Genomic DNA, 115,343 nt, shown 5'->3' on the forward strand with positions numbered 1-115,343 from the left:
GCCGGGGGGCCGGGTCGTTCTCGCCTATCCGGGCGGCTCCGAAGATTTCGAGCTGAGCCGTTCCCGCGTGGAGGGGTTCACCGCGAAGCTCCGGGACGAGTACGGCGTGGAAATCGCCGATTCTCCTGCGGCTGTTGCGGCGGCTTGCGACGCCATTCTGCTCGAATCGGCGGACGGCCGGGTGCACGCCGAGCAGTTCCGGCAGATCGCTCCTTACGGCAAGCCGGTGTTCGTCGACAAGCCGCTGGCCGTCAGCTTGCGGGATGCCCGCGAAATCGCTGACCTGGCCGAGCGGCACGGCGCCGCGCTCCTGAGCAGTTCGTCCCTCCGCTTCGCCGAAGGCTTGACGGAAGCGATGCGCGCTCAGGAGACGGGAGCGGTCACCGGAGCCGACTGCTTCGGCCCGCTGGCGCTGGAACCGACGCAGCCCGGCCTGTTCTGGTACGGCATCCACATGGTGGAGATGCTGTACGCCGTGCTTGGCCCGGGCTGCGTGCACGTTACGGCGGCAGCCGGAGAATCGCACGAGGTGGTCGTCGGCGTCTGGTCCGACGGCCGCATCGGGACCGTGCGCGGCAGCCGCCGGGGCAGTCCCGCGTTCGGCGCGGTGGTGCACCGCGAGCGGGGGAGCCGCGCGGTCGATATTTCCGCGGACGCGAAGCCTTTCTACGCGAGCCTGCTTGAGCGCGTTATGGAGCTGTTCCGCGGCGGCGAGCCGGCAGTCGGCAGGCGGGAGACGCTCGAAGTGATCCGCTTCATCGAAGCGGCGAACGAGAGCCGCGAGACGGGGCAGCGGGTCCGGCTGTAGGCGGAGACTCGCCTCTAAGGCATCTCGCTTTGCCTCAGGCAGCTCTGACCGTCTCCAGCGACTCGGAGCATCCCGCTCCGCCCAGGCAGCTCTGGCCCGTCTCCAACGTCTTGGAGCGTCTCACTCTGCCTCAGGCAGCTCTGGCCCTCTCCATCGTCTTGGAGCGTCTCGCTTTGCCTCAGGCAGCTCTGGCCCGTCTTCAGCGACTCGGAGCATCCCGCTCCGCCTCAGGCAGCTCTGGCCCGTCTCCAACGTCTCGGAGCGTCCCGCTTCGCCCCAGGCAGCTCTGGCCGTCTCCATCGTCTTGGAGCGTCTCGCTTTGCCCCAGGCAGCTTTGGCCGTCTCCATTGTCTCGGAGCGTCTCGCTTTGCCTCAAGCAACTTCGCGCTGCGTCGCCAGCGTTTTAGGCCGCCCTTAGCCATCGCCGCTCCGCGCGCCGCTTCGCAAAAAAGACCGGAACCGCCAATACAGCGGATCCGGTCTTTTTTTAGTTCAATTAAAAAAGCTGCGGTTCTTCAATCCCGCAGCTTTTCCCGTTTCCTTCCGGCTGTTTCTGCCGGAAGGATAACGGAGGACTATTACGCGCGCTTTCTGAACAGGCTGAGCAGCAGGGAAGCCGCGCTCAGTACCACAGCGGCAATCGACAGATACAGCGGCGTATTGCTCGCCGAAGCGTTCGCCTGCTGGGCCGGAGCCGCCGTGGCGCTGCCCGGTGCCGTGCTTGTGTTGCCGTGGCTGTCCGTGCTTCCGCCGGCCGGTTTAGCGGCTACCTTCGTTACGGAAGCGGGTTTGTCCGAGCCTTCGGCGCCGGTCCACTCCACTACGCTGCCGTCCTGGTAAGTCTGATAAGCCTTCCAGACGATGGAAGTGGCGTTGTCGGCCACCTTGCCCTGCATGTTGAATTCGCCGAATTCGGTTTTGGTCAGACCGCCGTTCTCCGCCGTCCAGGTTACGCCCGTGATTTTATCGGCTCCGTCTTTGGCAATTTCATATTTCCAGCCCGGTTTAGGCTCGAAACGCGAGACGGAGACAGCATCGACCGGAAATTTCACTTCGATTTTGGTAGTCGGCACGTCTTTTTCCGTCGGTACGCGAACCGTAAATTTCTGATAGGAACCTGCCGTCGCTTCGGCAGGATTAACGGTAACGTGGGCGCTGGCCACGCCGGCAAAGAGCATCAAGCCGGCTACGACGGCGGCCGCTTGTATTTTAAGCTTGTTCATAAATCAGACTCCCTTTCTCTCGCAATCTTGTAGTACTTCTACTGTACCCAAAGCGGGCGGGAGAAAGTATGACTCAACTGGGCTATTTTTGCCCGTCAGATATGATCTTTTCGTGACATGCCGTGTTTGACGGCGTAGGCGGTAAGCTGGACGCGGTTATCCATGCCGAGCTTTTCAAAAATATTTTTCATATGATTCTTCACGGTGTTCTCCGAAATAAGCAGCTTTTCCGCGATTTGCCGGTTGTTATAGCCTTCGGCGACATAGAGGACGATTTCGTGCTCGCGGGCGGTAAGCTGCGGCAGAGGCTGGCCCGAGGCTGCGGGTGTCCCCGAAGGGCGGAAGCGCCGCATGAGACGGTCCGCCATCTGGCGGGCCACCTGGGAATTGTCGTCGAGCAGGGCGTGCAGGTAGCTGAGCCACTCGTCGGGGTCCATATTTTTAAGCAGATAGCCTTGTGCCCCGAACTGGACGGCCGTGAACAGATCGGCCACGTCGTCCGACACCGTCAGGATAACGATGCGGATGTGGGGATAGCGCTGTTTGATCTGGCGGGTCGCCTCCAGGCCGTTCACGGGGCTCATATGGATATCCATGAGCACCACGTCCGGCTGCAGGTTGCCGCAGAGGGCGATCGCTTCCTCGCCGTTATAGGCTTCTCCGACAACGGTGAATGAAGAATCGTCTTCCAGCAAGCTCTGGATAGCTTGGCGGGCAAGCGGGTGATCATCCGCGATGAGAACGCGATAGCAGGTCTCTGACATGAGGTTTCCTCCTTGCTGAAGTGACGGACAGCTCCGTACCGTTTTCGGGCGAAGACTGAAGTTCCCATGAGGCTCCGAGCTCGGCGGCCCGCTTGCGCATCATGGTCAGGCCGTAGCGGTGCCGCTGGGATTCGTCCTCTGCGAATCCGACTCCGTTGTCGGCGATTTTGAGCGACCAGTCCGGGCCGCTCGTTTCCAGGTCGATGGAAGCCTGGGTCGCCCGCGAATGCTTGCGGATATTGGTGAAAGCTTCCTGGATGATGGCGAAAATCTGCACTTCTTCGGCAGCCGTGAGAACTTTGTCGGTCGCCCGCAAATTTTGTACGGTTTCAATGCCGGTCAGCACTTCCCAGTCCTGGAGCCACTTGCCTATACGCAGGGAGAAGGAGGTCCCTTCCTCGGGCAGGGTCCGGAGATTGAAAATCGCCTGCCGGAGATGATGGTCGATTTCGGAGACGGCGGCCTTGGCTTCCTCGGTCTTTCCCTGCTTCAGCTTTACATTGATAAAAAACAGCGTCTGGGCGAGATTGTCGTGCAGCTCCCTGGCGAGCCGTTCGCGTTCTTCATAGACGGCGCGTTTGGACGTTTCGCGGGCCAGCCGGTTATTGGTACGCTCAATGCTGCGGAACATCCAGGTGGCGAACACGTAGGAGACGAGGAGAGTAAGGAAAGTAATGTACCAGTTTCCGGTTTCCATGGACATATAGCTCAGCATGAATTCATGCCGGATAAACTCGAATCCTCCGATAAACAGGGCAGGGGTCAAAGCGGCCAGCCATTTGAGGGTTTTAAGCGACATAACAGCCCGTCCTTTGCATAAATAATGGTTCTTGTCCTAACGGATGTACCCAATATACCGTAACGTGTCCGGAGCAACAAGGCGAGAGAAATTTTCCTCTTCGCAGACCGCGACTTTTTGGAGAAACTTTCGTCTAATAAGTTTAGTGCCCTTTTCCGGACGAAAAACCTGCCTGCGGGCAAAGCAAAACCGGCCCCTCGGGTCAAAGGGCCGGCTGCGGGTCAGTCAATAGAGCATTTCCCGTAAGGAAGCTCCTTTATTAATCGCTTGAGAGGGCAGGGCCGCATAACAGAACGGATCGCTCTCTTCCTCCACAACTTCAATCATGAGAATGTGTTCGATCGGAAGAAGTACGTTATTCATCTTAATGAGACCGAACTGTTCGTAATGATTGGAAATGACACCGGTAATGGTATCATTGCCGCAGCTGACTTTAACTTTCTGCTTCTGGTATATGAGTATATCAAACATAAATAAACTCACCTCTCTATTAAGATATGACAAGTCTTCTGTGATATTCGTCACACCATTTTTAAAAAAGTAAGCACATTAAATTTAATTAAAGACAATTTAAAGATTTGTCTTTAATTAAAGTCTTTCGTTAAAATAGAAAAAGAATGTAAACGCCTACAATAAACAATTGCCGAAGTACGTGCTTATCGCAGCGGAAATCCGGCCAGGGACAAGGAGGATGTGCAGCATGGAAATAAAACGACCCCCCAGCCGGGACGAAATCGTGATCGGACTCATCGGTCCGGAAGAGCTTCTGGAGAAAGCGGAGGAGACGATCAAGGCGTTTCCTTCTTTTCATCCTTTGTCTTTAAAATGGGAAGGGGAGCCGAACCGCCTTCCGGACGTCCAGCGTCTCGGCGAGCAGGCCGAGGTGCTGCTTTTTACGGACCCGGACACATTCCGCGCGGCCAAGCAGAGCGTGACGTTCCGGATTCCGGCGCATTATGTGCCCCTGACGGGCACGGGCTTGTACCGGGCGCTCTACCTGGCCGGGCGCAGCGGATCTCCCGGAAAATTGACCGTGGACGGGCTGACGGAGCCGGTCGTAGCCAAGGCACTGAGGGAACTCGGGGAGAACGGCATGGACGTGATCTGCTACGGGGGCCAGGGCGAAGGCACCCTGCAGGAACTGCTTCATTTTCACCGGGAGGGAGCTTCGGAAGACACCGTCGCCCTGACGGGAATGAAGGCGGTTGCGGAGGCCCTGACGAAGGAGGGCCTGCGCAGCGAATGGATCGCGCCGACCGGGCACGACATGACGATTTCGCTTCAGCGAGCGCTGCTCTCCACGGAAACCCGCCGGAGCAAGGAAGGCCAGATCGTCATCGGGTTCATCAACATCGACGGATTCGAACGGCTGGCCGCCAGGTCGGGCTCCGAGCATGAAGTGCAGCGGATGAAGCTGGACCTTCACCGGATCGTGCTGGACTATGTCGAACATCTCGACGGATATCTGAACACGCTCGGCGGGGACGAATTTCTGTTCATGACGACGAGAGGGATATTCGAGCGGGAGACGGGCGGCTACAAATCGATTCCGCTGGCCAAAGATTTGTCGCTCATGCACGACCTCACGCTGAGCATCGGCATCGGCTTTGGCCGTTCCGCCAACGAAGCGGGCACGCATGCGCGCCTCGCCCTGCGGCGCTCCAAAGATGCGGGGGGCAACATCACGTTCATCGTGCGCGAAGACCGCAGCGTCATCGGTCCGCTGGAGATGACGGAGCCCAACCGCTTCGATCTGTCTCTGCTCGACGCCGAGCTGATCAAGGAAGCGGGCAGAGCGGGCATGACGCCCGCTTATCTGAGCCGGCTGGTCGCGTACGTGACCCGCTTCGGCAAGCTGGATTATACGGCGCAGGAGCTTTCGGCCATATTGGACGTGACGGTGCGCAGCACCCACCGGTTCCTGCTGGCCTGGCAGGATGCCGGGCTTGTCGACGTCATCGGCGAAGAACGCGGCGTTTCCAAAGGACGCCCGAAGCAGATTTTCCGCCTGGGCTTCCTCCAGGAGCGGATCCGTTCGTGACGGCAGACGGGACCGGTGGTCCCGGCCCGGATACGCAAGGACTGCGGAGAAGGAAACGTTCCTCTGCGGCATCGGCGAATAAAGAGCGGACGGGCGGAGCAAACTGTCAATGATTTACTCCATGCCCGTGCGTTTCCATCCGCCTTATGCTTTTTTGGCAGCGTACCCTGTAAAATATGCAAATAAAAAAGCCCCTCGGTAAGGAGCTTTCGTAGACAAGCGGCTACGGTACGGTACTTCTTCTCTATCAGGGGAAAATCGGCGGACAATTTCAGGCCCGGTGCATACGGGTTTCGAATTTTTTGCCGAGCAGCCAAAGCAGGCCGATCACGACGAGGACGATCAGGAACTTCCAGGGCTGACGGATAAAAGACATGATGTCGAATCCGACGAACGCCATCGTAAACACCATAACCGCTTTCCCCGCCACGATAGCGGGCAGAAAAACCATTTTCTCGACCCGGGACAGCGCCGCGGCCACCACGACCAGCGAAGAAGGCGTGAACGGGAAGCAGCTCAGCAGGAAGATTGTGCCGAACCCGTGGTTATGTATCCAATTCATCCCGTTGCGCAGTTTGGGCGAGCGTGTCAGCTTTTGCATAAAAGCCGTATTGGACAGTCTGCGGAACAGCAGGAACAGACAGATCGCGCCCAGACTCGTGCCGAGCCAGGAGTACAGAAACCCGAATCCGAGCCCGTAGGATGCGGCGTTTCCCATGACAATCACGAACAGCGGAAGAACAGGAATGAACGCTTCGATAAAGGTCAGCAAAATACCGGGCAAAGGACCGAGAGAGTTATAATGAGACAAAAACCGGGCAATATTTTCTTCGGTCAGCAGACTTTTTATAGATTCCCATGTCACGGCGGTTTCAAGAGCTCCTTTTTCGGGTAGTGAAAGATCAACTGGACTGTTTTAATGTTTCGTAAAAGAAGGGTTCATACATTAGTATAACGAATGAAATTCGGAATGGTTTCTCGGGCAGAGAAGACATCCATACCCGGCACATTCATCCGTTACCCAGTTTACCTTAAAACAGAATATTTCTTACACAGCACGAAAGGGGAATTTTGTTCATGGCAAACCGCAATCACAACGGAGGTGGCCCTTTGAAAACGGATCTTACCCGCATTCAGGATTACTTGGAGTGGCTTAAAACGAAAATCTATCTGGACTCCCTGTCCGATAAAGCGAAAACGCGTGCCCTGCGCCGCGGCGAAGTCTACAAATGCAATTTGGGAAAAGGAATCGGAAGCGAAGAAGAAAAAGAGCGTCCTTGCATCGTCTTACAAAACGACGTCGGCAACAAACATTCCGGGAACACGATTATCGCCCCTATTACGCATACGGCCGGCATTCCCAGCGTATCCGTAGAACTCAAGGGCAACTATACGTATTTGGAAGCGGGCAAAGAAAAGCAGCTTACCGGTTACGTACTGCTGGCCAATATTATGACTGTCAGCAAGTCGCGCATTACGGGGAGCTGCCTGGCGAACATCCGCGGAGAGATGGACGAGATTGAAGAAAAAGTGATGGTATCTCTCGGTATGTTCAAAAAATATAAAGATCTTCTCGACAAAAAAGAGAGAGACAAAGCGTTTATCAAACGCCTGCTGCAGGAAAATTATGCGCTCAAAGAAAAACTGGATTTGTATGAGCGTCCCGACAGCGCCTCGGAAATACATGGTTGACAAAGCTTATTTGGTATGGTTTAATTGTCTTAGCGACTTACAAATATGTTTGATCGGTTGATCGAATCGTATCCCACAAGGTCCATTACAATATCAAATATAAGGAGTCCGTTGATTCCTTCGCCTTTCGAAAAAAGATCTCCCGCCAGAGGTCTTTTTTTCATGTCTACTAAATAATACACGGCAGGGGATATTTTGAAACGGGGAGAAGCAAAAAGTGGAGCCTAAATACAGTTCTGCAATCGTTTTCGAGCCGCTTGGAGACCAGGCCGTCGTGCTTCGTCTCGGTGACGGCATATCGGAAGAAGTTCACCGGCGTGTTCTGGAGGCCGCGGAAGCGATCAGCCGCAGCCCGTTTCCGGGACTGGTCGAAATCGTCCCTACCTATACAACGGTTACGGTCTGGTATTCCGTCGTAGAAGCGGCCGAGGCCGCCGGCAGGCATTTCTCTCCATCGAAGCTGGAAGAAACCGAGGCCATGCTGGCGGACGGGGAGCCTGTCGTTTATACATGGATCCGGCGGCATCTTGAGCGCGTTCTGGAAACCGGTGCCGCGGAGCGTCCGGTTCTTCAAGCATCTCCGCCGCGGGAAATTTTTATTCCGGTATGTTATGGAGGCTCCTTCGGTCCGGATTTGGATGACGCCGCAAAGGCTCTTTCCATGAGTCCGGAAGAGGTGGTCCGGCTGCACAGCGGCGGCTCGTACCGGGTTTATATGGTCGGCTTCGTTCCGGGATTTCCTTATCTGGGCGGACTTCCTTCCTCACTCGCCCTTGCCCGCCGGTCTAATCCCAGACTTTCCATTCCGGCCGGTTCAGTCGGAATCGGGGGCAGCCAGACGGGAATTTATCCGCTTCCTTCGCCGGGAGGCTGGCATATTATCGGCCGTACCCCGCTTAATCTGCTGCGGCCGCGGGAATATCCTCCCGTGCTGCTGCAGGCGGGGGACACCGTCCGCTTTGTACCTATAGGAGCAGTGGAATACGCGCGGCTAAGCCGTGAAGAGACGGAAATGTCCGAGGAGGGGAACCGGGGATGAGCCTGTTTGTCGAAAAACCGGGGCTGTACACGACCGTGCAGGATAGGGGACGCTATGGTCTCCGCCGCTTCGGATATGTCGCCGGCGGGGCGATGGACGCCTTATCGATGCAGGCGGCCAACATCCTTGCGGGCAATGCCCGTCATGCGGCGGTGCTCGAATGGACGCTGCAGGGTCCCAGGCTGCTGCTGCGTCAAGATACGCTTGCCGCATGGTGCGGCCCGGAGCTTGCGGCATACGCCGGCGGGGAAGCCGTTCCCGGCTGGCGTCCCGTCTATATCCGCGCGGGTACGGTGCTCACGCTGGGCGGGAGTATGCGCCGGGGCTGCCGGGGCTATCTTGCCGTGGCGGGAGGCATCGACGTTCCGCTTGCGCTCGGCAGCCGCAGCACTTACACCCGGGCCGGACTGGGCGGGCTGGAGGGACGGCCGCTTCAAGCCGGCGATGAACTTCAACCGGGAAGGCCGTCTCCCGCCGCGGAACGGATGATGGCGGAGCTGCGGCTTCAAGCTGACGCCGGTGGAAGCGCTGTCCTGGCCGCCGCGTGGGAGGCTTCCTGGGCTGTAAGACCAGGCGGCATGCAGGGAGACTCCGCGGTTCTGCGTGTCGTCCGCGGCAGGGAGACGGCCCGTTTCAAAGGCGGTCTGGAGGCGTTGACCGGGCACGTTTACCGCGTGCGCCCCCAATCGGACCGGATGGGCTGCCGGCTGCAGGGTCCTGCCCTGGAGTTGTCCGCTCCGGGCGAGCTAGTATCGGAAAGCACCGCGCCCGGAACGATCCAGGTTCCGCCGGACGGACAGCCGATCGTGCTTGCCGCAGACAGCCAGACGACCGGCGGCTATCCGCGAATCGGGCACGTCATCAGCGCGGACCTGCCCATTCTGGGCCAGCTCGCTCCGGGCGCGGCCGTGCGGTTTACGGAAGTGACGCTGCACGAGGCGCAGGCGGAGCTGATGCGCCAGGAAATGAATCTTAGGCTGCTCCGGACGGGAGTCCGCGCAAGGATGGGGAGATAACGTATGCTTACGATCGATTTGAACTGCGACATGGGGGAAAGCTACGGCGCTTACCGGTTTGGCCGGGACGAGGAGCTGCTGGAAAGCGTGTCATCGGCGAATATCGCCTGCGGGTTTCATGCGGGCGATCCCGGTGTTATGCGCCGGACCGTGGCGCTCTGCCTGGATAAAGGCGTTGCCATAGGCGCGCACCCCGGGCTGCCGGACCTGGCCGGCTTCGGGCGCCGGGAGATGGCGGTCGGCGCCGAAGAAGTCTACGAGCTGACCTTGTATCAGCTCGGGGCCCTTCATGCCTTCGTGCAGGCCGAAGGCGGCACTCTCCGCCATGTGAAGCCTCATGGCGCGCTGTACCACATGGCGTCCGCACGCGGCGATCTGGCCGATGCGGTCGCCCGGGCGGCGCTGCGCGTCAGCGGCGGCGCCCTCGTGCTGCTCGGGCCTCCGGGCAGCGAGCTGCTCCGCGCGGGGCAGGCGCACGGGCTGCGCACGGCGTCCGAGGCTTTCGCCGACCGGACGTACCGGCCGGACGGCACCTTGACGCCCCGCACGGAGCCCGGAGCGCTGCTGAGCGATCCGGCGCAGGCAGCCGCGCAGGTGCTGCGCCTCGTGCGCGAAGGCGCCGTGACCGGCGCGCACGGGGAGATCGTGCCCCTGACCGCGGAGACGGTCTGCGTCCACGGGGACGGCCCGCACGCGTCAGCCGTTGCCCGCTCGGTCCGGGCTGCGCTGGACGAGGCCGGCGTAGCGGTCCGCCCGCCGTGGGGAGCGTGAGAGAAGCCTCCGCGAGTTCGCGGCTCGCGAAGGGGTTGCGAAACCGCCTGAGCCCGGTCCCGAGGGCCGGTTCTGTTAACGATTGAACGGCGAACTCGATCCGGTGTCCCGGCGGTTTAGAATCAGCGCCGAAGTCCGTTTTTCGGCAATCTGCTGAAGAGGAAAAGTCCGGTATCTTTCGGGAGCCGGAGCCGCTCTGCGCATCCGATGCCGTCTCTGCCGTAGCCGAACATCGCCAAGGAATTTTTGGAAAGAACGACTATAACGAATCTCCCCCTTGAGAACGGTCCCGCAGGTATGCATTAATAGAGATGCAGCCGGCCGGCTCCACTCTATCAGGAAAGGAGTGATTCGGAACAATGAACACGACAATGGAGGTGGCTTCTGCGTAAGCGGAAGCCCGTGTCGAACCGGGGGCGCCAGCGCCCCCGGTTTTTATTTTCCTGAGAGATAGATGAATTATGCGTGACAAAAACGGGCCGACTCCATATAATTGGAAATAGTACACCCAAAAAAACTAGGTGAAAGGAGATGTTTTCCATGAAATTTGTTCAAACAGTAAGAGTGAAAGTCACCGTAGAGGTGCTCATTTTCTAACTGCTATCATCATGGAAGTACCGTTCACCTGTTTGTATATACATACAAGCTGCGGCACGATACCTATCGTGTATATCTTTCCTTATGAATGATAGCAGGTGCGGAAGATGAAGACCCTCTACGGTTTGACGATGCGGTACGGATCATACACGACCAATTCGAGGAGGTTTTCATCCGATGAGTTACAAGAACGGCAAGGATATTCTTCCGGCCAGCTTGCTTAAAGAGCTGCAGAATTACATCCAGGGAGAGATCATTTACGTTCCGAAGAAAGAGAAGAAACGCGCAGGCTGGGGAGAAAATAACGGAACCCGCCTCATCATTGAACGGCGCAACCGCGAAATATTCCGGTTATACCAAAACGGTTCAACCGTACTGGAGCTGATTCAGGCGTTTCATCTATCGGAAGACAGCATACGCAAAATCATTGGAAAAACACGCGAGCGGCTGAAAGAAGCTGCCGCGACACCATAAAACGGCGACCTCTAAGGCCGCCGTTTTTCTATGTCTTCCGGCTTTCTCCCCAGAGGCTGGGAATTTTTTTACCCGGGTCGGGCCCATGTGCTATCATAGATAAAAAGTTGCGGTGGATGGTTTATGGAAGGATTTCGGAAATTTTAATCGAACCCTATCGGTGTAGAGAAAGGACCGCAGACGAACAGGAGGAATGGGCTTGAATCCTTACCGTATTTTGCTTGCAGACGACGAAGCCGCACTCCGTTTTCTATTGACAGAGACGCTTTCGGACGAAGGATACGCCATCACGGAGGTTATGGACGGCAAAGAAGCCATTGCCGAGCTCGTGAAGGAGCGCTACGATCTGGTCATTCTCGATTACATGATGCCGGAGAAAACCGGGGTCGAGGTGTGCGAATGGCTGCGCTCGGAAGGCGGAATCAACCGCGAAGTTCCCGTTATTCTGCTGACAGCGAAAGCCCTGGAGAAGGACCGCGAGAAAGCGACGGCGGCCGGTGTCAGCACTTATATTGTCAAACCGTTTAGTCCCCTTCAACTGGTCGATACCGTGGAGGCTCTTATAGGCGGCGCATGACAGCGATTACGCGAATACGAACGGAGTGAATCTCAACCATGAATCAACCGAACTCCCGGGGGCATGGCGCAGATGCCAAGGGAAGAGACGAACGGCTGCTGAAGCAGGGGCGCAGGCTGTTCATGAAGGAATTGGCCCATCAGATCGCACAGATGGATAACCTGCTGGTCATCATAGCTTCCTCTCCCGAGGTGAAGGATCTTCAGGACATGTACCGGATCGTTCACATGTTGAAAGGAAGCGCCCCCATGTTCCAATTCGGGAGGATCGGCAAAATCGCCGAGGAACTCGTCCGCGTATGGGAATGGACGCAGTCCCTTCATCCTTCTGCGGCGCTGACGGCGGATTTCACCCCTCTGGTCAATGAAAGCGTCACGCATACGAGCGAATATATCCGTCATCTGCTGATGGAACACGATGTTTCGGTGATCGAGCTCGAGGTGGACGAACAGAAGGAAAACGGGATCGTACACAATTTGGGCGGCAAAAGGCGCCTGTTAATCATAGACGATGACGATGTGCTGCGCATGTATCTGGTGCGGCGGCTCGAGCTGGACGGCTATATCGTGGACGAAGCGAGCGACGTTCCGTCCGCCAAGCTGCTGCTGCGGCAGCAGTCCTACGATTTGATTACGCTGGATCTTATGATGTACCCGGAGTCGGGCTATGAGCTTTTCGATTTTCTCAAGGAAGATCCGACTTTGAAATGGGTCCCTCTGATCGTGCTGTCCGGGCGTGACGATTTAACCGATAAAGTGCGCTGTTTTCATCTGGGTGCGGATGATTACGTAACGAAGCCTTTTCAATATGAGGAGCTGGCCGCACGCATTTACGGAATTGTGAAAAGAACCAAAAATTTCGAAGAGCTGGCCTTCCGCGATCCGTTAACGGCGGTGTTCAACCGGAGGTACTTCGATCACCAGATTAAGCTGGAGCTGGATAGGGTGCAGCGTTACCCGTCCGCCATCTCGCTCGCCTTTATCGATATCGATAATTTCAAAGGGATCAACGACAGGCACGGTCACCACACGGGGGACTTGGTCCTTCAAGGTCTGGCGCACCTGCTTCAGACCCGGATGCGCTCGACGGACCTTGTTTTCCGCTTCGGAGGAGAAGAGTTCGTCGTGGTCATGCCGGGAACGGGAGCGGAAGCGGCGGCGGATTCGCTGCGCGCGCTGCTCCGGATGGCGCACCTTCAGCCGATCGTGTCCGACGAGGGACAGGACTACTGGATTACGTTCTCCGCGGGCGTGTCGTCCTGGAGCGCGGATCTGTCCATCGACGAATGGATTCTGAGAGCCGACCGGGCGATGTACCGGGCGAAGCAGGACGGCAAAGACCGGATTTACGTCGAGGAAGAGGCGGTAACCGCTCCGGCGGGTTCCGAAGGGAATATCCGGCGGCGTCCGAAGCTGCTTGTCGTCGATGACGATAAAATTTTGCGCGCCATAGTCGTTTCGGGCCTCCAGCACCTGCCTCTTGACATCGAAGAAGCGGCCGACGGGGAAGCCGCCTACGAGCGTCTCCGCGAAGGCGGCATAGATTTGTGCATTTTGGACGGTATCATGCCCAAAATGAGCGGGATCGAGCTGCTGGAGCGTCTTAAAGCCGAGCCTCCCGTGACGGGCTCCATGTGCAAGGTTCTTATGCTTTCCGGCCGTAAAAAGGAAGAAAGCATGGACATGCTGCACAAGCTCGGCGTTTACGAGTACATGACAAAGCCCTTCTCGATGGTTGAACTGGAGATGAATGTGAAACGGCTGCTGGATTGAGCGGCTTTGCTTTAGTTAACAAAAAAACATTTCAGCCTGCGGCAGGCCGAAATGTTTTTTTATTTTGAAAGGTAAACCTGGCCAAGTTGACTGAGCGGGTACAAGGCGGCAAGACCGGTTTACACGAGCTGTCCCTGCGCCGTAAAAAACACGCGTCCGCCGACATGGATGGCAAACCGGCCGTCATTTTCGCTCCCCCGCAGATAGAGCAGGGACGGCCGGCCGATTTCATAGCCCTGCTCGACAGACGTCTCGCAGGTAGGGCCGCCGAAATAGCGGTAGCGTGCCAAATATGAGGCCAGACAGCCCCCTGCGCTGCCGGTAGCGGGATCTTCCGGCACTCCGAGGTCATCGACGAACACGCGGGCGTTGATTCCGTTTGCGTTGTCGTAAGTCTCCGGACAGAACGGCATGACGGGGACGGCGGCTTCTGAGGGAAGCGCGGCCGCTTCTCCGGCCCGGTAAACGGCGCTGCGCACCGAAGCGAGGGTTTTGACGGGAATAAGGAGGAAGGGGATGCCGGTCGATACCACCTGGGAAGGGTAGCGTTCGTCAATTTCCTCCGTTTCCAGCCCGATTACTGCTGCGGCGGCGGAAGCGGAAACACGGCTTCCGAAGGAAGGCTGGAGCTGCTCCATCCAGAGCACGCCGTCGCTCCCGAAGGTAACGGGAATGTTTCCGGCGGGAACTTTCAGGGTAATTTCTTGTGCATCGTGCCTGTACACATGCCGGACGACCCAGGCGGTGCCCAGACAAGGGTGACCGGCGAACGGCAGCTCGCTGTTCGGCGTAAAGATACGGACCTCGTAATTACCGTCCGCGTCCGGCTCCGGCCGGAGGAACGTGGTCTCCGAATAATTCATTTCGCGGGCGATACTTTGCATATCCGGGACAGGAAGCGGCTCGGGGCAAATGACGACGGCGAGAGGATTTCCCGCATATTTACTCTCGGCGAATACATCGACTATGTAAAACGGGTGCTTGGATAAGCTCATGAGGACACCGCCTTTTTTCGGGAAATAGGATTAGCCATGAGTTTAATTAAATTTGTAAAGAAAGTACAGCCCGGAAACCGAAGCAGGACTTTTCCCTTCTTTCATGGAATTGTCATGTGAGCTTTCTTTTTCCGCCTTTTGCATCACGTATACTGGAGGGGGCCGACAGCATGGGACATTCGATTCTGGGAACCTGTTTCTGGTACACTCATCTGAGGGGGTGGAGTACATGGCCAAACGGTATTTTACGATAGAGGAAGCCAACGCCCTGCTTCCTGCGGTACGGGACCAGATCTCCGGTCTGAAGGAAATCAAGAAGAAGTTTGAGGACAAGTATGCGGAGCTGCGTGAAAAAAGACAAGCCGTCCGCAAGCTCGGCGGGAAAGAAATTTACGATCCGCTGTTCGAGCTGGAATGCGATCTGGAATTTCTCCAGATCGAAGCCCGCGGAATCATTCAGCACTTTTATCATCAGGGAATCGAGCTTAAGGACATTGATTCCGGCCTTGTGGATTTTCCGTCCATTCTGGAGGGCGAGGAAGTTCTTCTCTGCTGGCGCAGCGGAGAGGAGCGCATCGGTTATTATCACAGCCGGCAAGACGGGTACACGGGCCGCAAACCGCTTCCCGGGGACAGTTAGGTCCGGGAAGCTTGTCTTACAAAATTGCGGGAGGCGAATGGACTGAACATGAAGGAAAAGATAGTTGGGCCGGCTAGGCGGGCCTTTATGGCGGCCGGCCTGCTGTGCCTGCTCGTCATCCTGGGAGGACTGTTTCCCCGGGAGGCGTTTGCGCACGCGATTCTGACCGGGACGGATCCCGCTCCGAACAGCACGCTCGCGCAGGCGCCGGAACAGATCAAGCTGACCTTTAACGAACCGCTCGAAGAAGGCGTCTACTATATACGCGTTCTTGATCAGTCCGGGGCGAAGGTTACGGATAATGCGGCCGAGATGACGAAAGACCGGACGGGGATCTTTCTGAGGCTGCCGAAGCTGGAAGACGGGCTTTACGTGGTGTCTTACCACGTCATCTCCGGCGACGGCCACCCGGTGGGCGGCAGTTATCCGCTCACGGTCGGCAAAGCGGCGCCCGCTGCCGGAAGCGGGGAGACGGGTGGCACGGGCGGCACGTCCACAGGGCACAATCATAGTCTCGGCAGCTCCGGCGTAGACGGGATGATCCAATATTTGGCGCGCGGTCTATGGTATGCGGCGATGCTCGGGCTGACCGGCTGGCTGCTCTGGAGGCGTTCCGCATCCGGCCGCAGGCTCCCGGGAGACGTTTCCGCGAAATGGACGCTGAATCTGCAGCGGTTTTACCTGGTCGCTCTGCTTTTTGTTATTCTTACACACGTGGAAGCTCTCCTCGGCGACGGAGGACTTTCCCAGCTCGGCAGTCTGCTGACGGGCACGGGTATCGGCATTTCCTGGCTCGTTTCGCTGGGCTTGTCTTTGGCGGGTTTCTTGCTGCTGGGACGGGCCGCCTGGCTGGACTATGCCTGGGCGGCATCGCTGCTGGCAGTCAAAGCGCTGTCCGGCCATGCGGTAACGTTCCCGCCCGTCTGGGCGAGCGTAGCCGCCGATTTTATCCATCTGGCGGCGGCGGCCGTCTGGGTAGGCGGTTTGGCGGCGGCGGCCGCGGTGTACCGGAACCGGCGTGAGGAGTTTACCTCCTTCCTGGGACGGTTTTCCAGAGCGGCGCTCTGGTCGATTATCGCGCTTACCGTGAGCGGTGTCGCGCTGACGCTGCTGTTCCTGCCGAGCTTGGATATGATCATATATACCCAGTGGGGTATACTGTTACTCATTAAGATCGGCGTCGTCGTGCTTGTCGTAGGGACGGCCGCCTTCCTGCGCTATACGCTCAAGAACAAGCGGGAGAGGGCGACGGCAAAGCTTTACAAGGTCGATTTCAGCTTTATGCTGGTCATACTGGCCGTGGTCGGCGTTCTGACGTACTTGTCCCCGGCTCCTCCCAATGAGCCGCTGAGCTGGCACGAGATGGGCAAAAGCGTGCATATGACGGCCGAAGTGTCGCCGAAAGCGCCAGGCACCAACACGTTCAAAGTGACGGTCTGGGTGCTGGATACGCTGGGGCCGCCCAAGCATGTGCAAATGAACGCCCAGTACGAGCCGAAAGAAGGAGAGGAGGCCACGCTGGCTCCCATCCAGATTCCGCTGGAGCTTCAAGAGAATCAGGAAAAGAACTGGCTGGAGGGGTACAACATGTACACCTATTACACCCAGGGCCCTTACCTGCCGCTTCCCGGCAAATGCATGCTGGAAGTCCGGATTATGGACTCCAACGACGACGAGGCGGTTTACAAGAAAGAATTCAGGCTTTATTAAACGGCAAAAACAGCCCCTTATGCAGCGAAGCATAAGGGGCTGTTTTATTTGCATTCTGCATTCTATGTCCCGCGCCAGGAGCGAGCCGGAACATTTCAGTCACCGGCTTGCCTTGCGTTCCGGCGACAGGCGGCCGTAGGTCCATTTTCTCCAGACCCACTCGGCGGGCCCGTAACGGAAACGTTTCAGCCAGAATGCCGAGAAGGCGATCTGCAGCGGATAAATGACGAGGCAGAGCAAGGTGCCCTGCCACAGGCCGACTTGACCGTATAAGCGGAAGCCGAGGAACAGAACGACGCAGAGGACCGTCTGCGTCAAATAATTGGTCAGCGCCATCCGGCCGTAGGGCTGGAGAAACCTGAGCCGCCGCTGCCAGACCGGATCTACGAGCAGCAGAGCGAGGGAGGCGATGTAGACAAACGCCAGCGTGAACCCGCTCATGTAGACGAGGAAGAATGTCACGAGGCTGAGCCCGGTTTCCGCCCCGGCGGCGTAAATGGCGGCGATGGCAGCCAGAAGCGGGATGCTGGCCGCCAGACAGCGGCTGCGGATCGTGCGCCACCGCTCCCGGTGGGCGCTTACGTCATGGAGCAGGCCGCTCTTGCCGGCGGCAAGCCCCAGCAGGAACATGCCAAGGACGACGGGCAGCAGGGAAAGCTGGCTCGACAGCGAGTCCCATACTTCGCTGCGCCAGTGCCAGGCCAGCCAGTCGGGCCAGGAGAGCGTCCGGAAAGCATGGAGGCTTGCGGCGGCTTCGGCTTGCGTGTACAAGGGACCGCCCAGCGAGGGATCGATTCCGCCTCTCACATAGGCGATCACCGCCACGATAAGGGCGGGCAAGCCGAGAATCAGCAGCAGGTAGCCGAGCACGAGAAGGAGTCCCCACGTGCGGACCGTTTCCGTCCTCATCCGGTAAAAGAAGGGGAGCAGGAAACCTGTAATCGCGTAGAGAGTCAGAATGTCTCCTCTCCACAGAAGCGCCAGATGCAGGAAGCCGATCAGCAGCAGCGCGAGCAGACGTCTCCGGAACAGGCCGGGGCCGTATCCTTTCTGCTCCGCGCGTGACATGAAGATATAGAAGCCGAGCCCGAACAGGAAGGAAAAAATCAGATAAAATTTTCCCTGGACGAACAGATCGAACAGCAGCCGGAGCCATCTGTCCGCGCCGTGGTAGACCGCAAATTCACTTCCGCTGAAGGTCGGCATATTGACCAGGAAAATTCCGAGCAGAGCGAAACCGCGGATAATATCGAGTGCGATGATGCGTTCAGTCCCTGCGGAGGGGCCGATCATAGAAGGTACACCGTCCCGTCGTAGCCTGATAGGCGATTTTTTCCTCATCATACGTGAAAGAGCCTCCGGTAGCAAATCGGAGGCTTGGACGGGGGATGGCGTGCAGGCAAGCAGTATGGGGGAGCCTGGAAGCAGGCCGTATTCCGGCGGCCCGGTTCAATTGAGGTCAGCAGTCCGTTTGAGGCCGTCCCGCCAAGTTTAGAACAGCGTGAGTGCCCAGAGAATGAACGATGTGGCGGGGACGAGGAGCACCTGGGCCAGAATGGTTCCGGCCAGACGGGACAGCATGAGGAGCCCGAACATTTTGTTCACGGCCTCCCGGCTGGCTTTGCCGTGCATCGCCCGGTCCGTCAGCAGTCCGACCTTCGGGTCGATCATCAGCGTCATGATGATGGTGGCGATGCCGTTGATAAGGGCGGAAGACATGGTGGCCTGCGACTTGTTATCGGGGCTGAACGCCGACGCGTACAAGGCCGACAGGACGCCGACCGTATAGATGGCCGTAACGACGATATTGAGCACGACGAGGCGTTTGGGCACCCCGCCGATCCGCAGGCGGGAGAGCATCTGCAGGCGCGGCGGGCGCAGATGCTTGCGGGCCTGCTTGATGCCGTGCACGTTGGCCGTGGCCTTCAGCAGAAGCGGAATGGAGCCGGTTACCTCGAAATGGGCGATCATCCGCGCGGACAAAGAGACGAGCGTCGGAAACAGCACGATCGCTATGGCCGTTCCGACCGATGCGGACATCAGGACGAAGCGGAACGGGGCCAGCGCCAGATGGGGATCGGTCTGCCCCGCCTGATCCGCAATGCCGGAAATCATCAGGCCCTGCACCATGTTCGAGGTCCGCGAGATCAGTACGATCATTCCCGCCAGGGACAGGGCGACAGCCAGTTTGGCGGTCCGGATTCCCGCCAGCCTGAAGGCGTAGGCGGACGTCTCGGCCGCGTGAATGATCAGGGTGAACAGACAGGCGAGGAGAAGCATGGTCAAGAGTATCGACTCTCCTTTTGAAGAAATGGAATCGCCCCGTCGGTCCGGGTTTGTATGAAGCTCGTACCTGGGCAAGGGTTAAAGGGAAGTCAGTATGATATTCCGCGTTTACTGCGCTTCGCCCGTTTGAGTTCGCGTTTTGGCCGCTGTGTTTGACAGGCCGTCCGGTCTTTCTAGTGGAATTATACAAGGATACCGGCCTTTAAGCGAGAGAACGCGGTCTGCCAAGGAACATTTTAACAGGAGGCGACTGGTTTTTTTAAGAGAAAAAACGACCGTGTCAGGTTGACAACTTTCCTGTAAAAAGGTATCATTCCTTGTGAATGATAATCATTATCACCAAGAACGGACAGGGGAGAATAGAACAGATGAAATCAGCAGCACGCAAATCTTACGTATTCTGTCTGCTTGTCCTTGCGATGGCGCTTGCTCTGGCAGGCTGCGGCAAAGGCAACCAGGCTTCGGATGGGGGAGCGGCGTCGCCCGCGCCCGGAGATACAGCGAAACAGACGATTAAGGTTAAACATGCCATGGGCGAGACCGATGTGCCGGCTGCGCCGAAACGCGTCGTCATTCTGACGAATGAAGGAACGGAAGCATTACTGGCTCTGGGTATCAAGCCGGTCGGAGCGGTAAAATCGTTTACCGGCAGCCCTTGGTACGACCACATCAAAGCCGATATGGAAGGCGTGACCGTCGTAGGCGACGAGCAGCAGCCAAGCCTGGAAACGATTATCAGCCTGAAACCGGATCTGATCATCGGCAACAAAATGCGCCAGGAGAAAGTCTATACTCAATTGAGCGCGATTGCGCCGACCGTGTTCTCCGAAACGCTGCGCGGCGAGTGGAAGAACAACTTCAGCCTCTACGCCGAAGCGGTAAACAAAAAAGCGGACGGCGAGAAAATCATCGCCGATTTCGACAAGCGTATCGAAGACTTTAAATCCAAAGCGGGCGACAAGCTTAAAGAGAAAGTGTCCGTCGTGCGCTTCATGGCCGGCAAAACCCGTATCTACCTCGACGATACGTTTACCGGCATTATTTTCAAACAGATCGGCATTGCCCGTACGCCTGTAAAAGCGAAGGATACGTTCGTGGAGGAAATTACGAAAGAGCGCGTGCCGGAAGTGGATTCCGACCGTTTGTTCTACTTCACGTATGAAACGGGCGACGGCAACGGTACGAAACAGGAAGAAGCGATCACCAAGGATCCGCTCTGGCAGAACCTGAACGTGGTGAAGAACGGCAAGGCCCAGAAGGTGAACGACGTAACGTGGAACACCGCGGGCGGCGTTAAAGCGGCTAATCTGCTTCTCGACGATCTGTACAAGTTCTACGACATCAAGTAAATAAGACTGGCGGGCTGCGGCAGCGCCAAGCGAAAAACTCCGTCCTCCGGGCGGAGTTTTTTATTATGCTGCGGAAACTTATCTTAAAATAGTTTAAGAAATCCCCCAAAACAGGATATGGTATCATTAGGGACAAAGACAGAAAACGGGCGGCTGTTCAGACCGCCGGCCGTGTTGGAGGTACAGCTATGTACGGGGGAACGATCCTGCTAGTCGACGACGAAACCGAAATTACCAATCTTCTGGAGATTTACTTGAAAAATGAAGGCTACCGGCTGTTAAAAGCGTCCGACGGTGCCGAAGCCCTGGAGCTTTTGAGCGAAAATGAAGTCGATCTCATTATTCTCGACGTCATGATGCCCCGGATGGACGGAATCGAGGCCTGCATGAAAATACGGGAAGAAAAGCATATGCCGATCATTATGCTGTCCGCCAAAAGCCAGGAGATCGACAAGATCACGGGACTGAGCATCGGGGCGGACGATTATGTGATCAAGCCGTTCAGCCCGCTGGAAATGCTGGCACGGGTCAAATCGCAGCTCCGCAGGTACCGGCAGCTCAACAGCCATCTCGTCAAAAACGAGAATGAAATTCTTATCGAAGACCTGCTCATTAATCTGGGCACCCATAAAGTATATGTGGAAGGCAGCGAGGTCAGACTGACGCCCAGAGAGTTTGCCATCCTTCAGGTGCTGGCGCGCAACAGAGGACAGGTGCTGAGCATGGAGCAAATTTACGAAGCCGTATGGGACGAGCCTTTTTTTGAATCGAACAATACCGTGATGGTTCATATCCGCAAAATCCGCGAAAAAATCGAAAAAGACCCGAGCCGCCCGCAAATCATCAAAACGGTCTGGGGAATCGGATACACGATCGAATAAGTCCGGCCCGAAGCGGCAAGACTGGAGTGAACAAACTTGAAAAACAAATTTATCCACACCGTGCGCTGGCAGTTTATTTTCGTCTTTATTCTCAGCATTGTGTTCGCTGCGGGAACCGTGCTTCTCGCTTACCGGATAGTGAAATCGGTCATCGGCCTCAGCTATTACTCCGGACCCCTCCGCTGGGTCGTCAACAACATCGGTTCTACTCCCGTAATGGTCGTGGTCGGGGGCGGGCTGTTTCTTGTTTATTTTTTTATGTTCAGCCGCAAGATTATCGGGTATTTGGAAGAGATCACACAAGGCGTGCAGGAAATCGCGAAGGGCAACCTCGATTATGAAATCGCGGCCCGTTCTTCCGACGAGCTGGGCGAGGTGGCGGAAACGATCAACGTCATGACCCGGAAGCTGAAAAAGTCCATCGAAGAGGAAAGAAAAGCCGAACGGACGAAAAACGAACTGATCACGGGCGTCTCGCACGATCTCCGGACCCCTCTTACGTCGATTTTGGGCTATCTGGAGCTGATTGAGACGGACCGGTATAAGGATGAGGTCGAACTCCGGTATTATACGCGCATCGCTTTTGAGAAAACGAAAAATTTGAACAAGCTCATCGACTACTTGTTCGAATACACGTCGCTGCCCGGCGAAGGCATCGAGCTTCAAATGAAGCGGGTGAACATTTACGGCTTTCTGAAACAGCTGGCGGAGGAGTTCGTCCCGATTTTGACGAAAGCGGGCATGACGTGCCGGGTGACCGCGGAGGACGATACGCTCTATATCCGGGCGGACGGCAGCCAATTGGTCCGGGCTTATGAGAACCTGATCTCCAACGCGGTCCGGTACGGCAGCGAAGGGAAGATCGTCGATATCAGAATCAGCCGCAGCGGGCAGGAGGCTGTCGTGGAAATTGTCAATTACGGCGCGCCCATTCCGGAATCCGACCTGCCGTATATTTTCGAACGGTTTTACCGGGCGGAGAAATCAAGATCGGCCCGGACCGGCGGAACCGGCCTTGGGCTGGCAATCGCCAAGAGTATCATCGAGATGCACGGCGGGAAGATAGCGGCGCGCAGCCAGCGGAAGCAGACGGTTTTCGAAACGCGGCTCCCCCTGCAGCCTCCAGGACAACCCGGAACAGACAGCTAAGGAAGGCCGATAACCGGGGCCTTCTTTTTTTGTACCGTTTTGTATCGGGCGGGCACAATCCTTAAGTTTTCTTAAGAATGCTTTAAGCGGACGGTAAGCGCTCCTAAACCGCGCCTTAAAATCTCTTTTGTATACTGGAAAACATGAGGTATCCGAAAGGAGCAGCATCATGAATCGTAAAAAACGGGTTTGGGCCGCATTGGCGGTAATTTTTGTGCTGGCGGCATATTTGCGAATCGATTTTCTCCGTTCGGCCGATCATGAGATGCCTCACGACTCGCTGAATTACGATACGATGGTCAGACAACTGCTGGAGACGGGAGTGTACGCGTATAACAGCGAGACTCCGAACGCGCTTGTGACGCCCGGTTATCCGATTTTTTTGGCAGCGGTGTACGAGATAGCGGGTTATAAGGAGCACAACCCGCTTCCATTAGTAAGGTACATCCAGGCGCTGCTGAGTCTGATCACGCTGGGGTTCGTCTACCGCATTGCGAGAAGGTTCTCCGGTGAACGGACGGCGCTCGCCGCCCTTCTGATCGCGGCCGTATACCCACCGCTCGTCTGGGCCAACGGGGCCGTTCTGACCGAGGTGCTGGCGATATTCCTCCTGATGGGATACCTGCTTGCCCAGATCCGGGTATTCGATGCGCCGTCTTACGGACGGGCTGCCGCTGCGGGAATCTGGCTCGGCCTGACCGTGCTGGTACGCCCGGAATTTCTGCCGCTGATAGCTCTGGCTTTCGCATTCCAGTGGCTCCGGGACAAAGAAGCGAGGAAACGGACGATCCGGCTCTTTGCCTGTTCCGCCGCGGCCGTTGTGCTGCTGCTTGCGCCCTGGTGGATCCGCAATGCGGTTACGCTGCATCAATGGGTCGCGACGGCGGCCCAGGAAAATCCGTTCAGGGCGGGAACGTATCCGTACAATACGTTTAACGACGAGAGTCTCGTCGATCCCGCGGGCAAAACGGAAAAAGAGCTGGCGGTAGCCCGCTTGAAAGCGGGCTTCTCGGCGCAGCCCGGGTTGTTTATCAAATGGTATACGATCGGGAAAATGCAGTACGTCTACCAGAGCGTCTACCGCGGAGGCGGTCACCAGCCGTATTATCCGGTGCTCCCGTTCAACGCGAATCTGCTTCACCGCACGCTTGTGCTGTCCGGCGCCATAGCCGTTCTGGCTGCACTGAGGCGCTGGAGGGAACCCGCAGCGCTACTGGCTTTAGTGATCGTCACGATGAGCCTGATCCGTCTCGGATTTGTGGCGGATTATCGTTACAACGTCACGATGATGCCTCTAATTATCATTCTGGATTGTATCCTGGCCCGGCGTGCGGTTCTGTTGTGGAAAAACAGGCGGGCAGAGAGGGCCTCTGTTCTGTAACGATGAAATGAAAACAAAGAAAACGAAAATGAAAGTTACGAGGTGCAATATGTTCCGTTCCTTTTTTACAGGCAAAAAAAGTGTTTTATTTGTTCTTGTCCTAGTCCTTCTGGCGGGTGCCGGTGGAGGCTGGTATTATTACTCCTCCAAATGGAAGGCCGCTGTCGGGGGACCGCTTCCGGCCAAGCAGGAGCTGACGAAGGTCGCATCGGCCGAAAAGCTGCAAGACAGCTATGACGTTGTTGTGGTCGGCACGGACCCCGAGGGCGTCAGCGCGGCCGTGTCCGCGGCCCGCAGCGGGCTGAAGACCCTTCTGATCGAGCCCCGCAAGCGTACGGTTCTGGGCGGTCTTATGACGGAAGGCTGGCTGAACAGCATCGATATGAACTGGGATAAAACCGTCTCGACCCTTCCCGGCAAAGAGCCCGAGTATTTCAACCAGGGCATTTTCAAAGAATGGTACGAGAAAATCGAAGGTCATTCCTTTGACGTAACGACAGCGGCCAACGCGTTCAACAAGCTGGTGCAGGATGAGAAAAATATTGATGTGTCCATGGACGGCTTCAGCGTGGAGCCGGTCCTTAAGCAAGAAGGTAACGGCTCGTCCGTAACCGGCATTACCGTCACCAAGCAGGATGGGACGAAGCAATCCATCGGCACCAATACCGTAATCGACGCGACCCAGGATGCGGATTTCGCCGCGGCCGCGGGAGTGCCTTTTACGATCGGACGGGAGGATATCGGGGATAAAAAAGCCCGGATGGCCGTCACGGCCGTATTCCGGCTGAAAAATGTCACGGACGACGTATGGGCCAAGGTGGCCAAAAGGCTGAACGGCGACAATGATAAGGATACGGGCCTCGACAAAATGTCCGCCTGGGGCTACGGCAAAGAGATGGCGGGTTATGTGCCGCTGAATAAAGAACGGATGAAGATGCGCGGACTCAATATCGGCAGACAGCTCGACGGTACGGTGCTGATCAATGCGCTGCATATTTTCAATATCGACGGCTTGAATGCGAAATCCCAGCAGGAAGGGCTGGAGATCGCCGCCAAGGAAATTCCGAATGTCGTCAAGTATTTGAAAACGTTCGATGAATTCAAAAACGTCGAGCTGGACAGCATCGCTCCCGAGCTTTATGTGCGCGAGACCCGCCACATGGAGGGGCTGTACAGGCTCAGCGTTGTGGATTTGCTGGAAAACCGCGATCAGTGGGACCGGATCGCATTCGGATCTTATCCGGCGGATATCCAAAGAACGTCGCCTAACGATAACGGCGCGGTCGTCGTTCATCCGACGAAGTACGCGGTTCCGTTCCGCAGTATCGTGCCGCAGAACGTCGACGGCCTTCTCGTCGTCGGCCGGAGCGCCAGCTACGACACGCTGGCGCACGGCAGCGCCCGCGTCATCCCCGTCGGCATGGCCGAAGGAGAAGCGGCCGGGGCAGCGGCCAAGCTGGCCGCGGAGAAGGGAACGACCTTCCGCGCCATGGCGGAATCGGAATCCCTGATCGCAGAGCTGCAAAAGCGGCTGAACGGCCAGGGGATGGACCTTAAGCCTTACAAGCTGGATGATGCGCCTTTCATGAAGCATAAAGCGTATCCCGGCCTGAAAGCGGCGGTATCCATGGGCATCGCTTACGGCTCTTATGCGAACGTCGGCTTTAAGGAACTGGATAATCCGTCGAATGCGCAGCGGATGGTTAACCAGATGAACAGCGTAAGACGGATGTTTGCCGCTTCTTTCCAAGGAGATCCCTCCGCGGCCGTGAAAGGAATGGAGGAGCCGGCGAAGAAAACGCTGACTCTGCAGCAGGCAAGCTACACGATCGCGCTGGCCGCGGGACTGAAGGTGGAGGCCGCGGAAGCCCAGGCCGCCCTGGAAAGCGGCGGGCTGCTCAGCAAAGCGACTCTCGGCACCATCGCCAACAAAGAGAAATTAAGCGACGGCGATGTGTACATGATGCTCAAAGACGCGGTGGAGAAGCAGGCCGGGGCGAAGTTTTAAGACGAAGCCTGAAGCCTATTCAGGGGGGAACCTTGCGGGAAGGAACCGGCCGTTTCTTTGAAGCCGGACTGGCTGCCCGGAGAAGAATCCTAACGCCGGCAAGGTGATGCTAAGTAAGAGCATGCTTACAGCAACGAGATGCAGCCGGTCCTGAAAAAATGAATGCCCTGTTCCGGCGGCGGAACAGGGCATTTGCTTTTTCGGGCTATTTATCGCGCGTTTATTGCAGATTGATTTTTACCGCCTTGTCGGGCCCCGCGTCTTCTTTGTGAAGAAGCTGGAGCTTGGGATCGCCCTTGGGCTGCTCGAACACCAGAGTACCCGAAACTTTGGCGCCCGGTGCCAGCTCGCCGTATTTGAGGCCGGTCTCACCGGAGAAGGAAGCGAGAACTTTATCGCTGGTCATCCCGCGGCTGTTGGCCATTTCGAAGCTGTACGGATTGTACGCGAGCTCTTTGGTGCCCGAATTTTCGATATTCAGCGTCACCACGACAAATTCGCCGTCCGGCAGATTGGGCGTTTCCGGACCCTGCTCCGTAAACTTTTCCACTTTGCTTATTTTTATTTTCGCATCGCCGATTTGAACGGTATCTTCTTTGGAGTATTCCTGAGCGAGGGGCGCGGCATAACGCGGCGCTTTGGCATTGGAAGACCGGTCTGCGGCAGCTCCCTGGAAGAGCGGGGATGCTTGCTCCTTATAGTCGCCGCATGCTGTCAAGGCCAGACACGAAACGGCGGCAAGCAGGCCGAGTTTTGTTTTCAAGAGACTCTCCCCCAATCTGAATGTTCTTCGTTAAGACTTATAACCCGCAATCGAAACCCGGTAAACAATTCCGGCGCAAACAATTGCCTTCTTTCGGGGAGGCCTGGGCCCGCACCTGCCGCACGGCAACGCAAAAAGCCTATCCGATAAACCGGATAGGCTTTTTTGCGTGCGCAATCATGCGCCGGAAGCTTCCGCTTCTTCCGTCCATGCTTGCGGGTGGTTGTCGCTCAGATACTGCGCCGCTTTCGCGTTGCTCTCGACTTGAGCGACGTTTTTGCAGCCCGGGATGACGGCGCTGACCGCGTCATGCTTCAAGCACCACGCGAGGGCCCACGTCGCCATGTCCATCGCTTCCGGCACTTCGTGCTCGCGGATGCGCTGCACTTCCTCGAGCTTGCGCTGCGTCTCGGCAGGATCGTGGCGGTGGCGCGTATCGGTGGCCGCGAAAGTGGCTCCCGGCTTGTACTTGCCGCTGAGATAGCCGCTTGCGAGAGGAACGCGGGCAAGCACGCCGAGGTTCTGCTGCAGGCACGACTGGAATACGCTCTCTTCGGGCGCGCGGTCGAGCCGGTTGTACACGACCTGGATCGCTTCCGAACCGACCTGCGTGGAGGCGGCCACCTGATGCAGGTTGTCGTTTTTGGCGATGGATGTGCCGATGTGAAGTATTTTGCCCGCCTGCTTCTGTTTGTCCAGCGCTGTCCAGAGCGCGTCGTTGTCGAACACGGAATCCGTTCCCGAATGGAACTGGTACAGGTCGACGTAGTCCACTCCCAACGCTTTCAAAGAGGCGTCGAGCTGCCCGATCATATCTTCCGCCGAAAAACGCTCGTCCCGTTTAAACCGGTCATGATAATGGTGGCCGAACTTGGTCGCCACGACCCAGCCTTCACGGCCCCGGCGGCTCAAATAATTGCCGATAAACGATTCCGACAAATGATCGCCGTAGCATTCCGCCGTATCGATGAGGTTGATCCCGAGTTCTTTTGCCTTGTCAAGGACAGCGTCCACTTCGTCCTGCGTAAAATCTTGTCCCCATTCGCCGCCGAACTGCCATGTGCCGACGCCGATCACGGACACTTTCAATCCCGTTTTGCCGAGTGTGCGGTATTTCATCGTTTCAGCCTCCCGCGTGCGTATTTGACCGTGCCGGACCCGGAATCCGTACGGTATATTCTCTTTCATTTAACGGGAAAATGAGGGCAAAGTCAAAATGCGCTTGATCCCAAAGCGAAAATGTGACATACTATCCCTAACTAATGTTAGTTAGGAGAATGAGGCTCATGAATACTCCCGAACGGATCAAAGCGGCCGCGCTCGATTTGTTTGCCGCCCAGGGCTACGAAGGCACCTCCATGGCGAATATCGCGGAAGCCGTAGGGATAAAAACGCCTTCCATCTACGCACACTTTAAAGGCAAAGAGGAATTGTTTCTCAGTGTGCTGCAGGACGCGTCGCGCGGCGAGCTGGAATTTGCCGCTTCCCATCTGGAGACAGGCGGAGAGGCGCTGGACCGCAAGCTGTATAAGCTTCTGTCCCATACGCGCAGCAAGTACGAGCATAACGGTTCGACGAAATTCTGGATACGGATGATGTACTTTCCGCCGACCTCGATGTATCAGGAAACGATCGACCTTTCTTATACGTACTTGTCCCGGATGGAGGAGCAGCTGACCTCCGTATTCAAGGCCGACCGCTCGGCAATCGGCGTGGACCCGGACAAAGCCGCCGCGGCCTTTCTTTGTCTGATGGACGGGGTCATTGTGGAACTGCTGTACGGAACGGCCGAAAGCTACGACAGAAGGCTGGAGGCTTCGTGGGATGTTTACTGGCGGGGAATTTCCCATTCATGAGCCTTCATGAGCATACGGGGAAAAAAGGAGTGGTAACTCGATTATGAATCGGAACTGGTTATATGTATTGGCGGCGGGATTGCTGGAAATCGGCTGGGTCTCGGGACTGAAACATGCGCATGACGCGTTTACCTGGATATTGACCGGAGCCGCTATCCTGCTCAGCTTCTGGGTGCTGCTGATGGCGGCAAGCCGTCTGCCCGTAGGAACGGTGTACGCGGTATTTACGGGGATCGGCACGGCGGGGACGGTCCTTGCGGAAACGATCGTGTTCGGGGAACCGATCAGTTGGCTGAAAATTGTCTTTATCCTGATTCTGCTCGGGGGTGTGATCGGGCTTAAAATCACAACGAAAGAACCCGAACCGGAAGAACCGGCGAAAGGAGTGAATTCCTGATGGCATGGGCCGCACTCATATTGGCGGGATGTTCGGAAATTTTCGGCGTACTCGCCATGAACAAAATCGCGCAGAAGAAGACGATTTGGGCTTACGCGCTGCTTTTCCTTGGCTTCGGCCTCAGTTTTTCGCTGCTGTCTTATGCCATGGAATCCATCCCGATGGGAACGGCTTACGCCGTGTGGACGGGAATCGGCACGTGTGGGGGCACACTGCTGGGCATGTTTATGTTCGGCGAGTCCAAAGACTGGCGCCGCATCGTGTTTATCGCCATGATTATTTCGGCGGCCGTAGGGCTCAAGCTTCTTACGTAACCGCACCATGTTCTTTTAAATCAAGGGAAGCGGGCTTTGAATGGGCTTGCAACGCCGCGCCGATTTTCATATAATAGGTGGCATAGTTAAACGCAGCAACCAATTCCATAGCAAATGCAATGAAGGAGAAAAGTACGCAGTGCTTCCTGACAGGGAGGAGACGCCGGAGATTGAGAGCGTCCCCGTGGAACCAGGCTGCCGAAGTTCGCTCCCGAGCAGTCTCTTGAACAGCGGCCTGAAGGCCGGTCAGTAGAGAGTACCGGCTACGAACCGTTATTTCGAAGAGTGAGACACGTCAGAGGCGGATGACCTTCCAGGAAGGCATTTTGCGCAGCAGGCGGTCTAACAAGGGTGGTACCACGGCTTTTTCGTCCCTTACCGGGCGGAGAAGCTTTTTTTGTTGTCCGGAAACCGTCAAGGGTTGCCAGATCTAAAGGAGGGATTACACATGAGAGAACGTTTGGAAGCGTTAAAAGTACAAGCGCTGCAGGAATTGGCCGCCGTGGGCAGCCAGCAGGAGCTGAATGATCTCAGAGTCAAGTATTTGGGCAAAAAAGGGCCGCTTACCGAAATTTTGCGCGGCATGGGCGCGTTAAGCGCAGAGGAGCGTCCCGTTATCGGCCAGGTGGCCAACGACGTCCGCGGGGCGATCGAAGAAGTAATCGCGGCGAAGCAGGAAGAATACGACCGCCAGGAAACGGAAAACCGCCTCCGCGCCGAAACGATCGACGTTTCCCTGCCGGGCCGCCCGTCCGTACAGGGAGCCGTTCATCCGCTGAACAAGATCGTCGAAGAGATCGAGGACATTTTTATCGGGATGGGATTCACCGTCGTGGAAGGGCCCGAAGTAGAGCGCGATTACTATAACTTCGAAGCGCTGAATCTGCCGAAGGACCACCCGGCCCGCGATATGCAGGATTCGTTCTACATCACCGAGGAGCTCCTGCTCCGCACGCATACGTCGCCTGTCCAGGTCCGCACGATGGAAGGCCGCAAAGGAGCCGTGCCGGTCAAAATCATTTCCCCGGGTAAAGTGTACCGGCGCGATGATGACGACGCGACCCACTCCCACCAGTTCACGCAAATCGAGGGGCTTGTCATCGACAAGAACATTCGCATGAGCGATCTGAAAGGGACGCTGCTCCAGTTCGTGCGCGAGCTGTACGGCCCGCAGACGCAAATCCGCCTGCGCCCGAGTTTCTTCCCGTTCACCGAGCCGAGTGCGGAAGTCGACGTGTCCTGCATGATGTGCGGCGGCAAAGGCTGTCGGACCTGCAAGCAGACCGGCTGGATCGAAATTCTGGGCTCCGGCATGGTTCACCCGAAGGTGCTCGAAATGTCCGGATACGATCCAAACGAATACAGCGGGTTCGCTTTCGGCATGGGACCCGAGCGTGTAGCGATGCTTAAATACGGAGTAGAGGATATCCGTAATTTCTATACGAACGACCTGCGCTTCCTGAAGCAGTTCGTCCACCTATAAACCGGAGAGAAGGAGGAGAAGACGATGAAAGTATCTTATCAATGGCTGTCGGAATATGTAGACGTACAAGGCTTCACGGCTGAAGACCTTGCAGATAAATTGACACGGAGCGGTATCGAAGTCGACATTGTCGAATCGCTGAACAAAGGCGTGTCGGGCGTTGTCGTCGGCTTTGTCAAATCGAAGACGAAACATCCCGATGCGGACAAACTCAACGTTTGTACGGTCGATGTCGGAACGGGTGAGGACCTGCAGATCGTCTGTGGAGCCAAAAATGTGGATGCCGGACAAAAGGTTCCGGTTGCCGTAATCGGCGCCGTACTTCCCGGAGATTTCAAAATCAAGCGCGCCAAGCTTCGCGGCGTGGAATCCCAGGGCATGATCTGCTCGGCCAAAGAGCTGGGCATGAACGATAAACTGCTGCCGAAGGAAATTCAGGAAGGCATTCTCGTTCTTCCGGAAAATACCGAAATCGGGAAACCGGTCACGGACGTGCTGGGCTTGAGCGATCAAGTTCTGGAGCTCGAGCTGACCCCGAACCGTTCGGATTGCCTCAGCATGATCGGCACGGCTTACGAAATCGGCGCCATTCTCGGGCGTCCGGTAAAGCTGCCGGAAGAGGGACGCAACGTCAACGTGGATTTCAGCACCGTCAAAGCCGAAGATAAAATTTCCGTTTCGATCGCCGCTCCCGAGCAGTGTACCCATTATGCGGCTCGCCTCATCGAGGGCGTCCGTGTCGGAACGTCCCCGCTTTGGCTCCAGAACCGCCTGATGGCGGCGGGCATCCGGCCCATCAACAACATCGTAGACGTTACGAACTACGTGATGTTGGAATACGGCCAGCCTCTGCACGCGTTTGACGCGGAACAGGTAGCCGGCGGCAAAATCGAGGTCCGCCTTGCGAAGGAAGGGGAAAAGCTGGTTACCCTGGACGATGCGGAGCGCACACTGGAGCCGCACATGCTGCTCGTAACCGATGCCTTCAAACCTATCGCGATCGCGGGCGTTATGGGCGGAGCCAATTCCGAAGTGACGGAAAGCACCACTTCGATTTTGCTGGAGTCTGCGCGGTTTGCCGGTCCTTCCGTCCGCAAAACGTCCCGTCAGCTCGGTCTGCGTTCGGAGGCAAGCCTCCGTTTCGAGAAGGAAGTCAATCCGGAAGCGGTCATTCCCGCGCTTGACCGTGCGGCGGCTCTTCTCGTGCTTTGCGCGGGAGGCCAGGTAGCCCAGGGAATCGTGCAGGAGACCGTTCAAGCCTACTCCGGCGTCAAAATTCCATTGAAGCTGGACCGGGTGAACACGTACCTCGGGACAGATCTTTCGCTGCAGCAGGTCAAAGAAATTTTCGACCGTCTCGGTCTCGAATACGGACTGCTCGACGAAGGCTCTCTCATCGTTCACGTGCCGGGCCGCCGGGGGGATATTACCCGTGACGTTGACCTCATTGAAGAGGTGGCGCGCCTGTACGGCTACGACAACATTCCGACGACGCTGATGACCGGCGTAACGACTCCCGGTTCCCTGACGCGCGAGCAGTCCCTTCGCCGGACGATCCGCCGTTTGCTGACGGGCAGCGGTCTGCACGAAGTGATCACGTACACGCTGGGACAGCGGGAAAACGCCGCCGACTATCCGGGTCTATATCCGGAATACACGCCGATCCCGCTTGCGATGCCGATGAGCGAGGACCGCAGCGCGCTGCGTACTTCTCTTGTTCCTCATCTGCTCGAGGTTGTGAGCTATAACCGAAACCGGAACAACGATGATGTCGCGATTTTCGAAACGGGCACGGTATTCCTGTCCAAGGAGACTGCCTTGACCGCACAGCCGCAGGAAAAGCGTCTGCTGAGCATCGCGATGACCGGTAACTGGAGCGGCGCTCACTGGGGACAGAAAGCCCGCAAAGCCGATTTCTACGACTTGAAAGGCGTTCTGGAAAGAGTGCTGTCCTACCTGGGCGTAACTATCGAGTTCAGGTCCGCACAGAAGGAAGGTTTCCATCCGGGACGCACGGCGGAGCTGTTCCTGCTCACTCCGGATGGAGAGCGCCGGTCCATCGGCTACATGGGACAGCTTCACCCGACACTTCAGAAGAAACGGGATCTTGAAGACACCTATGTGCTGGAAGCCGAGCTTGATCCGCTTCTCCAGCATGCCGATTTCGAAGTGGACTATCGCATACTTCCCCGCTACCCATCGGTAGGACGCGATATGGCGCTCGTCGTGGACACGGCCGTTCCGGTAGGCGATCTGGAACGCCTGGCGGCGGCGACGGCGTCCGAGCTGCTGGAAACCATCCGCGTTTTCGATGTTTATACGGGTGAACGTCTGGGTGAAGGCAAAAAGAGCGTCGCTTTGGCGCTTGTATACCGTCATCCCGAACGCACGCTTCAGGACGAAGAAGTCACGGAAACGCATGCGCGTGTCGTGGCGGCATTGGAATCGGCTTTCGGAGCCGAGCTCCGCAAGTGATCTTTCGCTGAAATATAAAGGCTACGGAAGGAAATAGGGCCGGTCGCATCGAATTCTTTTTCGATGGACCGGCTTTTTTCTATAAAACAAGGAAACAAATGGAAAAGTCCGATGTCTTCAACCGGAACCGCCATGCAGGCGGCCGGATTCGAGTGTTTAAACCGAAGGAGGATATCTCATGAATTCGGAAGAAAAAACGAAAATCATCGTTGATATATATGGAAATGAATACAAGCTGAAAGCCAGTAACAGCCCCGGCTATGTGCGTAAAGTGGCGGCGGAAGTCAATGCCCAGATGGTGCAGATCGCAGAAAGCTATCCGAGACTCGACACTTACAAAATCGCCGTGCTGGCGGCCGTTAATCTGACGGATGAGAAAGCTAAAGTCGAGCAGAGATTCAGCGAGACCGAAAGCCGGCTGAACGATTTGCAGCGTGCGCTTTCCAAAGCCGACGCCGCGGTGGAGACGGCCAGGGGGCAGCTCGAAAGAGCCCAGCAGGAAGAGCAGCTGCGCAAAGCCGAGCTGGCGGAGGCCCGGGAGCAGGGAGCGAAGGCCGCCAAGCGCCAGCAGGAGCTTACGGCATCCCTGGAGCAGACGAAGCAGCGCGCGGAACAGAATCTGCGTGAGCTGAACGCGTCGAAGGAGAAGGCCCAGCAGGGAGCCAAGCGGGAAGAACTGCTCAAGGCCGAGCTTCAGCAGGCCAGACAAAATACGGAGAAGCTCCAGCGGGAGCAGGTTTCTCTCAAGCAGCAAATGGAAAAAGACGCCCGTCAGGCCGATCAGCTGAGAAAAGAGCTGGAGCAGGCGGCGGGGCAAATCAAGACCCTGGAGAGCAAAATCGGACAGGCGGAAAGCGATGCCGAATCGCTTCTGGAGCAGCTGGAGCAGGAAAAAACGGCGGCCGGTCAGGCGAGAGAAGAATCGGCGGCCGCGCTTCTGCAAATCCAGGAAGCCGCAGAGAAGGAGCAGACCCTGCGGGCCGAACTGCAGCTGGTCAAACAGCGCGGCGAGCAAGTCCAGCGCGATTTGCAGGCGTCCAAAGAGCGTGAGCAGCAGCAGAACCGGCAGATGGAGCAGCTTCGGCAGGAACTGGCGGAAGCCGCCGGAAGAGAAGCCGCGGTTCGTAAAGAAGCGGACCAGGCGAAACAGGATGCCGAAGCCCTGCTGGAAGAGCTTGAGCTTGAAAAAGCCGCAGCCGAGGAGAAAGGACAGCAGGCCGCAGCCGAGCTGGAGAAGCTTGTCCGCGAGCAGAAAAATACGGAGGAACAGGTTCGCCTGCTGAAGGATGAACTTGAGCTGGCAAAACTGGAAGTCGACGAAAGCCGGGAAAGGGAAGAACGGCTGAATGCCGACGCGCAGCAGGCCGCCGAGCGCGAGGAAATGCTGCGCAGCGAGCTTCAGCAGGCGCAGAGAGACGCCGAAGCGCTGCTGGAGGAAGCCGAGCGGGAAAAGGCGGCGGCAGAGAGCTTGAAGGAACAGCTCCGCGAAGCCGGGGAGCGCGAGCAGACGCAGCGGGCCGAACTTGCGCTGATGAAACAGCGCGGGGAGCATATGCAGCGGGAGCTGGTCGAAGGCAAAGAACAAGTCGCACAGCGTGAGCAAAGTCTGTGGGAAGCGGAGGATCAGCTGGAAGAAATCCGCGAAGAGCTGGAAAAGACCCGTAAAGATGCGGAGGCGCTTCTGGAAGAACTGGAGGCGAACAAGGCTGCCGCGGAAGAAGAGCTCCGCGAATCTACGGAAGCTCTCAAAGCAGCACGCCTTGAATCTAAAGCGGTGCGGGAAGCGGCAGAGAATGAGAAAGCGGCAGCCGAAACAAGGCTGCGGAATGCCGAAGAAGCGCTTGTAACGGCCCGGCAGGAAGCGGAGGAAAGCCTGGCCGCAGCCCGTCTGGAAGCGGCGGAAAAGCTTGAGGCTCTGCAGAAAGAGTCTGCCGAGCGGTTGGAGCTGGCGCAGCTTGAAGCTGAAGAGCAGCTCCAAGCACTCCGCAGGGAAGCGGACGCACTGGAAGCGGCCCGGAAGGCGGCTGATGCGCAGCTGGAAGCTCTTAAACGGCAAAGCGCCGAAGAGCTGGAGCTGGCTCAGATGGAAGCCGAGGAAAAGCTGGAGACCGCGCGGCGTGAAGCGGCGGCCAAACTGACGGAAGCCGAGAATGAAGCGGCTGCCAAGCTTATGGCGGCCGTGCGCGAGGCCGAAGAGATAGAGGCCGCCCGCAAGGAGGCGGCAGCCAAGCTCGAAGAAGCACAGCGTGAGGCGGCAGCCGCGCGCGAGGCTTTCCGGCAGGAGCTGGAGGCGGCGCGTGAGCGGGCCGAGCAAGAGCTTCTTGAAGCGATGGAAGCGGCGGAACAGGAAAGCGAGGCGCGCAAGGAGGCTCAGCGTCGCCAAGAGGCTGCCGAAGCGCAGCTGCGTGAAGCGACAGAGGCCCTTCAGGCATTGGAGCTGAAAGCGTCCGGACTGGAAGCGGAAAAACAAGAAACGGCCGCGCGTTTGGAAGCGGAGAAGCAGGAAGCAGCGGCACGTCTGGAAGCGCTGGAGCGCGAAAACGCCGAGCGGTTTGAAGCTTTGAAGCGCCAAGGAGCCGAAGAGTTGGAGCTGGCTCAGCTTGAAGCGGAAGAACAGCTCGACGCCGCAAGACGTGAGGCGGCAGCGGCGCTGGAGGAAGCGCGGCGCGAAGCCGGCGCGAAGCTTCAAGCCGCCGTACGTGAAGCGCAGGAGCTGGAGGCGGCCCGCAAGGAAGCGGCGGACAAGCTGGAGGAAGCGCAGCGTGAGGCGGAGGCCGCGCGTGAAGCGTTCCGGCAGGAATTGGCGGCGGAGCGCGAGAAGGCCGAGCGGGAGCTGCTGGAAGCGATGGAAGCCGCTGAGCGGGAAACCGAAGCGCGTGCGGCGGTCCAGCGCGAGAAAGACGACGCCGAGGCCAAGCTGCGTGAAGCTGCCGAAGCTCTGCAAGCCGCGGAGCTTAAAGCGGCCGGCCTGGAGGCGGAGAGGGAAGCCGCCGCGGCACAGCTGGAAGCTTTGAAGCGGGAAAGCGCGGATGAGCTGGAACTGGCTCAGCTGGAGGCGGAAGAGCGTCTGGAGGCTCTGCGCAAAGAAGCGGCGGCTGAACTGAAAGCCGCGGAAAACGCTGCGGCGGAGAAGCTTTTGGCCGCGGAGCGCCGGGCACAGGAGCTGGAAGCCGCCCGCCAGGAGACGGCGGAGAAGCTGGAAGCGGCACGCCGCGAGGCGGAGGCCGCCCAGGAAGCGCTTCGCCGGGAGCTGGCGGAAGAGCGCGAGAGAGCGGAGCAGGATTTGCTGGAAGCGATGGAAGCGGCCGAACGGGAAACGGAATCGCGCCTGGCGGTTCAACGCGAGAAAGAAGCTGCGGAGGCCCGCCTGCGCGAGACAGAGCAGGAGCTTGCGGCCGTCCGGAAAGAAGCCGGGGAGCTGGCAGCTTCCCGCGCCGAAACGGCGGAACAATTGGCGGCTGCCCGGAGAGAGCTTGCCGAACAGATCGAGTTTGCCGAGCTGGAAGCGGCGGAGAAGCTGGAGGAGGCTCAGCGTGAAGCGTCCGAGAAGCTGGCTTCCGCACAGCGGGAGGCCGAAGCGGCCTACCGGCGCGAGCTTGCCGCGGAACGCGAACGCTCCGAGCGGGAGCTGCTGGAGACGGCGGGAGCCGCGGAGCGGGACAGAGCGGCGCGTGAAGCGGCCGAGATGGAGAAGGCCGCTGTGGAGGCCAAGCTGCGCGAAACTTCCGAGGCGCTCGAAGCGTCCCGGCAGGAAGCGCTGCAGACGCGCGAATCGGCCGCGAAGCTTGTCGAAACGCTCCGGGCGGAGCTGACGGAGGCGCGGCAGGATGCCGAAGCGCTGCTCGAAGATCTCGAGCAGGATAAATCCGCGGCGGACGAGGAGCTGCGGAAAGTGACCGAAGCCCTGCGCGCCGCGCAGGAGGAAGCGGCTGCCGCCGCGAATGCCGCCGACGCCGCGAAAGCTGCGGAGCGGGAAGCGGAAGCCCGCGCAGCCTCCTTGCGGGAGGAAATGGCGGCCCGGCTTCAAGCGTCCGAAGAGCGCGAAGAAGCACTGCGCGCGGAGCTTGGGCAGGCGCGTCAGGACGCCGAGGCGCTGCTGGAGGACCTGGAGCAGGGTCAAAGCGCCGCGGACGGACGACTCCGTGAAGCGGAGAAGGCGCTGGAGGAAGCGCGTGCGGAAGTGGAACGCGCCCGCGAGGACCGCGCCAAGCTGGAAGCTTCCCTTAAGGAAGAGCTGACTGAAACGCTCAAGCAGGGTGAACTCATGCTGAGCCAGGTAGCCGCCGCCAGGGAGAAGGCCGACAAGGAGCTTGCGTCCGAACGCGGCCGTTTCGCTCAAGAGCGGCTCGCGGCAGCGGAACTTGCCGCTCAATTGGAAGCGGCCCTTAAACGCGAAGAAACGATCCGGGCCGAGCTGAACCAGGCACGCCGGGATGCCGAAGCGCTTCTCGAAGATTTGGAGAAGGGCCAGGGCGCGGCAGCGGCCAAGCTGCAGGAGACGGCCGCCGTATTGGAGGCCGCCCGCGAAGCTGCGGTACGCGAACTTGCCGCCGAGCGTGACAAGTCCGCCGAAGAGCGGCGCAAAGCGGAAGAGCTTGCCGAACAACTGCAGGAGGCGCTCTCCGCCCGGGAGGATGCGTCCGCTAGAGAGGCAGAGCTGCGCGAGGAGCTGAACCGGGCGAAGGCATCCGGAGAGGCGCTCAATGGCGAGCTGACGGCTGCCCTGCGCGAAGTGGCCGCGACCCAGCAGATGGCTCACGAGCAGGTAATGCAGGAGCAGGCCATCCGCCGGGAGCTGGAGAGCTCGATGCGGGAACGCCGGTCTCTGCAGGAAGAGCTGGACGCGTACCGCCAGCTTATGGACGAGCAGGCCGATCAGGAACGCGCCAGCCTCGGAGAGCTTGGCGGTTTGCGCGGAGAGACCGAACAGCTCCGTCAGGAAGTGGCCCGGATTACGGAAGAACTGGAAACGGAAGCTAAGCGGAGCGGACTTCTCCGGCACCAGTTGGAGGAGTTGGAACAGGCTCACCTTCAAGCGGAGCAGGGGCTCAAAGAAATGAGCCGTCTGCATGAACAGACGAAGGGACGCTGGGATGAGCTGCAGGAAGAGCACAGCAAGCTCCAGGACGAGTATTCGAAGCTTCAAACGGAGTACAACGAATGGATTCAGCTTGTGATGGAAGAACCGAAAGGATAATGACTCTTCCTTCCTGGAATGTACTGGATTGGTCTATCCTCGTGCTTATCGCCGGAGGGCTTGTCGTCGGCTATGCGCGGGGATTGATCTCCCAGCTGGTTTCAATTGCCGGATTGTTTATCGCCCTGTACGTCGCCGTCCGTTTTTACGAGCCCGTTGCCACGTATTTACTGCAATGGCTTTCCCTTTCTTCTTTTTCCGGTTATGATAAATATGAGTTTTTGGTAAAAGGGTTGAATTTGGAGCGTTATATCGCCAATGCCCTCTCTTTCGCCCTGCTGTTCTTTCTGGTCAAGCTTGCCCTCGGAATCGGAGGGAGAATGCTCAACCTGATTGCCCGGCTGCCTGGTTTGCATACCGTTAACCGGGTGACGGGAGCGCTGCTCGGAGCGATAGAAGCTTTCGTGATTGCCGCGGTTGCGGTTCACATCATGACGATTTTGCCGTCCGACTACGTTCAAGACAGGCTGGGCCAGTCCCGGTTTGCTCCTTATATCCTGAATGACGTTATGGAATGGGCCCGGAAATTGTGGCAGCGGAGCTTGTAAGTTCAAGAGATACTCCTCCCGTATGGGAGGTTTTTTATTCATTTTAATCGGCTCTCCAGCGATCCGGTCGGCGTCAAGCGCGGCTGCTGGAATTTGCACCGGTACTCCTCGTAAAAGCAAGACTACGCAGATGCGCGCGGCACTCCCGCCTAAGCCTGCTTCCGTCACGGCGAGCGACGACGATGCGATTGTGGAGCAAGGGAGGGAGAAACCGTATGGAACAGACGTTAGCCGCCGGCAGCGTTGTGACAACAGCTTGCATCATGGCTGCAGCATGTCTGGGTTGGTTTTATGTATGGATTCGTAGAAAACAAAAAGCGGAGGGCGCCGCCCTTCTGCAGTCGGTATTAACGGCTTTGGCCGTGACGTTCTTTTTCCTGCTGCCGCTGCTGATTATGTTCGTGTGCGTCTATGCGGCTCTTCTCAGTGCGGGGACATTCCTGCCCGACAGTGTCTGGTTCCAGCAGTCGGAAGATTTGCTCAGCCTGGCTCTGCTGCTGATTTTCGCCCAAACGCTGCTGAGCATTCCGGTGAGACTTCTGCTGCGGATGGGAGCCTTGAAGGGGCTGGGGGAATTCCGCCAGAAAATCGGGATGCCCCTCGTGCCGCTGCAGCTAAGCCTGACGATGCTGACTTTCGCCATCGGGTATCTGGCCGCCAGAGAATGGCATCTCACTTCGGTCGAATTGAACGAAAGCGGGCTGTATTACGTGTCCATCCTGCCGCCTCTGGCCGCATTCGGTATTTTTACCCTGCTTCGAAGAAGGAGAAAAAACGATCCCGGCGCTTAGATTCCTTGTCCTTTGACAGAAGTGACGGACTGATGACAGATCGCTCTTTTGGGGAAAAAGCGTTCATACGCTGCGGAGCCGCACGGCGGCGTTCACAGGATGGTGCTCCCTGAGTCACCTGCGCCTGCACCCGCCAAGGCAAATAAAAAAGGCTTGCGGACGTATCCATGATACGTAACCGCAAGCCTTTTTTAGACTCGCCGGAAATTACCGGCGGGTTTATTTTATTCTACAACGAGCTTGGCCGTCATTGTGGAGTGGCCGCTTCCGCAAGGAATGCTGCACAGAATGTTGTAAGTGCCGGCTTTTTCAGGAGTAACGACTTTACTCTTGCTGTTGTTGTCGAGACTGACCTTCAAATCGGGAATCGACACGCCGTGAACGCCTTCCTTGATGTCCAGGTTGATTTTCAGGGGCTCGCCTTTTTTGACTTTATATTCAGGCTGATCGAATTTCCAGTTGGAAGCTTGAAGCGTGATTTCCTGGCTTGCCGTCGCGTTAGCGTCCGTTGCCGCCGTATCCGTCTTCTTGCCGCAGGCGGCCAGAGCGAATACCAGGACCAGTGCCATCAGCAGTGCTGCTGTTTTTTTCATAAATTTCCCTCCCTTTGTTTCATACACCCTCATCATACACCCTGAAGGCGGGGAAGTCAGCGGCTAACAAGTGAACCCTTTATGACAAATCATCGAATAAGATGTGAAAAAGATCCGGTGCGGAGGAAGATGCCCGAAGACATGAGGAAAATAAAAAAGACCGGATCCCGCTCGGAAGAGCGTGAATCCGGCCGCGTCATCCCGCCGGTCAGTGCGTGCTTTTGCGCCGGTTGTCTTTTCTGTCGAACGGAGAAACCGGAATAAACAAATCGACAATTCCGACGACAAGAGCGGCAAGGATCGCACCGATGATGGAGGCGCGTACGCCCGTAACGATGAACTGGGACAGCCAGATGACAAGCGCGCTTGTCAGGAAGCCTACGATACCCCGTCCGAACGGTGTAATCTGCCTGCCGAAGATGCTTTCGATAATCCAGGCCAGCACGGCGATGACGATAGCGAGCAGCAGGGCGCTTACGAACCCGCCCACTGAAAAACCGGGAACGATCCAGCTGACAACCATCAAAACCAGTGCGGAAACGATAAATCTGATCACATGACCGAGAAATCGCATCGGAAAGGCACCTCCTTGATTTGTTGACGAAAACGGCGCGAGGCTGCGGCCTGCTCCATTCCACGCTCGAATCGGGCTCCATGTTTCTTGGGGCACGGGGACCGGACACGTAAACGTACCGCCGCCAAGTCATGGCAGGATGCGCGTCTTTAGCATGCCCGTTTCCGCGCTTTCGCATGAACCGGAGGTTATAAAAGAACTCTCCATAGCTTCGTCGTCCCGGATTGGATATAATAAAGAGATCATACTAGATGTGATGAGGGAGAATGCTTTGAATACCAAAACGTTTAACACAATGGAATTTCATAAAATCACACATAAACTGAGCAGCCATGCGGCCACTTCGCTGGGAACGGCTAAAGCGGCGGAGGTCAAGCCTACCGGAGATTTCGAAGAAGTGAAGCTGCGCCTGCAGGCGACGGATGAGGCCTTCGCCGTCGATCGTCTTAAAGGCGGGGCGCCTTTCGGGGGAATCCGCGATATCCGAGCGGCTGTGCACCGGGCCAGAGTGGGCGGGATGCTTAACCCGAGCGAGCTGCTCGATATCGCGACTACGATCTACGGAGGCCGAAGGCTCCGCAAGTTTCTGGAGACGATGCATGAACAGCATCCGGTTCCCATGCTGCTGAGCTGGGCCGAACTGCTGAGCGACAACAAGGAGACCGAGGACCGGATCAAAAGCTGCATCGACGACAACGCGGCGGTGATGGACAGCGCGAGCAGCGAGCTTTCCCGCGTGCGCAGCGAGCTGCGGACCGGCGAATCTCGGGTGCGCGAGAAGCTGGAGCAGATGATCCGCAATCCTTCCGTGCAGAAAATGCTGCAGGACGCGCTGGTCACCATGCGGGGAGACCGCTATGTCATTCCCGTCAAACAGGAATACCGTTCCTCGTTCGGCGGCATGATTCATGATCAGTCCGCTTCGGGAGCTACCCTGTTTATCGAACCGGAAGCGGTCGTTACACTGAACAACCGGCTCCGCGAGCTGAAATTTAAGGAAGAAGCCGAAGTGGAGAAAATTCTCCGCATGCTGACGGCGCAGGTTGCGGAAATCGAGGAAGACCTTCTCTCGGACGTCGAACTGCTCGCGCAGCTTGATTTTACGTTCGCCAAGGCGGGACTTGCCCGTGAAATGAAGGCGACGCTGCCGAAGCTGAACGACCGGGGCTTTCTTAAGCTGAAAAAAGCTCGTCATCCGCTGATTCCGCTCGATAAGGTAGTGCCGATCGATCTGGAGCTCGGCGGGAGCTTCACGACGATTATCGTGACGGGACCGAACACCGGCGGTAAGACGGTGTCTCTGAAAACCGTCGGTCTGCTCAGCCTGATGGCGATGTCCGGACTTTTCGTCCCGGCGGAGGAAGGAAGCGAGCTGTGCGTCTTCGACGGCATCTTCGCGGATATCGGGGACGAGCAGAGCATCGAGCAGAGCCTGAGTACCTTCTCCAGCCATATGACGAACATTATCGGTATCCTCCGGGATATGACGCCGAAGAGTCTCGTCCTGCTCGATGAGCTGGGGGCGGGAACCGACCCGGCGGAAGGATCCGCGCTTGCGATCTCGCTGCTGGAGAACATCCACCGGATGGGCTGCCGCATGATCGCGACGACTCACTACAGCGAGCTGAAGGCGTACGCCTACGAGCGCCGCGGCGTGATCAACGCCAGCATGGAGTTCGACGTGCAGACGCTGAGCCCGACTTACCGCCTGCTCGTCGGGGTTCCCGGCCGCAGCAACGCGTTCGCGATCGCGGAGCGTCTCGGTCTTCCCCGCGCGATTATCGACAAAGCGCGCGGACAGGTCAGCGACGAGGACCAGCGCGTCGAGACGATGATCGCCTCGCTGGAGGAGAACCGGCTGACCGCCGAAGCGGAGCGTCACAGCGCCGAGCAGATCCGCCGCGAGAACGAAGAGCTGCGGGCGGCGCTCTCCGCGGACCGCGCCAAGCTTGAAGAGCAGCGCGACAAGGTGCTGCTCAAGGCCGAGCGCGAAGCGCAGGACGCGATCGCCAAGGCCCGCCGCGAAGCGGAAGAGATCATCGCCGACCTGCGGCGTCTGGCGAAAGAGGAGGCCGGCGCGATCAAGGATCACAAGCTGATCGCAGCGCGACGCCGCCTGGACGAGGCCGAGCCGAAGCTCCGCAAGTCCGGAGCGAAGCGTCCCGAACGGAGCAAGGCGGAGGTTGAGCCGGGTGACGAGGTACGCGTAGTGAGCCTCGGCCAGAAAGGCCACGTCGTGGAAATCGTGAATTCGTCGGAAGTGACCGTGCAGCTGGGCATTATGAAGATGAAGGTCAACAAGACCGATCTGGAAGTGATCAAGGCTTCGCCTCAGAAAAAACCGGTTCAGCAGGTGGCCGCCACGGTTAAAAGAACCCGGGACGACAATATCCGCATGGAGGTCGATCTTCGCGGAACCAATGTGGAAGAAGGCATCATGGAGCTCGATCGGTTCCTGGACGAATCGTTCCTGAACAACTTCGCCCAGGTATATGTTATCCACGGCAAAGGAACGGGTGTGCTGCGGACGGGCATCCAGGACTATCTGCGCAGACACAAGCATGTTAAGAGCTTCCGGATCGGGGCCTATAACGAGGGCGGCAACGGCGTGACGGTGGTTGAATTGAAATAACGGAACGGAAGTTTCGTAAAAATATTTGGAAATGATTGAAACGTTCTTGCAGGTCCCCCGTATGAAAAAGTATGAAAGTTATAAAAGCACAATTCAAACGAAAGCGGGAGGGAATTCCAAATGGGAATTTTTAAAAGACTTAGAGACTTGACGATGGCTTCGATGAACGATTTACTCGATAAAGCGGAAGATCCGGTAAAAATGCTTAACCAGTTCCTGAGAGACATGGAGCAGGACATTCAGGAAGCGGAAGTGGCGGTAGCCAAGCAGATCGCGATCGAGAAGAAATTCAAGCAGCAGTACGAAGAAGCGGAAGAAATGGTCGGCAAGCGTTCGGAACAGGCCATGAAAGCTCTGGAGCAGGGCAACGAAGACCTCGCCCGCCGCGCGCTGGAAGACAAGAAAGAGCATCAGACCCGCTTCGACGAAATGAAACGCCAGTACGATATCGCCAAAACGAATGCCGATCAGCTCCGCAATCAGCTGGCCGAAATGAAAGACGAATTTTCGAAAATGAAAAACAAGAAAGACCTTCTGATCGCCCGTGCCGAAGCGGCGAAAGCCCAGAAGCACATCAACCAGGCGATGTCCGGTTTCGGAACCGACAACGCGGCGAAAGGCTTCGACCGCATGTCCGAGAAGGTTCTGCAGCTTGAAGCTGAAGCGCAAGCAAGCGGCGAACTCCGTTCCAAAGGCAAGAGCCTGGACGACGAGCTGGACCAGCTCGGCAAGAACGACGGCATCGACGACGAGCTTGCAGCCATGAAAGCGAAGCTGGCTGAAAAAAAACAATAAGCATGATATAATGGCGGTATGCCTAACGCGGAGACTGAGAATTTTCTCAGTCTCTTCCCTTGTTTACCATTCCTTGCGACGGAGGAGGCATACATTTGTACGAAGAGGTGAATCAGTTGGTCAGCAATCCTTACCTTGGAGCGTTAGCGTACTTCTCTGTGGCGGTCGTGGCCGTTATCGTATTTCTTACCATTTTCGAGATTGTAACGAAGTATAACGACTGGGAAGAGATCAAGCGCGGGAACGTTTCCGTGGCCATGGCTACGGGCGGTAAAATATTCGGAATTTGCAATCTGTTCCGGTTTGCTATCGAAAACAACGATTCGCTTATCCGCTCTCTTATTTGGGCCGGATACGGCTTCCTTTTATTGATGGCCGCTTATTTTATTTTTGAATTTTTGACGCCGTATTTTAAAATCGACGAAGAAATCCAGAAAGACAACCGCGCGGTGGGACTGCTGTCACTGATGATATCCGTCTCCATTTCGTATGTCGTCGGAGCATGCGTGCCTTAAAGGGCACCGGATCCGGCTCTTCGGCCGCTTGGCGATGGCGGAAAGGAACGCGAACGATGAAATATTTATGGGGAATTTTATTCTCGCTGGCCGTACTGTTTATGGGGCTGGGCGTCTGGTATTTGATGAATCATTGACCTGTCGGAGGTGAACTGGCGTGAACGAGGAAGAATTGAAAACCGTATGTCCGTGGTGCCAGACGGAAATCGTGTGGGACCCGGAGATCGGACCGGAAGAAGAATGCCCGCACTGCTATAACGAACTGAGCGATTACCGCAGCATCCGGCTCGGAGCGGACGAAGAAGATGCGGACGAGCAGGCTGACGAACAACCGGCGGCCGCTCCCGATGATTTTCCGGACTGGGAAGAAGAGGACAGCTATACCGACGAGTACGCCGAAGCTGTCCGGAATGTGCTGGATACCCAGGAGGAAGCTCCGGAGTGCTCCGCATGCCGGGAACTTATGCTCCACGGAGGCACGCAGGTAACCGCAGGTACGGGTTATACGCCCGTCATACCGGGACCGGTCGGCAACGCTTTCCTGAATCCAGGCTACAAATTGAATGTTTTTGTATGTCCGTCCTGTTTCAAGGTGGAGACTTTTTTGGCGGAAGAAGACCGGGAGAAGCTTCTGGCCGTACTTAATCCGTCCAAAGAGGGAACGGATAACTGAATAAAGCCGTTTAACCGCTGCCGTCCCATGGACGGCAGCGGTTTTTTTGCGCCGCGCGAGATACTCCGTGATTCGGTCTTGCCGGCCGCATATGACTCCGGGCTCGGTGTTGAGGTCACATGACCGCGGTCAGTCGTTCCGTTACCGGCCAAGAGTCAACGCGAGCGGGTCCGGGGCAAGAGCTGCGGCACCGCTCAGCGGCCGACCGTGAGAATGCGGCGCAGGAGCTTCCGGCAGACAACCGGCACACAGATCGGCAGACAGACGGCAGACAGACCGCAGACAGAGCGGCAGGAAAAAAACGGAACTTGTTTGCTCCTTTGAAGAGCCCTTCTTTTGGACAGGATAAGGAAGATCAGGCTTCGAAAGGAAGGGATTTCAGGATGCAGCAGGACAAATACCGGGGACGCTCCCGGCTGGCAGGCTGGCTCGGAACGGGCAATGAGTTACCGGCGGCGGAGTCTTGGGAACAGGATGCGGATGCCGCAGCTTCCGCCGGGAAGAAGAAGAAACTTACCATTGGAAGACTGGATGCCCAGTCCGCCCTGCTGCTTATAGAAAATATGCTCTTCGCGGCCGCCAACGCCTTGTCCGGCACATTCGTCAGTATTTATCTGTGGAAAGCGAAGAGTGATTTTGCCATGATCGGGTGGTTTACACTCACGCATCAGCTTGCGATGGCGCTTACCTTCTGGGCAGCGGGCAAATGGGTGAAAGAGCACAACAAAATGAACTGCCTCCGTGCGGGCGTCGTTATGTCGGCGGTTTTTTACCTGCTCGTTCTTATGTTGGGCCTGTCCAGCGTGAATTACATTTTCCTGCTCGGCGCGGTTCAAGGGATGGCTTCGGGTTTTTTCTGGCTGGCGTTCAACATTGTCTACTTCGAGGTTACCAGCCGGGAGACACGGGATAAATTCAACGGCTGGGCGGGTCTGCTGGGAGCGGGCGTCGGCATGCTGGCACCCTGGATTTCCGGACTCATCATCGTTCATATGGCGGGTACGGCCGGTTACCGGGTTATTTTCTCGATCTCGCTGGGTATTTTTGTTCTCGGGGTGGCGGTGAGTTTTTTTCTGAAAAAAAGAAAGATCGAAGGCACCTACGGCTGGACGTACGGTTTCCGTCATTTGCGGCAGGGGGATACTCCGTGGCGTCCGGTTTGTGCGGCCTTGATGGCGCAGGGTTTCCGCGAAGGCGTATTCGGGTTTATGATTTCCCTGCTGGTGTATATCGCGACGACGAGCGAGCAGAAACTCGGAAGCTATGCCTTGGTTACTTCGGGAGTTTCCTTCATCAGCTTCTGGCTAGTCGGCCGTGTCCTGAAACCTAAATACAGAAGCAGGGGGATGCTCGTCGGGGTCCTGATGGTGATCGCGGCGATTCTGCCGTTTTTCTGGAAAGTGAATTTTATGACACTTCTCGTGTTCGGGATCGGGACGTCTCTTTTTCTGCCGCTGTTTACGATTCCCATGACTTCGTCCGTGTTTGATTTGATCGGAAGAGACGAGGAGAGCGTGCAGCATCGGGAGGAGTTCGTTATTCTGAGGGAGCTGGCACTGAACGCCGGGCGGATTCTGGGCACGCTGCTGTTTATCGCCGTTGTGTCCCAAAGCACGTCTCCGATGGTGATTAATACTCTGCTGCTTGTGATCGGAAGCGCGCCTTTCCTGAGCTGGCTCTTTATGAGGAAAGTGCTGCATCCAGAAAACTCTTGACAGAGCTGTCCATTCCTATAAAAATAGTGGGTATATGTTTGGAACCCAATGGGTTGGAAAGAGGAACAATCGTGCTTCGGGGAGGAGACCGGAAATGAGCGGGAAACTGGTAAACAGCATCGCGGAACTGATTGGGGACACGCCTGCCGTACGGCTTAACCGCCTGACAAGCGAAGAGCATGCGGAAGTTTATGTTAAGCTGGAATATTTCAATCCGAGCGGGAGCGTAAAAGACCGCGCGGCTTATAATTTAATAACGCAGGCCGAGAAAGACGGCCTGCTTCAGCCCGGCGCGACGATCATCGAGCCGACAAGCGGCAACACCGGCATCGGACTGGCGATGAATGCGGCCGCGAAGGGGTATAAAGCGATTCTGGTCATGCCGGATAACATGACCAAGGAGCGGATCAATCTGCTCAAGGCCTACGGAGCGGATGTGGTACTGACACCAGCGGCGGAACGTATGCCGGGTGCCATAGCCAAAGCGCTGGAGCTTCAGCGCGGCATTCCCGGCAGTTTTATCCCGCAGCAGTTCGAAAACAAGGCGAACCCGGACATTCACCGGGTGACGACCGCCTTGGAGATTCTCGAGCAGACGGGCGGGCGGCTCGACGCGTTCGTCGCTTCGTCCGGTACGGGCGGAACGATCACGGGCACGGGCGAGGTGCTGCGCGAGCGGATCCCCGGCATCGAGATCTACGTTGTCGAGCCCGCCGGATCGCCGGTGCTGTCGGGCGGAGAGCCCGGCCCGCACAAGCTGGTCGGCACGTCGCCCGGCTTCGTGCCGAAGATTTTGAACACGGACGTCTATGACGAGATCGTCCGTGTAGAGGACGAGGATGCGCTGCGCACGACCCGCGAGCTCGCGGCCAAGGAGGGCATCCTCGTCGGTCCGTCCGCGGGCGCGACCGTGTGGACGGCCATTCAGGTGGCCCGCAAGCTGGGGCCAGGCAAGCGCGTCCTGTGCATTGCGCCCGATACGGGCGAGCGGTACCTCAGCATGGACATCTTCGGCGAATAAAGCGCAGGATGGCGATGCATACGGCCCCAACACTCACAGCGGCATCCCGCGGGGTGGATTTTTCGGTGTGTGAAGCTGGCTAAAGCTGACCGAGGCCGGTCACGCCACCTACCACCAGACGTACTGTGCCGCTGAGGCTGCTTAAACGGCATTCATAAAAAAGAGCTTTTCCTGAAATTCGGGGAAAGCTCTTTTTTATGCAGCCCGGCTTATGCAGCCCGGCTTATGCAGCCCGGCTTATGCAGCCCGGCTTATGCAGCCCGGCTTATGCGGAATGTTTCACCGTTATCGGGGAAGTCACATATATAAAGAACGGAGAGTTACGCCTCCGGTGCTTACAAAGAACGCTATGACGGAAAGGCCGGTCCCTGTGCTTTGGTCTGCGCTTATTTACGATGGGTGAATCCGGAGGCAGCGGACTTTTTAGTGAAAGAGTGGAATATGAGAGTAAGTGATTGAATAAAAATACAATATCATGTATAATTATCACAACTTCACTTGTTCGTAGAAAGGTGGCCTGTACGAATGATTTCCTTGTCCGGTGAAATGCCTAAACCATGGGTCCTGAACCCCTTTATACAATCCTATACAGAATTAACTTCCCAGAAGGTCGATCGCAAAAGTTTGAAAGGGATCGGAAACGGCCGTTTTATTTCCGCTTACGAAGATCAGAAGCTGGTCGGTATCGCGTTTTGTACCGGTGACGTGGAATGGGAGAACGAAGTTTCCCTTTCGGTTCTTGTTCTCCCGTCCTACCGCAAGAGCGGGATCGAATCGGCGATGCTGCGTCTGCTTCGCGGCAAGCAGTCTGCCTACAGCCGTACAGTAGGCTAAAGCGGAAAGTACCGGCAGGATGGAGACCCGTCCTGGGAGTATTAAGACCCGACAAGGGCGAGCCCGGCCGCACTGACGACCGGCAAAGGAGATGCCTGCGCGGGGAAAAGGCTCTCCGAACAGAAAACCGGCGGGACGAAGAATCGCGGCCGATTTTGGATTAACCTTGCGGCTTTCCGCCGCGGGGCGATGCCGCACTGTGTGCGGGCAAGTAGAGGAAGCTGCAAAGCGCGTGCTTGCGGCTTTTTCGCGCTTCCGTTTTTTATTGAATTCGGCGGGGGCTGCGTGTAATATGGAAGATAACGATTTTCCCTATCCGATGCTTGATTTCATTGGACCTTATTCATGATGATTCTTAGTGGGAGGCTTGACGATGGACGATTTGAAGCACAAGATTCTGGATATTCTGAAAGAGGATTCCCGCCGCTCTCCGGCGCTTATCGCGACCATGCTGGGAATTACGGAAGAAGAGGCGTCTGCCGCCATCCGCCAGATGGAAGACGAACACATCATCGTGAAATACGCCACCGTGCTCAACTGGAGCAAAGTGGACAGCGACAAGGTAAACGCGCTGATCGAAGTACAGATCACGCCTGAACGGGGAACGGGATTCGACGCGATTGCGGAACGCATTTATTTATATCCGGAAGTAAAGTCGGTCTACCTGATGTCCGGAGCTTACGACCTGCTTGTGGAGATCGAGGGCCGCACGCTGAGGGAAGTGTCTTCTTTCGTTTCCAGCAAGCTGTCGACACTGGACCGGGTACTGTCAACGAAAACTCATTTTATTCTGAAAAAATACAAACAGGATGGGATCATTTTTGATGACCATGAGGATGATCATCGGATGCTGGTCTCACCATAAAGGACGATGACGATGATAAACCAGGAAGAAATCGGACGTAAACCGAAATCCATGCAGGGCTATTTGTCACCGCTGGTCCGGGATATTCCTCCTTCGGGCATCCGGCGTTTTTTTGATTTGGTAAGCGGAAGCAAGGATATTATTTCTCTGGGCGTCGGGGAGCCGGATTTTGTGACGCCGTGGCATGTCCGCGAGGCATGCGTGTATTCTCTGGAAAGAGGCCGGACGAATTATACGCCGAACGCTGGCCTTCCTGAGCTTCGCGAAGCGATTGCCGAATATTTGTATACGAATTTTGCCGTAAAATACGAGCCATCGAACGAAGTCGTCGTTACGGTCGGCGGCAGCGAGGCGATTGACCTTGCGCTGCGCGCGCTGATTACGCCGGGCGATGAAATTCTCATTCCGGAGCCCTGCTACATCGCATACAGCCCGATCGTCACGATCGGCGGGGGAGTCCCGGTCGGCATCGAGACCTTCGCGAAGGACAGCTTCAAACTGAAGCCTGAGGCGCTCCGCGCAAGTCTGACGCCGAAATCCAAGGTGCTCGTGCTGAGCTACCCGAGCAATCCGACCGGCGGCATCATGACGTACGAGGATTGGGAGCCGATCGCCCGTATCGTGGAAGAGAACGATCTGATCGTCATCGCCGATGAAATTTACGCGGAGCTCACATACGGAAGCAGGCACGTGAGCTTCGCTTCGATGCCGGGCATGCGCGACCGCACGATTCTCGTCAGCGGTTTCGCGAAAGCTTTTGCCATGACGGGATGGAGAGTCGGCTACATGTGCGGGCACCCGGACCTGATCTCGGCCATGCTGAAGATCCACCAGTACACGGTGATGTGCGCCCCGATCATGGGTCAGATCGCCGCTCTCGAGGCGCTGCGCAACGGCCTGGAAGAGAAAGACCGGATGATGGAGTCGTATAATCAGCGCCGGCGCCTGGTGGTACAAGGCTTCCGGCAGATCGGTCTCGACTGCCACGAGCCGCAGGGCGCGTTCTACGCGTTCCCTTCCATCACTTCGACGGGGCTCAGCTCCGAAGAGTTCGCTCAGAGACTTCTGACTGAAGCGAAGGTGGCGGCTGTGCCGGGGCAGGTGTTCGGGAACGGGGGCGAAGGCTTCGTCCGGTGCTCCTATGCGACTTCCGTTTCACAGCTGAACGAAGCTTTGGACCGTATTGGGTCTTTTGTGAAAAATTTGTAAAGACTTGTCCCAAAAAATAGTTTTCAGAATCGGAAAAAACTGATATCTTTAGGGTAAAGGAGGGATATGTATGGCTTATTTAGAATATCGTCTGGCCGACAATTCGGGTTGGTTCAGCCATGACGTTACCGATCAACGCTGGTTATCCAAACGACCTGCCAAATTAGCCTCCCTCTTTCACCTGGAAGAAGAAATTCAGTTTATGCGGAACAGACTGGAGCAGATGGTCCAGTCCGGTGAGGCTATGACTTCCGAGTCCGTAATTGAAATGAGTATGCTTCTTGATCATAAGATTAACGAATATATGAATCTAGTTCAGAAGAGCCGGTAAATGCCGGCTTTTTTGCAGCGTTTGCACAGGCTATCAGGCTACGGAGGGGTTACGATGACACAGAAACGCTGGTTACCGGCTGCTGTACTGCTTCTATTATTCACCGTCTTGGTTTCCGGGTGCGGGAAGGCCCAGCCCAAAGCGGATGTTTCCATCTTTATGATGGCCCGCGACGGCATATCGGTCGATGCCGCTTTTAAGCTTGAAAACTCGTTGAAAGCGCTTGTGGGGGACAAGCCGTCGATCTATCTGAACACGTCCCCGCTTTTTTCCAATGAGAAGATGATTGTCGAAATGGGATACGGTAATCACGGTATCCTGATCATCCCGGAAGAACAGTTTAAGATTTATGCGGCCGAAGGGGCCTTTTTGCCGCTGGATGAGCATTTCAAGCAGGAAGACTATCCGGAGGGCGTGCTTGAAGCGACGATTGAACCTGCCGGGAAGAAAAAAGACCCGCCCGAAGCGCCCAAGAAGGAGACGCATCTGTATGGAATACCGCTCCAGTATTCCAAGTGGATGAAGGATAACGGCGTGGAAGGCAAAGGGCTCGTCGCCTTCATGGCGGTAAACAGCCGCAATCCCGAGCAGTCGTTCGAGGTGCTCAAGAAGATCGCCGCCAAATCGTGACGCGCCGGCCTTGGCGCAGCCGTGACTCTACAGCACAAGGCCAGCGCCTCGGCCGCGCTCGCTGCGGTGACTAAAGTCCTTGTCTTTCCGGCGCCGCTTGGCCTATAATGGGGGATGAACTTGAAGGCCCAACCTCATACGTTTACCGTCAGGTCCCGAAGCGGCGTCTCTCAGCGGAGATAAAGCCCAGGGTGAAAAGGGAAGCCGGTGCAAATCCGGCACGGTCCCGCCACTGTAATACGGAGATCGTCTTACGATGCCACTGTCCGCACGCGGATGGGAAGGCAAGACGGTCGACTATCCGTAAGTCAGGAGACCTGCCTGCCGGTTTGCAGCACAATATCCTTCGAGGAGAGGATCGCGCGAAACCGGAAAGGACGTCCGACTGACGTCCGTTTCACCTCGTGATTCTGAAAGTTATCCCCTCTATCTCCGGATAGAGGGGATTTTTTGTTGACATGCGCGAACATCGTGGGACAAACCTCAAGTCAAACTAAACCGGTAAGGGAGTAGAGAACATGAACAACGAACGAAGAACCGCCAGGGGTTTCAAATACGCCCTGCTGCTGCTTGTTTTGACACTGGCCTTCGGGCTGACGGCCTGCGGCCAGAAAAGCGCGGATAACGGGACGGCGGGGACGGCCTCTCCGGCGGCTAGCACCGCTCCGCAAACGAACGCGAAGAAAACGCAGTATCCTTTGAAAGTAACCGATGCGACAGGCAAGGAATTTACATTCGAGAAAGCGCCCGAGAAAATCGTTTCGGTGTCGCCTGCCGAGACGGAAGCTCTTTTTGCGATCGGCCTGGGCGATAAAATCGTCGGCGTGTCCGATTTTGACGATTATCCGGCGGAAGCGAAAACGAAGCCGAAAATGGGCGGAATTACGCAGCCTAACCAGGAATCCGTTATCGCGTCGGGAGCCGACATTGTTTTTACAGGCGTTTCGATGAAAAAAGAATCGGTCGAGAAGCTGCGTGCCATGGGCATCAACGTTTTTAAGGTAGAGCCTAAGACGCTTGACGACGTCATAAAAAATATTCAGCTTTACGGTCAGATTGCCGACCATCAGGAGCAGGCGGAAAAAGTCGTCGCAAAAATGAAAGAAGACCGTCAGAAAGTCACGGATGCTGTAAAAACCGTGGCGGCGGACAAGAAGAAAAAAGTCTATATCGAATTTTCCCCGGGCTGGACAGTCGGCAAGGGCGAATTTATGGATGAGCTCATCACCTTGGCAGGCGGTGTCAACGTCGCTTCCGACATTACGGGCTGGAAGCAGATCAGCGAGGAGAAAATCATCCAGCAGAACCCGGACGTTATTTTATTCGCCAAAGACGTGGTGGATGACAAAACGAAAAAGAGTCTCGAAGAACTTATTCGCGGACGCAGCGGATGGAACGAGATCAATGCGGTCAAAAACAACCAGGTAATCGGTCTCGACCAGAATACGCTGAGCCGTCCGGGCCCGCGTCTGACAGACGGACTTCTGCAAATGGCCAAAGCCGTTTATCCGGACCTGGTGAAATAAATGAAGCCTAAATGGGGACTTTGGGGAGGAGTAGGAGTTTTACTCCTTCTTCTTTCTATTGTGCTGAGTCTTTCGCTGGGCTCGGCCCATCTGCCGGTGAGTCAGATCGCTTCGATTCTGGGGAGCAAGCTGCCTTGGATCGGAGATAAAATCACGCCGGACTGGCCCGTATCCTCGGAGCAGATTATTATGAAGGTAAGGCTGCCGCGCGTGATGCTGGCCATCCTGGTGGGAGCCTCCCTTTCGGTAGCGGGAGCCGCTTTTCAAGGCGTCCTGCGCAATCCGCTTGCGGACCCTTATACGCTCGGGGTCAGCAGCGGAACAAGCGTGGGCGCGGCGTTCGTTATCTACTTCGGTCTGCAGACGACGTTTTTCGGTGCGTGGACGATACCGGTCGTCGGTTTTGCGACAGGAGCGGTTTCGCTCTGGATCGTATTGCGCCTGGCCCAGACCGACGGCAAAATCCGTATGGAGACGCTGCTGCTTTCCGGTGTCGTGATGCAGGCGTTTCTCGGCTCGGTGGTTTCTTTTCTCGTGTCGATGTCCAAGCAGGTCGTTAACGAAATCGTTTTCTGGCTGATGGGAAGCCTGGCCATGAAAGGCTGGTCGTACACAACCGTTCTCCTGCCGTATTTCATCGTAACTTTTGTTGTGCTGTACAGCTATGCGCGGACACTTAACCTGCTGGCGCTCGGGGAACGTCAGGCGGCCCATCTCGGGATCCATGTCGAGCGGACGAAGCTGATCGTCCTCATTACCGCCACATTGGTGACGGCTGCCGCCGTTTCCGTGTCCGGCGTAATCGGGTTTGTCGGACTGATCGTGCCTCATCTGATCCGTTTGATCGCCGGTCCGGATTACCGGCTGATCGTGCCGCTGTCGGCCGTTGGCGGAGCCATCTACGTCCTGTGGGCCGATACGCTGGCCCGGACGCTTCTGAGCCCGACGGAGATTCCTCTCGGGGTCATCACCGCGTTTCTGGGTGCGCCGTTCTTCGCTTATCTGCTGCGCAAACAGAGGAAATGGGGGAGAAGCTGATGGAACCGATTATCGAAGTGCAGGGGGCGGGAAAAAGTTTCGGCGGAACCCGCGTGCTCAAAGATATACGTTTCGAAGTGAAGCCCGGCGAATTTTTCGGCATCATCGGGCCCAACGGGAGCGGGAAATCGACTCTGCTAAGACTTGTTTCCGGCGTTGATCCTCTTACGGAGGGCCGTATTCTGCTGCAGGGGAAGGAAGTCGCGGGCTATTCCCGCAAGGAGCTCGCCCGCTGGCTTGCCGTGCTTCAGCAGGATGCGCTGCCTCCGCTCGGTTTCACCGTCCGCGAGGTGGTTGAAATGGGCCGGTTCCCTTTCCAGAACTGGCTCGGGGAAGACCGGGAGGACGCCGCCGCTCTCGTCGACCGGATTATGCGGCGTCTCGATCTGGAGGCACTGGCCGACCGGACGGTGGAGAATTTGAGCGGCGGCCAGAAACAGCGTGTGGCGCTGGCCAAGGTGATGGCCCAAGAGCCTCGCCTTCTGCTGCTCGATGAGCCTACGACTTATCTGGACATCGGCTACCAGATGCAGCTTATGGACTACGTGCGGCAGTGGCAGCGGGAAGAAGGACTGACGGTAGTCGCTGTTCTTCACGATCTGAACCTGGCCGCCCTCTACTGCGAACGGCTTCTTGTCGTTCATGAGGGAGAAGGCGTATCGATCGGTACGCCCGAGGAGATTATGAGAAGCGAGCTGATCCGGGACGTCTACGGGACGGAACCGATCGTTCTGGAGCATCCGGAGCACGGCATTCCTCAAATTCTGCTGCGCCGGGGAGATTAAACCTCGTAAGCTCTGTGCGCCCACAGGGCGTTTTACATATCGGCCGGCATGCGGACGGTCAATAAGGCATGCGTACTCTGCATGAATATCAAAATACAAACTGCCAGAAGCAGATTATAGCAAGTTGAAACAAGTAGCATCGAGATACCGAGGAGGAACAAACATGAACGAACTTCAGGATGTAATCGGCGCCATACGCCCGCTCCGTCAGGAAGCGATGGAGGCGGCGTCCGTCCATCTCGATAATCTGACCAAACCGCCGGGAAGCCTCGGCAAGCTGGAGGATATGGCACGCCAGCTTGCGGGAATTACCGGAGAGGTTACGCCCGATACGAGCCGCAAGGCGATCGTCGTCATGGCGGCCGATCACGGCGTCTGCGAAGAAGGCGTCAGCGCGTTTCCGCAGGAAGTGACCCGCCAGATGGTGATGAACTTCCTGCAGGGCGGCGCGGCTGTCAATGTGCTGGCCCGGCATGCGGGAGCGGAAGTCGTATGCGTCGATATCGGCGTCAACGCCGACCTGGAGCATCCGGATCTCCTCTCCCGCAAAGTCCGGAAAGGCACGGCCAATATGGCCCGTGAGGCCGCAATGTCCCGCGAAGAGGCTCTGCAGGCCATCCGCGCCGGAGTCGAGGTCGCTGACATGCTGGCGGGACAAGGCGTGCGGGTTCTGGCGACCGGGGAGATGGGGATCGGCAATACGACGGCCAGCTCCGCCCTGCTGAGCGTGCTCGGTGGCATCGACGTCCAGGACGCGGTAGGACGCGGAACGGGCATCGACGATGCCCGCTGGCTGCACAAGCAGGAAGTCGTCCGCAAGGCGATTGAGATCAACAAGCCGGATGCGGAAGATGCGCTTGATGCCCTCGCCAAGATCGGCGGGCTCGAAATCGCGGGCCTGACCGGTGTCATCCTCGGTGCGGCGAAGAATGCTTGCCCGGTCGTGATCGACGGGTTCATCTCTTCGGCCGCCGCGCTGGTTGCTTCCCGGCTGGCTCCGGAATCCCAGCCGTATATGATCGCCTCCCACCAGTCGCACGAGCAGGGGCACGCACGAATGCTGGAAGCGGTAGGGCTCAGTCCCATGCTGCATATGGATATGAGACTGGGAGAAGGGACCGGGGCTGCTCTGTGTTTCACGCTTATGGATGCGGCAGGCAAGATTATGCGAGAGATGGCTTCTTTCGAGAGCGCCGGAGTGTCGCGGGCCTAATGAATCCGACGCATGAACATACAGCGGGATCGGGAGCCGTTCTCGTTACCGGCGGCGCCAGAAGCGGCAAAAGCTCGTTTGCCGAGCAGCTGTCTGCCCGGCTTGCCGCACACGGCACTTATCTCGCAACGGCCCGGATCTGGGACGAGGAGATGCGTCAGCGGATCGCGCTGCACCGCACACAGCGAGAACAGTCCGGCTTTCCCTGGGTTACGGCGGAAGAGCCGATGGAGCTTTCCGCGGCGCTGAGGACGTGCAGCGGCAGCAGGGGGCCGGGCGTCGTCCTCGTGGACTGCCTGACGCTGTGGCTTTCCAATCGCCTGCTGCAGGTCGAGTCTTCGCCGGATGCTGCGGAACAGGTGAATGCCGCCGTGGATGAGCTTGTCCGGACAGTTGAAGCTTACGAGGGGCCGCTCGTGCTCGTCACGAACGAAGTGGGCAGCGGAATTGTACCCGAATATCCTCTCGGTCGTCTGTACCGGGATCTGGCCGGCCGGATGAATCAGCGGCTGGCACAAGTTTGCGGCCAAGTTTTTCTGGTGACTGCCGGGATACCGGTCGAGCTGAAAAGCCGGGCTTACCGGTTTGAATAGAGGGAACTCATGATTTTTTATTCGCTGAAGGAAATTTTGTGGATGATGCTGGTGGCCATTGCCGTCGACTTGGTGATCGGCGACCCGAAGTGGCCGACGCATCCTGTGATCCGCATCGGGAGTCTGATCAGCTTTCTGGAACGGAAGCTGAGAAGAGAATCCGCATCGCGCGAGAAGGCGGCCGGAGATGCGGAAAATACGAGCGAAGCCCCAACGGGGGCGGACGGCGGCATGTTCGCTGACGCCGGCGCGAAGGACAAGGCAGGCGGACAAGCTGTGCTGTCTCCGCGCTCTTTAAAGCTGTGGGGGGTTGTGCTGGCCGCAGCCGTCATGCTGGCCGCATTTGCCGCCATGCTGGCCGTAACGGCCGTAGCCGCGGCGATTCACCCGTGGCTGGGATACGCGGTGACGACGTGGTTCATTTCGACGACGATAGCCGTCAAAGGCTTAAAAGACGCTGCGCGGCTGGTGGCAGTGCCTCTCGCCGCCGGAGATATGGCCGCCGCGCGCAAATATACCGGCTATATCGTCGGCCGTGACACGAAGCACCTCGACGAAGGCGAACTGACGCGCGCCGTCGTCGAAACAGTCGCCGAGAACACCGTCGACGGAGTCGTTTCTCCGCTGTTCTACGCCCTCATCGGCGGAGCGCCTCTGGCGATGCTGTACCGGGCGGCGAATACGCTGGACTCTATGGTCGGCTACAAGAACGACCGGTACAGACATTTCGGCTGGGCCTCCGCGCGGTGGGACGACGTGATGAACTGGATTCCGGCCAGATTGACCGGAATCCTGCTCATTCTGGCAGCGGCCGTACAGCCGAAGATGAGCGCTTTCCGGGCGGCCCGCTCGGTAGGGAGGTTTGCCAGGCTCCATCCGAGCCCGAACAGCGGGATTCCGGAGTCGGCCGTTGCCGGGGCGCTCGGCATCGAGCTGGGCGGGCGCAATACGTACGGAACCGTGGTCAGCGAGCGCGCACGCATGGGCTGGCCGCTCAGACCGCGGAGCCGCGGTGATATCGACGGAACAGTCCGGCTGCTGTACGGGGCGGCGGGCTGGCTGGCAGGAGGAATATTATGCGCAATCTGGCTGCTGAATTAAAGCTGTGGCTGCACGGTCTGGTCACGGCGATCCAGTTTCTTACCCGGCTGCCGCTTCCGGTACGGATCGAATGGACACCGGCCGTTCTGCGGCGCAGCCTTGCTTTTTACCCGGTGGTCGGGATGATTTTGGGCCTGCTTCTTGCCGGTTCCGGCTGGGTGCTGGAGAAGGCGCTTCCCTCTCTGCCGGCGGCCGCGCTTCTGCTGTGCCTGTGGATCGGGCTGACGGGAGCGCTGCATCTGGACGGATTGATGGATACGGCGGACGGTCTGCTCAGCCACCGCTCCCGGGAACGGATGCTGGAAATTATGAAGGACAGCCGCGTCGGAGCCATGGGCGTCATCGTGTGTGCCGCTGTCGTGCTTCTCAAGTGGAGCGTGATGGTGCCGCTTCTGACAGGCGGCGTTCTCTCCGGAAGCTGGGTTCTGGTGCTTGTGCCGGTCTGGAGCCGGACTTTCATGGCGGCTGCCATGGCTATATGGCCGTATGCGCGGAGCGGGGGCGGTCTGGGCGGTTTTTTTGAAGGGGAAAAAAAGCCCTTCGCGCTTCTGGGGGCGGGTATCGCTTTACTTCTGAGCGCGGCAGCGGTCGCTTATTTCCGTGACTCGGGCGGGACGCTTCCCCTTAGGACTTCTTTGCATGTTCTCGAAGGGGCGGGGCCTTTATTGTGGGCGCTTATGCTGCTCGCGGTTACCTTCGCGCTGGGGGGCATCCTGGCGGCCTGGATGGCCAAAAAGCTCGGCGGGCTGACGGGGGACACCTACGGGGCTTTAAATGAACTGCTGGAAGCGCTGCTGCTTCTTGCCGCCGCATTCGTGCTGAATGTAGCTTAAGATACGCGGGAATGGTCGAAAAGCTCTGCTGCCCCGCAAAGCCGTAAGGACGGGCGGCGGAGCAAGCGGATTTGCAGCGTGAACCTATAAAGAGGCGGGATGGATTCGTTGATCGGACTCCCGGCCTTTTTGCATATAAACGGACAGGAATTGATAAAAAAGGGGGATCACTATGCTGGAGCGATACGGACACGGCGGGGATGTATGGACGGCGGAGGAGAAGTACGGGCGCGGCCGGGAACAGTTTCTCGATTTCAGCTCGAATATGAATCCGTTCGGCCCGCCCGCGGCGGTGGAGGAAGTGCTGCGGTCAGGCTGGAAACAGATCGTGCGCTATCCCGACCCGGCCGTCAGGGAGCTTAGAGGAAAAATTGCGGCCAAATACGGAGTTCCCGCGGAATCTGTGCTGGTGGGCAACGGGGCCGCCGAATTGATCGATCTTGCCGTGCGCGTTCTTCAGCCGGAAGTGACGGCGCTTGCCCGTCCTTCTTTCAGCGAATACGAGGATGCGGTGCTTAAAACGGAAGGCCGTATCCACGATATTCCGCTGCGTGCGGAGCACGGCTTCCGGCTGCAAAAGGCGGATGCCGAAGAAGCGCTTAAGCGTTCGGATCTGCTTTTCCTGGGGCAGCCGAACAATCCGACGGGGAGGCTCATTCCCCGGGAACTGCTGAACGATTTGGCCGGCAGCGGGCATCCGCTCATTCTGGATGAGGCGTTTCTGGATTTCGTACCCGACGAGAAAAACGTGACGCTGCTGCGGCTTGCGGCCGAATCCAGGCATGTCGCCGTGATCCGTTCCATGACGAAGTTTTACGCGATTCCGGGAGCGCGGCTCGGTTTTATTGTCGCTCATCCGGATGTAATCGGCCGTATGTCGCGCCTGCAGGTGCCGTGGAGCGTGAATTATTTCGCCCAGCTTATCGGATGCGCCGTCCTGGACGACGAAGCTTTTCATGCGAAAACCGTCTCCTGGCTGCAGGAAGAAAGTCCGTGGCTTGCGGCCGGACTTGCTGGCCTGGGGCTTGAGGTGACGCCGAGCGACACGAACTATATGCTGTGCGCCCTGCCGGAAGACAGCTCCATAGACGTCGCCGTTCTACAGGAAGAAATGGGCAGGCGCGGAGTTCTCATCCGGGACGCTTCGCTTTTCGAAGGGCTCGGCACGCGGTATTTCCGTACGGCGGTTAAGCTGCGGGGCGATAACGAACGTCTGCTTGAAGCCTTGTCTGAAGTATTGAAGGCGGCTCAAGCCGGAGAAATCTCACTGGAAGGGAGCAGCCGATGAACATGCGGAATTCCATATTTGTAAAAGGCCCCGGCGGTACGGCCACGGCTTACCGCAGCGGGAATCAGCCGGCGCACGGCCTGGAAAATACGGCCGGGATGCCGGCCAAAACCCTTATGGTACAGGGGACCGCTTCGGATGTCGGCAAAAGCATTTTAACGGCTGCTTTGTGCCGTATATTCGTGCAGGACGGCCTCCGTGTGGCGCCTTTCAAGTCGCAGAACATGTCGCTGAACTCCTATGTGACGCCGGACGGCAAAGAAATCGGGCGGGCCCAAGGAGTACAAGCCGATGCATGCCGTATACCGGCCACAACGGATATGAATCCGATTTTGCTGAAGCCGTCCCAGGATATGCGCTCCCAGGTAGTGGTGCACGGCAAGCCATATCAAGATATGGACGCGCGTGCCTACCGCGAATCTTATCTGCCTCTGGCGGAGAAGGTCGTAAGGGACGCGCTGGCCCGGCTGCGGGGGACGGTTGACCTCGTTGTGCTCGAAGGAGCGGGAAGCCCGGCGGAAATCAACCTGAAGGACCGGGATATCGTAAACATGCGGATGGCCAAGTGGGCCGACGCTCCCGTGATTTTGGTGGCGGACATCGATCGGGGCGGGGTGTTCGCGTCCATCGTCGGCACGCTGGAGCTGCTGGAGCCGGAAGAGCGGGACCGGGTAAAGGGATTTGTCATCAACAAATTCCGGGGCGACGTCAGCCTGCTGAAGCCGGGACTGGACTGGCTGGAGGAGCGGACGGGAAAGCCCGTTCTCGGCGTGGTCCCTTATTATCCCAAGCTTGGGATTGAAGACGAGGATTCCGCTTCGCTGGATTCCAAAAGAAGGCTGGCCCCGGCTCCGGCGGGCCGGCAGGAGGAGCAGCGGCCGGATGTGCTGGATATCGCGGTCGTCCGGCTGCCCCGGATTTCCAACTTCACGGATATCGATCCGCTGCACGAAGAGCCGGACGTGTCCGTGCGTTATGTCGGCAGTGCCGGCGAATGGGGGAGTCCGGATATCGTCGTTGTGCCGGGAAGTAAAAATACGATGAGCGACCTTCTTTTCCTGCGGGAAAGCGGTCTGGCGGATCAAATCGTCCGCCATGCGGCCAGCGGAGGCCGGGTTGCCGGGATATGCGGAGGATACCAGATGCTGGGTGCTTCGCTTTCGGACCCGCTCGGAACGGAATCCGATTACAGGGGGGACCGGGAAGGACTGGGCCTTCTGCCGGTGGCGACCGAATTTACGCCGGAGAAAAAGACGGTCCGTGCCGAAGGAAGCTGCGGACTCTTTTTTCAAAAGCCGGACCTGCCTGTGGACGGCTACGAAATTCATATGGGCGTAACGAGGATGACGGACGAATCGTCGGAGCGGCCTTTTCGCCTGCGCGCTTCCCTGCCGGGTTCCGGGGATGAAGGCGGTTCGGAGGGCGGCTTGCATCCCGAAGGAGCCTCGGCTTTCGAGGGACGGGTCTGGGGAACGTATCTGCACGGCATTCTGCATAATGACGATTTCCGCAGATGCTGGCTGAACGGCGCCCGTCAAAGCAAGGGGTGGGAAGTCCTTCCCGCCGAGCTTCGCTTCCGGGAAAAACGGGAGGAAGCGTTCGACCGGCTCGCGGATCACGTTCGCAGCCATATCGATATGGATCTTTTGTATGAGATTGCGGGATTAACTCGCGAATAAAAGCGTCCGGACGTGTTTCCGGTAGAACGTTGATGATCCCATGGAATCCATTTGCACTGCCTGTCCGGGAAAGCTATGATAAGAAAAAGAGCCTTTCGGAGCTATGAAGCGGACGGGCGGGGTTAATTTTTTATCGTGAATAATATTGAAGAAAGAAATTTGGCGTGAGCGGGAGGAATACAAGTGAAAATTTATACGAGAACCGGAGACGCCGGCAAAACGGGCGTCATCGGCGGACGTGTCGATAAAGACGACGAACGGGTAGAAGCGTACGGAACGGTAGACGAACTGAACTGTTATCTGGGGCAGGCCATGAGTTTCATGGACCCGGAGAAGTTTGCCGATCTGCTGGAAGATCTGCTTACGGTCCAGCATGAGCTGTTTGACTGCGGATCGGACTTGGCTCTGCTTAAAACGGAACTGCGGCCTTTTAAAGTGACGGCTGAAATGGTCGACAATCTGGAGACGTGGATCGATAAATACGATGCCGAGACGCCCGATATTACAAGGTTCATTCTGCCGGGGGGCAGCCGGAGCTCTGCTGCGCTTCACATCTGCCGGACCGTTTGCCGCCGTGCCGAAAGGCGCGTCGTGACGCTGGCCCGCACCCAGGAAATCAATGTGGAGGTACGCCGTTACCTCAACCGTCTGTCGGATCTTTTCTTCACGATTGCCCGTACGGCCAACTTCCGGGAAGGTCAGACGGACGTGGAATACGTCCGCAGCGCCGAGGTGTTCCGACGGAAAAAATGATGAATTATTACAGTCCTTTAACGTATGTGGTCCCTCCCGACGAGGAGGGCTTTTATCTGAAAACGATTTTGCAAAACCGGATGGGCCTCTCGCGTAAACTGCTCTCCAGACTCAAACTGACGGAACAGGGGATCACCGTCAACGGCAACCGTGAATACATCAGCATTAAAGTGAAGAGCGGAGATGTGATTGAAATCCGGATGCAGGAGGAAGAGTCGGAGGATATTTTGCCCCAGGATCTTCCCCTTGAAATTTTATTCGAAGACGAGCATCTGCTCATCGTGAATAAAGAATCCGGAATGATCGTGCACCCGACGCACGGTCATTATTTGAACACGGTGGCCAACGCCGCCGTGCATCACTGGAAGGAGCGGGGCGAGAACGTCCGCTTCCGGCCGGTTCACCGGCTCGATCAGGAAACCTCGGGCGTGCTTGCGATTGCCAAAAATCCGTATGTACACCAGCAGATTTCGGAGCAGATGATCGCTCACAGCATAACGAAGGAGTATCTGGCTATCGTACATGGCACGGTAGCGGAAGAACGGGGTACGATCGACGCCCCGATCGACCGCGACCCCGAACAGCCGCACATCCGTATCGTGACGCCGTCCGGCTACCGTGCCGTCACTCATTATGAGGTGGTGCGCCGCTATGACGGCATCACTCTGGTGCGGCTGATGCTGGAAACCGGGCGGACGCATCAAATCCGCGTCCATATGAAGCACCTCGGGCATCCGCTCCTCGGTGACAAGATGTACGGCCCGGAGGCGGACTCCCTGGAACGTGCGGGTGACGGCAGCCTCGCGGGAGAGGCCGCGACCGCTGAAGCAGCAGGTGCGCGTGGAGCCGCCGGGGAAGCCGCGCATGAAGACGCCGGAGCGGACTGTGCCGCCGGAATCCCGGCGCAATCCGCTCCGGAGCTCGCCCGGCAGGCGCTGCACGCGTACCGGCTTGGCTTTGTCCACCCGGGCACGCGGGAGCGGGTGGAGTTCACCGCTCCGCTGCCGGCGGACATGCAGGCGGTTCTCGACGCCTGCGAGTAGGCTATCCGCGCCAAGCCGGCTATACGGTCTGCGGCGGGATTGCGCCGTGACACACAGCCGGCCGCCGGTGCCCGGGCGCTCGACGGCATGGGGGCTTGCGGATGAACGGCATGCAGAAGCAGGCTTACCGCAGCCTATCCCCGCGCTTTGCCCGCTGTTTAACCGCAAGCGCCCGCCGGGCGCGGCGGCCTTGTGGAACTTTTCCGGCCGCCCTGCGTATAAAAGCATGCGGCAAGCCAGGCCGAGATTTTTTAAAACCAGCCTCCCCGCCGCTTCGGCAGGAGGTTTTTTCGAATACGTGAATCACAGTCAGACCGGGGTTCGACCGGCTGCCGCGCAGTGCCTCAGCGATCGCCGGGAATTCGTAGGAAATGGAAAGTAATCAGCTCAACCACCAAATGTTCCATGAAAGGAAGTCTCGTCTTATGTCCGTAACGATTTATGAATACAGCAAATGCAGCACATGCCGCAATGCCCTGAAATGGCTGCGCGCCAAAGGGCTCGATCCGGTAACCGTTCCGATTGTGGAGAAGCCTCCGACCGCAGAAGAAATCCGCGTTCTTGTCCGCAACAGCGGCCTTGAGCTCAAAAAGTTTTTTAATACGAGCGGAGAGGTGTACAAAGAGCTTGCACTTAAGGACAAGCTGGGAAGTATGACGGAGGACGAACAGCTTGCCCTGCTCGCATCCAACGGCAAATTGCTCAAAAGGCCGATCGTAACGGACGGCAGCAAGGTTACCGTTGGTTTTAAGGAAGCCGACTTTGAGAAGGCATGGGGGTAACGGAGGCGTCCCGCGGGGGTCGTCCGTTTCCTGAAAGGGGTGAAGGAATTGCCGGAAAATCAATCGTCCAAATCCACTAAAAAAAATCCGCTCTGGGTTCTTGGTGCCATCGGTGCTTTTCTTCTAAAATTCGGAAAGTTCGGAAAATTCGGAGCGACAATCATTTCAATCGCCATTACGATTGCCAGTTATGCGATCATCGCTCCGCTGCCGTTTGCTATCGGTCTGGTAGCGATGATTTTTATCCATGAAATCGGTCACGTCCTAGCGGCCAAGAAAAAAGGGCTTCCGGTCACGGCACCTCTTTTTATTCCGTTTCTGGGTGCGCTGATCAGCATGAAACGAAATCCGAGGGATGCCGTTACGGAAGCGTATATCGCTTACGGCGGGCCGCTGCTCGGAACGATCGGGGCTACGGCGACTTTTGCCCTGGGTGTGTACGCCGACTCCAACCTGCTCATTTCAATCGCGTATACCGGATTTTTTCTGAATCTGATCAACCTCCTTCCGATCCATCCGCTGGACGGGGGACGTATCTCGACCGCCGTGACCCGATGGCTGTGGCTGGTCGGTCTGATCGGCGGACTGGCCGTTATCCTTTACTTGCGAAGCTTCCTGTTCCTGATCATCTGGGCTTTATTCGCCTGGGATTTATACAAAAAATTCGTCAAATTCCGCGACAAGCCTCAGCTTATGCATTTCCAGCCGCGTTTTGACATGACGGCCCACCATTTGCTGGCGCACGGGTATATGATTCCGGGAGAGGATCACCGCCGTGATCTTGCTTTTACGACCTACTCCGAACTGAGCGGGGATGAGGCAGGTGTGCAGATGGTCCATACCTCCTGGGACGCGATCGAGTTTGAAACGAAATTCGCCCTGCCCCGGCAGGCAGTGGTTCACCGTGTCCAGGTGGTGAAAATCGAACGGGTAACGCGGGAAGACGGCCTGCACCTGGTTCTGCACTTCGACGTCGAACTGGAGCCGTTTGAAAACGACGCTTATTACGAGGTTCCCGCGGCTACACGCTGGAAGTTCGGCGCCGCTTACTTCGCCCTTGCCGTCTACCTGCTGGCTATGATGAACTGGGTGCATCGGGTACTGCCCGCGGCGGCTTATTAAACAGTACGATTCAAGGGGGAAACGAAGCGGATGAAAGCATACGGCTCGACAAGATTAGATAGTCTGGGATCGGCTATTTTCGCCGAAGTCGCCCAGTGGAGAAGGGAGGCGGAAGAGCGCGGCGTCGATGTCATCGACCTTGGAATCGGAAGTCCCGACCTTCCGCCTTCTCCGCGTGTCATCGAAGCTTTGGCGGAGGCCGTGAGAAATCCGCAAGCCTACGGATATCCGGGCTCAGAAGGAACGCCCGAATTCCGCAGGGCGGCCGCGGGCTGGATGCACCGGCGGTTCGGGGTCACGCTTGACCCGCAGCGCGAGGTGCTGGCCTTGATGGGCTCGCAGGACGGTTTGGCCCATCTGGCCATGGCCCTGTGCAATCCCGGGGATACGGCGCTCGTGCCGGATCCCGGCTATCCCATCTATGCCGCCAGTCTCGTTCTGGCCGGCGTTGAACCCGTTCGGATGCCCCTGAGGGAATCGAACGGGTTTCTTCCGCAGCTGGAGAACATCCCGCCGGAAACGGCGGAGAAGGCTTCCTTCCTGCTGCTGAGCTATCCCGGGAATCCGATTCCAGAAGCGGCGGACCGGGCTTTTTACGAGAAAGCGCTTGCCTTCGCCGAGCGTTACGGTCTTCTGATCGTGCACGATCTGGCTTATTCGGAGCTGGCCTTTGACGGCTACAAACCGATGAGTATTCTGGAGCTGGAAGGCGCGGAGAAGAGGGCGGTGGAATTTCATTCCTTGTCCAAAAGCTTCAACATGGCAGGCTGCCGGATCGCCTTTCTGGCCGGTAATGCCGAAGCGGTGGACGCTTTGCGCCGGTTGAAGGCCAACATCGACTACGGTGTCTTCCTACCTGTCCAGCAGGCGGCCGTCGTGGCTCTGGAGGAGGAAACATCGTTTCCGGCTGCCATTTCAGCGGTGTACGAACGTAGACGGGATGTGCTCGTGGACGGTCTGCGCCGGATCGGCTGGCAGGTTTCCCGGCCTAAAGCGACGATGTTCGTCTGGGCCAGAATTCCGCAAGGCTGGACTTCCCGACATATTTCTCGGGAAATATTAGAGCGTGCGGGGGTAGCGATGATCCCCGGAGACGCCTTCGGGGCAGAGGGAGAAGGCTATGTACGGATAGCGCTGGTCCAGCCGGAAGAACGTCTTCAAGAAGCCGTGTCTAGAATCGGCGAAATATGGCGATCCATTAGCGAAAGATAGAAAACTACATAAAATTTCCAATCAACCCGTTTTAAAGAAGGAAAAAATGCCAAGAATGAGTAAAGTAATAGAGATCCCTCTATGAAACAGGGTTGAAAGGAGTTAATTATGGATTCTATCTTTTCGCTGTCCGAGCTGCTGTCCCAACAGAAGCCTTCTTCCCTCGTGGAAATTCCGGGTGTGCTCGGCCAAACTTTTGGACAAGCGACGCTTTCGACAACTTTGCCTATTAGCAAGCTTTTTTCTATTTACGAGGTGGATCTGGAAGTTCAGCGTGCTATCATTCCGCGCAATCTTAGCAAGCTGATGGATTATGTTTCGCTTTATCTCGATAATCATCAGCCGATTTATTTCCCGGGTGTTATTTTCTCCGCAAGAGGGGCCGGCAGCTACGACTCCGAGCAGCACGTATTTCAGCTGCAGCCGATTGAGAAATTGTATGTCGTCGACGGGCAGCACAGGCTGGCGGCCTTCCAGCGTTTGATGGAAACGCTTCAAAGCCAGATGGCACGCGCCAAAGACCGCAGGGAATACGACCGGATGGAAGAAATCACGGAAAAATTGAGCCGCCTGTACGCATTCCCGGTCTCGACGATGATCTATCTCGACATCGACGCGCGTCAGGAACGCCAGCTGTTCTCGGACATCAACAAGCTTCCGCGCAAAATCGGCGGAAATCTGGCGGTTCTCCGGGATCAGCGCCGTTTCTATCACGTAACCGCCTCGCAGCTCGTAGAGAAAGCGCCGGTGATGCAGCACATTCCGGTCGATATGTTTTCCGAACGCGGAAAAGCGCCGGAATTTCTGTTCACGTATCATCTTCTGATCGAAATTCTGGTCGCCTTGTTCGAAGGACGCATGAAGTCCGGAGCCCGCAACAACGGCTATCACTATGAAGAAGATGAGGTGGCGGATCATTTGTCGCTCAGCTCCTTCTACTTCCAGCAGCTGCTTAAATATTTGCCGGAGCCGGTTAAGGGCGAGCCCGCCTGGTCGGAGAACATTCAAATCGCGCTTGCGCTCTTCTTCCACGAGGAAGCGACCAAAAGCGCGAAGTTCAACCGCTATGCGCTTGAATACGCGACGAAAATCCTGCCTCATATCGACTGGAACGCGATTTTCAGCGGAGACGAGAAGGACCGGCTTCCGCGCCGCTCGCGGATTATGAAGGCTTATCAATATATCCGCTCGTTCTATCAGGAGCAGCATCTGTTCCTGATCAGCGATAAGGAGGATGTCGGCTGATGGACGGATTATGCCTGCGAATGACGATTCACCCGTTCTGCGAACGCTTCGGTCTCGCGACTGTGGCCCTTAAGGTGCAGGACCTTCTCAACTACACGATGATCGATGCGATCGTGCAGCGCAAGCTGAGCAAGATGCAGCGCCGCAAAATCTCGAATTATCTCCAGGAGCGCGAGCTCGATCAGGTCTTCTTCGGCCCGGTGACGCTGTCGCTGCGCGATGTGAGCCAGCTTACCCGCACGAGCGAGGAGCTGTATCTGCGGCACGGTTCCAAGCTCAGCATTATCGACGGGCAGCACCGGATTCTGGCGCTGGGGTTTGTCAACGAACAGATGCAGAAGGAAGTGAAGCGCACCGAGCGCAAGCTGGCTTCCCTGCGAGTGCGCCACCGCAAAGAAACGGAAAATGGGGAGCTTGCCGACGAAATCGCTCAGGTAAGCGGTCTGCTGGAGCAGATGGAGGCCCGGCGGCTGGGGCTGATGGAAAGCGAGCTGGCGGTACAAATCTACATCGGGCTTAACGAGGTGGAGGAGCAGCAGCTTTTCGGGGATATCAACTCGAAGGTGCAGCTCGTGAGCAAGGAGCTCGGGCATTCGTTCGACTCCGTCGATCCGCTCAATCTCGTGATCCAGCAGGTGGTCGATCACAACATGCTGCTCAAAGAAGCCGGCGTGGAGAAGCGCAGCAATTTGACGGCCTTCAACCGGAATTTCACGTGTCTGTCGTGGATGTATTCGACGGCGGTCATGCTCTTTTCGGGCAAAATGCAGTCGTCCTACGAGCTGCAGCGCAAAATCCGCAAGGAAACGGCCACGTATGTGGAGATTTTGCACCAGTTCTATAACACGATTTTGCCGATGATGCCGGAGCAGCCGGGTCTTGTGCAGGTGACCTCCGCCAACCGGGTGATGCAGGAGAGCATTGCGCTGTATGCCAACCAGTTCTTGTTCCAGAACGGAGTGTACAACCCGGAATGGACGTCCTGCCTGCGCATTCTCGAAGGCTTCGACTGGTCGCACGACAACGAAGAGCTGGTTTACATTTTCGGCTCGCTCGATAACGGCAAATTAAATCTCATTCATGAAAAATCTCTGCGCAAGCACGGCAAACTCGTAAGCTTTTTCCTGGAAGGCATCGAGCCGGACGGGTTAAAATCGGCTGAGCTGGCTTAAGCGGACAAGTAACAACCGGATTGGAAGACGTCTGCCCGAACAGGGGCGATGTTCCGAGATCCGGTTTTTTTTGTGTGCTTGCGGACGGAGGCGGGATACGGGAGGTGCGATGTCGCCAGGGGGCATGTAGGCGCCGGAGGTAAATGTGTTTGCCAACCGAGGGACCGTTCCTCCATAATAGGAAGAAATACGCTGGATTTTACAAAGCTGTAAAGGAGTGAACGCATGCAAATCGGGGAAACGATGCCCAAGGAGGCGAATGTTCGGCACGCTTTGTTCGCTCTGGCGCTGGCGGCAGCCGTTCTCATCCGCTTTCTCGTGGCTCCGAATGTTTTTGGCTACGAAGCCGATGTGCGCACGTTTATGGCGTGGGCGGATCGGGCGTTTACGGTCGGGTTCGGAAATCTTTATACCGATCCGGGCTATTTTCTGGATTACCCGCCGGGGTACATGTACATCTTGTATCTTATCGGCGCTGCCCACCATTTGTTCGGGATCGAATGGGGGACGGGATTGTCTCTGGTCCTGCTGAAAACGCCTCCCATGCTGGCGGATCTGCTGGCTTCGGTTCTTCTGTACCGGCTGGCTCTGCGTCACGTGAACGTGCGGCAGGCCGCCTTGCTGGCTTCGCTGTATATGCTGAATCCGGCCGTATGGATCAATTCGGCGGCCTGGGGCCAGGTGGATTCTTTGTTTATGCTGTTCGTTCTTCTGTCCCTGCTGCGCGTGGAGGACAGAAAATTCCCGGCAGCGGCGGTTTACCTGGGTCTCGCGGTTCTGCTTAAGCCGCAGGGCCTGCTGTTCGGCCCGTTCTTCCTGCTGGCGCTGTTCTGGCGCTTCCGGCACAAAGGGTTCGGACGGGAACTTGCGGTCAGCGCAGCTGCAGGGGCCGCAGCCTTTCTGCTGCCGGCTCTGCCTTTTGCCTGGAAGATGGAGCCGCTCTGGCTGCCCAACCTGTATTTCGGCACGCTGGCTTCGTATCCGTACGCTTCGCTGAATGCCTTTAACCTTCTGGCGCTGCTGGGGGGCAATTTCGAGCCGGCCGACGGCCGCCTCTTCTCGCTGACGTACGGGGCCTGGGGCACGCTGCTGTTTGTGCTGTCGCTCCTGTTCGCCCTGGCGTTCTTAGCCAAAAACATGGGTAGGAAGGGCGCGGGGTTGTACGCCGGGTTCCTGTTCGCCGCAAGCGCGTTTATGCTGATGACCAAAATGCACGAACGGTACTTGTTCTACGGACTGCTTCTGCTGCTGGCCGCTTATTTGCGGACGAAGGACAGGAGGCTGCTGGTGCTGTTCGCCGGTTTTTCGGTGACGCATTTCGCGAATGTGGGATATGTGCTCTGGAAAAGCACGAAGGGAATGTTCCACATCCCCAAGCACGATCCCGTTCTCATTCTGGTGTCCCTGGTGAACGTGCTTCTGTTTGCGATGGCGTGGCAGGCTGCGCGCACATGGGCGCAAAAAGCCGCCGGTGTGGATGCCCGGCCTCAAGGCGGAACCGCCGCCGGGAAAGGTCTCTTCGCCGGCGTCATGAACCGGGGCTCCGTCGTGTGGGACCGGGACGGAGCCGTGGCGGCCAGACAGCCGCTTCTGACGAAGAAGGACGGCTGGCTGATGGGCGGCATCACCGCGGTTTACGCGGTGATCGCGCTGATCAACCTGGGGTCGTTCGACGCGCCCCAGACGTTCTGGAAGCCGGTCGGTCAGACGGATACCGTCGTCGCCGATCTCGGCGCGACGAAGCATCTGACGCGCATTCATGATTTTGCCGGCGCCGGAGAAGGCGAATTCCGCTACGAATTCTCCGTGGACGGGGTCACCTGGAACGAGCCGATCGATGTGAAATCGGATTATACCAAGGTATTTACGTGGAATGTCGTGAAAACGGAAAGGGATGCCCGGTATGTGAAGATCACACCGCTCGCCCCCGGATTCGCTCTGCATGAGGCGGCTTTCTTCGACGGAGCTTCCGACACGCCTCTGCCCGTGAGTGTACTGCCTGGAGAAGATACGCAAACTTCCGGGGACCACCGGAAGGTATTCGATGAGCAGGCGATCGTACCGGCAAGTCCAGGCTACAAAGACGGCACTTATTTCGACGAGATTTATCACGCCCGGACGGCTTACGAGCATCTGTACCGGATCGAGCCCTACGAGAGCACGCATCCCCCTCTGGGCAAAATTCTGATCTCGGCGGGTATCGCCCTGTTCGGAATGAACCCGTTCGGCTGGCGCATTGTCGGCACGCTGTTCGGCGTCGCGATGCTGCCGCTCATGTATGTGATGGCGAAGCGCTTGTTCGGCCGGACGGAGTATGCGGCGATGGCGGCGTTCCTGTTTGCCGTCGATTTTATGCACTTTGCCCAGACGCGGATTTCTACCATCGACGTGTACGGCGTATTTTTTATCATGCTGATGTTTGCCTTTATGTACCGGTATACGACGCTGAGCTTCTATGACGTACCGCTCCGCAAAACGCTGCTTCCGCTCGGGCTTGCGGGCGTCACGTTCGGCATCGGCGCCGCCTCCAAGTGGATTGTGATCTACGGAGGGGCGGGTCTTGCCGTGCTGCTCGCCTTATCGCTCTGGGAGCGGTTCGGCGAATACAGGCAGGCACGGCGCGGTCTTGCCGAGTGGAGCCGTGAGGCATCCACGGCGGAGGGACCGGACCGGGTACGGACCGGGGACAGACCGGCGGAAGCAGCTGGGGCGTCAGGCATATCCGCCGTTTCCGGTGAAGCCGGACAGCCGCGCATCCCGGGCGTATTCGAGCGTTTCCATACCGCGGAGAGCACCGAAGAGGACCGGGAACGGTGGCGGCATATCGTCCGTAAATTCCCGCGGAATACGGTGTACACCCTGCTCTTCTGCGTGGTCTTCTATGTACTTATTCCCGCCGCCATTTATGCGGCCTCCTATATTCCGTTTATGCTGGTGCCGGGTCCGGGCCACGGACTGGCCGATGTGGTCACGTACCAGCAGCATATGTACAGTTATCACAGCGGTCTGGTCGCGACCCATCCGTTCTCTTCAAGCTGGTGGGAATGGCCGCTGATGCTCAGACCGATCTGGTACTACAAAGGCGAGTTCGTTCCGCCGGGCAGTATGTCGAGCATCGTATCGTTCGGAAATCCGCTCGTCTGGTGGCCGGGGCTGCTCTGCGTGCTGCTTGCCCTGTGGGCCGCCGTTAAAACGAAAAACAAGCCGCTCCGCTTCCTGCTCATTGCGTACGCCTCGCAATATTTGCCGTGGATGCTTGTACCGAGGCTGACATTTATTTACCATTATTTCGCCATGGTTCCGTTTATGATTCTGATGATCATCTTTTTCCTCCGGCACCTTATCGAGACCAGGCCGAAGCTGAAACGGTGGATTTATGTGTATCTGGCCGGCGCAGCCGTGCTGTTTGCGGTCTTTTATCCGCTGCTTTCGGGTCTGGTCGTGGATGATTCGTACACCGGATGGCTCCGCTGGCTGCCGGGCTGGAGCTTTTTCTGAGGGCATGGAAACAATTGTTCACTCTATCAACCGTTTCTTGCAAAGGAAGGCTTGCCCCGTGTGGTATAATAGAAGGATAGAATCAGGGTTCGGCCCATGATGGGAGAGATATTTGTGACACAAACCAGACCTTCAGTCCTGCTGGTGGACGGGATGGCCCTGCTGTTCCGGGCCTACTACGCATCGGCTGTGACCGGATATATTAAACGGACGAGCGCGGGGGTGCCGACGAATGCCGTATACGGCTTCGTGCGGTATTTCTGGGACGCCGTCCAGACTTTTTCGCCGTCTCACGTCATCGTATGCTGGGATATGGGCTCCAAAACGTTCCGTTCCGAGCAGTTTACGGATTACAAGGCTAACCGGGCCGCAGCGCCCGAAGACCTGATTCCCCAGTTCGACCTCGTCAAAGAAGTAGTGGACTGCTTCGGGGTACCTAACGTGGGAATGAGCGGCTATGAAGCGGACGACTGCATCGGAACGCTGGCGCATGCGTACAAAGATTCCGCGGATGTGTTCATCCTGACCGGAGACCACGATCTGCTTCAGCTCGTGGACGACAGCGTAAGCGTCATTATTATGAAAAAAGGCCACGGCAACTATGCCGTGTACACGCCGGACTTGCTCCTGGAGGAGCGGAATCTGACCGCGGCCCAAATCATTGATTTGAAAGGGCTCATGGGCGACACCAGCGACAACTATCCGGGCGTAAAAGGCATCGGAGAGAAAACGGCGCTGAAGCTTATTCAGCAGTACGGCACCATCGAAGGGATTCTCGAAAATCTGACCGAGCTTCCGAAAGGAGTGCGGGCGAAGATCGAGGCGCAGCTCGATATGCTTCACATGTCCAGGGAGCTGGCGACGATCTTCCTCAAGGTCCCGGTCGCCTGCGCGCTGGAGGAGTGCTGCTGGGCCATCGATCACGAGCGGGTGCTCACGAAGTTCGAGGAGCTGGAGTTTAAGGGATTGGCCAAGCTGGTCGGCCAGCCGGCTTTTTTGTAGGGAAATGTCAGGCGATTCGTGCGGTTCAGGCCGGCGGATCGCTTTTTAGATTGTTCAATTACCCCCTTACTTCTTATTAAAATGTCACAAAAGGGTTCCCACCATTTCTTGTTTTTGGTATGTTAGGGAATGAGCTGTTTACAGCATTTCGGAAAAAAATGAAACAAAACCGCCGCTCAAACGTTAGAAATAGCATGATAATTTCCTAACGCATTTTGAAAGGATGAGAAAGATGGAAGCTAACGTATTGATTATCGAAAAATTGGAAAACGGCGAATTGAAGACGATTGATGAGCGTAATTGGAACGCCACGATGTTATCGTTGATGGAGCATGCCAATTTTCTGTTAGTCGGCGGCAAAGAGTACGAAATGATCGAAGGAAGGCTCGATGTAGAGAATCAGAGGCTGGAAGTGCTGGTACTGCCCATTAACAAGCAAGCGAGTGAGTAAGAAGTCAGAATTGGAGGGACTTGCAATGAACGACAATCTGAACAACAACGCAGGCGGGCTTAACGATAAGGAATCGGCTGCAGCCCTCGAAGCTGTGGCGGGCAAGAACAATGCGGAAGCGGTTGCAGTGGATAACGCCGGAGCGCCCGAAGCGGGCTCTCCCGAAGCGGTGCTGGCTGAACGTGCGGCTGCCGCGGACAAATCGGCGCAGGCGCGTGCCGCACGCAGGACGCGTACCCCGAAGCCGCTTCGTGTGCTGAACACGTCGCTAGGTGTCGTACTGGCGGCCAACCTGCTGCTGCTTCCGGCGGTTCACGCCGAGAGTAAAGCGGGAGATCCGCAAATCATCGAATGGTCCAACGAAGATGTCAAAACCTATTTCGATCCGAGCGCGGACTGGAATATCCCTCTCCCGGATCAGCTGGATAAACCGGGAGCGACCCCGACTCCGACGCCTTCCGCTGGCGTAGGCACGGGCGGCACAGGGGCGGGAGTAGGCGCAGCCGCTCCGATCGTGTACAACAACGGTCTCGACTGGACCGACCTGATGCTGTATCACCTGATCTTCAACAGCGGCGGTTCCTACTCGTCGAGCGGCTGGTCCAGCTCGCGTCCGTCTTACGATTACCGCACGAAGAAGCCTTACTCGGTGCCGACGTACGATTCGACGAAGTTTCAGAACAAACCGACGGCGAATTCGACGGTCAAGCCGAAAACTTCGAAAACAACGGGAGCTTTTAACAGCAAATCGACGATTAATTCGCGGAACAGCTCAAGCAAGAGCTCGACAAGCAGCGGTTCCACCGGCACGAAATCCGGAACTTCCAGTTCCTCGGGTTCCGTTTCATCCGGTTCATCCAGTAAATCCTCGTCCTCGTCGTCCGGCAGCATCGGCGGCAAATCCGGCGGATTCAGCTCGTCCGGCAGCTCCTCCAGCGGAAGCTGATGGACAGCCGGACATTCAGGGTAATCGGGCAGCCGCATGAGGACCGCAAGGCTTATGTGGCCGAGCTGGGCCGGATGGGTTTTACATGGGCGGATCTGGAGCAGGAGCAGTACTGGATCGACCAGCTCGTACTTATGGATCATAATGTTTACGAAGAGCTGAACCGGGCGTCGAGCCTCTTGTGGAACATTTTCGATAAAGGGGCCCGGTTTGTTATCGGCCGGCGTGATTTGTACGATATGCTGAGCATTCCGGAGGTGCTTTGGGACGGTTTGGACGGACTGGAACCGGGTCCGAAGGGACTCCTCAGCCGTTATGCGCGCTTTGATTTCAGCATATCTCAAGAAGGAGATATCAAGCTGCTGGAGCTGAATGCGGATACGCCGACCGGTTATGTGGAAGCTTCTGTTGTCACTCCGTGGATGTGCGGCCGGCACGGCGGTTACAGCCCCAATACGGCAATGCCGGATCTCGTCCGCCAAGCCTGGTCGGAAGAGATGCCGGAGGCTGCCGCATGCATAGATTACGGTAAACACTTGGAAGATTCGGGCACCATTGATATGCTGATCCGTCACAGCGGACTCCAGGTCCGGCCGGTGGATTGTCTGGAACTGTGGGTGGACGAAGGCATTCTCAAAGACGGGAAAAACCGGGAAATCGGGAGCATGTTCGCCCTTTACCCGAAAGAGTGGATGGGCGTGGACGACGGAGGAGAAGCTCTCGCGTACTCGATAGAGAACGGCCATTTGCGGCTGTTTAATCCTCTTCACGCGATTATTTTGCAATCCAAAGGGCTGCAGGCCGTGATCTGGGGCCTCCATGAAATGATGGCCCCTTTGTTTACGCCGGAAGAGCACCGGACTATCGAGCGTTATATGCTGCCGACTTACAACCAGCCGGTTTTGGAAAGCAGCTACGTATCCAAGTCGATGTTCGGCCGCGAAGGAGGTTCCGTACGGATGTACGGCGCTTCGGGCGAAATAGATATCCAGGACGAAGACGGCTTCGATACAAGCACGCTTTTTACGAACGTGTATCAGGCTCGTGCCGATTTGCCTCGGGTTTTACTGGCCAACGGAGAACACCGGCTTCTTACCGGGATGTTTGTCATTAACGGACAGCCATGCGGCCTGCTGGGCCGTGCGGGAGGTTTGATTACCGGCAATGCGAGTCATTTTGTGGCGATAGGAGTTGAACAGAAATGAGCAGACCTGCGATGAACAGCAGATACGGATCAGGCAAGAAGCGAAGCCGGGTCATGATCGGAATTTTCTCGGCGCTTGCCCTTCTCCTGATTTTCGGAATAATCGGCGCATGCTCCGATAAGAAAAACTCGGGCGGCACGGGCTCATCCGGCGGGACTACGACCGAATCCAGCGTGGTTCCGTGGGATTATAAAGTCGAGCAGGCCAAAGTAGGGGACCTTATCGGAGGCGATATGACGCTCCTGCCGAACAACGATATGCTTCCGAACGACGGCAATTTCGCTACGGGAGATCAGGTTTGGGTACTGAGCTTTATGACCGCCGAAATGAAAACCGGAGCCGACGGGAAGAACGACGTGAAGCTTTCGGGTTGGACACCGCTAAAAACGTTTAAGACCGAAAAAGAAGCAAAGACCGACATGAGCCAGCTCAAGACGGAAATTCAGACCGAGGTCGATCTCGTTGGCGTCTACAAGACGCAGTACGGCGATAAACACCGGGACTTTGCCGTCGTCTCCATGCCGTCGGGGCATAAGGTGAAACAGCCGATTTCCGATGAGCGGTATGCGGCGATTAAAGACAAGAAACGCGTGAAGATCGTCCTTGAAGAAGTGCACGATTTCTCGAATTATGATTTGGCCATGTCCAAGTTCAGGGGGTGGGCGGAATGATCGCCTTGAATATTTTAGTCAGTTTTATCGTGATTGTCGCTTTACAGATTATCGGCATGGTCATTTTTAACTGGATTACGCCGTTTAACGACATGGAGGAACTCCGCAAAGGCAATAAGGCGGTGGGCCTGGCCCTGGGCGGGAAGTTTTTCGGAACGGCCATTATTCTGGGCGTTGCGGCTTACACGAACTCCTCTATCCTTCATATGGCCATGTGGTTTGCGATCGGGTACGTCTGCCTGCTTTTGACCTACTTCGTTTTCGACTTGCTGACGCCGGGCATTAAACTGTCCGAGCAGCTAAAGGATGGCAACGTGGCGGTAGGTATTATGCTGTTCGCGATCTATGTCGGCGTTGCGTTCTCCATGAGCAGTTTGATTATTTAAGTGTGTAGGGTTGAAAAAAACAATCCCCGCTAACCGGAAGCCTTGGAGGCCCGGTGCGGGGATTTTTGTTTTGGAGCGGAACGCTTACGGCCAACCGGTAAGCCGGTATGACAAGCTTGACCGAACGGTGGCGTACGGGTTGCGGGCGTTTAAGGGCCGGGCGTCTCTTCCGACTGGTCGTCTCCGGGATAGTCCCGCTCGATCCCGTAATGAAGCTCGCGGTTTTCATAGCGAAACCGGTTCGTCGGACGCTGGTCGTCCCGCCACGGGGTGCTCTTACCGAGCGATTCGCTCAGGACGGACGAGCCGTAAGGACCCTCGGGGAACTCTTCGGGGATCGTGTCGTTCCGCTGGGACTCGACGGTAGACAGGTCGGCGCCCCGGCTTTCTTCTTTCAAAAATTCATCACCCATGGGAAACCTCCTGATCAAACGGCCGGTTAAGGCATGGTTTGTGGTCTTTTCCCATTTTCTCCCCCAGAGGCGTTAAATATCCGTAAAATTCACGCTTCCCACGATCTGGAAAAGGAAAGAGCGAAGCTCCTCGGCTTCTTCTTCCGAAATTTTGTACACGTGTTCGAGATAGCCTTCTTCATTCAAATCGTCGGGCCCGATGATAGCGGTTTTGCCGGATTGCAGATCGGTGATCATTTGTTTGCCGTAAAAGCGGTTGGTGTTCGTTACCGCCAGATCGAAGCGGTGCAGAGATGTTCCTACAAAGCTGACAAAGCGGGTAGAGGTATCTTCGGTATGGTCATATAAAAAATCGAATTCGGACATTACGTTCACTCCATTTACCGGTTATTACTCCCGATTATATAGGAAGCGGGGCGCGGCGTCCAAGAACGGTCACGTAAACGCCGAAAAAAGATGAATTCGTTTTTGACGTTGTCAAAAGGAATAATTTTGCCGGATTCGTGCGTTATAAGGTATGCTAAGGCAGGACGGCAGGGTTTTCGAAAAAAGCGGAACGGGGCCGACGAAACAGACATGAACCGGCCGGAGATCGGACAGCAAGTGCAATTTCTAGCCGTGTCTGAAAATTTTCGGCGTTATTTATAAATGGCAAGGTATTTAAAACGCAGGTACGTTATCTATAATTTCTCGGGAAAATGGGCGGATTTGGAGCCCAAGAGCAGGATGGAAAGAACGATGCGTACGCTTTTTTGTACAGGGCGGTCTTGTGCGGTTTTGAACATGACGGGCTGCCTCCTTTTTGTCTAGGGGAATGTAGCAATTACACGTTTTTGTTTATAAATCAATTGTACATCGGACTACTGTCCGGCGTAACGGACCCCGGTACGAGGCGGGACCCCGACAAAGGTCCAGGCTTTCGGGAGTGAGCCGATCTTAAAATTTGTCCGGAAAAGGGGAGAACAGGATGCCGACGCATTCATTCACAGTGGAAAGTATTATCCGGCAGGGACAGGGAGCGTGCAACGAGGATGCACTGCTGTTGACGCCGGAAGCAGGCGTTTTCGGCGTGATTGACGGCGTCTCTGGCCTGACGCCGTTTAGGGACGCGAAAGGCCGCACCGCAGGCCGTATCGCGTCGGAGCTTGTGGCGTCCTGCTTCGCGGGCGCCGGGGGAGCCGACCTCGAGCGTACGACGCTCGAGGCGAATGCGCGGCTGCGCGGGGAAATGGAGCGCCTTCAGGGGCGCTCCGAAGACGCCGGCAGCCGGTGGGGCGCCGTCCACGCCGTCGTGCGCGTGGACGAGGACCGCGTCGCCTGGGTGCAATCAGGCGACTGCATGGTTTACGCCGTCTACGAAGACGGCGTGGTGCGCGCGGTGACGCGGGACTCCGTGGAGTCCCACGACGAACGCGCACTGGCGCTCTGGCGCCGGGAATATCCCGGCGAATGGGAGCGCAGGGCCCGGCCGCCGGAAGTGACGGAGGCGCTGCGGGCGAACCGCAGACGCGCTAACCGGCCCGGCGGCTACAGCGTCATCAACGGCGATGACGCGCTGGCCCGGCACCTGGAGAGCGGGAAGTTAGCCCGCTCGGGGCTGACGCACCTGCTGCTCGTCACGGACGGGATTTATCCGTGGCGGGAAGAGCACCGGAGCAGCCCGGCGGAATGGGTACAGGCGGTAATCGCCAGAGGACTGGAAACTTACGTTAACGATCTGGAAGCGTTCGAACAGGAGGATCCGGAATGCCGCATCGTGCAGCGCTTCAAGCGCTCGGATGACAAGACCGGAATCCTACTTTCTTTTTAAAGAGAAAGGGAGACGGGCAGCCGTCCTATAATTTGAAAGGAAATTGTTGTAAAATATTTTGAAGTATGGTAGAATTTTACGTATAGCTCAGTACACAGAGGAAGCACCTCTCCGCCTGCGTTTCATTACGCATAAGGAGAGGTGCTTTTTGCGTTTCGGGGCCTTATTCAGCATCCAAACAGAGGAGGACCACGTATGAACGTCATTTATTTAACGACTTTGGAGAAACAAGTGGAAGAAGGGAAAGTGAAGCAGGCTCAATTTTATGCGGGGGAGAAGACGGGGATCTGGCAGGCCATGTGGAATGAAGTAAACGACAACGGCAAGCCGGTCCAGGATATCTGGTATGAAGGAATCTCTTGGGAAGAGCTTGTCGGCGCTATCAAAAGAGGGCTTCAGCTAAAGCTGGCGGAAGGATTTAAGCCGATGCTCCGGGGAATCGGGGAAGAGCAGGCGGGCTTGTCGGCCAAGGCGGAAATGACACAGCTTCTTCAATACTATGGTGAGCTACATGCCGATGAGGCCGTCTATGAAGAGCTGAGAGCGTGGAGACGCGAACAATCTTTTAAAGAAGGCCGCTCGCCGTTTATTTTGGCTTCCAACCGGATGCTGCAGATGATCGCGGCCTTCTGTCCGCAAACGTTGGAGGAATTGCTTCATATTCCGGGCTTCGGGCAGAACCGGGCATCCAAATACGGAGGTGATGTCCTGCGGATCACAAGAGACAAACAGCGGCATACGGATTTTCCGCTGGACTGGGTTGCGGCCGTCACGGATCGTGCACAGTTCGAAGCTTGGATGAACCGGCAGTTGGAACGGCGGGTGCAGAAAGAAGCCGCACGCCAGTCGGGCAAGCGCAGGCTTCTGGAAGCGATGGCGGACGGCGGCAGTCTGGCGCAGCTGCGGACAGAGCTCTCTTTTACATCCCGGGAGCTGGTTGCCTTACTGGAAGAGCTGGAGCGGGATGGTTACGATGTGCTCGCGGGAATCGAGAGCGAGCTGGCCAAAGTGCCGTCCGAGCAGTTGGCCGAAGCCGAGCGGCTGTTCGCGGAGATGGGGGACCGCTACCTGAAGCCGATCCTCCAAGGATTGTACGGGGAACAACTGCCTGACGCCCAGACGGCCGATGGCGTCTATGAGTGGCTGCGGCTGCTTAGATTCAAAACCCGCAAGCAGAAAGAGGAAGCGGCGAAGGAGCGGGACGGCGGGCAGAAAGCGGGCTAGCCGCAAAGCGGCAAACGGGCACCTTTGGCCTGTGGCAAGGACAGTCCGGTGTATGAGTAGATAGACAGCCGATAGCGGCCCGCGGTCCTCCGGTCCTCTCCCGAAATCTTAACCTTTTTGTAACCAGTCCGAAGGCTCCGTTCAATTGTAAATAAAGGGTGGTTTTGCTACACTTGAACGTATAGATTGTGAGAGAGGGCTGGCTTATGAAATCGCCTTATACCGAGCAGGACCCCGCCAAAAGAGAAGCGGACAAACGCATTCATTTTACGCTCCGGATCAATATTTTTTTCTTCGCTACTTTCGCTCTGTTTTGTGTTCTTATCGTTAAACTGTCCTACCTTCAATTCGTTAAAGGCCCCGAACTCCAAATCGCAAAAACGAATGGGATGAATACCGATACCGCCATTCCCCCCATACGCGGCAATATTTTGAGTAGAGACGGCATACCGATTGCCACTTCCAATTCCACGGAATCGCTGTATTTCCGTGTTGAGGGCGGCACCAAAAATCAGGAGCCGATCATTGAGACAGCCAAAAAGCTCGAGAAGATTCTGGGTGAGCTTGGCGACAAGAATCTGCCGAAGATGACTATGGAAGATATTATGAAAGCCATGGATCTGGATTTCGACATCAATAAACAAAAGCTCAAGCCCAAAACGCCTTATAAAGAGCCCAGAAGAATAAAGGCCAATTTAAACAAGGAAGAGGTTGCTTATCTTCTTTCCCACAGGGACGAACTTCACGGAGTAGAGGTTGTGGAGGAGAGCATCCGTGTCTATGATCAGCGGAGGATCGCCGCCCAGCTTGTAGGCTACCTGAAAAAATACGACGATACCGCAAATCTTAATTTTTATAAGAGCCGGACGGATGACGGTTATCTGCTTCGGGAGACGGTAGGCTTTGACGGGCTGGAGATGATGTATCAGGACGAACTTCGCGGAAAGCCCGGCAAGAAAAGTTATCCTGTAAACGCAGCCGGTAAAATCGTCGGCAACGGGACGCTGGAAAAGCCCGAGAAAGGGAAGAATCTCCGGCTGACGATCGATACCAACGTGCAGCTTGCCGCCCAGCAGGCGATCATGGATCAGCTGAAATGGCTGCATAACCCTCCATCCGCTTATGCGAAGTTTGCCGCCCCATATGCCCGTTCCGGTTACGCGGTAGCGATGGAAGTCGAGACGGGCAAGGTTGTAGCGATGGCATCCATGCCGGACTATGATACGAATTTGTGGACGGGTGGAATGGATCCTAAAATATATCCGCAGGTTAAACAATTCGTTAACAACGGTACTATCCGCAACTCACCGCCGAACTTTCCGGACGATCAGCAGAAGCGCCACCCTTCTTCAATTCTTTATTTGGGGTCGACCATTAAGCCGCTCAGTATTTTGATAGGTTTAAAGGAAGGGTTAATCACCCCTGGAAGTTATTACAATGATAATGCTCCTTTTGTTTACGGGAAGGATAAAAGTACGGTTCGTAACTCGGATAATCATTATACGGGTATGATTTCCCCTACAAGAGCGATAGAAGTTTCATCGAACACATACATGTCTGCTAAAATTGGAATTCCGTTTTATAATAAATATCAGCGCAAATCGGGCGAAGCCTGGGAAAAGCAGGTGGCTGAATTTGGACTCGGGATAACAACAGGAAGCGGCCTTCCGTGGGAGTATGACGGTATGTCGGAAATCGATGCGGCCGCCAAAACGAGCAGTTATCAATCGGCGATGGTTTTTGCATCATGGGGTCAGAACGGGAAGTATACCACGCTTCAGCTTACCCAGTTTGCAGCTACTCTCGGAAGCCGCGGTAAGCGGATAAAACCGCAGTTCGTTGAAGAAATCCTGGACCCTGCCGACGGCAAGGCCGTCAAAGGTTATGAACCTGAGGTTCTGAATAAAGTCGATCTTCCCAAAGTTTATTGGGATACTGTCATTAACGGGATGAAAAGCGGAGCGGAAGGCATCGACAAGCTGCCGTTTCCCGTGGCGCGCAAAACCGGTACCTCGACGCAGCAGGTTTCGGGCGGAACGGTCGATAATGCGGTGCTCATTTCCTTCGCGCCCGTTCAAAATCCAAAACTGGCGGTAGCAGTTGTCATACCGGAAGGCGGCTACGGCCGTTACGGGGCCGCTCCCATTGCGGCCAAGATTTTTGAGGCTTACGACCAGCATATCGGCGGACTCAGCACTCCTAAAAAATAAAAAACGGCACAAAAATAGCATCGGCTTCCATTTCGTTCTTGTTCAAGAACAATGGAAGCCGATGCTTTGTTAGGTCAACGTCGTCATTCTGCATAGTCAAATCCACCCTTTTTTACGGAAGAGTAGGAACATACATAACCCGAGCACACCCATAAATCCGAAAATGAATAAATCCGCGTAAGGTACGGTCAGCAGACCGAGAATATCGTTAAAGTTCATTCCGAAAATACCGGTGATGAAGGTCAGAGGCATGAAAATCGTGGTCAATGCGGTAAAAATACGCATGATTTCGTTCGCACGGTTCGCTACGCTGGACTGGTAAGCTTCTCGTAAGTTGCCCATGAGATCGCGGAGCGTATCGAAGGTGTCGACGATTTTGACGGCATTTTCGTGAATGTCGCCGAAATACTTTTGCAGCTGGTTATCAATCAGCTTCAGCTCTTTGCGGTTAAGTGTCGCAACGACGTCACGCTGCGGCACAAGCATTTTTTTCAGCCACAAAATTTCCCCGCGGAGACCGATGATCTCGTTCAGATGGGATTTTTTCGTGTGCATCAGGATATCTTCTTCAAGCTTCTCGATTTTGTCCTCGATCCGGTCCCCGACAATGACATAGTTGTCAACGACAAGGTCAACCAGATGGTACAGGAAGCGGTCGGGGCTGTTAACTTCTTCATCCCAAAGAAAAGGTTTGATGGCACGAAGCTCCTGGATTTTCTGTCTCGTAACGGTAATGATGAAATGCCTGCCCAGAAAAATATTGAGCGCGCGAAGAAAGATTTCTTCATCATCAAACCGGATGCTGTTAATTACAATGAAATAGTGCGTGTCGTAAATTTCGATTTTGGGCCGCTGTTCTTCTTCGCTGAGACAATCCTCTACGGCCAGATCGTGAAGATGGAAGAGCGGCTGCAATTGCTCCAGATCGTCCACATCCGCATCGATCCAGTAAAAGCCGGATTCGGGTGGTGTCAGCGCTTCGTGAATATCTTCAACCAGCGTAAAAGCGCCCTTGTGTACCAGGCGTGTTTTCATCCGTTTCACCTCTTTATGCGAAACGGCGCACAGCACTCCGGTCCGTAGGGAAACTACGGACGCTGGAGTGCCGGCCCCGGTTCGCTGCTATTCGATTTTGATCGTACCGGGTAAAGCGTCTACTTCTCGGTCGGTCCCCGTCCATCCGTATGTTCCCCCCTTTATCATTCCGTGTCGAATACTTGTCTAGTATATACCTACATTTTCCACGATTCAAGCATCAAACTCTGGTACTTTTCTCCTGCTAAGCCCCGCGGGCCGGGGATTTTTTATCCTATGCGGAAGAAGGGTTTGAGGTGCGGGCGAATGACGGGAAAAACAGCCTGGAGGGTTCATCCGCGATGCGGACGGCGCCAGAGAGAACATGGTCTTGCGGCGCCATGAAGGCGCTGGGAGCCACGGACGTGCGAAAGACATAGGGTTTTCCCTTAGTGAATTTATTATGTGCAAATTTTCAAAAAGCTCTTGACATTTGCCCGGTAACCTTTAAGATAGGAGATAACTGAATAAACTTTCTTATCAAGAGTAGGTGGAGGGACTGGCCCGATGATACCCGGCAACCGACATTGTAACCCCCGAGGGGCAATGCACGGTGCTAATTCTTGCGGGAGCCGTATGAATAGCGGCTTCTGGGAGATGAGAGAGGAGCATGTTGCATAGGGATGAACAGGCCTTTCTCAACTTTTTGAGAGAGGCCTGTTTTAATTTCTTTCGAGGAGGAATGACCGATGCCGATTAAAATACCTGATAATCTTCCGGCTAAAGAAGTGCTGAACCAAGAAAATATTTTTGCGATGGATGAGACGGTTGCCTATCATCAAGATATCCGCCCGCTGCGGATTGCGATTCTGAATCTGATGCCGACGAAGGAAACGACGGAAACTCAGCTGCTGCGTCTTCTGTCCAATACGGCTCTTCAGGTCGAATTTGTCCTGCTGCATCCTAAAACCCATACTTCCAAAAACACTTCTCCCGAGCACCTGGAGATGTTTTATAAAACGTTTGAAGATATCAAAGACGAAAGATTCGACGGAATGATCATTACCGGAGCACCCGTTGAGCAAATGGAGTTTGAGGACGTTCATTACTGGGATGAGCTGAAGAACATCATGGACTGGAGCGTAGACAACGTAACCTCGACGCTTCATATATGCTGGGCCTCGCAGGCCGGACTTTATCATCATTTCGACGTGCCGAAGTACACGGTGGACAAAAAGGTGTTCGGTGTTTTCCCGCACACGATCTCGGAAGAGAACGTGAAGCTGCTCCGCGGGTTCGACGAATTTTTCTTCGTCCCCCAGTCGAGACATACGGAAGTGCGCCGCGAAGATATCGAAAAGGATGAGCGGCTCGTCATTTTGTCGGAATCGGACGAAGCCGGGATCTATATCGTAGCGACGAGAGACGGAAAGCAAATTTTCGTAACGGGACATTCCGAATACGATCCGCTGACATTGAAATGGGAATACGACCGTGACGTCAACAAGGGTATGGACGTGGAAATTCCGAAAAACTATTATCCGAGTGATGATCCGAGCAAGAAGCCGATGATCACGTGGAGAGCGCATGCGAATCTCCTTTTCTCCAACTGGCTGAACTATTACGTTTACCAGGAAACTCCGTATGATCTTAATGCGGGTCGTGAACTCAGCGCGCTTAGTGCCTGTCTATAGTATAGAACGAATGATACCTTAAAGGAGAGATTCCACGCATGAACATCGAAAGTCGATTGGCCCAAATCGGTTCGGTTTCCGAACCAACGACCGGAGCGGTCAGCTTCCCCGTATACCAGTCAACGGCGTTCCGCCATCCGCGTCTTGGAGAAAGCACCGGATTCGATTATGCCCGCACGAAAAGCCCGACCCGCAGTGTGCTGGAGGACGCGATTGCCGATCTGGAATCCGGAGATGCCGGCTTTGCCTGTTCCTCGGGTATGGCGGCGCTGCAGACCATTTTCACGCTGTTCAGCCAGGGGGATCATCTGATTGTATCTCTTGATCTTTACGGCGGTACATACCGTCTGCTGGAGCAGATCATGTCCCGCTTCGGCGTGAGCGCTTCCTATGTGGACACGAACGACGTCGAAGCGCTGGAAGAAGCTTACCGTCCGAACACGAAGGCGATTCTGATCGAAACGCCGACCAATCCGCTTATGATGGTGACGGACTTGAAGCTCGTCTGCGGCTGGGCCAAAAGCAAGGACATTCTCTCCATCGTGGACAACACGCTGCTCACTCCTTATCTCCAGCGTCCCATCGAGCTTGGCGCGGATATCATCATCCACAGCGCGAGCAAATATTTGGGCGGCCACAATGATGTGCTGGCCGGACTGATCGTGACCAAAGGACAGGAGCTTTCCGAGAAAATGGCGTTCCTGCACAATTCCATCGGCGCCGTGCTCGGTCCGCAGGACAGCTGGCTGCTCATGAGAGGAATGAAAACACTCGCTCTGCGTATGGAGCGGCACGAGCATAACGCGACGACGATCGCCCGTTATCTGCAGTGGCATCCGCTTGTAACCGATGTGTATTATCCGGCGCTCGAATCCCATCCGGGTTATGCGATCCAGAACAGGCAGTCGTCCGGAAACACGGGGATTTTCTCCTTTAAAGTAACGGATGCGCGTTTAGTGGAGCCGATTCTGAGGCACGTTAAGCTTATTGCGTTCGCGGAAAGCCTGGGCGGAGTGGAGTCGCTGATGACCTACCCGGCCGTTCAGACGCACGCCGATATTCCTCTGGAAATCCGGGAAAAAGTAGGCGTCGACGACCGGCTGCTGCGTTTTTCGGTCGGCATCGAGCATGTGGACGATCTTATTACCGACCTGGCGCAGGCACTGGAACAGGCACAGGCTGAGGTGGAAGGAGACAATCAGGCGTGAGTACCGACAAAAAGCTAGGCACGAAAATCATCCATTTCGGCGGAGAAATCGATAAAACGACGGGCGCTTCCAGCGTACCGATCTATCAGGCATCGACCTTTCACCATTTCTCGCTGGATAATCCTCCCGAATTCGATTATTCCCGTTCGGGAAATCCGACCCGTCAGGCACTGGAAGACTATATCGCTCTGCTGGAAGGCGGAGCGCGGGGATTCGCGTTCGCTTCGGGGATGGCGGCCATTTCATCGGCCTTCTTCCTGCTGTCGAGCGGCGATCATGTGATTTGTACGGAAGATGTGTACGGCGGAACATATCGGCTGCTGACCGCGATTCTGACGCGGATGAATATCGAGACGACGTTCGTCGATATGACGGATCCGGAGAGGGTCAAGGCGGCGCTGAAGCCGAACACGAAGGCCGTCTTCCTGGAGACGCCGTCCAATCCGACGCTCAAGATTACGGACGTCTCGGTCATCTGCGCGTGGGCGAAAGAAAACGGGCTGCTGACGATGCTCGACAATTCGTTCATGACGCCTTATCATCAGCGTCCGATCGAGCAGGGCGTCGATATCGTGCTGCACAGCGCCACAAAGTTCCTGAGCGGCCACAGCGACGTCCTGGCGGGCTTGGCGGTCGTGGCTAACGACAGCCTCGGCCGCCGCATGAAGCAGATCCAGAACGGCCTCGGCAACGTGCTCGGCCCGCAGGACAGCTGGCTGCTTATGCGCGGCATGAAGACGCTCAAAGTGCGCATGGAAGGCTCCGAGCAGAACGCGCGCCGTCTGGCCGAATGGCTGGACAGTCATCCGGCTGTCGAGGCCGTGTACTATCCGGGCCTGAAAGGCCATCCCGGCCGCGAGATTCACGAGAAGCAGTCGAGCGGCTACGGCGCCGTCGTCTCGTTCGACGTGAACGGGGGCGAGCGCGCCAGGAAACTGCTGAGCGAGGTCAAGATCCCGCTGGTCGCCGTTTCTCTGGGCGCGGTCGAGAGCATCTTGTCCTATCCGGCGATGATGTCCCATGCCGCGATGTCCCGCGAGGTGCGGCTGGAGCGGGGAATTACGGACGGGCTCGTGCGGTATTCCGTCGGTTTGGAAGACATCGACGATATTATAGCGGACCTGGACGCGGCTTTATCTCATCTGCAGGGATAAACGGCTGTCTGAGGGCCCGAGGGAAGCAAGTGAAAGAAGGCAGGTCAGTTCTCAACGGACGGACGCCTCTTCACTTGCTTTTTTATTTGAAAGGACGGAAGGGTTGGCGCATCAGAGAAAACTATAGGAACAGAAACCATCGCGGCCGCGTGTCCGTACAAGACGGTCAGGCAGCAGGAAGGCGTTGGCGGATGTCAGCGCAGGGGTCCTAATCAAACCGGAAATTTTACAGGAAGCAAGTCTGAAAGATAGCCGAAGGGCCTATTTTTCCCGTAGCCGGATTTGGGGCGTTATGTTACAATGGTGATAATGTTTTTTTGTACATGTAACTTTTTTCACATAGTATATCGTGAGCCGCGAATTCATACCTAAATTCGTGTGCGGAGTCAGAAAGGAGTGAATGCCATGAATCCGATCGACCGCATTTTGGATAAATCCCTTGCAGGCGGACGAATTGATCTGGAAGAGTGTGTCACACTGCTCGAATCCGACCAGATCGAGAAAATGGGTCATGTCGCTAACCAAATTATGCTGAGGCACCATCCTGAACCGATCACCACGTTTGTAGTGGGTCGCAACATCAACTACACGAACGTTTGTGACGTTTATTGCAGATTTTGTGCATTCTATAGAGCTCCCGGTTCTACGGAAGGATACGTACTTCGGAACGAGGATATTTTCCGCAAAATCCAGGAGACGCTCGATGTGGGCGGGACCGAAATTCTGATGCAGGGCGGCACGAACCCGGACCTGCCGTTCAGCTACTATACGGATCTGCTGCGCGAAATCAAGCAGCGCTTCGATATTACGATGCATTCTTTCTCTCCGGCTGAAATCTGGAAAATGAAAGATGTGTCGGACGGCCTTTCGCTTGAAGAAGTCATCCGTCAGCTTCGCGACGCGGGACTGGATTCTCTGCCCGGCGGAGGCGCGGAAATTTTGGATGACCGCATCCGGATGAAAATTTCCAAGAAAAAAGGCTCCTGGCGCGACTGGATGGATGCCATGGAAACGGCTCACCGTCTGGGCATGAATACATCGGCGACGATGGTTTACGGTTTCGGCGAGACGATGGAAGAGCGCGCGATGCACCTGCTCCGCGTAAGAGAAGCGCAGGACAAATGCATCCAGAACGGCTACGATTCGCTTGGCTTCCTGGCCTTCATTCTGTGGCCGGTACAGCCGGACAACACGAATCTGCGCGTAGAGAAAACGAAGCCGGAAGAATACCTGAAAATGCTGGCCATTTCCCGCATTATGCTCGACAACATTCCGAACTTCCAGTCTTCCTGGGTCACAATGGGCCCCGAAATCGGCCGCCAGTCGCTGCATTACGGCTGCAATGACTTCGGAAGCACCATGATTGAAGAGAATGTCGTTTCGGCTGCGGGCACTACACATAAAGTGAACATTTCCTCTACGCTGGAAATGATCCGTGCCGCAGGCAAGATTCCTGCCCAGCGCAATACGAAGTATGAGATCCTCCGCGTGTACGACGAGGATACGATTGTTGAAAAAGACTTCATTATGCAGAACTGATCGATTCGAACATAGAAGTTCCTTTATTCAAAAAAACAAAAAGAAACCCGGAAGCCGTTCAAAACGGTTTCCCGGGTTTCTTTGCTTTGTGTACAGCACCGCTGGGTATTCGTATGCCGCAACCGGAGCCGAATCAATAACGGCGAAGTTTCACATGGAACATAATCGAGCTGCCGCGGCTCTCCGCCCAAATGCGGCCGTCATGGGCTTCCACGATGCTGCGCGCGATTGCCAGACCGAGCCCGGAACCGCCCGTATCGGAAGAACGCGCGGTATCCATCCGGTAAAACCGGTCAAACAGGCGGTCCAGCTCCGCTGTTTCCGAAACATTACTTTCATTGATTACCGTCACTTCGACATCCTGGCCTTCCTCCCGGACGATTACCTCGATGGTGCCGGGTTTGGAGCTGTATTTAACCGCATTCGTAAGCAGGTTTTCGAAAACGCGGATCATCTGGTCGGGATCCATGGAGACGAACAGCCGCATAGGCGGCAGCACGAGGCGGAGGGAGAGGCCGTTCTGTTCCGCGATCGTAATATATTCTTCCGAGAGCTGATAGATCAGATCGTTTACGCAAACCGATTTTTTGGCAAGCGGCACGCCTTCGTTCGTCATCCGGCTGAATTCGAACAGATCGTCGATGAGAATTTTAAGTTTTTCCGCACGGCCGTAAGCGATTTGCATATAGTTTGATGCCTGCTCCTCGTCTTTGTAATCCTTGTCTTTCAGAAGCCGGAGATAGCCGATAATGAGCGTGAGCGGCGTGCGGAGGTCGTGAGAAACATTGGTGATCAATTCGTTCTTCAAACGCTGAGATTTGCGTTCTTCTTCCAGAGAATGCTGAAGATCGAAAGCCATGGAGTTCATGTGGCCTGCGAGCACGCCGAGTTCGTCACGGCTTCTTTCGGGAACCCGGTGGGCAAGATTGCCTTGGGACATTTGGACAAGGCCCTGTGCCATTTCTTCGATAATCTGCATTTTCCGCCGGGTAATCCAATAGAAGAGTCCCAGGAAGGTAGCGATTCCGGCGATCAGGGGAAGAGAGGTATCCTGCTCGTAATATGAGACTTGAGCTTCGGGAACCGCCTTGGCGACGAGATACGACTGAGTCCCGTTCAAGGTAAGCGGGTACATAAACGTGAATTCGGGGCTTTCGTGATTTTCCCGGTATGTTCCTTCCGTGTCCATGGCGCGGCCGATGAGCTGCGGGATATCGAACCGGCTTTCTCCGCTTCCTTTTGTTCTGTAGAGCACCTTACCGGATGAATCGATAATATATAGCGATTTTCTTCCGGGCCTGTCGGTTTCCTCGTCCAGAAGAGACTGAATATCCGCAGGATTTACCGGGAAAAAGGAGGGCGCCGGTTGAGCGGCGGGATTGCCCGCTGCCGGGACTTTTGTGCCGTCCGTTCCCGCGGCGCCCGAGCCGGCAGGATCCGGAGCCGCTTTGCCGTTCGTACCCGTTCCATCCGGGACGGCGGATTCCGGCGATGGAGACGGAACGGCCGATTTCGTCGCGGTGGAAGCGGAAGAGCTCTCCGAGCCCGCTTGCTGATGCGGTCCGGAGCCGATGCTGCCGTTACCGGCACTTCCGGTCTCCTTCGGGTCTTGAATCTCCTGATCGGAGTTCGGTAAGTCTTTCGGACCCGGTTCGTCTTTAACGGAGGGATATCTGTCGGCATCGCCGCCGTACTGTTGAATGCGTTCGAGACGTTCCACAAGACGGTAAACCTGATGTTCCGTAATTTCTTTATCCTGAATATAGGAGACGGTCGCCCCCGTGCGCCATGATTTGGTAAGCTCGGATACCAGGCTCCCGGCGGCAGTCGCAGCGCCTATGCACAGAGCGAACGCGAGAATAAGCTGCATTCGCAGGCTGCGCATCACATTCTGTTTGCACAAAATAACGGGACGCACGATGCCGCGCACCAGCAGACCCCACAGCTTTCCGAATCTCCTTTTTCGATTAGGTTTCAATTTTGTAGCCTACCCCCCAAACGGTTTTGATATATTTCGGCTGCCTCGGATTGCTCTCCACTTTTTCCCGGATTTTGCGGATGTGTACCATGACCGTGTTGTCCGATTCGAAGTACGGGGTATTCCAAACCGTTTCATAAATCCGCTCCGTACTGAAGACGATTCCGCGGTTGCGGCCAAGAAGCTCCAGAATGGAAAATTCCCGGGGAGTCAGCTTGACCGGCCGTCCCTCCACATGAACTTCATGCGTAGCCGTATCAATGACGAGATCGTCCAGCTCGATACGGTGTGTAAGCGTTTCGGATGGCATGGGGGCGTTTAATCTTTTATACCGGCGCAGTTGGGATTTCACCCGTGCCATCAGTTCGAGCGGATTAAACGGTTTCGTCAAATAATCGTCCGCTCCGGCGGTTAATCCGAGAATTTTGTCCATATCCTCGCTTTTTGCGGAGAGCATCAGGATAGGCATGTTTTTCTCCTTGCGGATTTCCAGACACGCCTGGACGCCGTCCATGCGGGGCATCATAATGTCGAGGATAATGAGATCGACCTCCCTGCTTTTCAGCACATCCAAGGCTTCCAGGCCGTCTCCGGCCGAAACCGTTTCATACCCCTCATTGGTTAAATAAATACGGATGAGCTCCACGATCTCTTTTTCATTATCCACGATCAGAATCGTTTCTTTTCCCATAACCATGCGCTCCTTTATATGCCGGAAAACGGATGCCGTGGCGTAACCGGCCTTGCGTTCCCTTATACTCCATTATGAAAACGGGCTATTGTGACGTTAGCACAGGAAGACGGGGTTGGCAATTCCGGTCGCAGAAGGAGCGGCACCTCCATCATCAAGCTTTTCATAGTGATTATTATAGAAGGTTGTTCTTAACAAAACCGCGCCGAATTTCTTAAGGAAAGTTTAAGATCGGCTTCAATTTCCTGAATTGCCCGGCCTTCGGACATGTCAAGAGTTGGTTGTATATCCGCCTCCGGCCGACCATATACTTTTAGAAGGAATTCAGCGTCAGGAAGGAGTGAGCCCATGTCTTTCGTACAGTTTGTATTCAACAATTCCGCCGTGTTTGATATTTCTGCGCTGCAAAGCCGGATCGAAAGCCGCCTAGCGCTTCTGAATCAGGAAGGAAACCCGGTGCCGGTCGTCCGCGACGATCTGGAACACTGCACGGTACTTCGGATAGGGAGAGCGGCCGGCGGCAAAAAGCAGCAGACGGGGCCCGATGCCGTTATAGAAGCCGCTGCCGAGGCTGCAGCCGAGCAGATCGTGGAGGGTGAAGAAGAGAGGCTGATCCGTAAGCTGCTGGTAAATACCTTCCATTATAAAGAGCCTGAAGAAGCGGCGAAAATCGGCCGTTACTGCCGCCAGTTCCTGAACGGGGAGGAAGAGGGCGAGGCTGCCGCCGGAGAATACGGCCTTGACGATTATCTGGACTGGGGACCTATCGACGGCATGAAGCTCCGGGCGGGCAAAATAAGCGAGCCGTTGAAAGCTCTGCTGCTGGAAGGGCAGCCCGTGAACCTGCCGGGCTTTATTGCGTTCCGGCTTCAGGAATATATGGAGGAGCTGAAAGAGGTCGTCGAATACGCCATTGACGAATACGTGATGGACCAGCAGTATCAGGAATTTATTTCTCTGCTCCAGTATTTCGTCTATATCCAGGAAACGAAGACGGCAGCAGCTCATTTGATACATAAGGAAGGCGCCGAATTTACGATTCTGGATGAGAATATGCAGCCGATCGACACCAGTAAGATGGAAGCGTCTTTTACTTTGGAAATGATCGAGAAAGATATCAGCTTTGAAGATATGATCGTCTCCACGCTTATTTCGGTATCTCCGGCGACGATTTATATTCACACGCGTGAGCCCGATCTGCCTGTTATCCGGACAATTATGCAGATTTTCGAGTCCCGTGCGACTATTTGCTCCTACTGCGCCGTATGCCGCACGAAGCTGGCGGGAAACTCGGACAGCGGGTCTCCGTCCCCCTTGACCTGATTCCGCGGCAGGCTTATAATTAGGAAATCAAAGGCTTTGACCGAAGACACGGACAGCTTGTAACACTGCTTCCAGAGAATGGGGCCCCGGCTGAAATCCCCTGCAGATGTACGGTATGTTTACCCCTTCGAGAGCCGCAAAGCGGAAACCGAGCAAGAGCGGACGCAGGACGTCCGTCGGAAGTAAGCCTAGCCGAATCATCCCCGTTACCGGATGCTGAATGAGGATTCGTCCGCTTAATCGTAAGCGATGAATCGAATGAGGGTGGAACCACGAGTCGAGCGCACTCGTCCCTTTCGGGATGTGTGTGCTTTTTTGCGCTCTTTTTTGAAATTTATAGAGCTGAGGAGCTGACGAATCATGATTAAATTAACTTTTCCGGACGGTTCCGTGAGAGAATATGCCCCGGGCACAACCGTCGAGCAGGTAGCGGAATCCATTTCCACCGGCCTCAAAAAGAACGCGGTGATCGGCGTCGTAAACGGCCGTCAGGTTGATCTGAACTCTCCGATCGAAGAAGATGCCGAGCTTAAAATCGTAACGCTGGACTCGGAAGAGGGAGTCGAAGTGCTGCGCCACAGCAGCGCCCACCTGATGGCCCAGGCGATCAAGCGCCTGTATGGCGATAAGGCCGTGAAGCTGGGAATCGGCCCCGTCATCGAAGACGGTTTCTACTACGACATCGATATCGAAAATCCGCTGACACCTGAAGATCTGACGAAGATCGAGAAGGAAATGGCGAAGATCGTTCAGGAAAACCTGCCGATCGTCCGCCGTGTCGTCAGCCGTGAAGAAGCGATCGCGATTTTCGAGGAGCTCGGCGATCCGCTGAAGCTGGAGCTGATCCGCGATCTGCCGGAAGACTCCGTGCTGACCATTTACGATCAGGGCGAGTTTTTCGACCTCTGCCGCGGTCCTCACTTGCCTTCCACGGGCAAAATAAAAGCCTTCAAGCTGCTGAGCGTTGCCGGCGCATACTGGCGCGGGGACTCCAAAAACAAAATGCTCCAGCGTATTTACGGCACTGCCTTCCCGAAGAAAGCGGAGCTGGACGAGCATCTGCATCTGCTTGAAGAAGCGAAGAAGCGCGACCACCGCAAGCTGGGCCGCGAGCTGAAAATGTTCACGTTCTCCAAGGAAGTCGGCCAGGGGCTGCCGATCTGGCTTCCTGCCGGCGCTAAAGTACGCCGCGTTATGGAACGCTATATCGTCGATCTGGAAGAGCGCCTGGGCTACCAGCACGTTTACACGCCGGTCCTGGCTAACGTGGAGCTGTACAAAACGAGCGGCCACTGGGATCACTACCACGAGGACATGTTCCCGAAAATGGTCATGGACAACGAGGAGCTCGTCCTCCGTCCGATGAACTGCCCGCATCACATGATGGTGTACAAGAGCGACATGCGCAGCTATCGCGAGCTGCCGGTCCGCATTGCGGAACTCGGCACCATGCACCGCTACGAGATGTCCGGCGCTCTGACCGGTCTGCACCGCGTACGCGCGATGACGCTGAACGACGCGCATATTTTCTGCCGTCCCGATCAGATCAAGGAAGAATTCGCCCGCGTCATCAACCTGATCCGCCACGTCTACGAGGATTTCGGCATCAAGGATTACCGTTTCCGTCTGTCCTACCGCGATCCGAAGGATACGGAGAAATATTTCCCGAACGACGAGATGTGGGAAATGTCCCAGCGCATGCTCCGCGAGGTTGTGGAAGAAATGAACCTGCCGTTCTACGAAGCGGAAGGGGAAGCGGCCTTCTACGGTCCGAAGCTGGACGTTCAGATCCGCACGGCGCTGAAGAAAGAAGAAACGCTCTCCACCGTACAGCTGGACTTCCTGCTGCCGGAGCGTTTCGAGCTTGAATATATCGGCGAAGACGGCCAGAAGCACCGCCCGGTCGTTATCCACCGCGGTATTATTTCCACGATGGAACGGATGACGGCGTTCCTGCTGGAAAACTACGCCGGAGCTCTGCCGACCTGGCTGATGCCGGTACAGGCCAAAGTCATTCCGGTATCGCCGTCTTACGAGGCTTATGCCAATGACGTGACAGAGAAGCTGCTTGCGGCCGGAATCCGCGCGGAAGCGGACAACCGCAACGAGAAGCTCGGCTACAAGATCCGCGAGGCGCAGCTGGAGAAGATGCCGTATATGCTCGTTGTAGGCGAGAACGAAATGAACTCCGGCACCTTGTCGGTCCGCAAGCGCGGCGAAGGCGACCTGGGCGTTCACAGCCTGGCGCACGTTGTGGGTCTCATCCAAGAGGATATCGCCAATAAGTCCAGATAAGCAGGCGGCATATACTGTGGAAGCGGCCGGCCGAACCGCCGGTTTTCTGAACACAGCATTTATAAAACCGTCAAAACAGGGGGAACCTCAGTAGAGGCTCTCCCTGTTTTTTTGTTATTGGACATTATCGAGTAATTAAATTATAATTACTTACAAAAAGTAACTAAATATATTCTGTCTCGTTCTAATCTATTTTGTCTCATTTACTTGTGTTTCCTAAATCTTTTTGAAAGAAGGATGACTCTTATGACGCCTGTTATCGACCCCCGAACTGAAATCGGATCTGTGCATATTAAGGTTGGCAGCCTTGACCGGTCTCTTCCGTTTTATCAGGACGTGATCGGACTCAAGCTGCTGACACGGAACGGAGCTTTCGCCGAACTGACGGCGGACGGCAAGAAGCCCCTTGTTATTCTGGAAGAGCTACCGGGTGCCGCTAAAGCACCAAAACGCGGGTATGCCGGTCTGTATCACTTCGCGATTCTTGTGCCCGGCCGCAAAGAGCTTGGATTCGCGCTGCGCAGCCTGATCCGCGGCGGTATCGAGGTCGGCCAGGGCGATCATCTCGTGAGCGAAGCGCTCTATCTGGACGATCCGGACGGCAACGGCATTGAAATTTATGCCGACCGTCCCCGCGAAACGTGGCGGAAGGATGCGAACGGCCACTACGTGATGGCGACCGACCCGGTGGACTGGGAAAGTCTGCTGGAGCTTGCCGGAGAGGAGCCGTGGAGCGGAATGGCTGCGGAAACGAAAATCGGTCACGTACATTTCCATGTGACGGATTTGCGGGCGGCGGAAGCCTTCTACTGCGGCCTGCTCGGGTTCGAGATCACGCTCCGTTTCGGTCCGGCGGCTCTTTTCGTGGCGGCCGGGGGCTATCACCACCACATCGGGCTGAACACGTGGGCAGGCGCAGGGGCGCCGCCCGCACCCGCCCATGCCGCCGGCATCCGCTGGTTTACCGTCGAGCTGCCCGATAACGAGGAGCTGGAGCGGATTCTGGCCCGCCTCCGGGAAGGAAACGTGAACGCCGCGGCCCGGGAAGACGGATGGCTTGTGACCGATCCTTCGGGAATCGGCGTGCTGCTGAGCGTGCGCGGTTAGCCCTGAACCCACCGGCCGCGCGCCTGGTTCTGTGTACGGGGGCGCAGCCGGCGGCAGATCCGGACTGAACCGTTCGGATAAGGTTAAAAATAAGGATAGCCACGGCTAATTGTTTAATTGAACAAAGGCTATGGCTGTCCTTTTTTAGTTGTATTTGAAGCCTCTGCCGAAGCAGCCCGCACCTATAACGAAATCAGGTGTGTTTTTTTGCTTTAAGGGACGGAAAGCGGCAGGGCAAGGCTGTAATGGCCGGGCAGTATAAGGGGAGGGTAGACCCGTTGTATCCCGATGGATGGTCCTGTTGCGAGTATTCCAATCCATATGAAGAAGTAAATAAGAAGTAAATAAGTAATCACAACCATAAATCCGGACACCCTATAAAGATGAAGATTGTCGAATAAAGGAATCTTATGTCAGGTTCGAGAATATACCCTTTGTTTGGTAAAATCATTACCCAGCATTAAGAGAGGGAGCCGAGATTATGGGGGAAGAAAAGAAAAAAACCGCTTTAACCTTTTTTTTGAAAAATTTGATATTTTCTATTTCGGGAATAGTGATAGCGTGTATGATCATGTCGGTGATTAGTTACGTTATTATGAGCCGTGCGCTTACTAGCAGTTTGGAGGAGCAGGCAAAAGGAGTCGCAACATTATGGAAGAACAGATTTGAAGTAGAAGACTTGAAAACAGGGAAGACAAGTCCTGCTTTAGATTCAGCCATTCAGAAAAAGCTTGTGTCCTTACTGGATGAATTGTCAGCTGGAAATGCTAATGTAGCGCAAGGGTTTATATTCGAGCCGGATATCGTGGAGGGTGCAAAAACGAGGGTCATTTCTAACCCTACTCACTTATTGGAAGCGGGGCTTAAACCCGGAGTATTATTTGATCAGCCGCCCGAGATGGTGAAGGCATTCCAAACCGTGAAGCAAACGAAATCACCGGTCATTCCGCCTATTTACAAGGATGATATCGGATCATGGCTTACTGTATTAGTTCCGGTCCTCGATGAACAGCAGCAGCTCGTCGCCGTCTTTGGGATTGACGTGAATGCATCCGTAATTTCAGAGCAGCAATACAAATTGATTTGGTCCTTAGTTATTGCTTCATTGTTATTTTTGGCTGTTGGGATTATCCTGCAGGTTTTCGGGCTGAAAAAGTTATTACATCCTATCAAAGAATTAATGAGCGGTGTTGAAAAGATCAGCAAAGGCGACCTTACACAGAAAGTGGTTGTCCACTCAAATGATGAGCTGGGGCAGCTATCCGAAAGTTTCAATGAGATGGCCCAATCGTTACACAGTATCTTGGAGCAGGTGCAAGTCACTGTCGAACATGTGGCCAGTTCCTCGGAACAATTATCAGTCAGCGCCGAAGAATCGACAAAATCGTCTGTGCAAACAGCCGCAGTCGTCCAAGAGCTGGCGACCGGAACGGAAATACAGGCGGGAAATATTGAACAAACGAATCGTGCTATAAATGATATATCGGCAAAAGTGGAACAAATCGAATCCAATTCCCGGGTGGTTATGGATAAGGTGTTTATTGCGACAAACCTTGCCACGGAAGGAAATCAAGCGATTGATGTGGTGATTAAACAGATGAATTCTATCAGTTTTACCGTGAACCAATCCGCTGAGTCCATGAAATACTTAGTAGATAATGCCCTTCACATAGGAAGAATTGTAGAAGTCATTAATACAATCGCTAATCAAACGAATATGCTCGCCTTAAATGCTTCCATAGAAGCAGCCCGCGCCGGAGAACATGGACGCGGATTTGCCGTGGTGGCAGGTGAAGTAAGAAAGTTAGCTGAACAGTCATCCAACTCGGCCCAGCAGATTACTTCCTATGTGGAGAGCATCCGGGAAGGAATTCAAAACGCTGTCCAGTCCATGGAACAGGGTACAAGAGAGGTTAATGAGGGACTCCATCTGGTGAACCAAGCGGGATCATCGTTTAATGAAATTCGCGGTGCGGTTGATGAAGTTTCGCTGAATATCCAAGTTGTTTCCGCTGCTCAAGAAGAAATGACAGCTCGTGTTTCCGAGGTTCTGTCATCGATGAATCAGATTTTGGAAGTCACCAATGAAGTGGTCGGCGGAACGCAGAATATTGCTGCCTCAACGGAGCAGCAGTTAGCTTCCATGGAAGAGATTACATCTTCCGCAAATGTACTTTCCAGCATGGCAGAAGAGCTCCAGGAGAAAATAACGCAGTTTAAGTTGTAGCGGGATGCTTGATAAGCTTTTTGGATTGACCGGATAAAAGGAGGCTGTCCCGAAAGTAGATGAATCTGCTCGAAGGATGGCCTCCTTGATTAATGTCTAACCCTGTCTACATTTCTCTTATGGGCCGGGAATCGTGATTATCCGGCGTGCAGCTCCCCGATTTATTTTTTGAAAATTTGCCCGTCAGCCGCCGCACACACATCGTCAGACACCGGGATGCCGTCCCGCAACCGCAAAAAAAGCACCTTCCGGAAACGATTCCGGAGGGTGCTTTTTGTCGTACGCCTTACATGGAAATGTTATCGTGGTCCTTGCTGTTCTGCTTCTTATCCCAGAAGCGCTTGACGGCCGGAATGCTGCCGATACCGACGGAGATGATAAAGGCGGCGCCGAGGGCGACCATGACGACCATGTAACCGGACGTGATAATGACCGAGCCCAGTCCGATTTCCGTCAGACCGATCACGACGGCCAGAACGATGATTACCGGCTGGACAAACCCTTTGAGCGGGTTGCCCGGACGAATCATGCGCTCCGCGAAGCCGGCCAGGATAATGCCGATCAGCACGATGATGACGATCAGAATAAATTTCGGCAGCATCACCATCAGAGCGGCGAATGTGGCGGAAATAAATTCAAGATCCAGCACGTTCGTGGATTCGACGAGGAAGAAGCCGAATACGAAGACGGCGATCAGAGTCGCGATCCATTTCGTGATAGGCAGAGCGGAAACGGATGCGGCGGGATTTACGCCGCCCGGTACGCCCATTCCGGCTCCGGCATCGGAAGCCTTGCGGCGGAACATCGGCATCAGGCTGTTCAGCTTGCTGTCGATATCCATCGGCGAAAGCAGCGTAATGATGAGATTGCGGACGATTTTGGCCAGAATGTAGCCGATGTAGAGCAGGAACGCCGCAATGAGAATTTTCGGAATCCAGGCCATAACGAGATTCAGAATGCCTTGAGCCGGAACCCGGATGGATTCGATTTGCAGCAGGTTAAGCGCTTGTACCGCAATCGGGAACAGAATCAGGAAATACACGATGCTGTAAACGAATTGGGACACGTTCATGCCGGCCCCGATCCAGCGCTGCAGGTTCAGCGAGGATGTGAGGGTAGAGGCAAGCTTGGCCACGAACTTGGCCACATAATGGCCGAGTACGACAAGCAGGATCGCACCCGCGAGCAGAGGCAGATAGCCGATGACCATATTGATGACCGCGCTGATCGGCACGGAAATGGCCGGAATCTGAAGCGAGGCCAGAATGCTAGGTGCGAAGAGCAGGATCACAATGGCGTAGGCGATGTTGCCGGCCACTTCACGGTAGTGCACCAGATTCGGCATTCTGCTTTTAATCGTGTGGGAGCCGAAGAATCCGGACACGACGCTTTTCAGCATGGAACCGAGAATATGAGCGACCGCCGCAAGCAGCGCCGCAGCCAGCAGATGCGGTATGTAAGAAGTGATAATAGCGATGAAACCAACGAACGGATTCAGCACATTCGTGAAATTAAGAAGTTCTAACACAACGAGCAGCGTGACAAGAATAATGAAATACTTGACTACCTTGGACACAATCCGGCTGACGGAGCTGTCCGGCGGGAAAAATTTTCTTCCGCGGGCATCCACGTTCGCTTTTAAAAGTCCTTTATAGACGGCTTTCGAAGCGGCGCCTGCTATCCATAAACCAATGATCAGAACAAGAAGGGCTCCTATGAGCCTCCAAATGGAATTTCCGTTCATCATGAGGAAGTTCCACTCGCCCCAATTTCTTACGTCCATTCGATCATCCGCCTTTCCTTGTATGTTTTTGATGAGAGTTCATATCCCACCCTATTTACCCGGCCTTCCGCAAGTTAAACACTGTAAATAACTAGGAATTAAAGTGTGCATAAAATCCGTATTCCAAGGAAAACCTTACTTTGCAAAGATTGGCGGATGTTTAAACTCTTTTAAAATTGGACAAACTCTTATAGTAGGGGGAGGTATCGAACATATGTTGCCTGATTCAAGCAATCCGACCAAATGGTTCAGTATGGTTATGATGTTGAACATCGCTCTTGTCTTGTGCGGTCAAGATCAAACAAGTCTGACAGGATTAACAGATACAGCGGCACTCGAGAAAAAAATCGCTCCGGCGATTTCGGGATTAGTATCCCGCCAGAAACCTGAAACTTCCGAGCAGCCCGTCCAGTCACAAAACGGAACCGGCGAGGTCCAAGCCGCATCCAGCCAGTCACGCAAGATCAGCTACAAGCTGATGCCCGATTCCAGTCAAGATTTATCCCAGTACAAGGCGGTAGAAGTGGTAGCGACCGGCTATTACTCGGGAATCGAATCGACCGGCAAAAATCCGGGGCACCCGGATTACGGCATTACCAAATCCGGCATTAAGGTCAAGCGGGACGAGCATTCCCTGTCGACGATCGCGGCGGACCCGAAAGTGTTCCCGATCGGAACGGTCCTTTATATACCGGGTTACGGATACGGCATCGTAGCCGATACCGGCGGAGCCATCAAAGGCAAGAAAATTGACCTTTATTATGAAACGAAAGACCAGATCTACAAAGAATGGGGCAAGAAAACAGTTAATGTCTTTGTCGTCAAAGAAGGTACAGGCAAAGTGACCCAGATGATCTGGAACCAGCTCGTCCAGGAAATTTTTAAAAACAATCCTGTCGATACACCTGAAGCCTAAACTTTTCACATATACCGCACAAGAAGCGTCTGCGATTTCCGCAGGCGCTTTTTCTCGGTCTCGGGACCGAGTGAGGAATCAACCCTTTGTCTCTTTTCAGAAAAGATAGAGGGAGGTACACTTAATTCATGAAAACGAAATTCAACGGGGGAATTAGACATGAACGGTTCTATGTGGGGAAGATTGGCGGGGGGCTTTCTCCTGATTGCGCTCGGCCTGCTGTTTTTTCTGAAGCAGCTCGGCTTTATCTCCTTGAGCTTCAGGGAGCTGGTTTCCACCTTTTGGCCGCTCTTTCTGATCTATGCGGGACTGATGAGCGTGCTTGTCAACAAGGGGAGGCAGGACGGAGCCTGGGGGCTTATCCTCATTTTGATCGGCGGTATTTTCCAGGCCCGGAATCTCGGATGGACTCCGTATTCGCTCGGGGAAATGTTTCAGTTTCTTATCCCGGTCGTCCTGATCCTTTTCGGAATCAAAATGATTTTCGGCCGGAGAAGCTCCCGCCGTCACGATTCGGAGTATGGGGGAAGCCGGGACGGTCACGGGCACGGAGCCGGGCACGGGCATTGGGGAAGCGATTGGGAACGTAAACTGGAGGACAAGTGGGAAGAAAAAGCGCGCAAATGGCAGGAGAAAATCTCCAGGCGCGAGGCAAGACGCGGCAGGAAAGCGGACTGGAAAAACGGCGGCGTTTACCCGGAAGCCGGAGAGCCCGGCGGAAGTGCAGGCTATGCACCGCCTCCTCCACCGCCTCCACCTCCACCGGGGGGAAATTCTTATGAGCGCGGGCCGGACTACCACTATGTGAATTCCTACGCCCCGCCCCAGAACAAATCGGGTTTTATCGGCGACGTGTATATGGGGCAGGATTACTGGGAGCTGACCCCGCTTAACATCTCGCACTTTATCGGCGATACCTCGCTCGATCTGACAAAAGCGAGCATTCCGATGGGGGAAACGCGGATCAATATCTCGGCGTTTATCGGGGATGTGAAGGTGTTCATCCCGAGCGATCTCGACGTGGAGATCAGCGTGACGACGTCTTCTTTTATCGGCGATATGAATGTATTGGAGCGGCGCGAGGACGGAATCATGCGCTCGATGAATTACCGGACGCCTTACTATCAGGAAGGCGCCAAAAAAATCAATCTTCACGTATCGATGTTCATCGGAGATATCGTCGTGAAGAAGATGGGTTAGGAGGCGGGGCGCATGGTAAAGCTGTGGAGCATGAAATGGCAGCTTATGCTGTACTTTCTGGCCTCCAGCCTTTTGACCCTCGGCATTCTGGGCTTTGCGCAGCTCTACATGCCCTGGGAAACGGCAGGCGGCGGGTGGAAATTCAGCCTGGCCGTTTTTGCCGTGCTGCTGGGACAGGCGGTCGGTTTCGTGGCCTCCCGCACCTTCCAGCGCAAGGTGGATGTGCTGCATATCGCCATGCTTCAGCTGGCGAAAGGCAACTTGAAGGATCGGATCCAGATCGATCCTATCGATTCGTTCCATCCCGTTTACAAATCGTTCAACGAGATGGCCGGGGCGCTTGAAGAGCGGACGCGGCTGCTGCAGGAAATGGGCGAAGAACGCTCCGTGATCGAGCACGGCTCCGTCGAGACGGCGGTGGTCGAGGAACGCCGGAGGCTGGCCCGGGATCTCCACGATACCGTCAGCCAGGAGCTCTTCGCCATTCACATGTCGGCTTCCTCTCTGCCCAAGGTGATCGGGCATAATCCCGACGTCGCCACCCAGCTGATGGAACAGCTGATCCAGATGTCGCATCACGCCCAGAAGCAGATGCGGGGGCTCATTTCCCAGCTGCGTCCGATCGAGCTGGACGGAAGTACGCTGGAGCAGGCGCTGGAAAAATGGTTCCCGGAATACTGCCGGGCTCATGAGCTTCAGGGCCGGCTCGATGTAGAGACCGAGCAGCCGATTTCCGAGGCGATCGAGCATCAGCTGTTCCTGATCATCCAGGAAGGGATGGCCAACGTCGTCAAGCACGCTTCCGCAACGGAAATCGAGCTGAAGCTGCACGATTCGGGGCGCCAGTATGTGCTGCAGCTTGCGGACAACGGCAAAGGCTTCGAGCGGAGCGCGATATCGTCTGCCTCCCACGGCTTGTCCACGATGCGCGAACGCGCGCAGAAGCTGGGCGGAGATGCCGAGGTCCTCAGCGGATCGGGCAGTGGAACGACAGTCCGTGTACGGATACCTAAATTTGTGAAAGAGCCGAAAGGGGAAGCTTCGCTGTGAAAGAACAAGTAAAGGTGATGATCGTGGACGACCATGATATGGTAAGGGTCGGTCTGCGCACGTATATTATGCTCGATGAGGAGCTTACCGTCGTTGAGGAAGCGGCAAACGGGGAGGAAGCCCTGCGCAAGCTCGAAGCTCTGGAAGCCGGCGATATTCCGAATGTAATGTTGATGGATCTGACCATGCCGGTTATGAACGGGATCGAAGCGACCCGGGAAATTACCCAGCGCTTTCCTTCTATTAAAATCATCATGCTGACCAGTTTTCTGGAAGAAGACAAGGTCGTTCAGGCGGTTGAAGCGGGGGCGATTTCTTATGTGCTCAAAACGATCTCCTCGGAGCAGCTGGCCCAGGCGATCAAGGGGGCGGCGACAGGCATGCCGGTCTTAAACCCCGAAGTCTCGCTGGCGCTGACCCGCGGACTCCGTCAGCGGTCGGCGCAGACGGAAGACGAGGGGCTGACGGCGCGCGAGCGTGAAGTGCTTTCCCTCATTTCAGACGGCAAATCGAACAAGGAAATCGCCGAAGCGCTGCACATCAGCATCAAGACGGTGAAGACGCACGTGAGCAATCTGCTCATGAAGTGCGAGCTGGACGACCGCACGCAGCTGGCTATTTACGCGCACCGCAAGGGCTGGGCCGGCACCGGGGCATAACGCCGGACTTCGTATCACCCGGCCGTCCTTTTTCCAGCGGCTCATAAAAGAAGGCGGAAATACGCAACCTATGGCTGCGCGGGTTCATTGAACGGCGCGATGAAGAGGAGGTTGCCTTGTGAAAGCTTTGAATTCCTCACTCCAGGAAACGGTAGAAGCGTTCGACAATGTCCGGGATTATTTGCACACGTTCGAGTTTACATTAGGCGGGAACTGGGAATATGATCACGGGTCGTTCGACCGTTATCTGGATGAGGCCCACAAAGTGTGGCTGCGCATCCCTTTTGAAGTGACGGAAGGGACTCTGGACGGCGATACGGACGAAACCGACGCGATGGTCAAGATCGGGACGCCTTACGTGCTCAAGCATGTATACAATGAAGGCAATGATCCCGAAGCCCATATGATGACGGTTTCCGCGCTTGTGAACCAGTTTCAGACTCCGCTAGATCCGGACGCCGAGATCGAAAGCGAGTGGATCGGCAAAGCCGAGAAACTTCTGCGGGATGTCGAACAAAAGTGGCTCCACTGAATTTTTTGCTCCATGGTTTTAGTTAAATGGACCCAGATCGACAAGATGCCGGCCGGAGAGCCGGCTTTTTTACCTCCATTTTATTGAATTTTAAGGTTTGCTTAAGGAAGGAAGTCCATTATAAAAGTACAGAGACGGTGAACAACACGGATTACAAAAAAGCCATCATGCCAACCGTCCTTCGTTTTTTACCTTTTCCTAACTTTTATAAATGGAGGAATTGCCATGGATGACTATAAAAAAGAATTCGGCCCAGGCCCCAGCAACGATTCGGATTTAAACCGCGACCGTGATCGCGAGCGTGAACTGGAAAGACGGGAGGCCGGCCATGAAGCGGGATATGACTCCGGGCGCGAAGAAGCGACGGCGCAGGAGAAGCCTTCCTACTACTACTCTTACGGCCCGCACAAGACGGGCATGAGCGAGGAAACGCAAAGAACCGAATCCGACACGACAGCCTATTCGAACCGTGAAGGATCGGAGCCGGTGGAAGTGACGCCTCCGAAGCCGGTAAGATCGTTCTCCTTCAGCCGGGACGGCGCATCGGCGCCGAACGGAGGCTGGAACGGCAGCGGACCCGCCAAGAAGCGTTCGTCCCTCCGCAGCGGATTCGCGGCTTTCCTGGCCGGTGCGGTCGTCGTAAGCACGCTGATGTTTGCGGCCGACAAAACGAACCTGTTTACCGGCAAACAGCCGATGACGCTGCCGGGCGCGCAGCCGAACTCTTCTCAGACGGTAGCGGCGGGGAGCGCAAGCAAAGTTTCGCTGGATTCGGCCCGCCCGGACAATATCGCCCAGATTTTCGCCCAGGCAAGTCCGGCAACCGTTAAGATTGAATCCTACGTGAAGTCGAAAAGCAGCTCCCAGCGCAATCAGATGAACGATCCCTTCTACCGGTTCTTCTTCGGTGACCAGGGAGATTCCAAGCAGGGCAGCGGTTCGGGCAGCGAAGGCGCCCTTCAGCTGGCAGGCAGCGGAACCGGTTTTATCTTCGAGAAAAGCGGCTACATTCTGACGAATGAGCACGTCATCGACGGAGCCGATGAAATCCGCGTAACCGTTCAAGGTTACGATAAGCCGTTCGTCGCCAAGCTTCTGGGCAACAGCTACGATCTTGACCTGGCCGCGATGAAAATCGAAGGCGACAAGGATTTCCCGATTCTGCCGATCGGTAAAGCGGACAGCCTGAACGTGGGCGACTGGGTCGTCGCGATCGGGAACCCTTACGGATTCGACCACACGGTGACCGTCGGCGTACTCAGCGCCAAAGAGCGCCCGATCACGATTCAAGATGAGCAGGGCACGCGCAACTACAAGCACCTGCTGCAAACGGACGCTTCCATTAACCCCGGCAACTCCGGCGGCCCGCTGCTTAACATGAACGGTGAAGTGATCGGGATCAACACGGCGGTAAGTTCGCAGGCACAGGGAATCGGGTTCGCTATTTCGGAAAGCACCTTCTCGACCGTGCTGGATAACCTGAAAAACAATGTGACGATTCCGAAGGAGAAAGCTCCGTACATTGGCGTGAGCCTCCAGAACGTGGATAAGGAATGGGTAAGCGAGCTGAAGCTGCAGAACACCGAAGGTGCGATTGTGGCTGAGGTTACGCGCAAGAGCCCGGCTTTCCAGGCGGGAATGCGCCCTTATGACGTCATCGTCGACGTGAACGATCAGAAAGTGACGAATTCACAGGACGTGACGACCAAGATTCAGGCCCTGAAAGTCGGGGACAAAGCCAAAATCGGCGTGATGCGTGACGGCAAACGGGTTGAAATCAGCGTCACCGTCGGAGACAAGAACGCAGCGGATACGACCGAGAAGAAGTAACGGTCGGACTGCCGCACATGCGGAGCAGAGAACGGCAGCCATGCCGCGCTCTGCTCTTTTTTTCGGCGGCTTTTCCCGGCTTCCAAGGCGGAGAACGTCCAAGATTTTGCTCCAACGCCGAATTTGATACAATAGAGGGTAAAAGCGACCCGCAAGGCTGCCTGCAGCCCCAATCCATCTACAGAAGGGTGAAATCATTCATGCGTGAAACGATACTGGTTATAGATGACGACGAAAAAATTACGTCCATGCTGCGGCGCAGCCTTGCCTTCGAGGGCTACACGATCGTAACGGCCAACAACGGCAACGACGGCTTGAAAAAAATGCTGGAGCAAGAGCCTCACTTGGTCATCCTGGACGTGATGATGCCTGTCGTCGACGGGTGGGAGGTCTGCCGGCGCATCCGCGAAGGCGGAAGCAGCGTACCGATTCTCATGCTGACGGCCAAAGACGAAGTCAACGACCGGGTGAAGGGGCTTGATCTCGGAGCGGACGATTACCTCATCAAGCCGTTCGCGCTGGAGGAACTGCTGGCCCGCGTCCGGGTGCTGCTGCGCAGACGGAACGAACGCGCCGAGCAGCCGACGAACCGGCTGCATTACGACAACATCACGCTGGATCTGGATACGCGTGAAGTGTTCCGCGAAAGCCAGCTGATCGAGCTTACGACGAAGGAATTCGATTTGCTGCACCTGTTTATGCAGAACCCGAAGCGTGTGCTTTCACGGGATATTATTATGGAAAAAATCTGGGGCTACGATTACAGCGGGGAATCGAATGTACTGGAAGTGTACATCGCCCTGCTCCGGCAAAAAACGGAGGAGTACGGCCACAAGCGCATTATTCAAACCGTTCGCGGGGCCGGTTATGTGCTGAGAGGAGAGAACTAGATGTCTATCCGCCTCCGGCTGACGCTGTGGTATTCCGGCATTTTGTCGGTCACGCTGCTGCTGTTCGGCTTCGGCCTTTATTTATTTCTCTCTTTTTATATTTATAACGATCTTGAAAAACAGCTGGACCGCACCTGGACGGAAACGTACGAGCGGATCAAGCCGCTTGCCGCTCCTTCGATACGGGGAAGGGTTCCGATCAAGCTGGAGCTCGATAATGTGGACATGTTTTCGGAAAACACGCTTCTTCAGCTTGCCAGCCTGAACGATAAGGAAGGCCCCGTTATTCACGACCGGTCTTCCGTGCTGAAAAATCTGGAGCTGACGCTGCCCATTACGAACAATGCGGCGCAGAAGCTGCGGGGCAAAGATTCGCTTGTCGTGGAGCGGCTGAACCTGAAGGTGACGGATAAATCGTACCCGATTATTCTGGTCAGCCGGGGATTCGACATCACCGACCCGGTCACCGGAAATAAGCTGACCCGGGGCGTGCTTCAGGTCGGAGCGACGATCAACTACTACGAGAACTTCTTCAACCTGCTCCAGTATACGCTGGCGATTCTCGCCATGCTGACGGTGCTGATCGCCGGTACGCTTGGCTGGTTCCTGGCGAGGAAGGCTTTGCGTCCTATCGAGCAGGTGATCGTGGCTACGCAGCAGATCGAGAAGGGCACGGACCTTGACAAGCGGATTCTGTACGACGGGCCCGAGGACGAGATCGGGCGGCTCACCGTCACGATCAACAGCATGCTCGGGCGGCTTCAGCTCGTATACAGCGAGCTGGAAGAGGCGTACCGCGCCCAGCGCCGTTTCGTCTCGGACGCCTCCCACGAGCTGAGGACGCCGCTGACGACTATCCGCGGCAACGTGGAGCTGCTCGAGAAGATGTGGAGCCGCACGCTTACAACCGGGCAGGGCGGCGGCCAGGACCAAGAGCAGATGGAGATGTCCATCGAGGCGATGCAGGATATCGCCGGAGAAGCTCACCGGATGAGCCGGCTCGTCAACGACATGCTGTCGCTGGCCCGTGCGGATGCCGGTTTCGAGATGGAGCGGCAGCCTCTTGAGCTGAGGCCGCTCGTCGAGGAAGTCGCCCGGCGCGCCCAGTTTCTGCCGCGTCAGGTACAGTGGGAAGTGGGAGACCTTGACCCGCTGACGGATGTGGTTGTGGTCGGCAACAAAGACTATGTCCAGCAGCTTTTGTTCATTTTTATCGAAAATGCCTTCAAATACACCGAGCAGGGCAGCGTCCGGCTGGATGCGCTCCGTTCCGGGGATCAGATCGGTCTGCGGATTGCGGACACGGGAATCGGGATGGACAAGGAAGAGGTGCCGCACATCTTCGATAGGTTTTACCGGGCGGACGTGTCCAGAGGAAGGACGGCGGGCACCGGACTCGGCTTATCGATCGCGAAATGGATTATCGACGAGCATAAGGGCTCCATTGAGGTAAAAACCCGTACAGGAGAGGGCTCGACCTTTATCATTTGGCTGCCCGTTGTCTTTCTTCCCGTCTCCTGATCGGCTATAATGAAGGTAGGAACGACAAAAAAGGTGGTGCATTCGTTGAAAGTCGTCAAAATTTCCCCAAGGGGCTATTGTTACGGCGTGGTGGATGCAATGGCGCTTGCGATGCAAACCGCCAAGAATCTGGATCTGCCGCGGCCGATTTATATACTCGGTATGATTGTTCATAACTCGCACGTAACCCGTTTCTTCGAAGACGAAGGGGTGATCACGCTGGACGGTCCCAACCGGCTCGAAATTCTGGAGCAGGTGACGGGCGGCACCGTTATTTTTACGGCGCACGGCGTTTCGCCGGAAGTTCGCCGCAAGGCGCGCGAGAAAGGCTTGACGGTTGTGGACGCGACTTGTCCGGATGTGACGAAAACACACGATCTGATCCGCGAGAAAACGGCGGAAGGATACGAGATTATTTATATCGGCAAGAAAGGCCATCCCGAGCCGGAAGGCGCCGTCGGCATCGCTCCAGAGCACGTCCATCTGATCGAGACGCTGGCGGATGCGGAGGAGCTGAATATCGCTTCATCCAAAATTCTGATCACCAATCAGACGACGATGAGCCAGTGGGACATCAAGCATATTATGAAAAAGCTGCTGGAAAGCTTCCCGACGGCCGAAATACACAACGAGATTTGTCTGGCGACGCAGGTCCGCCAGGAAGCGGTCGCGGAGCAGGCCAAGGAGACGGACCTCGTCATCGTGGTCGGCGATCCCAAAAGCAATAATTCGAACCGGCTGGCCCAGGTGTCGGAAGAAATCTCGGGCGTTAAAGCATACCGGGTTTCGGACGTGTCCGAAATCGACAAAAGCTGGCTGATGGGCGTCCGTACGGTCGGAGTCACTTCCGGCGCTTCCACGCCGACTCCGATTACGAAGGAAGCCATCGCGTATCTGGAGCAGTTCGATCCGGCCGACCCGGCTACATGGGGTGTTACACGGACCGTGAATATGAAGAAATTGATCCCGATGGCCAAAACAAAGGCTGCCGCCGCCGAATAACCGGCCTAATTTACAGGATAGGATGAGGCACTATGCAGGTTAGTGAAGGGGCGCTCCGGAAAAAGCTGGATCTTAAACAGATGGGGCGCTGGTTTAAATACAAATATCTTCTGCTGCTTCGCGCCAAAGGCGGGCCTTCGATGGTCGCCACCGGATTCTCAATCGGACTGGCCGTTGAAATGTTCACCCTTCCTACGGTCGGACTGGCTTTTTTTCTTATTTTTCCTCTCGTTTGGCTGCTGCGGGGTAATTTCGCGGGTGCGCTGATCGGGTTCGTGTTCGGTAAAATCATTTATGTGCCGATGGCAATCCTGTTTAACAAACCGGTCGGTTCGCTTGTCGTTCCTCCGGGCTTCAAGGAGTATCTGATTCACCACGTTCCCGCCTTTCTGGCGAACGTTCTGAAAGGAAGCCTGGAACTGATCGTCGGCGGAATGATCGTGGGGGGTATTCTCGGCCTGATCATGTATTTCCCGATCATGCTTCTGCTGAGGCTTCACGCCAACCGCCGCCGGGACAAGCGCAGAGTGCGCAAAGAACACCAGCATGCCATGGCATCAGGGCTTCCCGGCGACACGGATTAACTTACGCATCCGCGTACACATAGACACGGAACCCGCCGCAGGGATATATGGCTTTATGTTTATTTACAGTGGTTTTAACAGGGCTCCGGCCTTCATAGGAAAATAAGCACAAGCAGGCTTGACGGATAATCGTCAAGCCTGTTATTATTATTTTATCGAATTACTTTAATGGATAAAAGCATAAAAGCTAAAAAGCTTAAAAGCAAACAAGCGTTGAAGCGTCGAGGTAAAACTAAACCCAACCATCAGGAGCGTGAACGGAATGATCGTAATTCTTTCAAATAAGGTAGAGGAAGCACGGATCCAGGAAATCGTACACATTATCGAGAAGCATGAAGTGAAAGCGCACGTATCGCATGGAGAAGACCGTACGGTTATCGGCATTATCGGGCAGGCCGATCCGGTATTGGCCGAGCAGCTTCGCCAGTTGAACGGAGTCGAGCAGGTTGTTAAAATCTCAAAGTCCTACAAGCTGGCGAGCCGCGACTTCCATCCGGCGGATACGGTCATCCGCATCAAGGACGTGGAGATCGGCGGCGATCAGCTCGTGGTCATGGGCGGCCCTTGCGCCGTCGAGACTCCCGAACAGATCGACGAGATTGCCCGCCTGGTCAAAGCCGCGGGCGGTCAAGTGCTTCGGGGCGGCGCCTTCAAGCCGCGCACGGGCCCTTACAGCTTCCAGGGCGTCGGCGTGGAAGGGCTCGTCATGATGGCGGAAGCCGGCCGCAAGCACGGTCTTCTCACGATTACGGAGGTTATGACGCCGGAATACGTGGATGTCTGCGCGGAGTACGCCGATATTCTGCAGGTGGGCACCCGCAACATGCAGAATTTCGATCTGCTGCGCAAGCTGGGCTCGATCCAGACGCCGGTGCTGCTCAAGCGCGGCTTCAGCTCGACGTACGACGAATTCCTTAATGCGGCGGAATACATCCTGGCGGGAGGCAACCCGAATGTGATGCTCTGCGAACGCGGAATCCGAACATTCGAGACTTATACCCGCAACACGCTCGATCTGTCGGCGATTCCGGTGCTTCAGAGCTTGAGCCATCTGCCGGTCATCTCCGATCCGAGTCACGGAACTGGACGCCGCGAGCTGGTCGAGCCGATGACGAAGGCTTCCGTGGCCGCCGGCGCGAACGGCCTGATCATCGAAATGCATACGGATCCGGACAATTCGATGACCGGAGACGGCGTGCAATCCCTTTTCCCGGATCAATTCGCCAAGCTGCTTCAGGATTTGGAGAAACTGGCTCCGCTTTGCGGCAGAAGATTCGATACCGCCAAAACCCCCGTGCTTGTCTGATTCGACAGGTTGTCCCTAAATCCCCGAAATTCCCTCAAAAACAGCCTAAAAACCGGAGAAATCCGGTTTTTTTATTTTTCATGTAACATTACCTGACATTGATTAAAAAAATACCTGACATGAGTATTGACGATGTTTCTTCGGCCGCTATATAATATGAAAAAAGATCGAATGAAAACTGGAACATTACACAGGGGAAACAGTGTGAATGTACGGAATTAGGAGGGTTTACACATGTCAGTACAGGACGTTTTGAACATCATCAAGGAAAAAAACATTGAGTGGATCGATTTTCGTTTTGTGGATCTTCTAGGTAAGGCGCACCACATTTCTCTCCCGGCTTGCGAAGTCGAGGAAGAAACTTTCGAGAACGGAGTTGCCTTTGACGGTTCCTCCATTCATGGTTTCCGCGGCATTGAAGAGTCGGATATGGTCATGATGCCTGATACGGAGTCGGTTTATGTCGATCCTTTCACAGCCCACCCGACGCTGATCGTTATGTGTAACATCCACACGCCGGACGGCGAGCGTTACGAGCGCGATCCGCGCAGCATCGCACAGAAGGCGGAAGAATTCCTGCAAACAGCCGGCGTAGGCACGACGGCGAACTTTGCTCCCGAGTCCGAGTTTTTCATTTTCGACGATGTCCGTTACGAAAGCGGCATGAATACCTCCTATTATTCCGTTGATTCCGAAGAAGGCGCTTGGAACACAGGCCGCAAAGAAGAAGGCGGCAACCTGGGCTTCAAAATCGGCGTTAAAGGCGGCTACGTGCCGGTTCAACCGGTCGATACCCAGCAGGACATCCGCAGCGAAATGTGCCGTCTGCTTCAAGAAACGGGCCTTCGCATCGAGCGTCATCACCACGAAGTGGCGACAGCCGGTCAAGCGGAAATCAACTTCCGTTTCGATACGCTGACCAAAACAGCCGATAATCTCATGAAATACAAATATATCATTCACAACACGGCGAGACAGTACGGAAAAGTCGCAACCTTCATGCCGAAGCCGCTATTTGGCGACAACGGATCGGGAATGCACGTGCACCAAAGCATTTTTGACGGCGACACGCCTCTGTTCTACGACAAAACCGGTTACGCCAACCTGAGCGAAATGGCTCTGCACTACATCGGCGGTATTCTGTACCATGCCCCGGCTCTGCTCGCGCTGACGAACCCGTCCACGAACTCGTTCAAACGTCTCGTTCCGGGTTACGAAGCACCGGTGAACCTGGTGTTCTCCAAAGGTAACCGCTCCGCGGCGGTCCGTATTCCGGTTGCGGCCGTAACGCCGAAAGGCTGCCGCATCGAATTCCGTACGCCGGATTCCACGGCTAACCCTTACCTGGCATTCGCGGCCATGCTGATGGCCGGTCTGGACGGCATCAAGAAGAAAATCGATCCGCGCGCGCTCGGCTACGGTCCGCTGGATAAAAACATCTACGAGCTGTCCGACGAAGACAAGTCCGAAATCCGCAGCGTGCCGGGCACACTGGACGAAGCTCTTGACGCTCTGCAAGCCGATCACGACTTCCTGCTGGAAGGCGACGTGTTCACGCAGGATTTCATCAACAACTATGTCGACATCAAGCGCGGCGAAGCGAAAGATGTTGCGATCCGCATCCACCCGCACGAGTACTCCTTGTACTTCGGCTGCTAATTACCTCTCTTTTCTCCTCACTCAAAGCAGACAAAACTCCCGGACATTTCCCAAATGTTTCGGGAGTTTTTGTTTTCCTAACATTCTCTTAGCATGTTCCTAAATCGAATGTCATATTTTGGGTATATAATAGATAAGAAGTAAAAGAATTAGGTGGTGTGCAGCATGAAACCCTGGACCGAAAAGGAAGTCCTTCACCTTCTGGGGAGAGCTTCTTTTTCCGCTACGCCGGGAGAAGTGGATAGATGTCTGAAGTTAGGCCGGGAAGAAACAGTCCGCAGGCTCACCTCGGGCCGGCCTCTGGCCGACGGAGCCGCCTCCGCTCTAGTTTTCTCGGAGGTAAAAGCGGACGAGAAACCGCTGATCGTAACGGGAGTGGGCGACCAGCAAACGTATTGGCTGTACCGGATGATCGCGTCACCGGCTCCGTTGGTGGAGAAAATGACCCTGTTTTGGCACGGACACTTTGCTTCGTCCCAGTATAAAGTGAGCGATATTAAGCTCATGGTGCGCCAGAACGACCTGTTCCGGCAGCACGCCCTGGGCAGCTTCCGCAAGCTGACCGAAGAAATCGGCCAAGACCCGGCCATGATGCTGTATCTGGATTCATATACGAATCAGAAAGGGAGCCCCAACGAGAATTACGCCCGCGAGATGATGGAGCTGTTTACACTGGGGATCGGCAATTACACCGAACAGGATGTGAAGGAAGCGGCAAGGTCCTTGACGGGATGGAACTATAACCGGAAAACCGATATCGTCCAGTATCAGGAAGCGCGGCACGATGCCGGACATAA

At 56.0% G+C, this 115,343-nt stretch carries 100 protein-coding genes and 2 riboswitches (2 of these 102 only partly in view); of the genes, 82 read left to right on the forward strand and 18 right to left on the reverse strand.

Annotation, left to right across the window (positions count from 1 at the left end):
- Positions 1-808: the 3' portion of a Gfo/Idh/MocA family protein gene (locus C4S74_RS06540; protein ID WP_103994543.1), read on the forward strand. The gene continues 101 nt to the left of window position 1, outside the view; the window shows 808 of its 909 coding nt (coding positions 102-909); its start codon lies off the left edge, out of view; its stop codon occupies positions 806-808.
- Positions 809-1,386: 578 nt separating this feature from the next.
- On the opposite strand, the gene C4S74_RS06545 is transcribed toward C4S74_RS06540, so the two are convergent.
- The 4 genes from C4S74_RS06545 to C4S74_RS06560 form a co-directional block, all read right to left on the reverse strand.
- Positions 1,387-2,031 (reverse strand): YcnI family protein, encoded by a 645-nt coding sequence (locus C4S74_RS06545; RefSeq protein WP_103994544.1) that lies wholly within the window; start codon positions 2,029-2,031, stop codon positions 1,387-1,389.
- A gap of 95 nt (positions 2,032-2,126) precedes the next feature.
- Positions 2,127-2,795, reverse strand: coding sequence for a response regulator transcription factor (locus C4S74_RS06550; protein WP_103994545.1), 669 nt, complete (start codon positions 2,793-2,795; stop codon positions 2,127-2,129).
- Positions 2,758-3,594, reverse strand: a complete 837-nt coding sequence (locus C4S74_RS06555) for a sensor histidine kinase (protein ID WP_103994546.1) — start codon at positions 3,592-3,594, stop codon at positions 2,758-2,760. The genes C4S74_RS06550 and C4S74_RS06555 overlap by 38 nt, the downstream gene beginning before the upstream one ends.
- A 225-nt stretch (positions 3,595-3,819) precedes the next feature.
- Positions 3,820-4,065: a hypothetical protein gene (locus C4S74_RS06560; RefSeq protein WP_103994547.1), complete on the reverse strand. Its 246-nt coding sequence runs from the start codon at positions 4,063-4,065 to the stop codon at positions 3,820-3,822.
- Between the two features lie 229 nt (positions 4,066-4,294).
- Here C4S74_RS06560 and C4S74_RS06565 point away from each other — a divergent pair, with 229 nt between their 5' ends.
- Entirely contained in the window at positions 4,295-5,635 is a 1,341-nt protein-coding gene (locus C4S74_RS06565) for a hypothetical protein (RefSeq protein ID WP_103994548.1), read from the forward strand.
- Positions 5,636-5,906: 271 nt separating this feature from the next.
- Here C4S74_RS06565 and C4S74_RS06570 read toward each other — a convergent pair whose 3' ends face one another.
- Positions 5,907-6,500 carry a TVP38/TMEM64 family protein gene (locus tag C4S74_RS06570; protein WP_103994549.1) on the reverse strand — a complete coding sequence of 198 codons (594 nt, stop codon included), beginning with the start codon at positions 6,498-6,500 and terminating at the stop codon, positions 5,907-5,909.
- Positions 6,501-6,745: 245 nt separating this feature from the next.
- On the opposite strand from C4S74_RS06570, the gene C4S74_RS06575 reads away from it, so the two are divergent.
- From C4S74_RS06575 to C4S74_RS06605, 7 genes are all read left to right on the forward strand, one after another.
- Positions 6,746-7,327: a type II toxin-antitoxin system PemK/MazF family toxin gene (locus tag C4S74_RS06575; protein ID WP_103994819.1), complete on the forward strand. Its 582-nt coding sequence runs from the start codon at positions 6,746-6,748 to the stop codon at positions 7,325-7,327.
- 217 nt (positions 7,328-7,544) lie between these two features.
- Positions 7,545-8,366 carry a 5-oxoprolinase subunit PxpB gene (pxpB, locus tag C4S74_RS06580; protein ID WP_103994550.1) on the forward strand — a complete coding sequence of 274 codons (822 nt, stop codon included), beginning with the start codon at positions 7,545-7,547 and terminating at the stop codon, positions 8,364-8,366.
- Entirely contained in the window at positions 8,363-9,382 is a 1,020-nt protein-coding gene (locus C4S74_RS06585; protein ID WP_103994551.1) for a biotin-dependent carboxyltransferase family protein, read from the forward strand. The genes pxpB and C4S74_RS06585 overlap by 4 nt, the downstream gene beginning before the upstream one ends.
- Positions 9,383-9,385: 3 nt before the next feature.
- Positions 9,386-10,153 carry a LamB/YcsF family protein gene (locus C4S74_RS06590; protein ID WP_103994552.1) on the forward strand — a complete coding sequence of 256 codons (768 nt, stop codon included), beginning with the start codon at positions 9,386-9,388 and terminating at the stop codon, positions 10,151-10,153.
- Between the two features lie 774 nt (positions 10,154-10,927).
- Positions 10,928-11,224 carry a CD3324 family protein gene (locus C4S74_RS06595; RefSeq protein WP_103994553.1) on the forward strand — a complete coding sequence of 99 codons (297 nt, stop codon included), beginning with the start codon at positions 10,928-10,930 and terminating at the stop codon, positions 11,222-11,224.
- A 199-nt stretch (positions 11,225-11,423) separates the two neighbouring features.
- Positions 11,424-11,801, forward strand: coding sequence for a response regulator transcription factor (locus C4S74_RS06600; protein ID WP_103994554.1), 378 nt, complete (start codon positions 11,424-11,426; stop codon positions 11,799-11,801).
- Positions 11,802-11,839: 38 nt separating this feature from the next.
- Complete coding sequence (locus tag C4S74_RS06605; RefSeq protein ID WP_103994555.1) at positions 11,840-13,573, forward strand: diguanylate cyclase; 1,734 nt, start codon at positions 11,840-11,842, stop codon at positions 13,571-13,573.
- A gap of 119 nt (positions 13,574-13,692) precedes the next feature.
- Here C4S74_RS06605 and C4S74_RS06610 read toward each other — a convergent pair whose 3' ends face one another.
- Positions 13,693-14,568 carry a PhzF family phenazine biosynthesis protein gene (locus C4S74_RS06610; protein ID WP_103994556.1) on the reverse strand — a complete coding sequence of 292 codons (876 nt, stop codon included), beginning with the start codon at positions 14,566-14,568 and terminating at the stop codon, positions 13,693-13,695.
- Positions 14,569-14,797: 229 nt separating this feature from the next.
- Between C4S74_RS06610 and C4S74_RS06615 the strand changes: the two genes are divergently transcribed.
- Both C4S74_RS06615 and C4S74_RS06620 read left to right on the forward strand, forming a co-directional pair.
- On the forward strand, positions 14,798-15,208 hold the full coding sequence (locus C4S74_RS06615) for a DUF2203 domain-containing protein (RefSeq protein WP_103994557.1): 411 nt from the start codon (positions 14,798-14,800) through the stop codon (positions 15,206-15,208).
- 48 nt (positions 15,209-15,256) lie between these two features.
- On the forward strand, positions 15,257-16,918 hold the full coding sequence (locus C4S74_RS06620) for a copper resistance CopC/CopD family protein (RefSeq protein WP_103994558.1): 1,662 nt from the start codon (positions 15,257-15,259) through the stop codon (positions 16,916-16,918).
- A 99-nt stretch (positions 16,919-17,017) separates the two neighbouring features.
- Here the strand turns inward: C4S74_RS06620 and C4S74_RS06625 are convergent, their stop codons facing one another.
- Both C4S74_RS06625 and C4S74_RS06630 read right to left on the reverse strand, forming a co-directional pair.
- The gene (locus C4S74_RS06625) at positions 17,018-18,211 is read right to left on the reverse strand and encodes a DUF418 domain-containing protein (protein WP_103994559.1); all 1,194 of its coding nucleotides are present in this window, start codon (positions 18,209-18,211) and stop codon (positions 17,018-17,020) included.
- 198 nt (positions 18,212-18,409) lie between these two features.
- Positions 18,410-19,198, reverse strand: coding sequence for a lipid II flippase Amj family protein (locus tag C4S74_RS06630; RefSeq protein ID WP_181024351.1), 789 nt, complete (start codon positions 19,196-19,198; stop codon positions 18,410-18,412).
- Positions 19,199-19,572: 374 nt separating this feature from the next.
- On the opposite strand from C4S74_RS06630, the gene C4S74_RS06640 reads away from it, so the two are divergent.
- The 5 genes from C4S74_RS06640 to C4S74_RS06660 all read left to right on the forward strand — a co-directional run bounded on the left by C4S74_RS06640 (position 19,573) and on the right by C4S74_RS06660 (position 25,972).
- A complete protein-coding gene (locus C4S74_RS06640; RefSeq protein ID WP_103994561.1) occupies positions 19,573-20,553 on the forward strand; it encodes an ABC transporter substrate-binding protein in 981 nt (326 codons plus the stop codon).
- Between the two features lie 188 nt (positions 20,554-20,741).
- On the forward strand, positions 20,742-21,434 hold the full coding sequence (locus C4S74_RS06645) for a response regulator transcription factor (protein WP_103994562.1): 693 nt from the start codon (positions 20,742-20,744) through the stop codon (positions 21,432-21,434).
- 36 nt (positions 21,435-21,470) lie between these two features.
- Entirely contained in the window at positions 21,471-22,583 is a 1,113-nt protein-coding gene (locus C4S74_RS06650; RefSeq protein ID WP_103994563.1) for a cell wall metabolism sensor histidine kinase WalK, read from the forward strand.
- Between the two features lie 169 nt (positions 22,584-22,752).
- On the forward strand, positions 22,753-23,964 hold the full coding sequence (locus C4S74_RS06655) for a glycosyltransferase family 39 protein (RefSeq protein ID WP_103994564.1): 1,212 nt from the start codon (positions 22,753-22,755) through the stop codon (positions 23,962-23,964).
- Positions 23,965-24,013: 49 nt separating this feature from the next.
- Positions 24,014-25,972 carry an FAD-dependent oxidoreductase gene (locus C4S74_RS06660; RefSeq protein ID WP_103994820.1) on the forward strand — a complete coding sequence of 653 codons (1,959 nt, stop codon included), beginning with the start codon at positions 24,014-24,016 and terminating at the stop codon, positions 25,970-25,972.
- A 220-nt stretch (positions 25,973-26,192) separates the two neighbouring features.
- Here C4S74_RS06660 and C4S74_RS06665 read toward each other — a convergent pair whose 3' ends face one another.
- Both C4S74_RS06665 and C4S74_RS06670 read right to left on the reverse strand, forming a co-directional pair.
- A complete protein-coding gene (locus tag C4S74_RS06665; RefSeq protein WP_103994565.1) occupies positions 26,193-26,735 on the reverse strand; it encodes a DUF4352 domain-containing protein in 543 nt (180 codons plus the stop codon).
- A gap of 177 nt (positions 26,736-26,912) precedes the next feature.
- Positions 26,913-27,854 carry an aldo/keto reductase gene (locus tag C4S74_RS06670; protein ID WP_103994566.1) on the reverse strand — a complete coding sequence of 314 codons (942 nt, stop codon included), beginning with the start codon at positions 27,852-27,854 and terminating at the stop codon, positions 26,913-26,915.
- A gap of 167 nt (positions 27,855-28,021) precedes the next feature.
- Between C4S74_RS06670 and C4S74_RS06675 the strand changes: the two genes are divergently transcribed.
- From C4S74_RS06675 to C4S74_RS06715, 8 genes are all read left to right on the forward strand, one after another.
- Positions 28,022-28,591, forward strand: a complete 570-nt coding sequence (locus C4S74_RS06675; RefSeq protein ID WP_103994567.1) for a TetR/AcrR family transcriptional regulator — start codon at positions 28,022-28,024, stop codon at positions 28,589-28,591.
- 43 nt (positions 28,592-28,634) lie between these two features.
- Positions 28,635-28,988, forward strand: coding sequence for a multidrug efflux SMR transporter (locus tag C4S74_RS06680; protein WP_103994568.1), 354 nt, complete (start codon positions 28,635-28,637; stop codon positions 28,986-28,988).
- On the forward strand, positions 28,988-29,302 hold the full coding sequence (locus C4S74_RS06685; RefSeq protein ID WP_103994569.1) for a multidrug efflux SMR transporter: 315 nt from the start codon (positions 28,988-28,990) through the stop codon (positions 29,300-29,302). The genes C4S74_RS06680 and C4S74_RS06685 overlap by 1 nt, the downstream gene beginning before the upstream one ends.
- Positions 29,303-29,750: 448 nt before the next feature.
- Positions 29,751-30,785, forward strand: a complete 1,035-nt coding sequence (gene pheS, locus C4S74_RS06695) for a phenylalanine--tRNA ligase subunit alpha (protein WP_103994571.1) — start codon at positions 29,751-29,753, stop codon at positions 30,783-30,785.
- 24 nt (positions 30,786-30,809) lie between these two features.
- Positions 30,810-33,260, forward strand: coding sequence for a phenylalanine--tRNA ligase subunit beta (gene pheT, locus C4S74_RS06700; protein ID WP_103994572.1), 2,451 nt, complete (start codon positions 30,810-30,812; stop codon positions 33,258-33,260).
- A gap of 178 nt (positions 33,261-33,438) precedes the next feature.
- Entirely contained in the window at positions 33,439-38,457 is a 5,019-nt protein-coding gene (locus C4S74_RS06705; RefSeq protein WP_103994573.1) for a hypothetical protein, read from the forward strand.
- Entirely contained in the window at positions 38,457-39,005 is a 549-nt protein-coding gene (locus C4S74_RS06710) for a CvpA family protein (RefSeq protein ID WP_258042415.1), read from the forward strand. The genes C4S74_RS06705 and C4S74_RS06710 overlap by 1 nt, the downstream gene beginning before the upstream one ends.
- A 215-nt stretch (positions 39,006-39,220) precedes the next feature.
- Positions 39,221-39,796, forward strand: a complete 576-nt coding sequence (locus C4S74_RS06715; RefSeq protein ID WP_103994574.1) for a hypothetical protein — start codon at positions 39,221-39,223, stop codon at positions 39,794-39,796.
- 224 nt (positions 39,797-40,020) lie between these two features.
- Here C4S74_RS06715 and C4S74_RS06720 read toward each other — a convergent pair whose 3' ends face one another.
- Complete coding sequence (locus C4S74_RS06720) at positions 40,021-40,389, reverse strand: cupredoxin domain-containing protein (RefSeq protein WP_103994575.1); 369 nt, start codon at positions 40,387-40,389, stop codon at positions 40,021-40,023.
- A gap of 208 nt (positions 40,390-40,597) precedes the next feature.
- Positions 40,598-40,963 (reverse strand): phage holin family protein, encoded by a 366-nt coding sequence (locus C4S74_RS06725; protein WP_103994576.1) that lies wholly within the window; start codon positions 40,961-40,963, stop codon positions 40,598-40,600.
- A gap of 271 nt (positions 40,964-41,234) precedes the next feature.
- On the opposite strand from C4S74_RS06725, the gene C4S74_RS06730 reads away from it, so the two are divergent.
- The 34 genes from C4S74_RS06730 to C4S74_RS06895 all read left to right on the forward strand — a co-directional run bounded on the left by C4S74_RS06730 (position 41,235) and on the right by C4S74_RS06895 (position 77,727).
- Positions 41,235-43,595 carry an endonuclease MutS2 gene (locus C4S74_RS06730; protein WP_374755394.1) on the forward strand — a complete coding sequence of 787 codons (2,361 nt, stop codon included), beginning with the start codon at positions 41,235-41,237 and terminating at the stop codon, positions 43,593-43,595.
- A 120-nt stretch (positions 43,596-43,715) separates the two neighbouring features.
- A complete protein-coding gene (locus C4S74_RS06735) occupies positions 43,716-44,390 on the forward strand; it encodes a PspA/IM30 family protein (protein WP_103994578.1) in 675 nt (224 codons plus the stop codon).
- 95 nt (positions 44,391-44,485) lie between these two features.
- Positions 44,486-44,905, forward strand: a complete 420-nt coding sequence (locus C4S74_RS06740; protein WP_009676216.1) for a DUF350 domain-containing protein — start codon at positions 44,486-44,488, stop codon at positions 44,903-44,905.
- A gap of 157 nt (positions 44,906-45,062) precedes the next feature.
- A complete protein-coding gene (locus C4S74_RS06745) occupies positions 45,063-45,578 on the forward strand; it encodes a hypothetical protein (protein ID WP_103994579.1) in 516 nt (171 codons plus the stop codon).
- A gap of 383 nt (positions 45,579-45,961) precedes the next feature.
- On the forward strand, positions 45,962-47,293 hold the full coding sequence (locus tag C4S74_RS06750) for an MFS transporter (RefSeq protein WP_103994822.1): 1,332 nt from the start codon (positions 45,962-45,964) through the stop codon (positions 47,291-47,293).
- Between the two features lie 94 nt (positions 47,294-47,387).
- On the forward strand, positions 47,388-48,314 hold the full coding sequence (gene cysK / locus C4S74_RS06755; RefSeq protein WP_103994580.1) for a cysteine synthase A: 927 nt from the start codon (positions 47,388-47,390) through the stop codon (positions 48,312-48,314).
- A 525-nt stretch (positions 48,315-48,839) separates the two neighbouring features.
- The gene (locus C4S74_RS06760; protein WP_103994581.1) at positions 48,840-49,148 is read left to right on the forward strand and encodes a GNAT family N-acetyltransferase; all 309 of its coding nucleotides are present in this window, start codon (positions 48,840-48,842) and stop codon (positions 49,146-49,148) included.
- Between the two features lie 373 nt (positions 49,149-49,521).
- The gene (locus C4S74_RS06765; RefSeq protein WP_103994582.1) at positions 49,522-50,013 is read left to right on the forward strand and encodes an Lrp/AsnC family transcriptional regulator; all 492 of its coding nucleotides are present in this window, start codon (positions 49,522-49,524) and stop codon (positions 50,011-50,013) included.
- Positions 50,014-50,025: 12 nt separating this feature from the next.
- Positions 50,026-51,222, forward strand: a complete 1,197-nt coding sequence (locus C4S74_RS06770) for an aminotransferase class I/II-fold pyridoxal phosphate-dependent enzyme (RefSeq protein WP_103994823.1) — start codon at positions 50,026-50,028, stop codon at positions 51,220-51,222.
- A 70-nt stretch (positions 51,223-51,292) separates the two neighbouring features.
- Positions 51,293-51,553: an aspartyl-phosphate phosphatase Spo0E family protein gene (locus C4S74_RS06775; protein ID WP_103994583.1), complete on the forward strand. Its 261-nt coding sequence runs from the start codon at positions 51,293-51,295 to the stop codon at positions 51,551-51,553.
- Between the two features lie 54 nt (positions 51,554-51,607).
- Positions 51,608-52,183 (forward strand): hypothetical protein, encoded by a 576-nt coding sequence (locus tag C4S74_RS06780; protein WP_258042416.1) that lies wholly within the window; start codon positions 51,608-51,610, stop codon positions 52,181-52,183.
- Positions 52,184-52,316: 133 nt separating this feature from the next.
- A riboswitch (cobalamin riboswitch) is annotated at positions 52,317-52,523 on the forward strand.
- A 178-nt stretch (positions 52,524-52,701) separates the two neighbouring features.
- Positions 52,702-53,709, forward strand: coding sequence for an ABC transporter substrate-binding protein (locus C4S74_RS06785; RefSeq protein WP_103994585.1), 1,008 nt, complete (start codon positions 52,702-52,704; stop codon positions 53,707-53,709).
- Positions 53,710-54,747 (forward strand): iron ABC transporter permease, encoded by a 1,038-nt coding sequence (locus tag C4S74_RS06790; protein ID WP_103994586.1) that lies wholly within the window; start codon positions 53,710-53,712, stop codon positions 54,745-54,747.
- Positions 54,747-55,532, forward strand: coding sequence for a heme ABC transporter ATP-binding protein (locus C4S74_RS06795; RefSeq protein WP_103994587.1), 786 nt, complete (start codon positions 54,747-54,749; stop codon positions 55,530-55,532). The genes C4S74_RS06790 and C4S74_RS06795 overlap by 1 nt, the downstream gene beginning before the upstream one ends.
- A gap of 163 nt (positions 55,533-55,695) precedes the next feature.
- On the forward strand, positions 55,696-56,745 hold the full coding sequence (gene cobT / locus C4S74_RS06800) for a nicotinate-nucleotide--dimethylbenzimidazole phosphoribosyltransferase (protein WP_103994588.1): 1,050 nt from the start codon (positions 55,696-55,698) through the stop codon (positions 56,743-56,745).
- Positions 56,745-57,338, forward strand: coding sequence for a bifunctional adenosylcobinamide kinase/adenosylcobinamide-phosphate guanylyltransferase (gene cobU, locus C4S74_RS06805; RefSeq protein ID WP_103994589.1), 594 nt, complete (start codon positions 56,745-56,747; stop codon positions 57,336-57,338). Before cobT ends, cobU begins: the two co-directional genes overlap by 1 nt.
- 9 nt (positions 57,339-57,347) lie before the next feature.
- Positions 57,348-58,439: an adenosylcobinamide-phosphate synthase CbiB gene (gene cbiB / locus C4S74_RS06810; protein WP_103994590.1), complete on the forward strand. Its 1,092-nt coding sequence runs from the start codon at positions 57,348-57,350 to the stop codon at positions 58,437-58,439.
- Positions 58,415-59,272 (forward strand): adenosylcobinamide-GDP ribazoletransferase, encoded by an 858-nt coding sequence (gene cobS, locus C4S74_RS06815; RefSeq protein ID WP_103994824.1) that lies wholly within the window; start codon positions 58,415-58,417, stop codon positions 59,270-59,272. Before cbiB ends, cobS begins: the two co-directional genes overlap by 25 nt.
- Before the next feature lie 172 nt (positions 59,273-59,444).
- The gene (cobD, locus tag C4S74_RS06820) at positions 59,445-60,560 is read left to right on the forward strand and encodes a threonine-phosphate decarboxylase CobD (RefSeq protein WP_103994591.1); all 1,116 of its coding nucleotides are present in this window, start codon (positions 59,445-59,447) and stop codon (positions 60,558-60,560) included.
- A gap of 2 nt (positions 60,561-60,562) precedes the next feature.
- The gene (locus C4S74_RS06825; RefSeq protein WP_258042417.1) at positions 60,563-62,239 is read left to right on the forward strand and encodes a cobyric acid synthase; all 1,677 of its coding nucleotides are present in this window, start codon (positions 60,563-60,565) and stop codon (positions 62,237-62,239) included.
- Positions 62,240-62,422: 183 nt separating this feature from the next.
- Complete coding sequence (locus C4S74_RS06830) at positions 62,423-62,992, forward strand: cob(I)yrinic acid a,c-diamide adenosyltransferase (protein ID WP_103994592.1); 570 nt, start codon at positions 62,423-62,425, stop codon at positions 62,990-62,992.
- Positions 62,989-64,035, forward strand: coding sequence for an RluA family pseudouridine synthase (locus C4S74_RS06835; RefSeq protein WP_103994593.1), 1,047 nt, complete (start codon positions 62,989-62,991; stop codon positions 64,033-64,035). Before C4S74_RS06830 ends, C4S74_RS06835 begins: the two co-directional genes overlap by 4 nt.
- A 425-nt stretch (positions 64,036-64,460) precedes the next feature.
- A complete protein-coding gene (locus C4S74_RS06840; RefSeq protein ID WP_103994594.1) occupies positions 64,461-64,817 on the forward strand; it encodes an arsenate reductase family protein in 357 nt (118 codons plus the stop codon).
- A 48-nt stretch (positions 64,818-64,865) separates the two neighbouring features.
- Positions 64,866-65,939 carry a site-2 protease family protein gene (locus C4S74_RS06845; protein WP_374755395.1) on the forward strand — a complete coding sequence of 358 codons (1,074 nt, stop codon included), beginning with the start codon at positions 64,866-64,868 and terminating at the stop codon, positions 65,937-65,939.
- Positions 65,940-65,969: 30 nt separating this feature from the next.
- Complete coding sequence (locus tag C4S74_RS06850) at positions 65,970-67,151, forward strand: aminotransferase class I/II-fold pyridoxal phosphate-dependent enzyme (protein WP_103994596.1); 1,182 nt, start codon at positions 65,970-65,972, stop codon at positions 67,149-67,151.
- Between the two features lie 108 nt (positions 67,152-67,259).
- Positions 67,260-68,396 (forward strand): DNA sulfur modification protein DndB, encoded by a 1,137-nt coding sequence (locus tag C4S74_RS06855; RefSeq protein WP_103994597.1) that lies wholly within the window; start codon positions 67,260-67,262, stop codon positions 68,394-68,396.
- The gene (locus C4S74_RS06860; RefSeq protein WP_103994598.1) at positions 68,396-69,568 is read left to right on the forward strand and encodes a DNA sulfur modification protein DndB; all 1,173 of its coding nucleotides are present in this window, start codon (positions 68,396-68,398) and stop codon (positions 69,566-69,568) included. Before C4S74_RS06855 ends, C4S74_RS06860 begins: the two co-directional genes overlap by 1 nt.
- 225 nt (positions 69,569-69,793) lie before the next feature.
- Entirely contained in the window at positions 69,794-73,066 is a 3,273-nt protein-coding gene (locus tag C4S74_RS06865; protein WP_103994599.1) for a glycosyltransferase family 39 protein, read from the forward strand.
- A gap of 96 nt (positions 73,067-73,162) precedes the next feature.
- Positions 73,163-74,068, forward strand: a complete 906-nt coding sequence (locus tag C4S74_RS06870; RefSeq protein ID WP_103994600.1) for a 5'-3' exonuclease H3TH domain-containing protein — start codon at positions 73,163-73,165, stop codon at positions 74,066-74,068.
- Between the two features lie 232 nt (positions 74,069-74,300).
- On the forward strand, positions 74,301-74,519 hold the full coding sequence (locus C4S74_RS06875) for a hypothetical protein (RefSeq protein ID WP_103994601.1): 219 nt from the start codon (positions 74,301-74,303) through the stop codon (positions 74,517-74,519).
- A 25-nt stretch (positions 74,520-74,544) separates the two neighbouring features.
- A complete protein-coding gene (locus C4S74_RS06880; RefSeq protein ID WP_103994602.1) occupies positions 74,545-75,465 on the forward strand; it encodes a hypothetical protein in 921 nt (306 codons plus the stop codon).
- On the forward strand, positions 75,465-76,670 hold the full coding sequence (locus tag C4S74_RS06885) for a glutathionylspermidine synthase family protein (RefSeq protein WP_103994603.1): 1,206 nt from the start codon (positions 75,465-75,467) through the stop codon (positions 76,668-76,670). The genes C4S74_RS06880 and C4S74_RS06885 overlap by 1 nt, the downstream gene beginning before the upstream one ends.
- On the forward strand, positions 76,667-77,341 hold the full coding sequence (locus tag C4S74_RS06890) for a hypothetical protein (protein ID WP_103994604.1): 675 nt from the start codon (positions 76,667-76,669) through the stop codon (positions 77,339-77,341). The genes C4S74_RS06885 and C4S74_RS06890 overlap by 4 nt, the downstream gene beginning before the upstream one ends.
- On the forward strand, positions 77,338-77,727 hold the full coding sequence (locus C4S74_RS06895) for a DUF350 domain-containing protein (RefSeq protein ID WP_103994605.1): 390 nt from the start codon (positions 77,338-77,340) through the stop codon (positions 77,725-77,727). The genes C4S74_RS06890 and C4S74_RS06895 overlap by 4 nt, the downstream gene beginning before the upstream one ends.
- A 149-nt stretch (positions 77,728-77,876) precedes the next feature.
- Here the strand turns inward: C4S74_RS06895 and C4S74_RS06900 are convergent, their stop codons facing one another.
- Both C4S74_RS06900 and C4S74_RS06905 read right to left on the reverse strand, forming a co-directional pair.
- Positions 77,877-78,140 (reverse strand): hypothetical protein, encoded by a 264-nt coding sequence (locus tag C4S74_RS06900; RefSeq protein ID WP_042229375.1) that lies wholly within the window; start codon positions 78,138-78,140, stop codon positions 77,877-77,879.
- 72 nt (positions 78,141-78,212) lie between these two features.
- A complete protein-coding gene (locus tag C4S74_RS06905) occupies positions 78,213-78,506 on the reverse strand; it encodes a DUF3055 domain-containing protein (protein WP_103994606.1) in 294 nt (97 codons plus the stop codon).
- A 601-nt stretch (positions 78,507-79,107) separates the two neighbouring features.
- On the opposite strand from C4S74_RS06905, the gene C4S74_RS06910 reads away from it, so the two are divergent.
- The 3 genes from C4S74_RS06910 to C4S74_RS06920 all read left to right on the forward strand — a co-directional run bounded on the left by C4S74_RS06910 (position 79,108) and on the right by C4S74_RS06920 (position 83,384).
- Positions 79,108-79,950, forward strand: a complete 843-nt coding sequence (locus C4S74_RS06910; protein ID WP_103994607.1) for a protein phosphatase 2C domain-containing protein — start codon at positions 79,108-79,110, stop codon at positions 79,948-79,950.
- Positions 79,951-80,145: 195 nt separating this feature from the next.
- Positions 80,146-81,174 carry an HRDC domain-containing protein gene (locus C4S74_RS06915; protein WP_103994608.1) on the forward strand — a complete coding sequence of 343 codons (1,029 nt, stop codon included), beginning with the start codon at positions 80,146-80,148 and terminating at the stop codon, positions 81,172-81,174.
- Positions 81,175-81,380: 206 nt separating this feature from the next.
- Positions 81,381-83,384, forward strand: coding sequence for a penicillin-binding protein 2 (locus C4S74_RS06920; RefSeq protein ID WP_103994609.1), 2,004 nt, complete (start codon positions 81,381-81,383; stop codon positions 83,382-83,384).
- Positions 83,385-83,480: 96 nt separating this feature from the next.
- Here C4S74_RS06920 and corA read toward each other — a convergent pair whose 3' ends face one another.
- Complete coding sequence (gene corA, locus C4S74_RS06925; protein ID WP_103994610.1) at positions 83,481-84,419, reverse strand: magnesium/cobalt transporter CorA; 939 nt, start codon at positions 84,417-84,419, stop codon at positions 83,481-83,483.
- A 513-nt stretch (positions 84,420-84,932) separates the two neighbouring features.
- A riboswitch (SAM riboswitch) is annotated at positions 84,933-85,062 on the forward strand.
- Positions 85,063-85,147: 85 nt separating this feature from the next.
- Between corA and metA the strand changes: the two genes are divergently transcribed.
- The 4 genes from metA (at position 85,148) to mqnC (ending at position 89,993) form a co-directional block, all read left to right on the forward strand.
- Complete coding sequence (gene metA, locus C4S74_RS06930) at positions 85,148-86,092, forward strand: homoserine O-succinyltransferase (RefSeq protein WP_103994611.1); 945 nt, start codon at positions 85,148-85,150, stop codon at positions 86,090-86,092.
- A 38-nt stretch (positions 86,093-86,130) separates the two neighbouring features.
- The gene (locus C4S74_RS06935) at positions 86,131-87,300 is read left to right on the forward strand and encodes an aminotransferase class I/II-fold pyridoxal phosphate-dependent enzyme (protein WP_103994612.1); all 1,170 of its coding nucleotides are present in this window, start codon (positions 86,131-86,133) and stop codon (positions 87,298-87,300) included.
- Positions 87,297-88,454, forward strand: a complete 1,158-nt coding sequence (locus C4S74_RS06940) for a PLP-dependent aspartate aminotransferase family protein (RefSeq protein ID WP_103994613.1) — start codon at positions 87,297-87,299, stop codon at positions 88,452-88,454. Before C4S74_RS06935 ends, C4S74_RS06940 begins: the two co-directional genes overlap by 4 nt.
- A gap of 405 nt (positions 88,455-88,859) precedes the next feature.
- Positions 88,860-89,993: a cyclic dehypoxanthinyl futalosine synthase gene (mqnC, locus tag C4S74_RS06945; RefSeq protein ID WP_103994614.1), complete on the forward strand. Its 1,134-nt coding sequence runs from the start codon at positions 88,860-88,862 to the stop codon at positions 89,991-89,993.
- A gap of 133 nt (positions 89,994-90,126) precedes the next feature.
- On the opposite strand, the gene C4S74_RS06950 is transcribed toward mqnC, so the two are convergent.
- Positions 90,127-91,971: an ATP-binding protein gene (locus tag C4S74_RS06950; protein WP_103994615.1), complete on the reverse strand. Its 1,845-nt coding sequence runs from the start codon at positions 91,969-91,971 to the stop codon at positions 90,127-90,129.
- Positions 91,961-92,662 (reverse strand): response regulator transcription factor, encoded by a 702-nt coding sequence (locus C4S74_RS06955; RefSeq protein ID WP_103994616.1) that lies wholly within the window; start codon positions 92,660-92,662, stop codon positions 91,961-91,963. Before C4S74_RS06955 ends, C4S74_RS06950 begins: the two co-directional genes overlap by 11 nt.
- Positions 92,663-93,010: 348 nt before the next feature.
- On the opposite strand from C4S74_RS06955, the gene ytxC reads away from it, so the two are divergent.
- From ytxC to C4S74_RS06975, 4 genes are all read left to right on the forward strand, one after another.
- Positions 93,011-93,985: a putative sporulation protein YtxC gene (gene ytxC / locus C4S74_RS06960; RefSeq protein ID WP_103994617.1), complete on the forward strand. Its 975-nt coding sequence runs from the start codon at positions 93,011-93,013 to the stop codon at positions 93,983-93,985.
- A gap of 360 nt (positions 93,986-94,345) precedes the next feature.
- A complete protein-coding gene (thrS, locus tag C4S74_RS06965; RefSeq protein WP_103994618.1) occupies positions 94,346-96,280 on the forward strand; it encodes a threonine--tRNA ligase in 1,935 nt (644 codons plus the stop codon).
- A 246-nt stretch (positions 96,281-96,526) separates the two neighbouring features.
- Positions 96,527-97,387, forward strand: coding sequence for a VOC family protein (locus C4S74_RS06970; protein WP_103994619.1), 861 nt, complete (start codon positions 96,527-96,529; stop codon positions 97,385-97,387).
- A gap of 481 nt (positions 97,388-97,868) precedes the next feature.
- Positions 97,869-99,614, forward strand: coding sequence for a methyl-accepting chemotaxis protein (locus C4S74_RS06975; RefSeq protein WP_103994620.1), 1,746 nt, complete (start codon positions 97,869-97,871; stop codon positions 99,612-99,614).
- Positions 99,615-99,900: 286 nt separating this feature from the next.
- Here the strand turns inward: C4S74_RS06975 and C4S74_RS06980 are convergent, their stop codons facing one another.
- Positions 99,901-101,397 carry a mechanosensitive ion channel gene (locus C4S74_RS06980; protein ID WP_103994621.1) on the reverse strand — a complete coding sequence of 499 codons (1,497 nt, stop codon included), beginning with the start codon at positions 101,395-101,397 and terminating at the stop codon, positions 99,901-99,903.
- Between the two features lie 214 nt (positions 101,398-101,611).
- Between C4S74_RS06980 and C4S74_RS06985 the strand changes: the two genes are divergently transcribed.
- From C4S74_RS06985 to C4S74_RS07045, 13 genes are all read left to right on the forward strand, one after another.
- Positions 101,612-102,313 (forward strand): 3D domain-containing protein, encoded by a 702-nt coding sequence (locus C4S74_RS06985; RefSeq protein ID WP_103994622.1) that lies wholly within the window; start codon positions 101,612-101,614, stop codon positions 102,311-102,313.
- A 159-nt stretch (positions 102,314-102,472) separates the two neighbouring features.
- Positions 102,473-103,513: a cell wall-active antibiotics response protein LiaF gene (gene liaF / locus C4S74_RS06990; RefSeq protein WP_103994623.1), complete on the forward strand. Its 1,041-nt coding sequence runs from the start codon at positions 102,473-102,475 to the stop codon at positions 103,511-103,513.
- Between the two features lie 12 nt (positions 103,514-103,525).
- Positions 103,526-104,563, forward strand: a complete 1,038-nt coding sequence (locus C4S74_RS06995) for a sensor histidine kinase (RefSeq protein WP_103994624.1) — start codon at positions 103,526-103,528, stop codon at positions 104,561-104,563.
- Complete coding sequence (locus C4S74_RS07000) at positions 104,560-105,222, forward strand: response regulator transcription factor (RefSeq protein ID WP_103994625.1); 663 nt, start codon at positions 104,560-104,562, stop codon at positions 105,220-105,222. Before C4S74_RS06995 ends, C4S74_RS07000 begins: the two co-directional genes overlap by 4 nt.
- Positions 105,223-105,340: 118 nt before the next feature.
- The gene (locus C4S74_RS07005) at positions 105,341-105,754 is read left to right on the forward strand and encodes a YugN family protein (RefSeq protein WP_103994626.1); all 414 of its coding nucleotides are present in this window, start codon (positions 105,341-105,343) and stop codon (positions 105,752-105,754) included.
- Positions 105,755-105,979: 225 nt separating this feature from the next.
- Positions 105,980-107,584: a S1C family serine protease gene (locus tag C4S74_RS07010; RefSeq protein WP_103994627.1), complete on the forward strand. Its 1,605-nt coding sequence runs from the start codon at positions 105,980-105,982 to the stop codon at positions 107,582-107,584.
- 200 nt (positions 107,585-107,784) lie between these two features.
- The gene (locus tag C4S74_RS07015; RefSeq protein ID WP_103994628.1) at positions 107,785-108,474 is read left to right on the forward strand and encodes a response regulator transcription factor; all 690 of its coding nucleotides are present in this window, start codon (positions 107,785-107,787) and stop codon (positions 108,472-108,474) included.
- Complete coding sequence (locus tag C4S74_RS07020) at positions 108,475-109,995, forward strand: cell wall metabolism sensor histidine kinase WalK (protein WP_103994629.1); 1,521 nt, start codon at positions 108,475-108,477, stop codon at positions 109,993-109,995.
- A 45-nt stretch (positions 109,996-110,040) separates the two neighbouring features.
- Positions 110,041-110,997 carry a 4-hydroxy-3-methylbut-2-enyl diphosphate reductase gene (locus tag C4S74_RS07025; RefSeq protein ID WP_103994630.1) on the forward strand — a complete coding sequence of 319 codons (957 nt, stop codon included), beginning with the start codon at positions 110,041-110,043 and terminating at the stop codon, positions 110,995-110,997.
- A gap of 32 nt (positions 110,998-111,029) precedes the next feature.
- Positions 111,030-111,581, forward strand: coding sequence for a DUF2062 domain-containing protein (locus C4S74_RS07030; RefSeq protein WP_103994631.1), 552 nt, complete (start codon positions 111,030-111,032; stop codon positions 111,579-111,581).
- Positions 111,582-111,843: 262 nt separating this feature from the next.
- Entirely contained in the window at positions 111,844-112,887 is a 1,044-nt protein-coding gene (gene aroF / locus C4S74_RS07035; RefSeq protein WP_103994632.1) for a 3-deoxy-7-phosphoheptulonate synthase, read from the forward strand.
- A gap of 234 nt (positions 112,888-113,121) precedes the next feature.
- Positions 113,122-114,546, forward strand: a complete 1,425-nt coding sequence (glnA, locus tag C4S74_RS07040) for a type I glutamate--ammonia ligase (RefSeq protein WP_103994633.1) — start codon at positions 113,122-113,124, stop codon at positions 114,544-114,546.
- 165 nt (positions 114,547-114,711) lie between these two features.
- Positions 114,712-115,343, forward strand: partial view of a DUF1800 family protein gene (locus tag C4S74_RS07045; RefSeq protein ID WP_103994634.1) — the 5' end (the start) only. It continues 679 nt past the right edge of the window; the window shows 632 of its 1,311 coding nt (coding positions 1-632); the start codon lies at positions 114,712-114,714; the stop codon falls past the right edge of the window.

It is taken from the genome of Paenibacillus sp. UNC499MF (assembly GCF_900107975.1).
Lineage (GTDB): Bacteria > Bacillota > Bacilli > Paenibacillales > NBRC-103111 > Paenibacillus_F.

Excerpts from the sequence above, each read along its gene's own strand:
- C4S74_RS06545 (WP_103994544.1), bottom strand. The coding sequence starts at position 2,031 with ATGAACAAGCTTAAAATACAAGCGGCCGCCGTCGTAGCCGGCTTGATG.
- C4S74_RS06550 (WP_103994545.1), bottom strand. The coding sequence starts at position 2,795 with ATGTCAGAGACCTGCTATCGCGTTCTCATCGCGGATGATCACCCGCTT.
- C4S74_RS06555 (WP_103994546.1), bottom strand. The coding sequence starts at position 3,594 with ATGTCGCTTAAAACCCTCAAATGGCTGGCCGCTTTGACCCCTGCCCTG.
- C4S74_RS06560 (WP_103994547.1), bottom strand. The coding sequence starts at position 4,065 with ATGTTTGATATACTCATATACCAGAAGCAGAAAGTTAAAGTCAGCTGC.
- C4S74_RS06565 (WP_103994548.1), top strand. The coding sequence starts at position 4,295 with ATGGAAATAAAACGACCCCCCAGCCGGGACGAAATCGTGATCGGACTC.
- C4S74_RS06585 (WP_103994551.1), top strand. The coding sequence starts at position 8,363 with ATGAGCCTGTTTGTCGAAAAACCGGGGCTGTACACGACCGTGCAGGAT.
- C4S74_RS06590 (WP_103994552.1), top strand. The coding sequence starts at position 9,386 with ATGCTTACGATCGATTTGAACTGCGACATGGGGGAAAGCTACGGCGCT.
- C4S74_RS06595 (WP_103994553.1), top strand. The coding sequence starts at position 10,928 with ATGAGTTACAAGAACGGCAAGGATATTCTTCCGGCCAGCTTGCTTAAA.
- C4S74_RS06605 (WP_103994555.1), top strand. The coding sequence starts at position 11,840 with ATGAATCAACCGAACTCCCGGGGGCATGGCGCAGATGCCAAGGGAAGA.
- C4S74_RS06610 (WP_103994556.1), bottom strand. The coding sequence starts at position 14,568 with ATGAGCTTATCCAAGCACCCGTTTTACATAGTCGATGTATTCGCCGAG.
- C4S74_RS06615 (WP_103994557.1), top strand. The coding sequence starts at position 14,798 with ATGGCCAAACGGTATTTTACGATAGAGGAAGCCAACGCCCTGCTTCCT.
- C4S74_RS06620 (WP_103994558.1), top strand. The coding sequence starts at position 15,257 with ATGAAGGAAAAGATAGTTGGGCCGGCTAGGCGGGCCTTTATGGCGGCC.
- C4S74_RS06625 (WP_103994559.1), bottom strand. The coding sequence starts at position 18,211 with ATGATCGGCCCCTCCGCAGGGACTGAACGCATCATCGCACTCGATATT.
- C4S74_RS06630 (WP_181024351.1), bottom strand. The coding sequence starts at position 19,198 with ATGCTTCTCCTCGCCTGTCTGTTCACCCTGATCATTCACGCGGCCGAG.
- C4S74_RS06640 (WP_103994561.1), top strand. The coding sequence starts at position 19,573 with ATGAAATCAGCAGCACGCAAATCTTACGTATTCTGTCTGCTTGTCCTT.
- C4S74_RS06645 (WP_103994562.1), top strand. The coding sequence starts at position 20,742 with ATGTACGGGGGAACGATCCTGCTAGTCGACGACGAAACCGAAATTACC.
- C4S74_RS06655 (WP_103994564.1), top strand. The coding sequence starts at position 22,753 with ATGAATCGTAAAAAACGGGTTTGGGCCGCATTGGCGGTAATTTTTGTG.
- C4S74_RS06660 (WP_103994820.1), top strand. The coding sequence starts at position 24,014 with ATGTTCCGTTCCTTTTTTACAGGCAAAAAAAGTGTTTTATTTGTTCTT.
- C4S74_RS06670 (WP_103994566.1), bottom strand. The coding sequence starts at position 27,854 with ATGAAATACCGCACACTCGGCAAAACGGGATTGAAAGTGTCCGTGATC.
- C4S74_RS06675 (WP_103994567.1), top strand. The coding sequence starts at position 28,022 with ATGAATACTCCCGAACGGATCAAAGCGGCCGCGCTCGATTTGTTTGCC.
- C4S74_RS06680 (WP_103994568.1), top strand. The coding sequence starts at position 28,635 with ATGAATCGGAACTGGTTATATGTATTGGCGGCGGGATTGCTGGAAATC.
- C4S74_RS06685 (WP_103994569.1), top strand. The coding sequence starts at position 28,988 with ATGGCATGGGCCGCACTCATATTGGCGGGATGTTCGGAAATTTTCGGC.
- pheS (WP_103994571.1), top strand. The coding sequence starts at position 29,751 with ATGAGAGAACGTTTGGAAGCGTTAAAAGTACAAGCGCTGCAGGAATTG.
- pheT (WP_103994572.1), top strand. The coding sequence starts at position 30,810 with ATGAAAGTATCTTATCAATGGCTGTCGGAATATGTAGACGTACAAGGC.
- C4S74_RS06705 (WP_103994573.1), top strand. The coding sequence starts at position 33,439 with ATGAATTCGGAAGAAAAAACGAAAATCATCGTTGATATATATGGAAAT.
- C4S74_RS06710 (WP_258042415.1), top strand. The coding sequence starts at position 38,457 with ATGACTCTTCCTTCCTGGAATGTACTGGATTGGTCTATCCTCGTGCTT.
- C4S74_RS06715 (WP_103994574.1), top strand. The coding sequence starts at position 39,221 with ATGGAACAGACGTTAGCCGCCGGCAGCGTTGTGACAACAGCTTGCATC.
- C4S74_RS06720 (WP_103994575.1), bottom strand. The coding sequence starts at position 40,389 with ATGAAAAAAACAGCAGCACTGCTGATGGCACTGGTCCTGGTATTCGCT.
- C4S74_RS06725 (WP_103994576.1), bottom strand. The coding sequence starts at position 40,963 with ATGCGATTTCTCGGTCATGTGATCAGATTTATCGTTTCCGCACTGGTT.
- C4S74_RS06735 (WP_103994578.1), top strand. The coding sequence starts at position 43,716 with ATGGGAATTTTTAAAAGACTTAGAGACTTGACGATGGCTTCGATGAAC.
- C4S74_RS06750 (WP_103994822.1), top strand. The coding sequence starts at position 45,962 with ATGCAGCAGGACAAATACCGGGGACGCTCCCGGCTGGCAGGCTGGCTC.
- cysK (WP_103994580.1), top strand. The coding sequence starts at position 47,388 with ATGAGCGGGAAACTGGTAAACAGCATCGCGGAACTGATTGGGGACACG.
- C4S74_RS06760 (WP_103994581.1), top strand. The coding sequence starts at position 48,840 with ATGATTTCCTTGTCCGGTGAAATGCCTAAACCATGGGTCCTGAACCCC.
- C4S74_RS06765 (WP_103994582.1), top strand. The coding sequence starts at position 49,522 with ATGGACGATTTGAAGCACAAGATTCTGGATATTCTGAAAGAGGATTCC.
- C4S74_RS06770 (WP_103994823.1), top strand. The coding sequence starts at position 50,026 with ATGATAAACCAGGAAGAAATCGGACGTAAACCGAAATCCATGCAGGGC.
- C4S74_RS06775 (WP_103994583.1), top strand. The coding sequence starts at position 51,293 with ATGGCTTATTTAGAATATCGTCTGGCCGACAATTCGGGTTGGTTCAGC.
- C4S74_RS06780 (WP_258042416.1), top strand. The coding sequence starts at position 51,608 with ATGACACAGAAACGCTGGTTACCGGCTGCTGTACTGCTTCTATTATTC.
- C4S74_RS06785 (WP_103994585.1), top strand. The coding sequence starts at position 52,702 with ATGAACAACGAACGAAGAACCGCCAGGGGTTTCAAATACGCCCTGCTG.
- C4S74_RS06790 (WP_103994586.1), top strand. The coding sequence starts at position 53,710 with ATGAAGCCTAAATGGGGACTTTGGGGAGGAGTAGGAGTTTTACTCCTT.
- C4S74_RS06795 (WP_103994587.1), top strand. The coding sequence starts at position 54,747 with ATGGAACCGATTATCGAAGTGCAGGGGGCGGGAAAAAGTTTCGGCGGA.
- cobT (WP_103994588.1), top strand. The coding sequence starts at position 55,696 with ATGAACGAACTTCAGGATGTAATCGGCGCCATACGCCCGCTCCGTCAG.
- cobU (WP_103994589.1), top strand. The coding sequence starts at position 56,745 with ATGAATCCGACGCATGAACATACAGCGGGATCGGGAGCCGTTCTCGTT.
- cbiB (WP_103994590.1), top strand. The coding sequence starts at position 57,348 with ATGATTTTTTATTCGCTGAAGGAAATTTTGTGGATGATGCTGGTGGCC.
- cobS (WP_103994824.1), top strand. The coding sequence starts at position 58,415 with ATGCGCAATCTGGCTGCTGAATTAAAGCTGTGGCTGCACGGTCTGGTC.
- cobD (WP_103994591.1), top strand. The coding sequence starts at position 59,445 with ATGCTGGAGCGATACGGACACGGCGGGGATGTATGGACGGCGGAGGAG.
- C4S74_RS06825 (WP_258042417.1), top strand. The coding sequence starts at position 60,563 with ATGCGGAATTCCATATTTGTAAAAGGCCCCGGCGGTACGGCCACGGCT.
- C4S74_RS06835 (WP_103994593.1), top strand. The coding sequence starts at position 62,989 with ATGATGAATTATTACAGTCCTTTAACGTATGTGGTCCCTCCCGACGAG.
- C4S74_RS06840 (WP_103994594.1), top strand. The coding sequence starts at position 64,461 with ATGTCCGTAACGATTTATGAATACAGCAAATGCAGCACATGCCGCAAT.
- C4S74_RS06850 (WP_103994596.1), top strand. The coding sequence starts at position 65,970 with ATGAAAGCATACGGCTCGACAAGATTAGATAGTCTGGGATCGGCTATT.
- C4S74_RS06855 (WP_103994597.1), top strand. The coding sequence starts at position 67,260 with ATGGATTCTATCTTTTCGCTGTCCGAGCTGCTGTCCCAACAGAAGCCT.
- C4S74_RS06860 (WP_103994598.1), top strand. The coding sequence starts at position 68,396 with ATGGACGGATTATGCCTGCGAATGACGATTCACCCGTTCTGCGAACGC.
- C4S74_RS06865 (WP_103994599.1), top strand. The coding sequence starts at position 69,794 with ATGCAAATCGGGGAAACGATGCCCAAGGAGGCGAATGTTCGGCACGCT.
- C4S74_RS06870 (WP_103994600.1), top strand. The coding sequence starts at position 73,163 with ATGATGGGAGAGATATTTGTGACACAAACCAGACCTTCAGTCCTGCTG.
- C4S74_RS06875 (WP_103994601.1), top strand. The coding sequence starts at position 74,301 with ATGGAAGCTAACGTATTGATTATCGAAAAATTGGAAAACGGCGAATTG.
- C4S74_RS06880 (WP_103994602.1), top strand. The coding sequence starts at position 74,545 with ATGAACGACAATCTGAACAACAACGCAGGCGGGCTTAACGATAAGGAA.
- C4S74_RS06885 (WP_103994603.1), top strand. The coding sequence starts at position 75,465 with ATGGACAGCCGGACATTCAGGGTAATCGGGCAGCCGCATGAGGACCGC.
- C4S74_RS06890 (WP_103994604.1), top strand. The coding sequence starts at position 76,667 with ATGAGCAGACCTGCGATGAACAGCAGATACGGATCAGGCAAGAAGCGA.
- C4S74_RS06895 (WP_103994605.1), top strand. The coding sequence starts at position 77,338 with ATGATCGCCTTGAATATTTTAGTCAGTTTTATCGTGATTGTCGCTTTA.
- C4S74_RS06900 (WP_042229375.1), bottom strand. The coding sequence starts at position 78,140 with ATGGGTGATGAATTTTTGAAAGAAGAAAGCCGGGGCGCCGACCTGTCT.
- C4S74_RS06905 (WP_103994606.1), bottom strand. The coding sequence starts at position 78,506 with ATGTCCGAATTCGATTTTTTATATGACCATACCGAAGATACCTCTACC.
- C4S74_RS06910 (WP_103994607.1), top strand. The coding sequence starts at position 79,108 with ATGCCGACGCATTCATTCACAGTGGAAAGTATTATCCGGCAGGGACAG.
- C4S74_RS06915 (WP_103994608.1), top strand. The coding sequence starts at position 80,146 with ATGAACGTCATTTATTTAACGACTTTGGAGAAACAAGTGGAAGAAGGG.
- C4S74_RS06920 (WP_103994609.1), top strand. The coding sequence starts at position 81,381 with ATGAAATCGCCTTATACCGAGCAGGACCCCGCCAAAAGAGAAGCGGAC.
- corA (WP_103994610.1), bottom strand. The coding sequence starts at position 84,419 with ATGAAAACACGCCTGGTACACAAGGGCGCTTTTACGCTGGTTGAAGAT.
- metA (WP_103994611.1), top strand. The coding sequence starts at position 85,148 with ATGCCGATTAAAATACCTGATAATCTTCCGGCTAAAGAAGTGCTGAAC.
- C4S74_RS06935 (WP_103994612.1), top strand. The coding sequence starts at position 86,131 with ATGAACATCGAAAGTCGATTGGCCCAAATCGGTTCGGTTTCCGAACCA.
- mqnC (WP_103994614.1), top strand. The coding sequence starts at position 88,860 with ATGAATCCGATCGACCGCATTTTGGATAAATCCCTTGCAGGCGGACGA.
- C4S74_RS06955 (WP_103994616.1), bottom strand. The coding sequence starts at position 92,662 with ATGGGAAAAGAAACGATTCTGATCGTGGATAATGAAAAAGAGATCGTG.
- ytxC (WP_103994617.1), top strand. The coding sequence starts at position 93,011 with ATGTCTTTCGTACAGTTTGTATTCAACAATTCCGCCGTGTTTGATATT.
- thrS (WP_103994618.1), top strand. The coding sequence starts at position 94,346 with ATGATTAAATTAACTTTTCCGGACGGTTCCGTGAGAGAATATGCCCCG.
- C4S74_RS06970 (WP_103994619.1), top strand. The coding sequence starts at position 96,527 with ATGACGCCTGTTATCGACCCCCGAACTGAAATCGGATCTGTGCATATT.
- C4S74_RS06975 (WP_103994620.1), top strand. The coding sequence starts at position 97,869 with ATGGGGGAAGAAAAGAAAAAAACCGCTTTAACCTTTTTTTTGAAAAAT.
- C4S74_RS06980 (WP_103994621.1), bottom strand. The coding sequence starts at position 101,397 with ATGGACGTAAGAAATTGGGGCGAGTGGAACTTCCTCATGATGAACGGA.
- C4S74_RS06985 (WP_103994622.1), top strand. The coding sequence starts at position 101,612 with ATGTTGCCTGATTCAAGCAATCCGACCAAATGGTTCAGTATGGTTATG.
- liaF (WP_103994623.1), top strand. The coding sequence starts at position 102,473 with ATGAACGGTTCTATGTGGGGAAGATTGGCGGGGGGCTTTCTCCTGATT.
- C4S74_RS06995 (WP_103994624.1), top strand. The coding sequence starts at position 103,526 with ATGGTAAAGCTGTGGAGCATGAAATGGCAGCTTATGCTGTACTTTCTG.
- C4S74_RS07010 (WP_103994627.1), top strand. The coding sequence starts at position 105,980 with ATGGATGACTATAAAAAAGAATTCGGCCCAGGCCCCAGCAACGATTCG.
- C4S74_RS07015 (WP_103994628.1), top strand. The coding sequence starts at position 107,785 with ATGCGTGAAACGATACTGGTTATAGATGACGACGAAAAAATTACGTCC.
- C4S74_RS07020 (WP_103994629.1), top strand. The coding sequence starts at position 108,475 with ATGTCTATCCGCCTCCGGCTGACGCTGTGGTATTCCGGCATTTTGTCG.
- C4S74_RS07030 (WP_103994631.1), top strand. The coding sequence starts at position 111,030 with ATGCAGGTTAGTGAAGGGGCGCTCCGGAAAAAGCTGGATCTTAAACAG.
- aroF (WP_103994632.1), top strand. The coding sequence starts at position 111,844 with ATGATCGTAATTCTTTCAAATAAGGTAGAGGAAGCACGGATCCAGGAA.
- glnA (WP_103994633.1), top strand. The coding sequence starts at position 113,122 with ATGTCAGTACAGGACGTTTTGAACATCATCAAGGAAAAAAACATTGAG.